The following is a 115,343-nucleotide window of genomic DNA, read 5'->3' as shown; positions in this document are numbered from 1 at the left end:
CTGTACGCGATCATCCGTTGATCCGTAGACCAAGAGATGCTGCCGATATCCGTACCTTCGGCGATCGTCTTCGCGTTGCCCCCGTCGAGACCGCTCAGCACCAGCTTTACCTTGGAGCCCTCGTATACCTTCACCAGCAATTGCTTGCCGTCAGGGGAAGGAATAACGGTGCCTGCGGCACCCAATCCCATCTCTTTATTCTCCTTGGTCGCCAGATCCAGTACACGAAGCGTCTCGTCGCTATTGGAATTATAGAAAACCTTATCGCCAAGCTTGGTCACGATGATAGGCATACCTTCTTCCAATCCCGCGAGTAACGCGATATTGCCGTCCGTTGTTGCCGTGTAGGCCCCGCCTGCATAAGACGCTCCGACGATGGTACCGTCATCTCCCCAGCTCGCGCTCATCGCTCCTCCGATAGGGTCTCCCGCCAGGCCGAACGACTTCAGCGTTTCCAGATCCATGACGTAGTAAGAAGGATCGCCTAGCGTGTACGCCTGGTAGAGCAGATGTTTTTTGTCCGGCGACAAGCTCGCGGCTCCCAGGAAGACGTTCTCCTGTTCTTTCAGCGGTACGAGCTCGCCAGTCTTTACATTCATTTTGTATAGACTGCGCGGGTAGGAATCCGACAGCTCCGAAAGCTTCATTTTCGCTAGTTTGTCGTTTTCCTTGGAAATAATGGCCGTGTCCCCATCCAGCCAGCCGAATATTTCCGCCTTTTCATAGGACTTGATGCTGCCCACCGTAATGGCGGCCGCCGGCTTTTTCCCTTCGTTGTCGATGACGGTGATGGTTTTCCCTGGCTCCTTAATAACTTCGCGGTCTCCTCCGTTATCGCCGCTGCAAGCGGTGATGGTTAACAGCAGTGCTGGTATGCATACCATGATGGCTAATGTTGATCTCTTCAATGTGATCGCCTCCTTGCCCTTACAATACCAACCAATTGTTGCTACAGAACGAATAGTTGTTTCCAACTTGTAAACAAAGTTATCACCAATGAATCGTTTCAAACGAATCGATACCTAGCCCATAATTATGAGTCTTATCCTGTCTGGGAGCGGAACGACATTCGGAACGTTGTCCCGCTTTCGTCCGACTTCACAATGGCAATAGAGCCGCCCAGCGTCTCGACGTACCTCTTCGCGATGGACAGCCCTAGCCCGGCGCCGCCGTACTCTCTGGAACGATTCTTGTCCACCGTGTAGAACGCTTCGAAAATTTTGTCCGCAACCGAGCCTGGAATGCCAATGCCCGTATCGGAAAAATCGATGATCACCATTCCGTCTCTTGTGACATTGCTGACGGTAATACGGCCGTTCGCCTTGTTGTATTTGATCGCGTTGTCCAGCAGATTCGCCAGCACGATATTCATGTAGTCTCTGTCGGCTTCTATATAAGCTTCGCGCAAATCCGTTTCCAGCGTAAGTCCGAACTTATCCATCTTCCCCTGCAAGCTATTCAGCACCGACCCGATCGTTGCGGCAACCTCAAGTCGTTCCTGGTTGTATTCAAAATCATATTTTTCCATCGCCGACAGCTGGAGCACCTTCTCCACCATCTCGTAGAGCCGCTGCGTCTCCCCCGCGATGTGGGTCTTGGCCGTGGCCAGCAGCTCGTCGTCGTCGGGATACATGTCGAGCAAGTCGAGATACGCCTTGACGGAGGTAAGCGGCGTCTTGAACTCGTGCGTGACGTTGCCGATAAACTCCTTTTGCTGCCGATCCAGCTCCGATAGCTTGGCAACCGCGAGCGCCAGCTTCTCTCGCTCCCGATCCTTATCCCTCATCGTCACCATCAACCGTTCGCTCATGACCGCAATGCCGGTGCCAAGCTCCCCGATCTCGTCCCTGCGCTTGATGATTGGAGTCGCGAACTCTCCTTCGCGAATACGACCTATCGTTTCATTAAGCCTAATGATGCTGCGAGCAAAGGAGTTAAAGAACAAATAGCCCAAGAGAAAGCTAAGAACGAACACGCCCCCGCCAATCGTCATGAACAACCCTTTGATTTCGTCGTAGAAAGCTTGCTGGCCGCTCAAGGAATAATAAAACTGGACGACGCCGAACTGCTCCCCTCCCACGCGCAGCGGAGTCAGATAATACATAGCATCCCCTTCGACCAAGTAGGCTGTCTTGTTCTGCAGCGCGTAGGCAAGTGTTTGCTTAATGCTCTCGGATGGATGTGCAGTTCCCCTTCCTATCACAGCACCGCTGCTATCGTACAGAACGACCGACTGCCCGCCGATTAGCCCCTCCAAATCATTACGAAATTGTTCGCCTTTGTTCTTCAGAAAGGTATCCGGCACTTTGCTGGATTCCGCTATGATAGATTGGTAAAAGTAAACGGTAGCCGTATCTGCTTGTTGAGACAGAAGAGCTTCCGCCTGCGCGCGCTGATTCCGTTCAATGCCCTGTAGAACCAGCAGACTGAGCACGAATACGGTGAGCAGAAGGAGGGCGGCGAGAAACAGGCTGAACTTTAACTTGATGCTAATTCTCACCGTAGCCTCCGAACGCCTTGTAGCCGATGCCGTACACGGTTTGGATGATCTCCTCATGCTCCGATCCCAGCTTCTTGCGCAGTCTCTGCACATGAATATCTACCGTGCGTGTCCCGCCGAAATAATCCATACCCCATACTTGATCCAGCATCTGCTCTCGCGCGTACACCCTATCGGGGTTCGAAACCAATAACGCCAATAGATCAAATTCCTTTGGCGTTAGCTCGAGCTTGCTCTCTCCCGCGTAGACCGATCTTCTGGCGGTATGCACCTTCACTCCGCCTAGTTGAATCTCGTCCGAATCCTTGTTTTCGCCAGCGGCTTGCATCCGTCTTAGCAGTGATTTGAGCCGTGCGAGCAGCTCTCTCATATCGAAGGGCTTTGTCATATAATCGTCGGCTCCAAGCTCCAGCCCGAGCACCTTATTTACGATATCTTCCTTCGCCGTCAGCATAATGACGCCGATTCTGCCCTTGTCCTGCAGCTTCTTAAGCACGTCGTATCCGTCCATTCCGGGCAGCATTACATCTAGTATTATGGCATCGGGCCGGGTTTCACCAAGACGCTTGGCGGCAAGATCCCCGCGATCGATTACCTCTACCGTATATCCCTCGCGCTTTAAGGCATAGGAAATCGCATCCGCGATCGCCTTCTCGTCCTCGATGATCATTATCGTTTCATTCATGGCATATCACCTACCTCAGTATCTGTATTTTAACCTATCTCTTGATTGACCATAAACACCGTTTTCTCTAAGAGAGCAGCAGTCCAATATTCTATGTTAAACTCTGATGTTTATTTTTAAGCATAAGAAAACCGCCTTGGTGAATTAGGCGGTTTAATGAGCGCTCGTACCAATAACCCCATCTATAATTGACGCATAACCACCTGATGCATAGCTGGGTGCACTTGCCGTTTAGGATCCGGTTCTACTTATCATCTCCTTCCATTTCTTTTAATGCTTCTTCAATCTCCGATGTTAGAACCGCTAATTTCTCCCTATCCGAAACATTCAACTCGTCATTGCTTCGATTGAATACGGACAACGCCTTAGCCGCTTTTTCAGGACTCTCATGCGAATGCAGCAAATCATAAATAACCGCGAACGACTGAGCGTGTTTTTCGTTATCAAGTGTACGCTTTGTAACCGTCTTGCCATTGTTGACAGTGCCGAAATAAAATGTATTGCCGGCAGGGTCGCTAAGAGTGAACCGCTTGTCCTCTTTCAATTCCCTCACCTTCGAAATGCGCGGAAATCCTGTTCGTGGAACTTTGCCCCATGCACTTTTTATGTTCTTGCAGAACTCCGCATTCAATATGTCGGAGTCTTCAACCTCAATGAACACCATGCTCGCGTTGGCGTTTGGATCATTTTTTTTATTTCCCCAAAAATGAAAAATGATATCCTCGTAGCTTACAACGGCATAAGCATTGGGAGTTCTGTACTTAGCGATTATTGCAAAGCCGATGCTTTCATAGAACTCACATTGTTTATCAATACTCACGCAAGGCAATATGGGAATTACTTTGCTCAATTGATCTCCTCCTTCTTTTTTTCTCTTACACTCTAATCATACAATGTTCATGCAAATGATTAGGTTTGAACAAAATGAATCCTATGATATGAGATAAATCCGATCAAAGTAGTCATTTGCTTGAAGGATTAACTGCAAGGTGGTCTCATTCATTCTAATGTCTTTGGACTGTAATGTCGCACTGACCATTTTTCGTTATAATGAAAGAACGGATTCACGAGCGGCCAAGCTCAAGAAAGGAATATCCGCAATATGACGACAATGGACTTCGATTCACCAATCGGGCTTAGCGTTGCTCAGTGGCAGGACCTAATCGCCAGCTGCGCCCAACAAGCGGCTAATACCCCGTACGATAAAAATTACGGCACCGAGGTGCGATCCATGGCGCATCCCTTCATGTCGGAGTTGACATCAGCGGAGGCCTGGTTGTTCGAACTGAACGTCGGGTTGTTCTTGCTCCGCAAGCAAATGACCGAACGCCACTTAGGTTACTTCGCCCAGTTGGCGGTATCCGAAACGTTACATGCCATCAAGAGTCAACTCCATCAAGGCTTGCCGCCAGAGATCGCGGTCAAGCAACAGAGTCGAATACTGGAGACAGCTGCTTACATTCGCGATACAGCGATTGCCAATGCCTGGACCCCTCCAGCCTATCTGGACATCTACGTGGAGCTGTGGCTGATTCTGGCATCAACCGCTGCGGACAGCCCTCGTCTCCTCAAGGAGGAACTAGCGCATTTGGACGAGGAATCCGGCAAGGAAAACAAGCGTTTCCCGCTCGTCGCCCTCGCCTGGATGCGCTACTGGCTAGGGGAGGATCAAGAGGCTTGGCGACTGCTGAAAGCCGCGGAGCTCCATGGCCTTGAGCCAAATCAGGTATTTCGTTTCCTGCGCCTGCTGGAGAAGAACGGAGAATGGCTCCGGCTTGAAGCCTGGTTAAGTCATTGCGCAAACGAGCATATCGGTCACAGCCCCGGCATGCTTGACGAATACGGCCGCTACTGGGATGCCGTCGTTCGGCTATTGCCTGAGGCCGAGAAACGAATGTGGAGCGCGATCGCTAGCCTGCCTTCCTACTGTAGCAGACTGTACGAGGAGAAGCTGATGCTTTATGGCCGCTGGCGGCAGTGGATCGATTACCAGCTTAGCCTCGGCAGCGATCCATTTGACTTTCGAGCGAAGGATCTGCAGCCCATCGAGAAGGATGCGCCGGAAGCGTTGCTGCCTTTTTACCACCAAGGCGTGGAGAGATACGTGTTGTTAAAAAACCGCCACGGCTACAAGAGAGCGGTCAAGCTGCTCAAACGGCTGGCCAAGCTGTACAAGAAGCTGAAGTGCGAGCAGCGTTGGGAGGCGTACATCGAGACCTTCGCCAGCCGCAATAGCCGGCTGCGAGCCCTCCAGGAAGAGCTTCGCAAGGGAGGGCTGATTCCATGACTACAACCACAATGACTACATATAACCTGAACACCATCGCGGTTCGAATGATGCTAACGTCGCATGGCGACGCGCTGTTCTTCGCGGACCCAGACTCGCTCCGGGAGTGGACCGGACTTCAGCTCAAGCATCGCCTGTTCGCCTGGCACGAACCGTCCTTCTATGGCACCGAGCTTGCAATCGTCAAAGTCGGGGAGCTCGAGGCCGTTGTGCTGCCCGCCGAAGAGGTCATTGCCTTCTTCGCCTCGGTGCCGCTCCTGACGCATATTGAATGGAAGTGGGAAGACGATGCCGCGCGCTTGGCCGCATTGGCGCCGCTCTTGGGCGATTGCCTGGAGAAGGGACTATACGCACCCGACCTTGCGGCTTACCGAGGCGGCTCCCTGCGCTGGATCTGGGATGCGGCGGCCGCCACAGCGACCTTCGGACAGGAGTGCCGCGATAAGCTGGACCTGAAGCGCGGCAGTTGGAGCGATGAGGCGCACGAGGGGTTAAAGGCAGCATTCTCGGCGGCCGTAACGAGCCGCTTCTACGGCACGGAGCAGGACGAGGCGGATTTGCGCAGGGACTTCCCTGCTCTATTCGCGCGCGAGAACGCCGCGGTCAAGACAGCAGGACTGAGCGACGAGACCTGGCTCGTGCAGATTGGCTGGAAAGCGGATGTCGCGCCGTTCCGCCCTCTGCTCCAGCTAATAGAGCCTTGGGAAGGAGATGAGCACTCCCGCTGGCGGCTGAGGCTTGTGTTGCAGGACAAGAGCGATCAGGCTAAGCTCCGCAGAGTACAGCTCGGCGACAACGGCTCGGCGGCAGGCAAGTGGCCTGACGCATGGGCGGATGCCATCGGCAGCCGCTCGGAGGGCTGGTTAGAGCGGCTGCGCGCCAGTCTTCCTCACGACCTTCTGTCGCGCGGCGAGGATGTCCTTGGCAAGCCGCTTAACGACGAGGCTGCCTGGCGGTTCCTGAGCGAAGACAGCCGCCGGCTACTCGACTCCGGCTGGCAGGTACTGCTGCCCGCATGGTGGGAAGCCGCAAGCCGCAAGAAGCCGCGTTTGCGCGCGGCGATACAGTCGGAGGACGAATCAAACAACAAGAAACGGGGCGGCGGCAAGTCCTTATTCGGGCTGGAAGCGATAATGAGCTTCAACTGGCGCATCTCCATCGGGGACGCCGACCTGAACGAGGAGGAGTTCGACGAGCTGCTCGCAAGAGGGGAGCGTCTCGTGAAATTCCGGGACCGCTGGATCGTGCTCGACCCAGCGCTTATCGCCCAGATCCGCCGCATGATGGAAGGCATGGACAAGAGCCAGGGACTGAGCTTCCAGGATGTGCTGCAATTGCATCTGCTCTCGCAGGGCGAGGCGGACGGCAATGCAGATGGCGGAGCGGCGGACGCCGGCGCGGAAGCGGAGGCGGGGGCATTCGTGGGCGATGCCGCCCGCGTGAAGCTTGAGGTCGAGCTGAGCTCGCATTTGACCGGGCTGTTTGCCAAGATCAATCAGCAGAGCGAATGGCCTCGGCTCGCTCCGCCGGCCGGTCTGCGTGCCGAGCTGCGCAGCTATCAGCAGGACGGGTTCGCCTGGCTGGCATTTCTCCGCCGCTTCGGGCTCGGGGCCTGTCTCGCGGACGACATGGGACTCGGCAAGACCGTCCAGTTGATTGCCTACCTGCTGCACGCCAAGGAACATGCGGACGAGGAGCGGCGGCTCCCTTCGCTGATCGTCTGCCCCACGTCGGTGCTCGGCAACTGGCAGAAGGAGATTTCCCGCTTCGCCCCGTCGCTGCAGGTGGCCATGCATTACGGCTCCAGTCGCAAGAGCGGCGATGCTTTCCGGAAGGAAGCACGCAGCGTTGACGTCGTGCTGACCTCCTTTGCTACCGCTTCGCTCGACCAGGAGACGCTTGCCGCGTTCCAATGGGGCGCCGTCTGTCTGGACGAAGCGCAGAATATCAAGAACGCCGGAACCAGGCAGGCCGCGGCGGTCAAGAGCTTTCCCGCGCTCCACCGAATCGCGCTCACGGGGACGCCAATCGAGAATCGGCTGACGGAGCTATGGTCGATCTACGATTTCACCGTGCCCACTTACCTTGGGTCAGCTAAGGCGTTCCAGGACCGCTTCGCCACCCCAATCGAGCGTGAACAGGACGGGCGTCGCACGGCGGAGCTCAAGCGGCTAGTGAAGCCGTTCATGCTGCGCCGCAAGAAGAAGGATCCCGCCATCCAGCTTGACCTGCCGGACAAAAACGAGATGAAGACGTATGTTCCGCTTACCTCCGAGCAGGCTGCCCTGTACGACAATTGCGTCAAGGAGCTGCTCGAGAAGCTGAAGAAGCTCGACGGCATCCAGCGCAAAGGCGCGATTCTCGGAGCGCTGACTCGGCTTAAGCAGGCATGCGACCATCCGGCTTTGCTGGACGAGGATGCGGGAACGGAGCCGGAGGACGGTCCTCCGCAGACGGAGGCCATTATCGCCCGCTCCTCCAAGCTCGAGAGGCTGCTGGCGATGGTCAAGGAGCTGCGCGAGGCGGACGAGCGCTGCCTCATCTTCACGCAATACATCGGCATGGGCACGATGATGCAGGATGTCCTGCAGCGCGAGCTGGGCGAACCCGTGCTATACCTGAACGGCAGCACGCCGAAGGCGCAGCGGGACAGGATGGTCGAACGGTTCCAGTCGCGCGACCTTCCTCCGTCCGAGCAGCCGAACGTGTTCATCCTCTCCCTCAAGGCGGGAGGCGTCGGGCTTAACTTGACCGCGGCGAACCACGTCTTCCACTTCGACCGCTGGTGGAACCCGGCCGTCGAGAACCAGGCGACCGACCGCGCCTACCGGATGGGCCAGACGCGCGACGTGCAGGTGCACAAATTCATCTCGCTCGGCACCCTGGAGGAACGCATCGACGAGATGCTGGAGAACAAGCAGCAGCTAAGCGACAACGTCATTACCAGCTCGGAGAGCTGGATTACCGAGCTGTCGACGGATGCGCTTAAGGAGATGTTCTCGCTGCGACGGGACTGGTCTCGCGATTAAGCGGGATTTGGGCAGATCGGACGAGTTATCGCCATAAATTTGGAGGGCTATCCTATTACGGGATAGCCCTCCATTCATTTGCCTGATTGGATAAATTCCAGTCGCCTGCGAAAAACCTGAGCGATATCGGTTGGGATGTATCCCTGATAGAACGCTCTTCAACATTTACCCTGTTGAATTAACCGGCATGCTATCATAATGCCCGAATCGCATCTCGTCAAGAGATAATGTGAAAATAAGCGATATTGCGGGGGATCTCCCTCCTGTTTTCTTAATTAGGAATGAATTTTGCCGAATGCAGGGCGATATCGCTTTTTCCAATTCAGCTGGTGTCACGTAAAATATTGTTCAGATCGATGAGAATAAGGAAGGGGATCTGCATGAACAGCGTGGACAAAATTAGATTTTTGCTCTTAAACGGCGAAGCGCCCGATGAGGAGACTTGTTACGGGTATATGGAACTGGATCGGGATGGCGATATGATCGCTCTCTACAATTGTTACGGCGAGGAGATCGACATGTTTGGCGGACATGAATTTGTTAGGGTACGGGCGCTTGGCAAATTCGATGACGAAGACCGCGATCATTTTTACTCCTTATTAGAAAGTGATGGTGTAGGATAACCTGCAAGTCAGACAGGTGAAGATTCGTGGTCAAAGCGCCCCGTGGAACGCACCCTTGTGAGCAGTATCTCCTGAATTCGAAAGCCTGCTCATTGGCAGAGCTGCTCCTTCAAGATCTGCATGAGCAATTGTTTAGAAGATGAGGATGCGTGGTCCTGCCCTTTCCATTGTAACAATCCAATTGGTATTAGGGCCCCTTCCCAATCTACGTTGATTCTCTGTGTTTCCGTGGGCAAGGGCGTAGAATCTAACACGACTCCAACGGCCGTCGTCTTTTGGACGAAATAAGGAATCGCGGAAATTTGATTGACCGAATGGATTAAAAGGGTAGTCTCATATCTCGATAAGTGCTTGGCTAACTCTAAGTAGTATAGGCATGTGCGTCCTCCTGAAATGAGGGAATAGTCCAAAATATGTTTAAAGGTCACTTGATCTCTTATAAATAACGGGTGATTTCGGTCTGCTACAAACGTAACACTTTCTTTGTATAACGGCTCGAAATAAAAAGCAGTCGGATCGCCCGGTTCCCCGCATATGGCAAAATCAAGCTCATTCTGGCGTAATGCTTGCGACAATAATTCGGTATTCCCCATTTGAATCTGACAATCTATTCTCGGCTTACTCTGATGAAATCTTCGTACAGAGTCCGGCAGAACGGATTGCATTAAGGGTTCAATAATCCCCATTCGCAGGCTTCCTACCTCATCTTGCTCTATCGCCCTGGCCATCTCAGTTACATCGTTCCAATGCCGAATAAGCTTATCCACTTCTGTAGCAAATAATTGGCCGGCGCTTGTTAGCTCTGCCTCCCACCCTCTCTTGAACAGCTGTATTCCGATTTCCTTCTCGAGTCGTTGGATCTGATTCGTAATGGTCGACTGTGCATATTTTAATTTCTCAGCTGCTCGAGAAAAGGTGCCTTCCTGAAGAATGGTTTGAAAAGCGGTTAGCTCCTTTAAGTCCACATGCTCCGCCTCCTTGATCGATAAAATAGATGAAGTTCATTATTATATTCCATTATATAAATGAAGTTGCCTCCTATACAATAATCGTATCTGAAGCAAAGGGGAAGTCGACATGCCATTCATAAGAGTTAGCTACATGAAGCCTCAGTATGAGCCCTGCCAACTGGAACGCATCAGTCAGATACTCATGCATGCGCTTATACAACATTTCAATGTACCGGCGGACGATTTATTTCAAGTGTTTCATGCCCATGGTCCAGAGGAATTCTACTACAGCAACAATTACTTGGGCGTGGAGCGTAGCAACGGTTTACTGTTCATTCAAATTACTCTTAAGTCAGGAAGAACGACTGAACAGAAGACATCTTTTTACGGAACGTTAGCCGAGCATTTATCAAGAACGGTTCCGATGCGAATAGAAGACGTGTTCATCGTACTCGTTGATACAGAATTCGAAGATTGGTCATTCGGTAACGGAATGGCCCAAATGTTACATCGGTAAATTCAGGAGGTGTTATTGGATGCATCAGGAAATCAAATCTACTGCCCGAGAATCATTCGGGAATTTCGCCCCATCATTCGTCCGATACTCAGAAGATGTGTTATTCGGGGAAGTGTGGAGACAAGAAGACTTATCACTAAGGGAGCGAAGTTTAATAACGGTTGCGGCGTTAGTGGCGGGAGGGATGAGCGAGCAACTTCCTTATCACTTGCAATTAGCTGCACAGAATGAATTAAAGAGAGATGAACTCATTGCGGCCATCACGCACTTGGCCTTTTATGTCGGCTGGCCTCGCGCCGCTTCCGCTCTTCAGGTGGCGAAAACGGTATTCAAAGAACATGAGACGCCATAGACATCATGCAAAGCCTATTCAACTTCCGGAGAGAACTCCTGATATACGTGGCGTTCGACGAGCTCAATTCTTATAAATTCTTAGGGTTGTACAAAAAAAGAGGATGTCTCTCAGGTCATTTTATGACCTTTTGAGACATCCGTGGACAAGCTTAAGAGCACTCTCTAATCAATAAATTCCGTATATTGCAGAAACCGCTTCAGCATGACCGCCGCCTGTGCGCGGGTCGCATGCTCGGAAGGCGCGAACAAGCTATCAGGCATGCCTGTTATGATGCCCGCAGCTACAGCGGCATCGGAACCTATATCCATCCGGGACTAGATGGCATCCTGCTGTTCCAACCATCTCAAAATGACTTGGTTTGTTTCTTCCGGTTTTTCTTGCTGGATCCAATGACCGCAATCCAGATTAACCACTTCTACATTGGGCACGAACTCTTTTAGTTTTTCAGACTTCTGAATCGTATCCCGGTCACCGTAGATCATGAGGGTGGGCTGCCCGATGATGGGGTTTACGTCTGCCAACAAGCGCCAATTGCGGTCAAGGTTCCTGTACCAATTGATGCTGCCCGTGAACCCCGATGTTTCAAAGGCGGAGACGAAAACCGCCAGCTCGCTGTCGCTCATTAGAGGCTCGCCTAGCGGTGCTTCTGCATTGGCGAGATTGATCATGGTCATGCCTGGCTCCGGCGCTCTGAGAGGCTCGTTTTTTCGGTACAGGTTGCGAAGGAATATGAACGTATTCTCTTCCAACACGACATCCGCGACGCCTTGCTGTCGATTAAAGTGTACGAAATAGAAGTCGCCGCCAAGTATTTCTTCCATAAATTCGATCCAAGGTTTTTCTCCGCGCTCTTGATAGGGCAAGCTCAGATTGATTACTTTGTTTACGCGGTTGGGATGCAATAAGGTCAGTCCCCACACAACCATTGCACCCCAGTCATGACCGACAAAGGTGGCATCTTCGTATCCGTAGTGATCGAGAAGCGCGATAAGATCACCCGACAAATGTTCAATGTCATAGTCTGTTACTTTGGTTGGACGGGATGAGTTGCCGTAGCCTCGCTGGTTGGGGACGATGACATGGTAGCCCGCTGCGGCAAGCGCGGCCACCTGATGGCGCCAAGAAAAGGCATGCTCCGGCCAGCCGTGACAGAGGACGATAGGTTTTCCGGCATTGCGTCGACCTGCTTCAAAGACTTCGAGTTTTACACCGTTGACAGAAATAAAGATGGGCTTAGGAAAATCGGATGGATTAAACATGGCATTACCTCCTTCTTGTGATACATGTAGTATAATGTACAAAAGGTGACATCTTATTGTCACCGTTCTACACTCATGAAGAAAAAAGAGGGCCATTATGGACAAAGTGGAGAGACTCATTTCGATTATTATGATATTGCTGAAAAAAGAGGTTGTTTCTACAAGGGAATTCACAGAACTATTCCATGTTTCCAAAAGAACGATCCTTCGCGATATGGAAACATTGAGCTTATCGAACATTCCGATCTACGCTGTCACTGGGGTCAAAGGCGGCTACGGCATCATGGAGGAATACAAGGTTGATAAACGCCTTTTAAGCAGCTCCGATTTACAAAATATATTAACTGCGCTTGACGGATTGGAACAAATCCTCCTCACAGATGAAGTTGAAAGAACGATAAAAAAAATAGAGGCAATGGTTAGTCCAATGTCTCTGAGTCGCTCCATTCAGCTGTCGTTTTACGATTGGGAAGGTCGGTCCGAGATGCTTGAAACCGTAAAGACATGCCAACAGTCCATCTTAAAGAAGAGGCTGGTTTCGTTTGATTATACAGATAGAGACGGGGCTGTGACGAATCGAATCGTCGAGCCCTATGAGCTGCATTTTAGCGAATCGAGTTGGTACTTAAAAGGATTTTGTTTACATCGACAGGGTACTCGAACATTCAAGCTGTCACGGATCGATCATATTACGATGGATGAACGCGTATTTCATCCTAGAGACGATTGGTCAGAGCAAGGACTCGAAGCAAGTGATCTACCGCAACTCGTCACAATTAAGGCATGGATATCGCCTAGCATAAAGGATCAAATCATCGAAAGGTATGGTCGAAGAAGTATTGAAGACCATCGTTCAGGATCTTTATTAGCAACCATGTATGTCCCTCAGACGCGTTCGGGATTTCATTTGTTAGCAAGCTTCGGCACTCATCTTATAGTTGTAGAGCCCAAAACCTATGTGGAAGACTTTCGAAGATATTTATCCCAAATGATGGGCAACTATACCTGATGAGGCAGCTGTCGCGGCATGTCCTTAATAAAATGCTTTTTTTGACACAACGCAAATAAAGACCCTGTGACGGGGTCTTTTTTGTTCGCATTCTAATCATCACTCTCTAATTGGCCCTGCTTAGTAAGCCAAAATAACACCCTTATCATTAGCATACATCGTGCTCACGCCGCGTGTCGGTACGATAATGATCTCCTTGAAGCTAAACTGCAATTCAAGCTCCTGTTTCAATCGCTCAGCTAATACAGGATTGTTGCAATGCGAGATGACAGCGCGTAGCAGCTTCGTGTCTTTGCCGCTTTCCTTCACTGTAGCAGCCATCTTCTTGACTATATTGATCTGACCTTTGCAATTGGAGTAGTGCGTAATATTCCCATCGCCATCAGACCCGAGCAGCGGCTTTATGTTTAGAAAGTTGATGAGCTTGCCTTTTATTTTGCCAAGCCGTCCATTCTTAAGCAAATTATCAATATTGTCCAACACAAAATACGTTTTCATTTCCATAATAAATCGCTCAATCCGCTCAACAATCTCATCCGCAGAATATCCGTTCTGGATGAGCTCATGGATCTGCATCGCGATCAGCAGTTCACCCGCAGCAGCGCTCTTGGAATCAAACACATGAACCTTGCCGGAAGCATCGTCCAGCATCTGCGCGCCTAGCAAGGCGCTATTATAGGAGCTGGACAGCTTGCTTGACAGTGTCACGACGAAGGATTGATCATGACCTTCATACTCTTGTTGATATAACGCTGGCGAAGGCGCCGACGACCCTATCTTTTCTGTACAACGATGCATGTCTTCAATAAATGTGGGGATCTCCAGCGTATCATCATCAACATAATGTTTATCGCCCAAGCTTAGGTTGAGCGGGACAGTTCTGATCTTAAGATCATTCTTGAGTTCTTCAGTGAGGTCGCAGCAAGAATCAACTACAATTTGATAAGGCATTGGATTCCTCCATTTACGTCAACTTGCCTCATTCTATCATGCCGTTTGACTCCTTCGCCAATGACAAGTGTCATGATTCATCAAAATTCGACAATAATTGAGTACCCTTATGGTACAGTTGTCAGAGGAGGTATTGCCCACCAGCACTACACTATTTGTAATACTTCTCAGCTTAACATCAATAGGGCAAAATCGGCGCAGAAAACCTCAGCAATTAAAGAATGCCTTTTCCATTAACGCCCAATTATCCCATACAGCATAAGCCTATACAGCTCACTGGCTTTCACCTGATATTCCGAAGCAGTTCCCCATTGCTCCTGTATCCCCGCGATGGCGTGCAGGAACTCCAACACCGTCTCCGTGGAAATGGAGTTGTCGATTGCCCCTTCCTCTCTGCCGCTCTCAATGAATGCTCGCAGGATATCCACTCGAATCTCGCTTGCGCTTTTGTTGAATAGCTCGACGAACATTTGGTCGTCTATTGCTTCCTTCGAGAAATAGTGCTCCATTAGTTGATTCGGCATTTCGGCGCATAGCGCCACGGCCTGCACCAGCTTCTCTTTAAAGCCAATGCCATCGCTCAGCAAGCGTTCCACTGCTTGTATCGTATCCCTCATTAGAATTCGCGCGCATTCCTTAACTAACCCTTCCTTGCTTCCAAAATAATTGTATATCGACACAGTGGAAACCCCCGAGGTGGCTGCCAACTCGTTGATGCTGACATTCCTATACCCTTTTTCCCGGAATAGCTCGAGCGCTGATTGTATAATCGCCTCTTTCTTCTTCTTCGTTCTAATTTCATATTTGTTCACACCTAAACTCCTTTAACATTAATAAGTTTATTATCGCACAAGATAATATATTTTTAAACTTAACATGCTGTATTTAAAAACTAATTGACATGTCACACCGTCTTCGATATATTAGTTTTTAAATAAATTAATGTTTATTAAAAAACTATTCAAGGAGTACACCGATGAGAATATTAATGTTTGGTCGAGGCGTTATTGCCGCACAATATGGATGGACGTTTGAAAAAGCGGGTCATGAAGTAGAATTTTACGTCCGGCCAGGGCGCAAGGAGCAATTCGGTCCTTATATCGACTTGGATATACTGGATGGCCGCACTAGCTTTAGAGGTGTTCCTGTGAAGGAACAATGGCCGATTCGGATGCGAGAAGAGCTTATTCCCGATCATAACTATGACCTGATTGTGCTAAGCGTTAATCATAATCAGTTCAGGGAAGTAGTAAAGGTGATTGCTCCACATGTAGGAAAATCAACTATTTTAATATTCAATAACGTCTGGCAGGATCTTTCTGTCTTCGCTGAGGGACTACCTATGGATCAGATCATCTGGGGCTTCCCTGGCGGTGGCGGCGGGTTTAGCAGCCATAATAAGCTTGAAGGCGGTTTTCTTAAATCGATCTATTTGCAAACCGGATCGACCGCTGCTTCTGTAACGAGACATCGACGTGTAGTTGAGCTGTTCCAACAAGCGGGATTTTCATTTTCCTGGCAAAAAGATATGCGCGTCTGGTACTGGTTCCACTTCATTATGAATGCAGGAATGGCCGCGCAAGCGTTGAAAGAGGGTAGCTACCGCAACCTGTACCAATCGCCCAATAAGGTAGCACAAGCGATTTTGCTCATACGCGAAATGCTTCCGTTAATCGCAGCCAAGGGAGGCAAAATAGGTCTAGGAACTTCACTTGCTATGCGATTGCCATCCAGATTCATCGGTTATGGAGCATACAAAGTTTTGAAAGGTAACTCCGTGCCCGCCGCTATTATGGAAAGGATGGAGCGCACCGCCTATATTTCGCGCGAATCATTCGCCCACTTCCCTAACGATGTTCTAGCCGAAGCCCATAAGCTCGACGTATCGCTTCCTCGGCTTGAGACTTTGAAGCAGCATTTCTAATAAGTCGTAACGTTAGCACCGAGTTGATAACATCGATTTAGCCATCAATGAGGAGACCGAAAATCATATTTTAAACGCACCCTTCTGCTGACTAAACAGTAGAAGGGCTATTCCCTATTTCGGAAAAGCCCCACGATTGACTCATAGCTCAGAATCATAATTTAATGAAAACTACAAAATCAACAACGAAGTCAAACCAAGAACAAACTTAACAAGTTTGTTAAGTCGATTGCCGTTCCTAGCAAGCAACTTAGACTAAAATTCCGCCTTACTTATGATACGGTTCAGCGTATCATCTATAGGGCGAAATTCCTTGTGTCGTAGCGGTCCGAAACTTTCGCTTTATTTGTGGCATGAACCAACGTATGACATTGAAGAACAAAATCAAAGGGCACCTAAAACAAGGTGCCCTACAATTAGAACAGAAATGCAACATAGTGAAGAACAACGACAGCAGCCCACAATTATTCAATTAATATTTCAACGGCAATTTCATACCTCTTCGCATCTTACATCTACTGCAATATCTTCATTTTTTCTAAATGGATTTGGCTCTATCACATAAGAAACCAATTTACCCTCTAATTTCGTAAAGTCTATAGTTCCACTACTTTTTGAATGAAAAAAGATGTTATTAGGGAGTCGACTAATAAATCCGTAATTATTGTTGTTACGATCACGTAACACTCTTTTCACTATCCCCGTTTCACGAACGGGATCTAGCGACCGATTCGATGTTTGTTCTACAAGAAGTTTAGTAAAATCAGCGACATCTTTTATACCATGTATACTTTTTCCCATTTGTTGAGTCCAAATATCTTTACTCTTATTTATAATTGCTATTGCTGTATGTAGCAATCCTTCGAAATCATTATTGAGCCTTTCGATGACCATCAAACAGTATGCATCTATCTCTTTGTCATTTCTGAGATTTGGTAGTTTTGAATTAATGCACTCCCTAATGACCATCAAAAGATGATATTTTAAGGTCTTATTATCCTTTACTAGCTCAGGAGATTCACGAATAAACTTTTCAACAAAATACAGTGCCAGAGCCGTAGTGTAATAGGGTAACTTAGAATGTTCATCCAAGAAAATTTTATTACGGAAATCTTTTATTAACCTTGATTCATGGCGCGAGGCCACATCGGGTTGATTTAGGAACATCGCAATAAAACCTTGTATTAGCGACCGAAAGCTAATTTTTTGATGCTGCTTTATAATCGGACTTAAGTGATACTGCTTTGAACGCCTTTCATAATAAAGAAGGGTTTCCCTTGATATACTCGGAAAAAATTCCTCCAATTCTTTATGGAAGTCCCTGGTGGTTTCAAATGCTTCGTCGTAAACAATATTTTGCTTATTGGTACCACGCACAATTTGTCCAGTGATGTGGTCGTTAGTTGTTGAAATGATTTTCATACTAACTGGAACAAGTGAGATATCACAACCCTTTTTCATAGAAAAATAGATCATATGGCTCGTTTGACATCCATTAACAATCTGTGGATTCACCAAGGTTATCTTTCTGTTATTGGTTTTATATTCATCGCATACAATTGTAATGCCGTTGTTCAATAGAACAAACTTTTGAGGTTCTTTAATAATAGTTCCTTCGATATCTTCATTAATTGAAGTTGCACCTTGGAAATCCCTCACATTATCATTAAATAATGACTTTCTTAATACCCCATCAGGCGTTTCCATAAGTTTGTAAATTTCACTTGCTGTACATAGAACCATACACGAATTATCTACATTTTCTACAGGGGTTAACGCCATCGAATCAATTACTTCTATTGTTGCCGAATAACGATTAGTGTTGTTATCACATATAATTTTTAATGCCTTACTATCAATTAACTGGACATACACATCCTCGTAGATATTCATAGAATGAATATCTTGCTTAAAACGCTCCTGGAGCGCTTCAATATGTGGCAAGCCTTGGTTCCTGCCCATAGTAACATAATAAAGCCTTACAGATGGATTGCTTTCCCAATCAGAACTAATTTCGTCGCTTAGTATATATTCTTTTATTTTTATTAACCTTTTAATAAAATCATTCATAGGTTGAAGATGTGTATCAGATAAGAAATCTCTGACCCCGGCAATGAAATTGTTAAACTCACCCATCTCAAATTTTTCTTTATACTTCGATTGAATGAAGATAAACTCCACAGTAGCTTTCCTGCTTCTTTCTAAAACTGCATCAACTTCCTCTTCATTCCTAACAAAAGCTCCATTTAATTTTATTCCTATTCCATCAATAGCTAGATCATTACTACCACCCACACTGCAGAATTGGAGAAAGTCACTATTCCCCAAAAAAGGTTCAGGATTATGTGCGTATAAAATATTATAGTTTACAAAGTGTTCAAATGCTGTTCCGTCTCTTACATTTATGAGGTCATGTTGTTCACGAAATCTCTTAAATCTAGCATTAATCACAGGTTCAAAGTTCACAAAATGTCCCTCCTATAGTAAATTATATCTAGCTTACTGAAAATTCGAGCTTAGCAACTAATAAAATGATCTATACATTTGTCTATTAATTACTCTTGTTTAGTAACCCCAACCTGCTGTAAAGGCAATATTAGCTCCAATAACTCTTCTTCTTCTCCCCACGCAATACAACCATGTAAGAATTCCTCGCTTCTAGTAATCAAGCTATTCAAAACTTTCTCGACTTTATTAAAGCAAGCGGTATCGCTTTGAATTTGAATCAATGCATTATAAGGCTTTCCATTATTTACTTTCAGTTGACCAAAATAGGCTGCCTCAAAGTTAGGAAGCGATGATAAGTGTCGTACATTACCTGAAGGTGCCGCCTTGATCACTTCGAGTATCGAAGTATTATGAGCCCAAGCAGGATTTCTATTTCCGTTAGCCAAAAAAGGCAGGTCAGTATCATGCAGTACGGAATAGCCGCTGCCAAAATGATTCAAAATTTTGCATAATGACACTATGGTTGCCTTGCCTCTGGCCCTGACAATATGAATATTTCGATACTTCTCAGGATTTTGGGAGATGATATATTTAAATGCCGTGTATTCTGTATCCCCTTCGACTATTATTGTATGGCCTCCAAAAAAAAATTCGGCAACATGGGGATCAAACAAATTCAGAAGCTTTAGTCTTTCACGATCATCTTCATCAAGTTGTACTTTTTCCGGACGAAAGACAGTTGTACCAAAAATGTTACCTTGTTCATTTCGCTCAACACGGACAATTGTCGTATTATTACGTGATAAATCAATGAACGCAGGTGAATGAGTTGTGAGCATGACCTGCCAGTTTCCTTGCTTGGGCAAATCGTAGAGAACTCTGCTCGCCTCTCTTACTGCATTGGGATGAAGACATAATTCGGGCTCGTCCAATAAAAGAACATGCGGCCTCCCGCGAGGCCACTGAAAAAGTCCTTTAATTAAAAGCAGGGTGATCTTCCACATATAAGCGGAAGATCACCCTGTTTTCTTGTATAATAGAGGTAACCAAAAACAGGCGGTGACCCGGATGATTTCAAATCAACAAAGCTTAAATCTTAGTCCGTTCATGGGCATATACGATATCGTTGTACCTAAAGATAATATGCTTCGACAGATTAATGGCCTTGTGGATTTCTCCTTTATCCATGAAGAGTTAGAAGTGAATTATTGCTTGGACAATGGACGAAATGCTGTTCCTCCAATTCGGATGTTTAAGTATTTGTTATTGAAATCCATCTTCGACCTTTCAGACGTAGATGTCGTGGAACGTTCGAAATATGACATGTCCTTTAAATATTTTCTGGATATGGCCCCGGAAGACGCGGTTATCAATCCCAGTTCATTAACGAAGTTTCGCAAACTTCGCTTGAAAGATATTAATCTGCTTGACATGCTTATTCAAAAAACAGTGGAAATCGCTCTGGAGAAGGAACTCATTAAAAGCAAATCAATCATCGTAGACGCGACACACACAAAAGCAAGATATAATCAGCAATCGCCGAAGGAATTCCTAATGGAAAAATCAAAATTACTTCGCAAAGCTGTCTACCAAATCGACGAATCGATGAAAGAGAAATTCCCGCCCAAAACAACGACAAACGACATAGCCGATGAGTTGGCGTATTGTCAAAAAGTGATTGAGGCTGTTGAAAAGGAAGAAGCCATCAGCCACTATCCAAAGGTTCAAGAAAAGTTGAACTACTTGAAAGAAATCGTAGCGGATCACAATGAACAACTGCAACGCTCAAACGACACGGATGCACGTGTAGGACACAAAACAGCGGACTCCTCTTTCTTTGGTTACAAAACACATATCGCCATGAACGAGGAGCGAATCATTACTGCTGCGATCATCACGACAGGCGAAAAGAACGATGGAAAGCAATTACAAACGTTAATTGAGAAAAGTATCGAAACGGGGATGGAGATTGATACTGTAATTGGGGACACCGCTTATTCAGAAAAGGATAATATTCAGTATGCCAATGAAAACGAACTTAAATTGGTATCCAAATTAAACCCTATGATCTCAGATGGCGCTCGTCGTAAAGAGGACGAATTTGATTTCAATAAGGATGCAGGCATGTACGTGTGCAAAGCAGGACACCTGGCCATTCGTAAGGCAAGAACAGGTACAAAAAATGTAGCAAAAAACCAAGTCAATACTTTTTATTTTGATATAAGCAAATGCCAGCAATGTCCCTTCAAAGAAGGCTGCTATAAAGAAGGAGCAAAGACAAAGACCTATTCGGTTAGCATTAAATCAGCCGAACACAGTGGTCAAAAGCTCTTTCAGGAAAGTGACTATTTCAAGGAAAAAGCAAAAGAACGCTATAAAATTGAAGCAAAGAATAGTGAACTGAAACATAGACACGGGTATGATGTAGCTGAGACCTCGGGTCTATTAGGTATGGAAATGCAAGGTGCAGTCGCGATATTCACAGTCAATGTGAAGCGAATATTGAAGTTAATGAAGTGAAATAGAATTGGCATACCAAAGAAACAAAGGCTAATTCTCATTCATAACGAATGGAATTAGCCTTTGTTGTGTGTAGTGCCATACTTGAGCATGTATAAGCCACAGATTTTCAGTGGCCTCGCCTCCCGCTCGCAGCCTTTTTCGCCGCACCGCTTTGCACAATTAAACGCAATGCGGACCAAAGCAAGGTTCTTCTTGCTCCGCTCCCTTGTTTGTCAATTGCACCTTGATATCCTTGACTTGGCCCCATCAATAGTTTCGAGGAACTTTTAAACAACGATAAGTCGTTTTCGATATCATCCTCTGCCCTTGGATCAAACTTCACCACATAGCCTGGGAATACTTCTGAAATCGCTGAAGAAAGATCGCTCTCAATCGTTTGTATCTCGTTTAGGGAATCATCAAGAATCTTTTTGCGTAAATCGGTGATTTGTTTTAGAAGCCGTGTGTAATCGGATAATTCTCCTTCCGTATCCTGAATTGATTGTATGCTTTTAATTCGGTCTTTTATAATGGCATTTAACAGATCAAGGACTTGTTTCTCGAGTTCCTGCGGATGAGCGAATGCTTCAACCATATGTGGTTGCGGACGTTTGGACTGTGCCACGCCGGGTGCTCCCCAAGGCACCTGCTCGTCCCAGTCTTGTTTTTGAACATCGTAGCCTTGTCGTTTGGGCTCGGCATTTGCCGAATACCATGTCCATCGTTCTCTGACAATAGCTTGCCCTTCAATTCTTTCAACCCATCTTAAAGCTGGGGTAGAAACGCCGTTTACGATTGTATGCAATTCAATTTCGGGTAAAGTATTGGTATTTACGTTTCCGTTAGGGAAGTCCGATTCGCTGAGCAGGCACTTCTTTGAACCGTGATTCATTACTAACTCATAGGCTTTTAAAATGGAACTTTTCCCCGCGTTATTGGGCCCTACCAGTACCACAATATCATCCAGATCAATTGTAACGGGAAGCGCACCAATACAACGGAAATTCTTAATAATCATCTTCCGCAATTTAGGCTGGCTCTGTTCAAACCAACTGACCAGTTCTTCATCAGTTCCCTTCTTTTTCGCCAATCCAGACTCCCCCCTGACTATTAGTAAATATACCCATTCCTAGTTTACCATCTGCATCTACAGTCAGGAAGACTTTTGATCTATAAATTTTACTATTCGATTAATTGTCCTTCCTCTCCATCCTCACGAAGTCTTTCGTCCAACCATCATGCGTCCCACGGCTTCCGCAGTTGTCATCCATAATTATCCTAGCGGTGACCACACTCCATTGTATGAAGATATTATGTTAACGAAATATCTTTCAGAAATAGGATAAATACTTGGAATTGATGTCCTCGATCACATAATTATCGGCAATGCTCTGTATTGCAGCTCGAACCAACAAAGACTGTTTTAGCATTTTAAGTGTCGTGGCTATTATTGGATATCTAATCTTTTCTTCGCACCAATGGTAATAAGTTTATTTTCAGAAAGGTTCTATGGTAAAATTAGAATAGCTAAGAAGGAATTGACTGGTCTTTTTTGAATATATGTTCTTGTCAATTATTAATATGTGGTGGTGGTTCAAATAAAAAATAACCATTTATTTTGTGAATACGATATAAGCGCGGTTATAGCGAATCAAGAAAAACAGATTCGTGAGGGAGTCTTATCATACGATCCTAATAAACTCTTGAATACTCCTGACGAGGATCTAATTGACTACTTCTACAACAAATTCAATATCAATCCCCTTATTTTATATGAAGACCAGATAACCGTGGATCAGAAAGAAAATCGTATTGACGTTAGTCAAGATCGTTCTCGCCCTATCTACGATAGAAGCCGTCCTGTATTTATAACAGGAACTGAAATTATTCTTGAAGTACCATTTAGCGGAGATTCTGTCCTCTTTAAGTGCAGACCATCCTCTTATAACTTTAATCCTCCTTCTGGAGAAGTACACGGACAAAGCTTGTACATATCTGTTCAAACTTTAGACCACAATTCGGATTCAATAAGAAAAGAACTGGAAAACAGACTTCATTCAGTACAAGAATACATTTCGTGGATCAAAAACGATATTAACCCATGGGATAAATCCATACGACAGAAAATTAACACTTGGATATCTACAAGAAAAACCAAGCTCTTAAAAGACCGTGGGCTTGCAGCCTCGCTCGGATTTCCCATGAAACCTAAAGAAAGTGCATATTTGACATTCGCAGCCCCGGATGTTAGAAAAAAATTGCCGGTCACCCAACCTTCCGCAAGCTCAAAACCTTTTATACCAGAACCTGTTCTAGGATCAGATGATTATGATCACATAATAGGAATAATATGTAAAACCGCATCAATGCTTGAGAGAAGCCCTGATACTTTCCGAAATATGGGGGAAGAGCAACTTAGAGATCAATTTCTAGTTCCGCTTAATAGTCACTATGAAGGTCAGGCAACTGGAGAAACATTCAATTTTAATGGTAAAACTGACATTTTAATAAGAGCCCAAGAAAAAAACATCTTTATTGCTGAATGTAAAATATGGAGAGGTCAGAAATATCTTAGTGATGCCGTCGATCAACTTTTAGGCTATTCTACATGGAGAGATACGAAGACAGCACTTATTATATTCAACAGGAACAAGGAACTAACAAATGTTTTAAATAAAATACCAATTACTCTTAAAAACCATCCAAACTTCAAACGAGAATTGCAGATTGGCGGGGAAACTTCGTTCAGATATGTATTTAGCCACCGAGATGATTTCAGCAGGGAATTAATGCTAACAGTTTTAGTATTCGAAGTTCCTCAGTAGATTTCGTTCAACCTGATAAATCCTGACCGCACGAGCCCTCCTGCGTAGCGATCTTCCCCGAGGGTGGCCCGACCTCCATCCTGCTCCTCAGGGGTGCGTTTCCGCTCCTAGCAAGCTGGTAATACCAAAAATATCGCCTCATTTATGATACGGTTCCCCCCGATTTATCTTCACCGCCCGATAAATCTGCTCCATCAGCACCAGCCGCATCAGCTGGTGCGGCAAGGTCATGCGCCCGAAGCTAAGCTTCTGCTGGGCGCGCTGCAACACAGCGGGAGCAAGCCCATTGCTCCCGCCAATCACGAAGGCCACGTGGCTGCGCCCATACGTGGCCAGCTTATCGAGCTGCCCAGCGAGATCCTCGCTGGACCACAACTCACCCCCGATCGCGAGCGCGACAACGTGGGCGTCCGGCTTCAGCTGCGCCAGAAGCCTCTCCCCCTCCCGCTCGCGCACCTGAGCCTCCTCCGCCGGACTCATCGTCTCCGGAGCCTTCTCATCGGGCACTTCCGTGATCTTTTGATTCGTCAGCGGACCGCCTACACCCCTTCCTCTTCATAGAAGTCTCATATCTGCTGCTTTTCACTCGTTAACCCCTGCTACCACACAGCAAAGAACCTCCTAAAGCCATAGGCTCCAGGAGGCGTAATCCAATCCCCTATATCCAGCTCCGAACACTCCATTCCGCTACACAACCAGAAACGCAGCAGGATCCTCGCAGAAATCACATTTGCGCGGCGGGTCCCAGTCGGCGAATTGTGTCTCCTTAAGATCAACGACATCCGGTGCGTCTTCATATTCGTCCACGAATCTCTCTCAGATCGGAATGCCTACCGGAGAAATCTGGATGTCGCTGTCCGTCGTCAGATTCTTCTTGCTGCGGTTGTTAAGATTAATAAAGGGCTCAATGTCGCGTCATGAGCGGCATCGAGCAACATCTTATCGATCACACCAAGGTTGAAACGTTGCTCACATTCCATCATACTCATAACTAGACTGACAGCGTCATGCCGGGAAGCAGGCTGCAGTCTAGGGTACAAAGGCAAGTCGTAATTACTATCAGCGGCAGAAATCATGTAGAGTTGGTATCCATTATAATACTTATTTCTGGCGCTGTCCCAGCCCGAGTTGCAATCGGGCTGGGAGTAAATACGAGGATGGTTACAACCCGACAAACCTTGGGCAAAACAATCGCAAGTAGCCTTGCTTCTTGCATAGGCAGCAGTGACGATGAGAGTTCCATCACCGGCAGCACTCAGCGCTGAAACATCCCCAAGCAAACCTAGATTCGCCGATACGGTAAGGATTTGTGACTGGAAGAAGTCGAACAAGGGATCCGCTGGTAAAGCTGTTTTCTTATCCGCATGGCGCATCATCCATGCGACGAGACGTTTCACTCTGCCCGGTGTAGCCGTAGGCGCTTTCTCTCCTTTTTCCCCTTTCTTTGGTTTGCTCTTGCGTTTGGGTTGCTTCATCGGTTGAAGATGTTTGTCTACCGCAGGCCAAAGGCGTCTGAAGAAATCATAGAAGGTGCCGACGCCAGGAAGATCGTCGGAATCGAAACCGCAGAGAATGGCATAGATCGGTGTCCGCTTCAAGACATTCACCTATTCGGTTAATCCCTTCTCGGGGTTGGTCATGAGGAACAAGAGGAAGGATCGAAACATAGATGCTGAATCTCGAGGTTCAGGGCCGCAATCCGAGCAAGAGTCTCGAAGAAATGTCGTGATGGGAGACAGATCAGTCATCCAGATTTTCTTTGGAGGATTTGTCAAGGCTTTTTCGAAGAAAATGACCAAATATTCCTAGAATATTTCCCATAACGCAAAAAGGAATTAAATGAAAAAATCCCCCTACGAAGTAGGAGGAGAGCACGTTTGGTGGTACAAGGAAACCCTTGCCCCATCTGCCTCGGTGAATGCCGAGAGGCTACTCAACAGAAAGGAGGGGCGTAGCCCCTCCTTTCTGTTACAGGTGGTTACGAATCAATTTATCGATACGAACAACGACTTAGCCATTCGATACAAAATTAACATTTATGTTTACTTACTATCAATAAGACGTAATGCGATCGTAATAGCCTCAGCCTGCGTGAGCAAGGCGAACGGCATAAACCGTTGTCCGCTACCCAGTAGCAATTGGGCTTGAACTGTTTCAATAACATCCTCTCTCCCCCAGCTAGGAATGAGATCATCGTCCAGGAAGCCGGGAGTGGTATTCCCACTTCGCGAAGGTTTCAGGTTCCTTGCTCTGGCGAGCATTGCAGCCGTCTCGATGCGCGTTAGTTCCTGATTCGGCCTAAACAACCCATCGGGATAGCCATGGACAACACGGAGGGATATCGCCGCTCGAACCGCTATCAAAGCCCAATCGGGAATGGTTTCATAATCGCTGAATTCATTGATTACCGAAGTCGGGTCATCCTTCCAGTGAAGCGCTTGGTAGAGCAATAGGATGAATTCCGCTCGCGTAATGGGCTTATCAGGATAAAATAGGGAGTCGGCTCCGACGGTTACAATGCCATCCGAAACCGCCCTGCAAATTTGCTCCTTAGCCCAGTGACCATTAATATCGGTATAGGTACAAGCCGGCTGCTTTGTAGGATCGGGCGTTGTAGGTACCGATGGTGCAGGCGTTGGTTCGTTTGGCTCAGGGTTAGGGATATTACCCCCTCCCCCTCCGCCGCCAATAACAATCGGCGTCGTGTCGCTGACGTTAATCGTTAGTAGCTGCGAGGCCCCGGCGCTGAACTGGAACGTAAGCGTTGTTGCTTCGATCGCCAATCCCGCCAAATACGCTTTCTTGAGTTTTACCGTGTTGCCATCTACCGTATAATCCGTATTCTGAACGAGCGGCTTATCCCCATTGGTAATGCCAGCCAACGTATTACCGTTCAGCGTGATGGCCACGTCGACGTCTGCTTGCGCCCCGACTTTTTTATCAAAATCGGCCGTATTCGGGTTGATCGTGCTGTTCTGCGGTGTCGTGTCGCTGACGTTAATCGTTAGTAGCTGCGAGGCCCCGGCGCTGAACTGGAACGTAAGCGTTGTTGCTCCGATCGGCAATCCCGCCAAATACGCTTTCTTGAGTTTTACCGTGTTGCCATCTACCGTATAATCCGTATTCTGAACGAGCGGCTTATCGCCATTGGCAATAGCGGCCAACGTGTTGCCGTTCGGCGTCATTGTTACGTCGACGTCTGCTTGCGCCCCGACTTTTTTATCAAAATCGGCCGTATTCGGGTTGATCGTGCTGTTCTGCGGTGTCGTGTCGCTGACGTTAATCGTTAGTAGCTGCGAGGCCCCGGCGCTGAACTGGAACGTAAGCGTTGTTGCTCCGATCGGCAATCCCGCCAAATACGCTTTCTTGAGTTTTACCGTGTTGCCATCTACCGTATAATCCGTATTCTGAACGAGCGGCTTATCGCCATTGGCAATAGCGGCCAACGTGTTGCCGTTCGGCGTCATTGTTACGTCGACGTCTGCTTGCGCCCCGACTTTTTTATCAAAATCGGCCGTATTCGGGTTGATCGTGCTGTTCTGCGGCGTCGTGTCGCTGACGTTAATCGTTAGTAGCTGCGAGGCCCCTGCGCTGAACTGGAACGTAAGCGTTGTTGCTCCGATCGCCAATCCCGCCAAATACGCTTTCCTGAGGCTTACCGTGTTGCCATCTACCGTATAATCCGTATTCTGAACGAGCAGCTTATCGCCATTGGTGATGCCAGCCAACGTATTACCGTTCAGCGTGAGGGCCACGTCGACGTCTGATTGCGCCCCGACCTTTTTATCAGAATCGGCCGTATTCGGGTTGATCGTGCTATTCTGCGGCGTCGTGTCTTTTATATTCAGCATAAAATCATCCGACGGACCTCCATTGTAAGATAAATTAAATATCATGAATCCAATTGGCAGAGTGCTCATATACTCTTTTTTTATTGTCAAGGTCAACCACCAACCCACTGCAGTATAAGTATAGTCCACGTCCTTAACCAGCAATCTATCCGTCCTAACATACCTAAGAAAACTATTCAATGGCATCACAAGATCGCGTTGATTCGCAGGATTCTTATCGAATTCCACGACTGGTTCATATATAGGCGCGCCACGATTCGTCAAGCTGTCTACGGCGTAAACGGTCAATTTACTCGTTGCTCCCGTGCTATAGGTGACTGTGAAAGTATAAGTCGTATCCTCTGCTCTTAACTTGTAGAAATACTCTTCCTCGATGATGAGTTGACCACCCTCAATCCAATAGTCCTTGTTCTTGACCAATGGAGTAGAAGAGAAATCTGGCATTATCTGTTCAACGGTCGTATCTCCATCTAAGTAAATGTTAACGGAAACATTCGTTTCGGAAGGATTTCTTTTGTCATATTCGTAATAAGGGCCGATACGAGTGGTCGTGTCGATTGTCCGAATAGATAAAGTCTGTGTGGTTCCATCGTTAAAATCAAAGTTTACCAGCGTCGGTTGATCGGTTGGATAAAACAGTGTTCCTGCGAAGCTGTCGAGCGTCTCTGTCTTAAAGGTAACGGTATTCCCCGATACCGTATAATCCAGGCCTGGCCTTTGCAAAAAATTAAAAGGGCCTGCGGTAATTCGTTTGAGCGTAGTGCCATTCAGCGTCATTGTCACCGAAATCTCACTCGGTTTCCCTCTATTGTATATCGCTTCCATCGGACTAATCGTACTGCTACCTTGCGCGGACGCGACGGGGATGCATGGAAATACCCCGCTTACGAGCAAAGCAAACGATAAGATAACTTTCAATAATGCCGACTTGAGAACTCTTAATTGCCGCATCGCCCATCGTCCTTTATAAAGTTATTTAGAATCGATACGTATTGTATCAAGTTAACTGCCACTTTGACGTCGGACATCATTTTTATTTCACCCGTTCTTTTATCCATCACATACACTGTGCCGTTACTGTCTACTGCTATGTCCACCTCAGATGTAAATCCTCCCGATCCGGTGATGTCCACCCATGTTCCCGTTTCCGCGAATGTCACACTCCCGCCTACAACGACCTGAATCATAGGCAGGAACACCAACAAGAAGCTCATCAGCGCTGCAGATATTCTTTTCTTCTGTTTCTCTCTTAAATGTAATCAACCTCTCTTTTATCAAATGTACTTCTTTTACAGACTCACCTTTGCCCGTTCAATTACCATTCCGATATGAAATTCATTATAAATTCAACCACACAAAAAAAAACCTACCTATATAGGTAGGTTAATCAAATAATTTGTGTAGAATGCCCGATTAATCATGGATTCGCAGCTGTTTGGCTCGTTGCACGGCTTGCGTGCGCGTACGCACGCCGAGCTTGCGATAGATGTTCTTCACATGGAACTTCACCGTGTCTATCGTAACTTCCAGTTGATGTGCGATTTCCTTGTAGAGCAACCCTTCTGCGAACAGAAGCAGGACTCGCGTTTCCTGCTCCGTAAGTACGACGCGCGGCAAGGAGGCATACGCGCGGCTGTCGCCAGCAGCCTCAAGAAGCTTCTTGATATATCCCTGAGACACCCCTGAAGTCGCAGCGTTTTGCCGTTCTCTCAGCAGCTCGAGCAGCATCTCCACCATAGGCGGACCTTCGTCAATAAAGCTGCGAACGTAGCCCGCTGGTTCAGAGAGTCGTAAAGCCGATAGGAGAGGAGCAACAGCCGTCGATTCTGGGCGATTGGACTGGCGAAGCACCATGCTTTGCAGGATCAGCAGCTTAATCCGATCTCGCACACGGTTCGTGTTATTCACCAAAACTTCCAGATTCTCTAGTAAGTGCAGCGATTCTGCCATCTGACCGTTCGCGGCTAGAACTCTTACCAGAATCGAATGCTCTTCAAGGCTGCGCAGCGAGACTTCATCCTCATGCGACAGCCCGCATTGCGCCAACCACATGAATGCCCTCTCATCCTGCCCTTGACTCAGGAACAGACGCGCTTTCACCGCCTCTATTCGCTGCATAATCAAATGCCGATCTGGCGATTCGATGGTAGATCCAAGATGCGTGAGCCATTCGATCGCTTGGCTTCCTCTTCCTTCGACATGCTGAAGCCAGGCGTGTACAAGACCAAGATCCATCCAGATTTTCACGTTAGCACGCAAATCTTCCCGACTCATCGCTTGTCTGAGATAAAGTTCCGCTTCATCCAATCGATTCCATTCATACATAAGCATGCAATACGAGACATACTTATACCCGATAAACGGATAATTCGGCTTCTTCTCCCACGCCTTAATCCACCTCAGGAGAAATTTCTCCGCGCCGTGTGGATCTTTGACTAACGATAGCAGACTCATGAATTGATCGTGACCGTCATACTTCTTGCTCCCGATGTGCTGGAACATGCTGCCCTCTGGCGAATAAAAGTCAATACGCTCGAAATTATGCGATGCTCGTGCTAAATCGTGCTGCAGAGAGGCGAGAGTACCACGGAAGAAGTAGAGATCGCTCATCCGCTGCTTCCATTCCGTTTCCGGCATGTTGTCTCGGAGCGCCTTGAATACATGCTCTGCTTGATCGGTCCTTCGCTTTGCCTGCTGCCATTCCCCGTTCATTAGCAATTTGGAGATATAGAACAGCTCGAACATTGGCTTGTCCTCGTAGCTGCTCTTCGGCAGCGATGATAACCATCTGAGCAGCGCATTACCTTTCGTATATACGAGTTCTGGATAATGAAGATCGATGAGTCGAACGGCATCCTCAGCAAGTTCCCCCTTGATGTAATGCTCGATTGCTTCCTCATAAAACCCTTCATTCTCATACCAGGTCGCCGCGCGAATATGGGATTGCCTCCACAATGAAGGATTCTCTCTGACCGCGATCTGCTGCAAGAACTCGGACAACAGATGATGATACCGAAACCAGCGTCTCTCCTCGTCCAGAGGAATGATAAACAGGTTCATCCTCTCCAGCTTTTCCAACTGATTCTGACTGTCCGTTTGTTCCGTTACGGCCTGGCACAACGCCTGGTTCATGCGGCCCAACACAGACGTTACGAGCAGGAACTCCCGCAAGGACGACGACAAATGCTCATAAACCTCTTCTAGCAAATAATCCGAGATATCGCGCTGACGTCCGTTGAATTGGCGGATGGATTCGGCAATATTATCGCTGCGCTTTAGCATGATCGCTGCCAATTGCAGACCGCTCACCCAGCCTTCCGTCTGATGGAATAGCTCAAGCACTTGTTCCTTCGTAAGCGAGAGATGCATGAACTCTCTGAAGAACACAATGCCCTCTGCCAGATCGAACTTCAAATCCTTCCGATTGATCCGATGAAGTTCTCCCTTAGCAAGCAACCTTGCGGTAGGAATCGCGAGTTCGGAGCGGCTTGCGATATAAATATGGAAATGGGGAGGCAAATACTCCAGTAAATATCCTAGTGATTCGTGAATAAGCGGAAGTTCTATCACATGGTAATCGTCCAGAACGATGACCAACTCGCCATTTATAGAGATAAGCTCATAAAGAAGAGCCCTCATGATCGTCTCTTGGGAAGTATCTAATTCCTGAGTCAGTAGATCCGTTATGGATTGGCCAAAAGAAGGAATTCTCGCGCGAATAGCCGCTACCATACAGCTCCAGAACGGCCCCCATTCGTTATCCTGCTTATCTAGCGACACCCATGCGACAGGCGCGCCACATTGCTTCGCCCATTCACTTAGCGCCGTTGATTTCCCATAGCCTGCCTGCGCCGATACGAGTGTCAGCTTAGCGTTCATCCCCTCATTCAGCTTACTAAGTAGCCCAGGCCGGGCAACTAAAGATTGGCGAACATGGGGGATCTGAATTTTAGTCGGTACCACCATGAATATCTCCTCCGATGGGTCTATTCTCCCCCTCTTCAATATAGCACAATCAGATGGCTTAAGAGTCGATACTTCCTGGTCGGAATCGCTATTTCTACTTTTTTGCACACACGAAAAAGCCGACATTCCTATCATTATTTTTGAGCCCGTAGATAATGGTTACTCACGCATCTCCTTGTACCACCTCACGGAATTCCTTGTCGAACCTATCTAGCCGTCACCTTCCCTCATTCCCAATACAAGGAAGCGATACATAGAATATCGATCCCATCTTGCCGTCGCTCTCCGCTCGAACCGTCCCTCCATGCGCTTGTACGAGTTCCCTGCAAATCGCGAGCCCGAGCCCGCTGCCCTCTACTTCCTTCTCAGCGCCCGGACGATCAACCTTGTAATTGCGATTGAAAATTTGCTCGAGCTGCTCTGGAGGAATACCCGTGCCAGAGTCTTGTACGCTAACGATCGCGTAGCGAATATCATTCACTTCTTCTACAGCTAACGCAATTCGCACCAACCCGCCTCTGGAGGTGAACTTCATCGCGTTCGACACTAGATTAAACAACGCCTGCTCTAATCTTTGCGCATCCATCAGGGCAACAGGCAAGTTAGGTCGTTGATCTTCCGTGTCTCCGATATCCAGTATAAAATTGAGCCCTGCATCACGCACAACCAGCTCATATTGTTCAAAAAATCGACGCAAGAAGGGAATTATAGGAACCGGCTCCATTCGGTACGAGACTTGTCCCGTCTCTAGATGTGACAGGAAGCTCAACTCCTCGATCATGCGATTAATCCTTATCGTGTTATCCCGGATATACCTCAGATACTGTTCATCACGTTCCGGCTTGACCCTGTCCTGTACAGCTTCTACATAACCAAGCATGCTGGACAGCGGCATACGCAGATCATGCGTAATATAGGCTAGAAGCTTCTTCCTCCCTTGCTCGGAGTATAGCAGCCGTTCATATGAAGTGCGGAGATCATTATGAGCGGCGGATAAGGCCTGTGTGCGATCCATCACGATCCGCTCCAGGTTGGCATTCATATCCGTCAGATTGTTATTAGCTTCCAGCAGCTCCAGTGTAATTCTCTCTTCGTTCGTTGTCGCCTTCGTAAATCTTGAAGAAAGCAGCATCATCTGTGCGATGGTAAATACCAACTGACCAAGCGGAGACGTATTTCCGATCAGCGACCATCCGTTATAATATAGAAAATCGTTGATTACCATAACTAAAACAAACACCGATACCAGCAGAAAGATCAGCGCTCCGTCTTTACGAAGCACAGCCGCATGGACCAGCCCAACCATAAGATATACCATGTGCAGAACAACGACCATACCGATGACCAGCAACATTTTGGAATAGAGGAGTGCCGGGGTCGTCACAACAACTAAACAGAGCGCGCCGCTTATGACCCGTGTACCATGACGGAACCATCGCGACACATACTTCGGGAACATGCAATCGAAATACAGGGTGAGGATATAACCAACGGTACACAGAATAAGATACTCGATCTTGAACTGCAATTCCCACGGAAGATGAGGAAACCATTGTGTCATCATGTGCTCGCCGACCAGCAAGGATCGGGTACCGACCAACACGGTGAACAGACCAAAATACAACGGCGCCCTGTCCTTGCGTCGCTGCAAGAACAACAACAGATTATATACGCCAATCACCAATAAGCTTGTGGTGATGAACATCTCTGAGGCAATGTGCAAATTTGTTCTGCTTATTAATACATCACTGCCGCCCAGCTCTATATCCTTGGTGATACCGCCTCGCTTATGATGGAAGTTCGCTACCTGCATAACCAGCTCTACGGTGTTGGTGTCAGGCTGGAAGAATACCAGCTTCGTAGCCAACTGTGGAGTCATGTCACTCTTGTTCGGACCAACCACACCGACTTCGGCAAGCAGTTCTCCATTAACCCATAATTTATACGCATGAAATAAGGTAGGCAGTCGCAGAGCAAGCCGCTCGTTTCGGTCCTGCTCGCTAAGCTCGATGACCAGCCGAAAGGTGGCATAGCCTGTACTGTTCAGCTGCTGATTATCTAACCGATAGCCTAGCCAGGAGTTCGGGATGTTGATATATCGGTCAACCTTCTTCCCGCTTTCCGCAAGGCTTTGTACGTCCTCAGGCGTCAGCAGCTCTTGCCAGTAGAACGTCCATTCCCCCTGTAACTTTAGCGAATTCTTACTAACATGAACGTGCGTTAAATCCAGAGTGCCCTCTTCGCTTTGGATCTTGGAGGCGTTCGGTGCAAGCACGATCGCATAGCTTGCGACCAAACCAATAACAACGGCAGCAGCTATATAAAACAAGATAGTACGAGAACGGAATCGGAGAATACCCCTCTTCATGAAGTCGACCCCAATCTACAAGATGCGCTATAAGTAAGTTTATTATCTATATAATACCATCATTATAGGGAAATGTGCCCTGCAAGTATCTCAGAGGCGTTGAACCGAGTATGCATTCGACTTTCACCACCAGGTTATTTCCACTTCCGCACACAAAGCAGAACAGCCTACTCCGATCGGAGAAGGCTGTTCTGCTGAGCTGGACTGTCGAATGTGCTTACAACGCACTTTTGACAACCAGCATATATCCGCTCCCCCGAATCGTAGTGATTCTCTCAGGATTGGCGGGGTCGGCCTCGATTTTTTTGCGCAAGTTACTGATGTGTACAGCGACCGTTCTCGTGTCCTCCAGGCTGTCCATTCCCCAGACGAGCTGGAACAACGCATCGACACTGACGACACGGTTAGCGTTTTGTGCCATATAGGACAGTAGACTAAACTCTTTTTTCGATAAAAAGATGGTTTCACTGCCCATGTTGACGGACTGAGCGTAGAAATCCAGCGTCAGACCGGGTAGCTCCAGCAGTTGTTCTCTTCTGCCCGTCGACACTCTGCGAAGATGAGCCTTAATCTTGGCCATGAGCACACCTGGACTGAACGGCTTGGTCACATAATCGTCGCCGCCATAGGATAATGCGCTGATTTTCACCTCGTCTTCCTCACGGCTGCTCAGAAACACGATCGGTGCATTCGTGATTCTGCGTGCGTTCATACACCAATCAATTCCGTTTTCATTAGCCAGCATTACATCTAGCACAATCAAATCCGGCTCGAAAGACACAAGCAGCTTCATGGCTTCGGTCCCGTTATGACTGCAGGAGGATCGGAAGCCTTCCCGCTCGCAATATACCTGAACAATCTCGCATATATGGGGATCATCATCGACGATCATAATTTTGTAGGTGTCCATCACGTCATCACCTTCATTCTGAGCTAGCACGATTTCCCTACTAATCGCGAGCCCGAGTCTGCGTCGGTTACTTGGACGATCTTAATACCCATTATACACAGTTGCTTCATCTCGAGCGCAAACTTAAATTTTTCTTTGAACTTCAACAATGGGCTAATCTACCATGCTAATATCCAAGGAGGAAAATCACTGGCATTGGGCGGAACAACAGCTGGAAGATTGGGTTAGCAAAGGGCTCATTAAGGGGTATGCCGATGGTTCCTATAAGCCGGATAACGCCATCACAAGAGCAGAATTCATGACTCTGATGAACCGAGCGTTCGAGTTGAATGACAAGTCAGAAGTAACAGCTAAAGATGTCGATTCGCAAGGTTGGGAATACGAGCAGGTCGCAATCGCTTTGGATGCTGGATATATTAGCGGCTTTAGCGATGGCACGATGAGAACAGGTAATAAGATCACACGCCAGGAAGCGGCTGTGATGATTGCTAAGCTGTTGAAGCTGGACACTTCCGCGAGTGCCGATTGGAGCAAATATAAAGACGCCGCACAAGTGCCTGATTGGAGCAAAGCAATGATTGGTGCAGTCGTTGCTAATGGGATATATAACGGTTATGACAATAGTACGCTTGGATACGATAAAAGCATGACCCGCGCCGAGGCGATCGTCATGCTTGACCGTGCGCTGGGCGTCAAAGTCGCAATCGCGTACGATAAAGCATGCGTATACGGACCTGAAACTGGCCATGGGACGATCATTGGCGACGTTCTACTTAACGCTAGCAGAGTGTCGCTAAGAAACGTTACGATCAAAGGCAATCTAACGTTTGGCGAGGGGATTGGCGAAGGCGAAGCCCTGATTCAAGGCGTTAAAGTGAGTGGAGATACGCTCATTCGCGGCGGAGGCATAAATGCCATCTCTATCGTAGATTCGACTCTTGGCGTGGTTGAAGTGAATAAGCCCTCTGGCGATGTGAGAGTCGCAATCGATGATCAGAGTGACGATTGCGGCAAACAATGTAACATTAATGGGTAACGTAATCCAAGCCAATGTGACCGGCGACAATTCACAGCTGAATGTATCAGGCACAGTAGATACCCTTAATGTTTCCGGTAATAATTATGGGATCAACATAGGCGGCGACGTTAATAGCGCTACTATTCAAGGGAACAATACGCAACTCGAGCTTGGCGGGACAACCAATACCCTCAATCTTCTCGGGGACAATAACCGAATTTCGAGTTTAAGTGAGATCAATACCTTTACCGTCTCTAGCAGCTCGTCCATTTTCCTGATTATAAGCCTCTTCCGTACATTGATGGACTAACTTCGATTAATACTGCTTCGTCTTCGAATGTATGGACAGGTATTAGTGAGCTGATTTTTATGAAAGCAGGTATTACAGGCGTAACGACATCCAATGTATCGGCTGTCGTAGCTGCGCTGCAAGCGGACGGTACGGCACCATGGACGCTTTCAGAAATTCAAACCATCGTCAATGCGGTTATTGACGATATGACAACAAGCATTCCTGACCCGATCTTGACGGATCTGACATCCAATCCGGCCAATGTTATGTTGACGGTAGCCTGTGAAACATGGGCGCTCGCCATTACGGCCAACTTCGATGACGACACATCGCTGGTCGTAACCGGAGAGGCGCAATATGCGAGCAACGACACAAGTGTCGCAACGGTCAGTGCTGGGGGTATCGTGAGAGCTGTCGCGAACGGAACCACGAACATCGTCGTAACCTATGACGGTTTAACCAAGATCGTACCAGTAATAGTAACGGCATCGCGTCAATTGGAGTTCATCTACACCTCGTTTTCATCCGTCTCATTATCAGTAGGAGCATCAACTAACATCTCAGTCTTCGCATACTTTGACGACGAATCGGCGGAAGACGCGACCGCTTGGGCGACGTTTGAAATTGAAGATCCGGACTTAGCCACAATCGATGCCAATGGCTATCTTACGGCGCTCAAACCGGGCAGAACTAAAATTAAAGAATTTATTACAGACGAACTCATTATATGGGAATAGCCCGCCCTGTCAGCCTCCGATTCCATCGAGGGCTTTCTTTTTTTGCTAACATCTGTGTGATAGTAAGAAGTTCATCGTCTCGCTCGCGAGGACACTGAACTAAAGAAGGGATTGAGAATCTGGCAGCGCCAGGGGTCATTAACGGCTACACGGACGATACGTTCAAGTCGAATCAGACGGTTACACGTGAAAATGTGCTGGCGAATTGCCCAGAGTCGAAGCGTCGGTGGAAGTCATTTATGATACGGTTCACCGTATCACTCCAAACCCTAAAACGCCATAGTAACGTTTACAGACGCCATGTATAACTAATCCACTTGGAGTTTGTCTTACTACGACTGACAAGACAGCCTTGATCATCTTCACATATCATTACAAAGTCATGTGACTTCTCTCGTCGTTGTCCAAACTCTTCAACTTGTAATTTTACGGAGATAGTCGTATTTGAAAAACCTACATCATTAATAGATACAAACTCATATGAAATTAATAATTGACTTTTAAAGTGCTCTCGTACCTTTAGTGGTGCTTTTTTAATATCAAAGTCATTTTACCGTAGTTTTTTTGCACCCAGTATCCTAGAAATTGATTCAATGCAAATTCAGGAGTACCTTGCATAAATAAATCGTGATTCAGAGAAATGGACTCCCGTGGCTTCCAGTTTTCAATCTCTTCCTTAAAGCTTTGCGCTTCTTGTACCTTTTCGAGAATATCTAATAATGAATCTTCAGGCTTGTCCTCTGGGGCTGTAGTTTCTCCTCGTTCCACCTTCGTAGCCCACTCACCTACAGCAAAAAGAAGTGCCCATGTTTTCGCAGCCACAACTTCATTATCGTAGCCGAGGTCTGTCCCATGCAAAATTCCATTTCGATATGGAAGAGTAATCGACTCACTTGTCGTCTTTCGACGACCTTTACGAATAATTCTTACTAGCTTTCCTAACCCCTGACTGTGAGCAGCAATGGAATCCCAAGCTTCTAGATTAGTTGAACCTGCAGAGATTCCCCTATGATCCTCATGAAGTTCATTTACAAGGCCATCCATTAAAGCCAATACAACTGGAACACATGCATGATACCGTTTCTCTTCATAATCGATTAATGCTTTAAATGCTAGTGCCATTCTTGGGCGAAAAGCTTTTATTGAGTTAAGACGATTTAACTGGAACCGTACACTCTCAACATCATAATATCGTACGAGCAGTTCCAATCCTGCCTTAAAATTACCCACCTCGGCTTCTAATACCGCTTCCTTCGCGACCTCAAAGCTCATCATGCTATACATTATCCATCCATGATCAGCAAAAAAATTATTAAATCTGTCTGGTATTCTAACAAACTCACTTGTTTGTTTAGAAATTTCATCTACATTTTGTAATGCGTCGTCCATCTTATCAACGTCGACACCGAACTCCTTAAAAAGAGGTCCTAAAATTGGCATAGCCTGTTTCATTTGCACCATACTAGTTGCAGTGGTTGACAGTTCATTCATACTTGCAATGTCACGAAGACGCTTTTTGCCTTGTCTCTTTGGTCTTTTCTTGGGCATTTATTTCACTCCTCGTCAGAAACTCCGTTGCCACTTTGCTCGAATTGACGTTCTTAGCAATGCTTTCTATTGCTCGATTTTTTTAGCAAGCCTCGCCAAAAGCAGTAGCTGCAAGTCGAGCTTGTCCGTTTGCCGACTAACGTATGGCGGTACAACCTCTTCACTGATAAGACGTCTGAGGTGATAGTCGACCCGTTCAGCTCTGAAATACGGATTGTTTAGATACTCGAATACCTTTTCCAGATCGTAGTGAAGCCCTTTGAACTTAGGGGATCTCGAATGAAGAAGGTGTCCATGCGCCATACCATCTTCACCGAAGGTCATGGTCTGGAACGCTTCGAACAGCCCATCGACCAATACATGCAGTGATTTCAGATACTTGGCTACTTCTTGCCGTTCCTGCTCGGGGAAGTCCTGCGGAGCCGTGAATAGCTCGATCAGCGTCTGGATGTCATGATGATACCCCTCACCGTCACCAATCCGAATGCTGTTCTCCTTCAATAACACTTTGAGCTGATCGACAACATCAAGTGTGGCTTCGATCTCACGCTGCCGCTGCTCCTCGAAAAAGATACCCTTCTTTTTCTCAATTACGCTTACCACATTCGATAAGAGGGAGTATCGCATGACGGTATACTCATGAATTTTGGCGAAACTCATTGAGAAGCGAATTGGCTGCACTACATCGGGATTATTGCTGTAAAGATAAACCGTGTAGTCTCCTTCACCCCCAACATCGCTAGACCAAGAAGCGAAGTACTTGTCGGTACTTTTCCTGTCAGGCATAGTTCCGTCAGCACTTCGTAAATCGACTGGATGCGCCCCAAAGCATGCCCGAATCTGCGCGAAATACGCATCGTCTGGAACTGCTGCATTGAATACCGAATCGTCCTTCTTTAGTGGGTGTTCCATCTCGAAAACACGATAGAGCTGCTCGATGGATTGAAGGACAAGATCATATGTCGTAATCAGCTGCAGAACATTCAATGAGCGAACATCGTCATCAGAGTGGTTGAGGTCGATGTACGGCAAACCGTTCACGCTGACGGAGAGCCAATCCTTCGCAGAACAGATCAGGCTCCATAGGTTCTTGCCGTTGTAGTTGCTGTATGAGTTAATCAAGTAATCGTCATGATCGCTTACGGCTTGCTTGAATTGATCAAGCAAAGAGCTACCGAGAATATATGGGTGCATGCTTTACCCCCGTTCGACAATGGATACATCAATTCTAGCTCAAATACCCGTTTTCAACTACATTCCTGCTTTGGAGGTGGATGCTGAAAATTAAATACCCCATGTGCCCTTCTGCACATGGGGTGATTTGACGCCACTTGTTTTACTATATGTGAACCAAATGTTTAAATTAATCCGCAATCTTTTAGAATTTTCTCGATTGACTCGTGAATAGTGAGCGAAGGATTATCTCTAAAATACTTAAAACCTTTGTATTGCAGTACTTGTAGACTGTCCTCTGTGTTCCTCTGCATAATAGTCTTCGATCTTTGTATTGCTTCCTTTACATTATCCAACGTTAGTTTTCGAAGCATCCGCTTGAAGTTGGCTTCTTCCTTATAAGTACTCAGCTCAGAGAACTTCTCTTCAAATGCACTGTTGACGTGTCGAAGATAATGGGAACGATGCTCGGTATATGCGTTAAAGTTGTTCTTATGCAGAGCAATCCAGAGTTCAAAGGTCAGATTACTGTAACCCAACAGATACTTTATCTGTTTCCCCTTGATACTGTTAGCCTCTTTGAGCTTATCCAAGGTTTCAAGAAACTGTTTAACATGCACCGGTTCATGACTTTCGTAGTCAAACAAGTGAGTGACTTCCACTTTAGAGATGTTAGGGAGACTTTTTGCGTACTTAAACGGATTCTTCTCTATCTTGCTCTTTATCGATACCTTAATATTGGATTCTGGCTTAGCATCTAGGGTAGCGTTAATTTCGTTCTCAAGCCAATCTAGATACCATTTCTCGGTTTCACCTTCTACAGTGTAAATGTACTGCTTATTATCCTTCCGATTCGGAGCCATCTTCGATCAACTCACCCCTGCTTTCCAATAGGTTTTCAAACACAGAGGTAAAATCGATATCCTTAATCGCCCCGTACTGGTTAATGAAATAATTCTTCATGTACTCCCCGCCGTTCCTTACCCCGTTCCTTCCAGAAGTTCCGAAGTCGGAAAGCGAGTAATGAGTACTGCAGAAGGTATCATCATCGCGCTCTACAAACTTGATCTCATCCCTCCTAAACAAATTAGAGTTGAGGAAGATCGGGTTATGAGTATTAAAGATCAGCTGCGCTTTTTTCTTATTTACCTCATCGTTGTGGAAGATGTTCACGATACTCATTAAAGCCATTGGATGCAGGGAAGCATCAAACTCATCGATAACCAAAGTACCTCCACTGACCAATGCACTCATTATGATCGGAAACATATTGACGAAGCGAATTGTTCCATATGATTCAAACACTTCCGCCTGCACGGGTGTATTACCATCCTCACCACCTACAAGTGAAACCAGGTTCGGTTCAGAATCATCATCATGAGCGAGATACCCCAACGCATTAGAGTTAATCCCAAAGATACGGGCAGCTTCATTGATGGTTGAGTTGATGTAGATTGTTGCTTTCTTCGAGCTTAGAGGCAAGGATTGAAGCGAGTCCGCCCGACAAAAGACCATGAACTTATCTTCAAGCCAACCCCTAATAATATCAGTTAGTTCTGAACTAAACATTGCTTTAAAACCATTCATCAAAAACAACTCTGATGGTTTCAAATTATTCTTTGCCAAGTTAAATAGGCTGCTCTCATTTCCTTCAAACCCAATAATCGCGTACTTCTTAATAACATGCATATCACCAAATTCTAACAAAGGATCTCTGGAAAAAACCATTTTCTCATTAATACTGAATGTCTCAGATATGACTTTACGCTTATAATCCTCATCAAGGAAACTTCCCAAATCTAAAGACACCTTATATTCAACCAGTAAACCCGCTGTAATAAACTTCATTTCAAAATCAACTGGTGTTTTCTTTGGTGCTGTACGATTAGGAATCAACTCTAAATGGCCCGCGGCAGGGTTAGCTTTCGATTTACTGTCTCCGTTCCTAATATGTCCTCTTAAGATAATGTTCTTTAGGACATCCATTGCTCCAATAATATTGGTTTTTCCTGAAGCATTTGGACCGTAAATGACTGCCGAACTCAAACCCTTATATTCCTTGGAACCGATTTTCTCCTTCAAGATGCTGTAATCCAGACCTTTTTGTTTAGGTGCAGGAGTCATCGAAAATACAAGTTCTTCTTTAAAGGATTTAAAGTTTTTTGCTCGAAACTCAAGTAGCATAATAATACCTCCATTTTGCAGTATTTTCGCAAAATTATACTCTTACTATATGCTTCAGCTTAGCCAAAAGTCAAACTATCTATTCAATTTTGCAGAAAAATTGAAAAATCATGAATTAGTTTTAGCCATCTCCTAAAGGACTTGACTCTTGGTTGGTTATTATCAATAAACAAACTATGAATTAACATTTCTATCAAAAATGGTGATCTCGTTATGGAGATCACCATTTTTTTGAATAATCAAGTTTTATAGCTAAGACAATGCCCTTATTCATTATTAAACCTGAATTACGAAAGTAGCCTTGTCTAGAAAATAGAAAAAGCGCCCCAATCTTTGGTAGAATGGTGTTTGTCGGAACAACATCACCCAAAGAGAGGAGCACCCATAAGGTGAAGTCTAACACAAAAATCACGAACTTGAAAACGGAATTTTCTATGAGAAATGCAACAAATTTTGCAGGCAGCAAGGTGGTCCTGGCCTTTCTCGAAACAATTGGCTTGGGCGAGGCTTTTCAGACCCTGGGTCTTTCAAAAGCAGCCAATGCTTTATTCCCTACCCATCGCATCCTTCAGTATCTCATAATAGGCTGGTTGCTCGGATGCGAACGTCTCTTTCATTTTAAATTGCTGCAGCAGGATGCTCTTATTCGTCATGCACTTGGCGGCCGCTTGCCTCATCATACGTTATTGAACAAGGAGTTGCTTCGCTTTGGCAAGTCACAGGAATCCTTCTTACCTAACTTGCGCGCGCTCAACTTCGACATCATTGCTCCGGCGCTTCCCGAACGTTCCATTCTCGATTTGGATTCATCCGTAGAAACCGTTTATGGTCATCAACAAGGCGCCGCTGTTGGCGTCAACAGTCATAAGCGAGGACGTAAGAGCTATCATCCCCTTCTCGTCTTTGAAGGACAATCACGGCTTCTCGTTAATGCCATGCTCCGATCAGGTAACACAAGCAGCTCCACGGATGTCCTTCCGTTTGCTGAGCAAACGCTCCAACTGTTGAGTGAACGAAAAATTAGTCATGTCCGATTCGACAAGGGCTTTGGCGGCGAAGACTTTTATGCGTTCTGGGAATTCAAGTCCATCGGCTATGTCGGCAAGCTGAAATGGACGAACCGTCTCGCCGAGCAAGTACATGCATGCGAGCACTGGACTCGTTTCGTCGATGATGAGGATTGGATCATCGAAGGCGTCGTCCTGTATTACAAAGCTACAACTTGGGACAAGACAAGGCGTGTGGCTGTTATTCGTAAGATGCAGCGATATGCGGACGATCATCCTCAGCTTGAACTGGACCTTCTCTGGCAGTATGAAGCAATGGTAACCACTGAGGCGTGGGAGGCCATTGATGTATGGCGCTTCTACAACCAGCGTTGCTGCATGGAGAACTACATCAAGGAAGGCAAAAATGGCTTCGCGATTCATCGTATTCCGACACAGTCGTTTGCTGCCAACGAGATTGACCTTCTGCTTAAGCTTTTGGCTTACAATCTGTTTGAACGTTTCAAACTACAATGCTGCGATCCGATTCATCGATCGTTTACCATCCAACGCTTTCGCAGAGAGTTCATTCATTGTGCAGGCGTGCTCGTACGAAGCGGTCGCCAGTTGACCTTAAAGTTGGCGGAAGCGTTCCAAAACCGATGGGCGTGGCTGCAAATGGAACGAAAAAGTATTTTACTGGAATAATGAATAATCCCATAATTAGTCTTGGAAAATGCCGTTGCCTCTTCATGTGGGGAAGGGGAGTTTGCAGCCTTTTTTCGAGAACAAACCGAATTTCGATAAAATCAATACCCACACATGGAACTTATTCCCTGTTTGTCCCATGTCAAAATCTTAATTCTATAGGCTTTCGTAATTCAGGTTAAACTAAATCCTACTCGGTCTACAAGATTGGAAATAATAGTTTTAGGATTACTTGTGGTACGGTTCACCGCGCTGTCTGTAACGGCAAGTTTTAGGGCCATCCTATGCAGGATGGCCCGTTCTTTGAGAGGCGATTCCGTTAAAGTAATGAATTTTCCACTGGGCTCTCATTACACATTTTGTCCGATATTTTGAGATATCGCCCTTACCATTTTACTAAAGACATCTTCCCAGTCTAGATTCACATTTTCAATGATATAGGTTGGGAAAGGAAGCGTATCAAGCAACCTCTTTTCGATCCGCTTGCGGTTCTCCATAAACCCAATATTCTTTTCCGTGGCAAAATGAGGTTTTGAACGGATGGAGGAAATCCAAACCTGCTGCTCCCGCACACTCGGCTGAGTTAAATAAATCAACGATGGATTCATGGCAGCGATCTGATCGGCGATTCCATGAATATGCTGCTCGATTTGACGATCAGTAGCTTGATAATGTTTTAGCAAATCATGAATCTGATGCTGAAAGAACACCGCTTCGAGTACATATACCTTCTCAGAAGTGCTAGCAAGCTCCGCAAAACGTGCCCACTGTCGCTGGATCGAATACGTAAATTCCGACAGCGAGGCTATGGGCGAATCCGTCCAGCATAGCTCACGAGACTTCAGCTCGGAATAGAGCTCATTCAACTCGTTAAATTCCTTTACCCCACGATAAGGAAGCAAATAATTGCAACCATCCTTCATAGCCCTTGAACGGATTCCGTTAGCTGTGTTCGGAAAACGTTCGAGAAGTTCCTTAAACTCCTCTTCTCGAAAGAAAGCGTGCCAATTCAAGCTCGCCGGATGCCCCTCGGCACCCTCATCAAAAAAACTGGATGAGATACCTTGTTGAAAGAGGTAGCAATGCAATCGTTCAGCTAACGTCGATTTGCCCGTGCCACACAACCCTTCAACCAAGATCAATTTGCAATCCTTTCGCATTCGATTTACTCCTAACCATAAGAAGCTTTTTAATGTTTAAACTATCCTACCTGGTACTTTAAAAGCGATTCAAGCAAAATTTGGGACATATATTATATTCGTGACTTAGAACCAAGACCCCTTGTCGAGGGGTCATTTTCTTTTTCAGGAGGTATGTAAGAATGAGGATCATTAAGGCACAGCAGGACTTTGACATCCTGCGCCGCGTTGGAGTTCTTCCGGAGGCACTCCTCGATCAGGTCGAGAACTACTTCAATCAACTAAGGGTTGAACAGGAGGACGTAAATAGTAGCGAGTTTCGCCTGAGCGAGTGCGGCTACATCGTCGTTCTGGAATCAGGAGACAACATCCGTGACCTCGGCATCGTCGGATTGAGCCGCGAAGACGGCGGTCTGCTAGGGAGCTGCCCCGAATACGTCGAACTTGTCGACGTATTCGGACTCCAGACGTACAAAGTCGCGGTGCTGTATGACAACGACTACCTGATGACGTTCTTCACGCAGGTCGGAGCGCACGGCGAGGAGGTAGAACAATGGCTGAAAGACCAAGCGGAAAGAAGCTGACGGCAAACGAACTGGTTCTCCAGAAACTGAAAGAAACGTTCGAGCGGAACGGAAACGTCACGTCCGACTGCAACGGGACAAATGTCTGGGTCATGCTCGTAGCGGCGGAACCTCTCTCCGATCTTCTTGTAGAGAACCTCCCCTACCCACTGACCGGCCAAAAGCCGACGCACCGCATCCGCATCGTCCTGCGAACTACAGATGCCCAAGCAGGAACGAACCCCTACGTTGACGGCTCTGACTTCTTCCTCGCCGTTAACGAGCAGCAACAGACGGCGGACTTTGTTTGGGAAGACGAAAGCTTCGGGGATGCCCCTCTTTTTCACGGAGGAGACGTTGCTAGCGCCTCCCTTTGGGTGAAGGAACTTAGCGAGCCGTTCCACGTACAACTCGAAGACCCGTTCTTGACCCGTGAGTAAAAAGTGCAACTTTCTCCAAACCCAGCCCCGAAACGTTCCGCCCTACCGTACTTCCAAGCGACACAAGGGTTTTTAGCCGCTCTCAACTTGCACTTTGATGTTCTTCTGGTGCCCTGTAGCCAAAACAAAAATTGTCACCGCGGTGTTGTCCCACCTGAACCAAACCAGAGTGCCACAAACGTCTGTCACGGTACGGTACGAAAGCGCTGTACTTGACACCCTTCCAAGCGGCCCAAGGAGTTGACACTGCCCTGAGCCTGAACTTTGCCGCCCTCAAACTTGTAGACCGCCCGAATTAGTGCGTCTCAGTACGACTCAGTGCGGCTGCACCAAACGACAATCCCATGCCCGGCAAGGCATTTGCACAACAGTGCGGCAGTGCAGCTATTCGAGACCCAGCGCGTTCGTGACTCGGACAAATACATTCAAAAATGCACACTTTGAGAAAGGGGACATCCTGAAATGAAAGCAGACAATATTATCAAACTGCTCCTGTTGTCAGCAAAAATTATTGAAGCTATAGCTTCACGCAAAGGTAAGCGGTAAAACAGGGAACCCGTGAACGTCCAGCATAAAACGGTCAAGAAGCCTTCAGTACAAGCTGCCTTTGAAAAAAACATGAAATAGTGAGATAATCCGGTGTTTTCACGAGCAATTGAGACCCATCTTTCCTTTCTCGTTCGTTCCTTGACTACCTCCCGAACGTTTTGGCGTCGAAGTCCACCTGTAAAACCTTCACGAGCCTTCCGTGGACACCAACTCCCTGTCTGTCTTTTTGCCCGAATATCGGCTTTGAAGTGACTTCCGGAGTTCCGTAAAATGGGAACCACTTCAAGCAAAAAGGAGATGGTTGAAATGGAAAGTGAAGCAAGACAACTTGTCGTCGATGCGCTGGAGCGATTCTCGTCCGGCGAAGACAAAGGCGCTCCGTTCGAACGCACTGTGCTGCAAGCACTGTTGAAAGCCCGGGAGGATGACCCTGCCGAGTTTCAGCGGCTGAAAGTGATGATCGAGACCAGCGGAGTACCGAAACGCGACTTCAACGACGCATTGAAGCTGCACACCGCCAAGGAAGCAACGCCTTCGCATCTTGGCGGAGCCGCCCTGTCGCCCGAACGGATCGAGGAACTGGAACGCAAGGGCTTTGTCTGCGACCCTGTCAAGGGAATCTCAGACATCCATCCAAACCTGTTCGCCAAGCATGTTCTTCGAACGTTCGAACTGCGAATCACCAAGGGGGAACGCTTTTTCCTTTACGAGTGCGGCGTTTGGCGACTGCTTCCCGAAAAAACATTGCACCGGCGACTCGCCAAGTTGATCGAGCGGGAGCAGCCGGATGTCTGGCGACCGACTTGGGAGAGCGGCTACATGGCGACACTGGCGCGACTTGCCAAGCATGTTTCCGAGTTTGACGTGAACAAAGTCCATCTCAACTTGACGGACGGGATGTTCAACACCGAAACGTTCGAACTGGAGGAACACGATCCGGACTTTCACTCCAGCATCCAGAACCCCATCGAATACGATCTGGACGCGCAATGCCCGAGGTTTCTCACGTTTCTGAACGAGATTTTTCAAGGAGACCAACAGATCATCAAGGTCGTTCAAGAAATGATGGGATACTGCTGCACGGCGGAGACGAGGGCACACAAGATGTTCATTCTAGAGGGCATCGGCTCGAACGGAAAGTCAGTGCTGATCGAGGTCATCGAACACTTGTGCGGAAAGAAGAACGTCTCCCACGTGGCAATGAACGAGCTTAACCAGCCGTTCGCTCGCGCCGAACTGGTTGGGAAGCTGCTCAACGTGTCGTCCGAAAACGAGTTCAGCGAAAAGGGACTGAACACGCAGCAAATCAAGAGCATCACGGCGGGCGACGCGATTCGGGTGGAGAACAAGCACGAAAAAGGGTTCAGCTACCACCCAGTCTGCAAACTGCTTTTCGCCATGAACGCTCTGCCCGCCACTCTGGACAAGTCGCACGGTTTCTTTCGCCGACTTGTCATCGTTCCGTTCCGCAAAGTGTTCAAGGGCACGGAGGCTGACAGAATGTTGCTTGAGAAACTGCTGGTGGAACTTCCCGGCATCTTCAACTTTGCGATGGAAGGCTTGAAGCGACTCCAGGCCAACGACTTTGAGTTTTCTTCCTCGGACGCAATCGAGCAAGCTGTCGCCAACTACAAGAGCGAACAGAACCCCGTCATCACTTTTGTCTCGGATTACGTTGAGGCCGGAACCCCAAGCAACCGACTCGGCAAGAACGAACTGTTCGAACGCTTCCAGACGTGGTGCAGGCAACAAGGCGAAACGGACTTTGCCTTCAAATCGAATCGAAACCGCCGCGTCTTCTGGGCTGCGTTTCGAACGGCGCTGCTTGAAGCAGGACTGCCAACGCCTGCGGAGGCAACCAGCAACGGCTGGCGGTACTACCCTGGCTTGACCCTTCTGGACGAACGAAAGAAAGACATGGCCGACCTGTTCAACGAACTGAACGACGAGACAGAAGGAGAAGAAATGGAGGACTTGGTCGTCGAAGAACAACACGAAGACGACGTGGTTGCCCTCGAAGTCGATTTTCTCGTGAACGGATTTCTCAAGGGCTTAACCTTTGGCGAGTGGATGGAAAAGGAAGACGACTATTTTGACCAACATTCCTTCCGCTTTCAGCGGTTGGCTGTCGATGGCAACCCACTCTTTCAGGAACGTGTGACAGTTGCTTGAAGAACCTGGTTTTTGCCGCACAGCTGCACTCAGATGCAAGTTTCAACGCTGGCAAGGGAACTCGGCACGCCGCCGCGTGAACTAAGGTACACTTTGGTGCACTTGTGAAAGCAGCCGCAGTGCGAGTCAGTGCGGCATCAGTGCGGTTGTCTTCCCATGCCACGTAACAAAGGGCGACAGGGCGGCACTTTTCCGTACCGCCCCGCTCACCGAACACTCGAAAAAGGAGGCGACACGCGTTGCAACTGACCGCAACCATAACCGACAACTACCTAACGATGATCGAAATGCTCTCTGGAATCGTCAAGCGCCATCTCGCGAAACCATCCAAGAAGCCCGCTCGCGCCCAGATCGACGATCGCACGTTTCTGCTCGTCAGTGAGGCTCTGGAGCAAGAAGACGACGAGCAAACCGACTTTGAACTGACCGCAGAACTGCTAGGAACACAAGAGTTCAGGCGAATCGCATAAAACAAGGAGGACTTGACCATGACTTTGACAAAACGAAAGAAATCGCCTCTCACCGTGTTAAAGAACCCCTTCTCTACGGCAGTGGTTCACGTTGCCATTTACGCCAGAGTAAGCACCGAAGAACAAGCGGAACTGGGCTTTAGCATAGAAGCCCAGTTGGAGGAGATCAGGACACGTTGCAAGGAAGAACACAAAGTCGTGTTCAAAGAGTACGTCGATGCCGGAATCTCCGGCAAGTCGATCGAGAAACGTCCAGATCTCCTGCAGCTTCTGCAGGACATCGAGAGCGGAAAAGTGCAGGAACTCTGGCTCTGGAAGACCGACCGTCTCTCCCGAAAACTTTCCGATCTTCTGTTCATCATGGAACATCTCAAGCGCTACAACGTAACGCTTCGTTGCATTTCTGATGCCGAGTTCGACCAAACGACGTCGTCAGGGCGAGCCATGATGCAGATGATGGGGGTCATGGCAGAATACCAAAGAAACATCATCGTTGAGAATGTCCAAATGGGCATGAAACAGCGGGCCAGAAACGGCAAGTGGAACGGCGGTCAGGTGCTTGGGTACGACGTGGTTGAGGTTCCAGCAGGGAGCACTAAAGAGTCGCTCTTGCGCATTAACCCGATTGAGGCTGAACTGGTCAAGAAGATCTTTCGCATGTACGCCAGCGGCCAAGGACTTCGAAGCATCGCCAACCAACTGAACCACGATGGACACAAGACGAAGCCTGGCAACGCGTTCAGCAGCGTGGCGATCAAGACGATCATCAATAACCCGGTGTACGTCGGGAAGATCAGGTACAACGTGCGGGAGAACTGGAGCGAAAAGCGGCGCAAAGGAGTCAACCCGAACCCGATCGTCGTCGACGGCGAGCACGACCCGATCGTTTCCAATGACCTGTGGGAAACCGTCCAGGCTTTGTTCGCCAAGAAGTCGTTCTCCCCGTCACGCGTCTTCGACGGCACGTACCCCCTGACAGGGCTCCTGAGGTGCCCCCAGTGCGGGACGACGCTTGGAGCGCACCGCGTCCGCGACACGCTCAAGGACGGAACTGTAGTCAACCGAAGGTACTACGTCTGCAACAACTTCCGCAATCGTGGAAGCCGGGTTTGCAGTTCGAACTCCGTCCGGGCCGACATGGTCGAGAGCTTCGTCTTCGAGAGGCTTTCCGAGGCTGTCCAGAAGCCGAAAGTGCTAGAGGACGTCGTCAAGAAGATCAACCTAGAACGGACAAAAAGTGTCGCCCCTCTCCAGAAGGAACTGACGGCAATCGACAAGGAACTGGCAACCATCGAGAGCCAGCGCAAGCGGTTTTTCAAACTTTTCGAGACTAGCGGCGTGGACGACGACCTATTCGTAGAGCGGCTTAGCGAGTTGAAAGTCCAGCATGAACAACTCACACGAAGAAAAGCCGAAGTGGAGCGACAACTCACGGACAACACATCCGATCCCGTCCCGCTTCAACAAGTACGGCAGGCGCTCGCTCAGTTCCAAAGCCTACTCGAAGAAGCGCCTCCCGAAACGCAGAAGACGTTGCTCCAGACCGTGGTCAAGCAAGTCCACATGAAGGACAGACGCAAAGTCGCCGGGATAGAGCTAGAGTTTGACCCGACCGTCCAAAAGCATTTTTTTGAGCTTGCCCCTTCCGCCAAAACGGCGGAGGGGGCTTTTGCTTTCCGCAAGCAAAAGTCCCCCTCCAGATACCGCATCGTTTTGTGACCTCAAAAAGCTCGCATAAGCCCGTTTGCGCCGACTTTGCCACCTAGAGTGGCCTATCCCAAACCCTTGCCCGGCAATGCCCCTTTCCAATCCCGCTGCGAGATTTTCTGAAAAAACTTGCCGTTACTTGTGGTACGGTTCCCCCCGATTTATCTTCACCGCCCGATAAATCTGCTCCATCAGCACCAGCCGCATCAGCTGGTGCGGCAAGGTCATGCGCCCGAAGCTAAGCTTCTGCTGGGCGCGAGCCAGAACCGCGGGAGCAAGCCCATTGCTCCCGCCAATCACGAAGGCCACGTGGCTGCGCCCATACGTGGCCAGCTTATCGAGCTGCCCAGCGAGATCCTCGCTGGACCACAGCTCACCCCCGATCGCGAGCGCGACAACGTGAGCGTCCGGCTTCAGCTGCGCCAGAAGCCTCTCCCCCTCCCGCTCGCGCACCTGAGCCTCCTCCGCCGGACTCATCGTCTCCGGAGCCTTCTCATCGGGCACTTCCGTGAACGTTAGCTTCACGTAAGGCCCGAGCCGCTTGGCATACTCCGCTATGCCCTGCGTCAAATACTTCTCTTTTAGCTTGCCGACACTGGCAATCTGTATATGCATGATTGTCCACCTTCTATAACGATATGTAGTCCATTTTTCTTATAGCTCCAAGCATACCAAAACACATTCCAAATCAAAAGCCGCAGCCCCTAAGCCTCTTGCTCCGAACAAAACTTATCTCCTTGCAAGAATACATATGCTCAAGTCGAATGGGTCTAGCTAGCAATTGCCGTTGCCGTTGCCGTTGCCGTTGCCTTTGCCGTTGCCGTTGCCTTTGCCTTTGCCTTTGCCTTTGCCTTTGCCTTTGTCTTTACCTTTGTCTTTGCCTTTGCCTTTGCCTTTGTCATTATCGTTGTCGTTGTCGTTGCCTTCGCCTTTGTCATTATCGTTGTCGTTGTCGTTGCCTTCGCCTTTGTCATTATCGTTGTCGTTGCCTTCGCCTTTGTCATTATCGTTGTCGTCGTGTCTTTACACTCACACCAAAAACCCCCTAAAGTGTTGACTCTAGGAGGTCAAGCTTTAGGAGGTTAGGCATTAGGAGACACTGAGTATACGAATTAGTTGGAGAGTGTATTCGCCCATGCATCAACAGTCAACACCACAGCTTGCTGAGGGAACACCTTCTCAATAAGCACGCGATGAACCTCGGGATCCGCGTCGATGCAGGCATCCGACAGGACCGTAAGGGCATAGTCTTTGTCCGCCGCTTCCCTTATTGTCGATAGAACGACCCCACTCGTAGCAATGCCGCAGAGAATAAGCGAGTCGATCCCGCGAGCGCGAAGGATGAATTCGAGGTCGCTGCCGGCGAATGCGCTGACGCGAACCTTGGTGACAACGGGCTCGTCTGGCCCCGGTTGAACCGATTCGTGAATCTGCATCATCGCCTCCGGCACCGCCACTGCTCCCGCTCGGCTTGCTATACCACCGAACATTTTGTTTCTAGCACTGATCTCTGGATATCCTGGGCGGAATGCCACTCTTGCATAAATAACAGAGATGGAGTTGCTGCGTGCAGCTTCAATCGCCTTCTGAAACGGAAGAATGACTTCGTCATTGCTTACGTACCTCGATACGACGCTGTTTTGCATATCCATAACCAACAATGCGCTTTTGCTTGGTGAGTTTCCCAATTTTTATATTCTCCTTTCATTCCGTCACTAAACGGAGAAACTATTCCGTTTAATTATACGGAGAAAATTCTCCGTTTGTCAACATTCCATCTGTAAGGTAATATGTCTAGAGAGGAGAGGTGTATCCCAAGATGTCCACATTCCATCCATCAACCACTGGCGACGAGATCAACGCCCTTGGCATGTCCAAGCCTATAGATAAACCGTTACGGGCAGATGCCCAAAGAAATCGAGATAAACTGCTTCACGTCGCCCATAAGATGTTCAAATCCGAAGGGATCTCTATCTCTATGGATGAAATCGCCCGAAGTGCTGGAGTTGGCGTAGGTACGATTTATCGTCATTTCCCGACGAAGGAGGATTTGCTTGGTGCAATCATGACCGGTCACAAATCACGCCTGGCCGAACAAGCCGCGCACTGGCTTCGCCATGAGCATCCAGGAGAGGCTTTCTTTCAATATTTCGAAACGATTATTCGTGAAGGTGTCGCAAATAAAGTCATTACAGATGCGCTTATCAGCAACTTGGATATCCACACGGGACGTTCAGAGACGGCGATGCAGTTCTGGCAAGGGATCGAGGATCTGCTTGTTCGCGCCCAGCAACACGGCTCTGTCAGAGCGGATGCCCGTCTTGAAGATATTAAGGTCCTGCTCATTGGCCTGATGAAAGCTACCGAAGGCAGCGGGAGTTATCCTGACCGCGTTGTTTCGATTTTATGTGACGGCCTTCGTACTATCGTTACGGAGACCGGTCCATTTGCTCCCTAAGCTGCGCTTCCACTGGGCAGGCCCATTGCTCTTGCTCTGCCCATACCCATAACAAATAGCCACGCGGATTCAACCCTACGTGGCTATTTGATGTAGCTGCCAGGCGAATTCGTCCTCGCCCCTCTATATGCTATTCCTATTATTCCACTTCGCTATACAACCAAAAACGCGGCAGGCTCCTCACAGAAATCACATTTGCGGGGCGGGTCCCAATCGGCGAATTGTGTCTCCTTGAGATCAACGACATCCGGCGCGTCTTCATATTCGTCCACGAATCTCTCTAAAGCCTTCTCAATACACGGTTTGCATACACAATACATTCGTCACGTTCCTATTCCTTGTTAGTTAGGTTCAGGATAATCCTTGTCTATATCCCAGCATAACAGAACTTGTCCGCCTCTGTGAAGCCTCTTGCTGGCTTGCTTGCCTCGACTCTTCCGTTCCCCGGCTTACCCGCGCCGTCTTTTCTGATTCACCGCTTTGGTATCTGCCGGCCGCCACTGGACAAGCTGAATAAGCTGCTCCTGCATGTAGGATGCCGAATACACGAACCCGCCCTCGATCCAGTGGAACACAAGCCCCATTAATGCATTTAAGCTATAGACAAGACTAAGTTCCGGGTTAATGGTGGATTTTTCGTCATTGAAGGGTCCCAGATCTTCCACCATAATGCTCCGAATCGAACTAAACATCTTTTCCTTGATCATCGGCAGCGTCTCACTGTGAAACAATATCGAGTATACAGATTTCCTCTTGTCTATATGCTCAAAAATCGTCACCGAATGCGCTCCAAGCTCATCCACCCGAAAAATATCCACATCTGCATAAGGTGCCCGGAATGCGACGATCAATTCATCAATCAGCTCCGCAATAACTTCGGCGAGCAATCCATCCTTATTTTCATAATGAGCATAGAACGTCCCCCGATTATAATTCGCCGTCTCCACAATTTCCGTGATGGAGATATCCGAATAGCTCTTTCGTTCCATCAGCGCAAGGAGCGCTTCCTTCAGCGCCATCTTACTCCGTACCACGCGACGATCATTATCTCTTACTGGCACTTCTCCCCCGCCTTTCCAGCAAACGTTCTCCAACAATCCTTCCTCTACTGTCTATTATCGCACATTTGAAAACGTTTTATATATTGAAGCCATACCCTTACATCCATTATAGTAAATATAACAACTGTTCTGTATTGAACAATTGTTGATTATCAGTAAATTTTATTCCGATTGACCATACTACCCTCAGAGGAGGAATTACTCATGAAACTGACAGGTAAAGTAGCTATCGTAACAGGTGCCGCATCCGGTATGGGCAAAGCCATCGCATTACTTTTCGCATCGGAAGGCGCTAAGGTTGTCGTATCCGATCTCAATATCGAGAATGCTTCGAAGGTTGTCGAAGAAATTCAAGCAGGTGGTGGTACCGCACTTGCCGTTGCTGCCAACGTGGCCAAAGAAGAAGATGTACAACAACTGGTCGACGCCACTGTATCCGAATACGGTACATTAGATATCCTGATCAACAACGCTGGGATCATGGACAACTTCGTTCCCGCTGGTGATTTGACAGACGAGCTGTGGGATCGCGTATTCGCGGTCAACACGACAGGTCCTATGCGCACAATCCGCAAATCGTTGCCTATCTTCCTCGAGAAGGAAGGCGGCGTCATCGTTAACATCGCATCAGCTGGGGGCCTTAACGGCTCCCGCGCAGGTGCGGCCTACACAGCAGCCAAGCATGCTGTTGTTGGCTTGACTAAGAACGTCGGTTTCCAATACGCCGTCAAAAACATCCGTTGCAACGCCATCGCACCGGGCGGCGTCGCGACTAACATTGCGACATCCATCAATGCGCCGAATGAATTCGGTATGGGCCGCGCAATGGTAGGCATGGGCATTAACCCGCGCACGGGTACGCCGGAAGAAATCGCGAAGGTCGCACTATTCCTCGCTTCCGACGACTCCAGCTTCGTGAACGGCACAGTCGTAACGGCAGACGCAGGCTGGACAGCTTACTGAGCCGTCCGTTCTAAGTTGTCATAAGCCATCCTATTAAAGAATCGCCGTATTTCCTGCCAGGAAATACGGCTTTTCCTTTTACAGACCAAATAAACCGCCCCTGGCAAACGATCCAACGGATCATCGCCAGGGGCGGCTATCTCTTCTATGCTTAACCTTTTATTCTTCCTCTGCGGCACTTTCAGCCAGCTTGAGCTTGGTCTGCTTAAGCTCGCCGTCTCGGTAATACGAAATTTCGATCGTATCGCCGATCTTTTTCTTACTGTAGAGATATTTGCGAAGCTCCATCGTACTTTTAATTGCTTGCCCATCCAGCTCGACGATTACATCGTTGAACTTCAGCCCCGCTTTGAGCGCAGGACCGACGGACTCCAGCACAATCACACCGGACAACACATGATCAGGCAACAATAGATCGTCGGCCGGCTCTATCGGCTCCTCTTCGTCCGCTGGAGCCTCTTGCTCCTGATTGCCCGCTCCATCGCCTTCTTCGCCTTCCGCTTCGCCGAACAGCCCCTCCAGCTCGCTCATATCCTGCTGACGCCAGTATTGCTCCAGATCAAGCGTGTAGACGCCAAGGTACGGACGGGAGACGAAACCGTGCTCCATCAGCTCTTCGAGAACAGGCATTGCTTTATTAATGGGGATGGCGTACCCGATGCTTTCTACGCCGAAGTCGGCTATTTTCATACTATTGATGCCAACAACGCGACCGTTCAGATCAATCAGCGGTCCGCCGCTGTTGCCCTGGTTAATAGCAGCGTCGACACGGATCACTTCCTGCTCCCAGTCGATCACGCCGTTCTGATTAAGCGATACAGGTACGATCTCTTCGATGACGCTGACTACGCCCATCGTAATGGACTCGCCCATGCCGAGCGGATTGCCGATCGCCATTACGAATTCCGCTTTGCGAAGCGCCGAAGAATCGCCGATCTCCGCAACGGTATCAATTCCTTTATCATCAATGGCCAGCACAGCCAGATCGGTAATCTGGTCTTCGCCAACAACTGTCGCTTCTCTAACCTCACCGTTCGTCAGTACGGCACGTACACGCTGAGCGCCCGCTACCACATGATAATTGGTCACAATGTACGCCTTACCGTCCTTCTTCTTAATAATAGCGCCTGAACCAACGCCTGCTTCGCGCAGTACGCCTTCGCCTTCCTTCGCTTCGTCGCCTTCGAGCTTCTCGCTGCCGAGCCCGAAACCAAATAGCTGCTCGTTGATAATACTCACAACTGCCGGACTGACCTTTGCAGCGGCATGAATCGCCCGCTCCGAAGGATCTCCCGTTGTGATGAGTCCGCTTGGTGAATTGCCGCCTTTGCCGCTTGCCGGCTCGCTCCCGCCAAACCCTCCGAAGATCGCCCCGAAGAGCAGCGTAGCCGCAACCGCACTCGTGAATGAAGAGATAAACGCGATGCGTACGTTCGACCACTTGCGTTCACCGCTTCTGTATGGAAACCTGGTGTCTTCCCGTCTGCTCTGCCTAACGGTTCGCTTGGACACCTTGGTTGAATAGAAATCATCGTCGAATATGCTCATCGGAATCGCTCCTCTCCTTGGAACCGAAGCCTATCTCTTTTTTGCAATCATAGGAATGTTTTCGGAAGAATTGATTAAAATAATAATAGATTCAATAGCAGCAGCAACAACATTTTTTAAACAAGGAGAGATGTCTATGAAACGGAACGCACCTGCCTCTTGGGAACAGGTTCAGCTAGTGGCCAAGCTGGCCGATCTCAAGGAGGATCACTATCGCACCGTCCTTACGCTCAGCGCCATGCTGGAGCTGTTCATCGACAAAGGCTTGCTGACCCGCGAAGAGCTTACCGCCAAGGCGGAGCTGCTGGACGAGCAACTGGAGAGTCTGATTTCCTCTTCACTTCATCCCATGGCGTAGGTCGGTCATGGTACGTATGACGAAGCGGAAACTCATCTTGCTTATAAAATATTCCGTGATTCTCCAATATAGAATTGACCGTTAGCATCGCCAAATCCATTTGGTTGTGGTCAAGACTGAGATGCGCCAGATAGACGCGTTTCGTTCTGTCTGTCATTAGCTCCAGCAGCGCTTCGCCTGCTGCAACATTGGATAGATGGCCTACGTCGCTTAAGATACGACGTTTGATGTTCCAGGGATAACGTCCCATACGGAGCATCTCGGTATCATGGTTCGACTCTAGCACGAGCACGTCCGAATCGATAATCTGACGTTTGACCTTCTCGCTCACATACCCGAGATCCGTTGCGAGACTCAGCTTCTCGCCGGCCTCCTCGAAGCAATAACCAACGGGCTCCGCCGCGTCATGCGAGATCGGATACGACTGCATCTGCAGCGAGCTGAAGGACAACGCCTCTCCCGACTCCATAATGACTCGTTTCTCCGGTGCAATGGTACCGACTAGCCGTTCCATGGCGTTCCAAGTCGCTTCGTTCGCATAGATTGGAACCCCGTGCTTCCGGGCGAATGCGCCTAATCCCTTAATATGATCAGAATGCTCGTGCGTCACGACCAAGGCGTCAATCTCATGCGGACTAACGCCTCGCTCGCGCATGAGCTCCTCCAGCTTCTTCATGCTGAGACCCGCGTCGACCATAATCGTTTTGTCATTACTTTGTACGATGGTGCAATTCCCCGTCGAACCGCTCCCCAGCACTGTAAATCGAAGTCCCAAACCTTCCAATCCCTTCTCCTGCTACCCATTCGGCAACACCTGATATATGAGGTTGTTCCAACAATGCGCTCTCCATTACGAAGTCAACCACCTATGAAACTCGCAATCTATAACAATCGCATGTGCAGTCAGATTGAGTAGGACCAAGCACGACTCTACTCTATCTAACCATGACAAGCCGCAGCCCTTCCATGCTAATATATTCCCAATTAGGAGTCGCATCGCCGACTCGTTCGCTTCCATATTCGCAACTGCTGGTTATTTCTCTTCTATCTGTCTATTGTAACATTCTAATGGACCTGCGTGTCTTTAAGTTATCCGATAATCACTAAATCTTTGGACATTATAAAAGGGAAAGTCGGGGCGCATTAACTTCCCGACTTGTCATCCCCTTCATTCGGTTCGCCTCCGCCATCCGTAGCTACTTCACCACTAATGGCATTCACATAATATACGTTGCCGTCCTCGAGCATGACTCTCCAGGATGGCGTTGACACCTGCTTCTCCGAATCAAAGATTTGCCCATGATAGCCTAGCTGAATATCCGTAATGACCGAGCCCTCCGGCAAGTATGTCTCGATTAAGCTCGCCACGATCTTCGATGCGGGAAGCACCTGCTTCTCCTCACCTCTGCCAATCAGCTCCACACGATCCTGCAGGAAGCCTGTAATCTTCAAGTTACTGTTGTAGAGCTCCAGCTCTACATTAAACATAGGCAGTCCATCGACCATTCGGTGGAGAACAAAGACGCCTTCCCGGCTATTATGAATATCGTATACATAATGCTCGAGTTCAGGCACCTGATCGCCGATCGCCTTGATGAGCTGACCCTTGCTAAAGTTCAAGGCGCTGTCGACCGGCTTCTCCAGCGGTGTTGGGACAGGCTTCTGATGGACATCGGAGTGAAGCAGGTACGTCAGGTCGCCTAGCTTAGGCGTATCAGAGGGCAAATTCGCCGAAGAAGCAAACGTAATTCGTTTCTGCTGCATAAGCAGCACCTTATCCTGCGGAAGCTCCGCCGAGTTTACGTTGGCGTCCAATTGCTCCCTGATATCGTTGAACAGCTGATACCCTAGAAGGACGTTCAGCATGAGAAACGACATAATCAACACACTTTTTGCTCTGCCCCAATCCAATTCCCATCACCTCCCGCAACATGGCTCGCGTTACCGCTTATACCTCGTCCCCTATTTCCTCGCCCGCCGCATACATGACTACTCAGTATTGCTTACTGTACCTGCAGCCTCGGTCTTCACGTCATTGAGCGGTTCCACCGGCGACGAGCTGTCTTGCTCCGCACCATCCATCAGGTCTGACGGAGCGGTTCCTAAATCCGTCCCCTGATCAACGAAACTGCTGCCGATATCTAGACGATTAGCAAGCAAGCCGGCAAGGCCTGCGTCGTCTGGACCAGTTCCAGAGACAGCGCCCGCACTACCGTCTGAGCCAACTCCATGACTGCCACTGCCGGCGCTCCCCTGTGCTTGTCGCTCATTACCACTCTGCTCTCTGGGAGATCGTAGTCCGCCCGAATTCAAAGCTACTTGACCCGCTGCTGACTCCGAGCCGTCAGACGCTTCTGTCCCTTGCGAATCCGATACCTCGCCGGTTGTTTGTCCCGGTGATGTTCCGTCACCCGCTCCTTGTCCGTTAGATGCCTCGTCTGTCTGAGGAGGAGGTGGTTTGTATCCTATCGGATATGCCTCCGTTAGAATTTCCTCCGTTCCATCCGCCAGCCTTACAGCCCATACAGGCTCAAAGCTAATTCGGTTATCCTCGAGGAGCGACGACCTCAGCGCAGGGAACAGTGCCGTCACCTCGCCTTGTCGCGCATACTTATGATACAGCCCTTTAAGCGCCTCGCCGCCAGCCAGCCAACGCACCGTACGCGATTCCGACTGCTCTGCCAACGTAATAAGCGATCGCGAATATTCCGTCACGACGCCTTGCTGCAGCGTCAGCTGAATATTGCCGTAATTGAACAGTTCGTTATCGATGATCGGATATTGCTCCACATACTTGCGGAAGGTCACCTTCCTCATCTCATCCTCTACCGGAGAACCGGTCAATGCATGTGAACCGTCCCAGCCGCCATGCTCATTAATAAAGTCCACCGATGCGTACACATTCTCGCTTGGCATAACGCCATTGCTCTGCGTCGCAGCCGGGTTCGTGTAGTTGATCCACAGACCATTCTGATCCACCTGCAACCCGCGTTTGCCATCGGCAAAGATCTGCGAGCCGCTTCGGTCGACAATAGCCCTTGTTGTGCTGGCGTCGAAGAATAGGCTCCGCTGCATTTGCTCCGGCGAATATGTCTCGAACGGGAAAATCATCGAGGTCGCTTGCAGCGACTCCTTCGGCAGATACAAGTCGCCAGCCATCATCGTATACTCCGGCAGATGTTGACCGAAGCCAACATAATCCTGTACATCGCGCACTGTTAAGTCGGCACGAACGGACTCGTAGACGATCCCTTCCTCACTGCTGAAGAAGAAGGTCCGGATCTCTTCCGTATCCGTTGTTTTGAAGATCCAGATGCGGTCGATTCGGTCATTGAGGAACAACAGATCTCCTTCGAGCTTCAGCAGCTTCTGCAGCAGATCGACGGCGATGCCGCTTCCGAATCTCAATTCGATGCCGATATCGTTTTTCCGCACTTCGTTCCAGTCGAGCAGCGTAATCGGGCTGCGCTGGAACCCCTTGAATTCACGTCCCATCAGACGCTCCTCCAAGATCATCTCGTAGAACTGCGTATTCGGGTAGAGTACGGTATGACGGTCTTCGCCCATATGAATAATCAATTCTTCTGGGAATATCGTGTTCTCCACATGCGAAGTTGTCCCGAGCCGCTCCGCATTAATATAATCGAGATCGCTCCGTACGGTCGCCACTAGCCCCGGCATGCTGTATGCCAGCAGATAACTCTGGAGCAGGCTGAGTACTACCAGCGCGATTAACACCCCTGTTTTGACTCGCTCTATCATTCGGGCTCCCCTCCTTCCTGAAGCAAAGGAAGCGTGAATGTGACTTTCGTGCCTTCATTAAGCTCCGAATACAACGCAATTGTGCCTCCATGCGCCTTGACGATTTCCCGGGCAATCGACAAACCTAGTCCCGTCCCGCCCATATTGCGGGATCTCGCCTTGTCTACCCGATAGAATCGGTCAAAAATTCGCGAAAGATCCTTCTTAGGGATACCAATTCCCGTATCCTTCACGCTGATCTCTAGTGACGACCCATCCGCCGTACGGCGTGCAATTAGGCCGATCTGACCGCCATCGAGCGTATATTTGATCGCATTGGATATCAGATTATCCAGCACCTGATCGATCTGATCGCGGTCCAGCCAAGCGTTCTTAAGACCCCGCTCCACTCCGACGTTAGCCGAGATCGACTTCTGTCGCAGTTGGAAGGAGAAGCGGTCGGCCACTTCGTCCAGCATATCGTGAATATTGGTTTGACGTCGGCGCAGCGGCGCCTGATTGGAGTCGAGCCGAGACAGATGGAGCAGATCCGTTACGAGACGGATCATCCTCTCGGTTTCATTGCTGATAACACCAACGAATCTCGCCGATAGCTCCCGCTCCTCGAGCGCACCGTCCCCGAGCGCTTCCGCATAACTTTTGATCGTCGTTAACGGAGTACGCAGCTCATGTGATACGTTGGCAACGAATTGACGACGGGACTGCTCCAGCTTCTCCTGCTCCGTAACATCCTGTAATACCGCGATGGTGCCCGTGATGCCCTTGCCTCTGCGATGAATCGGCGTAAACGTAACCTTCAGCGTCGAATCCCCTGATTCAACCGTTTGTCCATCCTCCTGCGCATCCCGATGAAGCAGGATCGTCTGACCGCGTCCTTGCTCGAGCACGGACAGCTTATCGGGTTCGAGACCTAACAGCTCCGATAGCTGGGCACCTTGGAACGTCTCTACGTCGAGCAGCTCCAGCGCGCGGCGATTCCATACGATGATGACTCCTCGCTCGTCGGCGGCAACTACGCCGTCGCTCATATTGGAGAGTACCGATACCAGCTTCTCATTCTCTTCTTCATTCGCTGACAATGCTTCCTTCAGTCGTATCGTCATATCATTGAATGCCATACTAAGACGCCCGATCTCATCGTCCCCGAGTACCGGTGATTTGAGGTCAAATCGCCCATCTGCAACAGCTTCGACCTGTCTGGTCAATCCTTTGATCGGATTGGTGATCGTATGTGCCAACAAGATGCCAAGTACGCCCGTCAGTCCAAGCGCAATTAACGTCCCCGAGAAAAAGATCTGATTCACCCGATTGACCGTTACGTACAGCTCTGTCATAGACGCCACGACATACACGGCCCCTACGACTTTATCGTTGTAGGTGACGGGCAGCGCAAGCATCTTTTTGCGGGTGTTATCTTCATCAATAATTTCTTCCTCGTTATCCGAAATATTCTGCAGCGCCCGGCTCACCGCCAGCGACTTGTTCTTCTGCCCGATATACGACTGGTGGACCTGCAACGAAGTCGCGACAAGCCTTCCGTTAGCATCGAGCACCTGAACTTCGGCTCCGCTGATGCTGAACAGATTGCGCACGACCAAGTTGAGGTCTTCTGTCGTATTATCGGCTGAATCGCCATCGCCCTCCTGATTCGGAAGTAAGCTCGGCGCAGCGAATTTGGCCAGAATATCCGCCTGCTCCCTCAGATTGTTGGTGAAGGTCGTAATAAGCGAGTTCTTGACCGTACTGATGAAATAAACGCCGATAAGCTGCATCGCCACGAGTATCAGCAGCAGGTAAATAATGACGAGCTTGACCTGAATGGTCCGGAAGAAGCTCTGTCCCTTCATCCCTGCCCGAAACCTCCCGACTTCGCATTACGCATCATATATCCTAATCCTCGCCGCGTCATAATATATTCCGGACGGCTTGGATCATCCTCGATCTTCTCGCGCAGACGACGAATCGTAACATCCACCGTACGAACGTCGCCAAAGTATTCGAAGCCCCATACAGCCTGCAGCAAGTGCTCTCGTGTCATAACCTTGCCGCTGTTGCGCGCCATGTAATGGACTAGCTCGAATTCGCGGTGCGTCAAGTCCAGTGGTTCGTTGTTCTTGTATACGACATACATATCCGTATCGATAAAGAGGTTAAACAGCTTGAACCCCTGCTGATCCGCATGAGGATCAAGGCTTGCCGATTCTTCGGCGGCGCCTTCGCCTTGTTTGTCGCTCTTCGTCTGGCGGCGCAGATGAGCCTTCACCCTTGCGAGCAGCTCACGCGTGCTAAAGGGTTTGGTTACATAATCGTCAGCGCCCAGCTCAAGACCAAGCACCTTGTCAATCTCGGTGTCCTTAGCTGTGAGCATAATAATTGGCATATTAAGCTTGGAGCGCACCTCGCGGCACACATCCATACCATCCTTAACCGGCAGCATCAAGTCCAGCAGGATAAGATCCGGCTGCTCCTCGAATGCGAGTCTAACCGCCTCGCCGCCGTCGAACGCGCAGATCACCTGATGCCCTTCCTTCTCCAAATTAAACTTCAATATATCTGCAATCGGCTGTTCGTCATCGACCACCAAGATTTTACCGTGCATCGTTACCCACCGCCTGTCGCTTGTCCAATTGATTTGCTTATATTCTAACATACAGTGGCACTGCGTTTACAATGAATTTCCCCTCATATCGGGCAAATAGGCAAGAATATCCTCTGCATCCCACTGCAACTATTTTTTGCCCAGCGCGTCCATAATAAAAGAAGCACCTCAAGAACAATAATGTCCCGAGATGCTTCAATATGGATCCAATTGGATAATAGATATTATAAGTACTTAAGCGGGTTTTGCATAACGCCGTTTTTGTGTACTTCGAAGTGCAGATGTGTACCAGTCGAATTGCCCGTGTTCCCCATGATGCCGATGGAATCACCTTTCTCCACCTTATCACCTTTGCTTACCTTGTAGGAACTCAGATGTCCATACACTGTTTTGTAGCCGTTCTGATGATTAATGATAATACACTTGCCAAGGCCTTCCTTCGTGCCGACGAATTCGACGACGCCGTTATCGGCAGCCTTAATTGTTTTGTTGCCGATCATATCGATGCCGTTATGGCTGCGACCCCAACGTGAGCCGAACTTGCTTGTCAGTCGCGCGCCGGATACCGGCCATATGAATCGTCCCGTGCCTTCGCCAAGCACAACCATTGTGCCCTTCTCAATCACGGTAGCAGTTGGTTCCTTCAATACTTCTTTATTGATTAGCTCTTCCGTCACGACATAACCGTTTTCCTTCTTGATGCTGTACGTCAGTCGTTGTTCACCTTCAACGCCTTGCGTGATCGTCTTGGATTCGCCAACACGCATCTTCGCATTTTTTACGTATTCGATAGGCACGGCAATCTTCTCAAGTTCTACAAGATTTTCGGTTGTTACGACCGTCAGCTCCGGCAGTTGGACAGTCAGGTCCAGCTCGTCTCCGATTGTAATCTTGTCATCTTTGATCCATGTATTATTCTGACGAATAAAATCGGATGTAATGTCGAATTTCTGAGCGATACAGCCTACGCAGTCGCCTTCTTGCACAACATACTTGGTTGGCTTGGTGCTGCCTGTAATAATTTTCTTGTAGATGTCCTCTGCTGTAGCAATGCTTGCTGGATCGGTCTCAATTTCTGCGATCGCAACATCCTCTACGAATTCGACATCCGTTATGACACGACCTGGCTTCGTCAAATCGGGAGCCGCTTCAGACTTTGCAGTCTCTTCGTTTGCATCATACGACAATGTAGTTACTGATTTGCCGTCTTTCTTGGCAGCAAGCTCAGGTGCATATTTGCTCTGCACTCTTGCTAGAATACCATCTGCCGTTTCTTGATCCTTCACAATGCCAATGACGTTGCCGTCAATCTTGACTTCCACGCCTACCGCATGAGAGGATGTTGTGCTCTCCAGCTTGGCAAGTGTCGTCTCCGTATCTGGAACTGCCTTAAACGCACGGTCGCTTACGTATGTAATCTCCCCAGTGTCCAGCTCCATGTTCACATCCGGGTTAGCCTGCTGCACTTCTTGCGTCTTCGACACAATCCACTGCTCTACCTCATCCGGTGTTCCTACTGTCCCTACTTCTACGTCGTCCATATATACATGATAGAATTCAAAAGTATTTCGTTCTACATATTGCGAGTATTGCTGATAGCCAATAAGGCCCGCTGCTGTTAGAACAATTGCCGCTCCACCGATCCATAGAGTCGTTTTCTTCCGCCAGAAGGGGGTAGATACAACCACGTCTGCGGTCTGGAGTTCGGTCTTGCTATCCAAGCCTTGAGAGTCTTTACGTCGAAAGTATCGGGTCGTTTGTTCCCATACATTCTTCATACGACTCATATCCCTGAAACCGGTCATGATAGTCTCCTTTTCGCTTCGCTTCTGAAAGATTTATGTGCTCTTACACAAGAAAAAAGGCGAATGCTCCCGTCGGATCACTCGCCTAATACTTTAACACAAGCCTAACAAATGGGGCAACCATTGCCATCATAACGTAATATTAATATTTTTTCAGAATATCCATCATACTCTCGTATTCCTGCGTGTCGAGATACTGCGCCATAATCTGCTCGATGTTTGTCACTTCGCGTTCTGTAAGCCCTTCCTCCATGTAGAGAGAGATCTGCTGCAGCTGTTCTTGAGGCAGCTTGGTGAGGAGAAGATCGAACAGCTTATTCTTGTCTTCGTCGCTCATTTTGTCCTTCGTCTCCGTCAATTCGTCTGTTGATAGAGCCGTCTCCGTACCGTCGGTACCGCCTATCCCCTCGACTGTGCCACCTGATTCGTCCGTTCCTGTCCAACCCTCTGCAGCGCCACCAACCTCATCTGATTCTGAGCCGCTGCCTGGTGAATCGGCACTGCCTGCCGCGCCGCTGCCCTTGCCAACCCCGACATCCGTCAGCGCAGGTTCCTCGACCTCGCCGAACGCTTCTTCAGCTTCTATCGGATCAGACTCTTTCTCTGCCGTGTTGTCATTGCCGTCATCTTCACTGCCTTGGCCTTCTGCAACGTTCTCCTCTTGTTCGGTCAAATGGGGCTCAGAGCCCCATAACTTACCCCATACGCCCGACATCGCCATCGGCGGCACATCGATAGGCAATTCGTACTGCTTAAGCACCGACTCCAGATAACTCGTCACGATATACCCCGTCGTCCATATCGACAAAAAACTAAGGATCAGCCCCGCTGCTACCAGCTTAGCCAACCATGTCAATCCTCTTAACATCCCATCATCTCCTAGACCCGGCCAGGCCAGTCCACACCAAGCCGTTCGTTCCTATCTATCAGTATGGTCAAGGTTAAGAGAGGACATTCCGTCCAGGCAAAAAAACAGCCATTGCTCTCAGAGTCTCATGAACTCCGCCAGCAATGGCTGTATGGCTGTATTAAATTAGTAGATCGAACGTACTGGGTTCGTCTGCTCACGGTTACGACCGACAGAGAAGATCGCGATCGGGATTCCTGTCAGCTCAGAGACACGATTCAGATAGTTCAACGTGTTAGTTGGCAGATCCTCAAGCTTCTTGGCGCCCGAGATATCCTCGCTCCAGCCTGGGTACTCCTCGTACACCGCTTCGCACTCGGCAAGCATCTTGAGGTTCGCTGGGTAGTGCTCGATGATCTCATCGCGGTACTTGTAGCCCGTACAAATCTTAACCGTTTCGAGACCTGTCAGCACGTCCAGCGAGTTCAGCGACAACCCTGTGATGCCGCTGACGCGGCGTGCATGGCGGACGACAACTGTGTCGAACCAGCCTACACGACGTGGACGACCCGTAACGGTGCCATACTCATGACCTTTGTCGCGGATCAGTTGACCAATTTCGTTGTCTTGTTCTGTCGGGAAAGGTCCATCGCCTACGCGAGTTGTGTATGCTTTCGCTACGCCGATAACCTGTTGGATCTTCGATGGTCCAACGCCGGAACCGATACATACGCCGCCAGCCGAAGGGTTGGAGGACGTTACGAACGGGTATGTGCCTTGGTCGATATCGAGCATCACGCCTTGCGCGCCCTCGAAGAGAACTTTTTTGCCTTCGTCAATTGCATCGTTAAGCACAACCGAAGTATCCGTCACGTACTTACGAAGCACTTCTGCATATTCGAGGTAATCCTTTACTATAGCATCGCCGTCAAGCGCTTCGCCGCCGTATACCTGTTGAATCAAGTTGTTCTTCTCCACGATGATCGAGCGTACGCGGGATTCGAACTCCTCGGCATCCATCAGATCACTGATTCGAATACCGTTGCGAGCAGCCTTGTCCATGTAGCATGGGCCAATGCCTTTGCGCGTCGTGCCGATCTTGTTGTCGCCCTTACGATCCTCTTCGAGACCGTCTAGCACCAGATGATACGGCATAATAACATGCGCGCGATCGCTGATTTTCAAGTTCTCAGTCGAGAATCCGTTCTCATGAATATAATTAATTTCGTCGATCAGCGCGGCTGGGTTAATAACCATTCCGTTACCGATGACGCAAGTTTTATCGTGATTGAAAATACCGGATGGAATCATCGTTAATTTGTACTTCTTATTGTCGATGAGAATGGTGTGTCCGGCGTTGTTTCCTCCTTGGTAACGAGCAACAACGTCAGCTCCCTCTGCTAGGAAGTCGGTGATTTTGCCTTTCCCTTCGTCTCCCCACTGCGTACCGACAACAACAACCGTAGACATAATCATACCCCCGTTCGATGTACCTTGACATCGAAAATTACCGTCATGCGGCGACTCCGCATTATTCACGGAGGCTTTGGCCTGAAGACAGCATTTATAGTTTAGCAGTGCAGCAGACAGAAGTCAAACAAAAAACGAACAATTGTGCAGACGCCTACACAATTGTTCGGATATTTACGATGCTTGCGACGGATCGTGATGAGTCCGGTCCAAGTTGACGAATTTATTGAAGTTTTTGAGGAAAACCAGCTCAACCGTGCCGACTGGCCCGTTCCGCTGCTTGGCGAGTATAATCTCGATAATGTTCTTCTTCTCCGACTCTTTGTCGTAATAATCGTCCCGGTATAAGAACGCGACAATATCGGCATCCTGCTCGATCGATCCGGATTCCCGAAGGTCGGACATCATCGGGCGTTTGTCCTGCCGCTGCTCGACACCCCGGCTGAGCTGAGACAATGCGATAACCGGAACCTCAAGCTCCCTGGCGATCATCTTAAGCGTACGCGAGATCTCCGATACTTCCTGCTGACGATTCTCGCCGCCTTTGCCGCGGCCCTGAATGAGCTGCAGGTAGTCGATCAGAATCATGCCGAGACCGCGCTCCTTCTTAAGCCGCCGACACTTCGCACGAATGTCGGCTACCGTGATGCCCGGCGTATCGTCGATAAAGATCTGCGCTTCTGACAAGGCGCCAATCGCCATCGTCAGCTTCTCCCAGTCGTCACCCTCCAGGCTGCCTGTCCGCATCCTTGTAGCGTCTACGTTGGCCTCGGCGCATATAATACGCTGGACGAGCTGTGCCGCTGACATCTCCAGCGAGAAGATGGCGACCGTTTCCTTCGCTCTAACGCCCACGTTCTGAGCGACGTTAAGCGCAAAGGCGGTCTTGCCGACGGAAGGACGCGCCGCCACGATAATCAGGTCGCTTCGTTGGAAGCCTGCCGTCATCTTATCAAGGTCGACGAAGCCGGACGGAATACCCGTCGTGCCCCCCTTGTTGGTATACAAGAACTCGACCTTCTCGAAAACTTCCATTAATACGTCTCGAATGGAGATGAAGCCGCTGCTGGAGCGACGATTCGATATCTCGAGAATCTTCTTCTCCGCGTCGCTGAGCAGCACGCCGACATCCTCGGCGTTGGCGTAACCATCCGACACGATATTGGTCGCCGTCCGGATCAATCTGCGCAGCATCGACTTTTCTTCAACGATCTGGGCGTAATAATCGACGTTGGCTGCTGTTGGCACCGCATTGGCCAGCTTCGCCAAGTAGCTGACGCCGCCAATCTCCTCCAGCAACCCTTGATCTTGAAGATGCGCCGTCAGAGTGACGAGATCGACCGGTTGGTTGTTCTCGCCTAGCTCGATCATCGCTTCATAGATACGGCCGTGGCCGCTGCTGTAGAAATCCTCGCTGCGTACACGTTCCATCGCGGTAATAAGTGCTTCCGGCTGGATGAGAATCGCGCCGATGACAGCCTGTTCCGCTTCCATATTCTGTGGCGGAACCCGGTCGAACATTAATTCGTTACTCACTTCGGACATCTCCTTTCTATTTAAGTTGCGCCATTTGCAGCTTTGTTACGCACGTATATTGTCTAACATGGCTCTGCTTGGCCAATCTTATTCTTCAGCCGTCTGCACATTCAGCTTCGCTTTGACTTCCGGATGCAGCTTAACCGGCACTTGCGTAACGCCAAGCGTACGGATCGGATCCTCAAGCTCGATCTTGCGCTTGTCGATTTTGAAGCCAAGCGCCGCAAGCGCCTCCGCTACCTGCTTGCTCGTAATGGCGCCGAATAGACGTCCACCCTCGCCAGCTTTCGCTTTCACGACAATGGTCGTGTCTTCAAGCTTCTTAGCAAGTGCTTGCGCATCCTCTTTTTCCTTTGCTTTGCGCTTCACTTCCGAAGCCGTCTGAAGCTCCAGCGTCTTCAGGTTGCCGTCGGATGCGGCCTTTACCAAACCCTTAGGCAGAAGGAAATTACGTACGTACCCTTCAGAGACTTCCTTAACCTCGCCCTTTTTACCTTGACCCTTTACGTCTTGCAAGAAGATTACTTTCATTCGAATAACCCCTCTTCCGATTCGATTTGATGCAGCACTTTCTTCAGCTTGCCTGCAACTTCATAGACTGTGCCTTCCATTTGTGCCGCCGCGTTGGTCAAATGACCGCCGCCGCCCATGCGCTCCATGACGACCTGCACATTGATGCCGCCTAACGAGCGCGCACTGATGCCGATTAGCCCGTCCGGTCTTTCACCGATGACGAAGGAAGCCAGAATATCGGTCATATTCAGCAACGTATCCGCTGATTTCGCTATGAGCAGCTGCGAATTGCGTACACCTTGTTCGACCACCGCAATCGCGATATGGTCATAAAGTACTTCCGCATGTTTAATGATTTCGGCCTTGCTGACATAACCCTCAAGATCCTCCTGCAGCATACGCTGTATCACCATCGGATCAGCTCCGCCCCGCCGCAAGAACGAGGCCGCCTCGAACGTCCGCGCACCCGTGCGCATCGAGAAGCTCTTCGTGTCCACCGTAATGCCGGCCAGCAGCGCAGTTGCTTCTCTAACATCGAGTCCCACACGATCATGGATATATTGCAGCAGCTCCGTGACAAGCTCGCAAGTAGATGAAGCATATGGCTCCATGTATACTAGTATCGCGTTATTAATAAATTCTTCGCCCCTGCGATGATGGTCGATAACGACGATCCGATCGGTGAGCGTCAGCAGCTTAGGCTCCTTCACCAAGGATGCCTTATGCGTATCGACAACAACAGCAAGCGATTGCGGCGTCATCAGCGTAAGCGCCTGTTCTGGCGAGATAAATCGCTTGGATAGCTTTTCTTCTTCGCGCAGCAGTTCCATTAACTTGTCGATGGAAGGATTGATGCCTTCCAAGACGATGTATGCTTCTTTGCCGAACAACTGTGCCGCTTTCAGCACACCCACTGCAGCTCCGATCGCATCCATATCCGGGAATTTATGACCCATAATGATGATATTATGGCTCTCCTTCATCAGATCGCGCAGCGCATGTGCGACGACACGCGCTCGTACGCGCGTGCGCTTCTCTACGGCATTGCTCTTGCCACCATAGAACGACTGACGACCCGCGACTTTAACTGCCGCTTGATCACCGCCGCGACCGAGTGCGATATCGAGGCTCGTATGCGCCCACCCGCCAAGCTCCGTTATTTGTTCGGCACCAGCGGCGAAGCCGATACTCAGCGTTACCGGAATTTTCTGTTCACCGGCCATCTCCCGTACTTCGTCCAGAATAACGAACCGCGAGTGCTCCAGCTGGCGAAGCGTCTTTTGGTCGGTGATGAGCAGGAAGCGGTCGGATGTCAGACGTTTTAGATAAATTTTGTACTGCTGTGCCCACTCCGTAATCTCAGTCGTCACCTTGGACAACATCGTACTTCGTTGATGATCATCCAATCCTTGCGTGACTTCCTCTAGGTTGTCGATCATTACGACGCCAAGCGATAGCTTCTCGTCCTCATATTTGCGGCCGAGCTGCCATAGCTCCGTGATGTTCTTGACGTACAGGATCTTCTCCTTCGGACGGAAGATCAACTGGTACATTTGCGAGCCGATCGCCGCTTCCATGATGCCGTCGCGTTCCTTGTCCTTGGCATGCTGCAGCGTCGGGAATAACTCCGTCAATGGCATGCCGATCACGTTGTCCTTCTCGAATATCTTGGCGATATACGGGTTGTGCCACTCTACCACTCGATCTTCCTGATATAAAATAATGCCGAACGGCAATTCGCTGATCACGTCATTGCCGCCTTTCTTCACACGGTAAGACAACGTTCCCAGATAAACCTTAAGATCCTTGCGGAACGCCCGCTCCGCAAAGAAACTATAGATGCCTACTCCGATGGTAAGGAGCAGGCCGGCAAGTCCGGCCGCCCAGTGGAACCAGGCAAGCAACCCGGACAGCAGGGCGAGTACGGACAGCGCGGCGGCATGGTGCATGCCATGCCATCTCGTCAATAGAAACTTGGGCATAAAACATATCGCTCCTGTGCTATTTTGATTTAATGAACGCCTTCCGGATTGGGAATGCAGTATCCAGAACGCCGATCAAGCTAAGCGGAGGAATCAGCAGCACAGGGATGGCTAAGAGAACAGGAACCGCCCTATTCCAGTCGCGATGATGCGCAATGTAGAAAACAAATCCGATCGCTTGGATCGCGAACACGTAGCTCAGCAGCGGTACAAGATTCATAAGCGCTACGGCCAGGAACGATTCGCTCGTGCTCATCGTGAACAGGTCCAGCACATAAGCGATCAAATAATAGATAACCAGGACACGCGGCAGCTTCCACTCTCTAGCCTTAGGGTAAGCCGGAACTTGAAGTCCGCTGCGGTTAACCAATCTTCGTGAAATGTAGTGCGATATGACCGCGTAGACGTAAGCGAGAATGATGAACGTTAACGGAATCATATTGATAATAACGGAAATTAACGTCTCCGTATGCTGCGATGTCCATTCTGTCGTGATTGCGCTTTGAGCCATGACGCTTTCGAACGTATCCCGAATGGTGGTGCTCATCGCATCCAGCAGCGACAAGTCGAGCACAAGCTCGAAGACAATCAACTCCAGCATGAGCTGGGCTAGAATAACAACGCCGACGATCCGTATAACCTTAGCGGCAGGCGCTTCCTTACGATAGAGGTGACCCATCACGATGGCGGGCAAGAGGAAGAACAGTCCGATAATAAGTACTGCCGGTCCCGCGATCAGCGCTGCGATAACCCATACCGGAATCACATGCAGGGCGAAGGCCCCTCTGGACAATGTCGAATAGAGGACGACGTACGGAACCATCATGAACAATAAGGCGGGCAAATTCAATACAGGTACAGCGAGAAGCAACAGCAGCAGCAGCGCTGCACCGCTCCATAACAAGGGTTTAAGCCCAGTTTTCAATCCGTTCACCTCTGACGACTTCGATTGCATGCCCGAGATCAGGCATTCACTACCCATTATATCATAAAAGCGCAATTCCGCATGCATCCTGTACATCACTGCCAGTCCGCTGCCTCGCTGCCTCATTATTAGATTCCGTAACCGTTTATTCCATTCATCCCCCACTCCTCTACCCCATCTTTGCCGTCACAACCCAAACAAAAAAAACTGCCCCCGCGAAGCCTTAGCTCCGCTGGGACAGTCCTTTCTGACAATAATCAATAATTTCGCTTCTTCGCACAATGCCGATAAAATGATTGCGGTCATCCACTACAGGAACAAAGTTCTGAACCTTCGCTAGCGAGATCATATCATCCATATTGGCATCGATATTAACCGCCTGATTGTTCACCCTTAGCGGCACTTCGCTAATTCTCACCTTGTTCGTCCCCTCGAACGTCAAGTCCGGGCGGCTCTTCATGAACCACAACAGGTCGCCTTCGGTCAGCGTACCGTAATACGAACCGTCGTTGCGCAGAATCGGAACCGACGTGTAGCGGTGATATTCCATTCGCTCGAGCGCTTGCCTTAGCGTCGTCTCGTTGGTCATACAGACGACCTCTTGCTTCGGCAGCAGGAAAAATGCGATATTCATTCCTTCGTTCACTCCGTTCTTATTGACCAGACGCGCTAGTGATCGACTGTGCCTCCTTGTTCGGCTCAGTCGCCATATACTGAGCAGGGAGAATCAAATTTGCGCTCGCTGTATCAGCATCCAGCCAATTTTGAATCATCGTCTGCACTTGCTGTTGATCTTCTTCATCCGGGAAGTAATAATACGTTCCGCCCTCTACCAATCGACCTCCGCGTCCCAGCATCGTATGGCTGTACATCGTCGGATCGCCTTTGGTCAAGATGGATTGCGACAAATCGATTAACTGCCCTGGTTGCATGTCCGTACTGAAATTGTCGCCCATAATATCGATAAAGGAAGGGATTTTGGTCCACTGCTTCATGCTAGTAGCCTTCTCTATAATAGCATGAAGGAACTGCTGATGTCGCTCTGTTCGGCTCATGTCCCCGCCTGCGTCTTCACGATAGCGCACGAAATTAAGCGCATCGGTTCCGTTATATAGATCCTGTCCGCCTTTAATAACAAATTTTTCATGGTCGTAGCCCTTATTCACAATATCTTCTTTGATCGGCAGCGCTATGCCGCCCATCGCATCAATTACGTCCCTGAACCCTTCGAAGTTAATAGAAGCGTAATGATTGACAGGGGCATCCAGGTACTTCTCTACCGTATCCATCGTCATACCCGCTCCGCCGAATACATACGAATGGTTGATTTTGTCCTTGCTGTCCCTGCCGACAATCTCTACGTACATATCGCGGGGAATCGAAACAAGCAGCATTTTACCATCCGTTGGGCGAATCACCGTGTAGATCAACGTGTCCGATCGTCCAGCCTCATTGTCGCGTTGATCCACCCCTAGCAGCAGCAAGGAGAACGGTTCTGTCTTCGTTCTATCGACATTCACCGGTATTGGCGGTTGACGATTATCGACAGGCTTATATGTCGTTTCGAGCTTCTTCTCCAGCGATCCTTGCACAAACCAATCGAAGCCTGCCATAGCCAGTGTTTCCCGATTGAGGTATGCCGCCGCGAGCAATACGATTGCAAGGATACTAATCGCATATAATCGTTTATTTTTTTTCATCGTTTCCACTCTCCACATTATTCATTCCGTCTGTCTCTCTATCCGGCAAACTAAGTTCCTTCCCTATTGTAGACGATGCGGGACGTTCAGGGGTTACAAACCCGTTACATTTCTTTTTTCCATTTGTGGAAATTTGTCGATAATAAAAGGAGGTCTAATGCTCGCCCACAGCGAATACAATTCTTGCAATACAATGTCCATAAGGGAGAGTGAGCTGTCCACTATGCAACCTGTACAAGTAAATCCAGATCCATCGTCTACTGGCTTGGATCCTAAGGTAGCTGGCCTGCTATGTTACGCATTAACATTCATTACAGGCATCATTTTCCTCGTTATTGAGAAACAAAGCCGGTTCGTCAAGTTCCATGCCATGCAATCCACCGTTGTTTTTGCCGCTATCATGGTCATCAATATCGTGCTCGGCTTCATACCGTTTATTGGCGTATTGGTATCGTTCATCATCGCACCGCTCAGCTTCATCCTTTGGATTGTCTTGATGCTTCTTGCTCTGCAAGGCAAAATGTTCAAGATCCCTTACATCGGGGACTGGGCGGAGCAGCAAGCAGCCAAATTCTAACCAAAGCAGTCTCAGATCGTATTACACCCAAGGTGAAACGGCTACGCCGTCCTTTGGCGGCGGGGTGCGTTTCATTCCGAGAATTCTAAGTCCAGATAAGGTGCGAAACTTATAAATTCTTAGAATTTGAAAAAGCACAATGAAACAGGGGTCTGCCACGTCTCGATGACGCTGCAGACCCCTGTTTCATGTGCGTAACGGTTGGTTATCTATGCATCCCCTGAATTTCCTCTTGCCGCTCACGTTTAATCTCCTCTTTGAGATCGTCGCGCACGCTCCCCTTCCATAAGGAAACGCCGGATCGGTAAGCCGCGCGCGCATTAAGATGACCCGCTACTGGAGAAGTAAGGAATACGAACAGAATGCCCGCCAAGAGCTTGATGCTGACATGGTCCTGGAACAACCAGAAATAAACAAACGAACCTATAAGAATAAGCAGCACGCCGAGCGTTGCGCTCTTGGTAGCCGCATGTGAACGCAAATACACGTCAGGAAGACGAATAAGGCCGAACGCACTGATTACCGCTATGACCGAACCGAGCAGCACCACGACACCGATCACGAGCTCCACGATTCTATCGATCGTCTCCGGATTCAAGGACAACCCCCCTCTCGATATATCTAGCCATCGCCGTCGTTCCTATAAAGGTAAGAATTCCGATAACCAAAATGATATCCAGGTAAGCCTGTGTTCCCGTAACCATCCCGATAACGGCAATCATCGATAGCAGCAGCACGCCGATTGTGTCGAGCGCTGCGATTCTGTCGGCGATAGATGGCCCCATCAGCAGGCGATACAAACAACCCAGCATCGCCAAAGACAATAGGCAGAGAGAAATCCACAACACGATCTCCATCATCTCGTCACCTCCATGATCGCTCGCTCGAACGTTCCTTTAATCTGAGCGGATAATTCTTCAACATCGTGAATATCCATCGCGTGAATATACAAGGTTGAGCCGTCACCTGATACATCCAGCGTTAGCGTGCCTGGTGTCAAGCAGATCAGGCAGGACAACAACGTAATTTCGAAGTCTGACTTCAGCTCCGTCTCTAACGCGAAGATACCCGGACGAATCTTCAGCCTAGGACGCAGTACTTCCCTCAACACGGAGACACTCGACATCAGCAATTCCTTATTAAACAAGACAAGCAGCTTGACTGCCGCCCAGGTTCTCTTTAGTATTCTCATCCGCTCTACTCCTTCAGCACCGCTTGCACGTAGATGGACGGATCAAGCAGCGTCCGTCCAGCCTCGCTTGCGAATTCGAATACCCATTCCGAGCCAAGCCCCATGACGATAACGATGATTAGCAGACACACAGCAGGCAACATAAGCGCAGGTCTCCTCGTCTCCGCCACAGCCTCCACTTTGACGATCCCCTTCTCATCTCCCCAGAACGCTGCCATAAAGATTCGAATCAGCGAATACAAGACGACGAAGCTGGTCGCTAATGAAATCGCCGTCAGCACATATTGACCATCGGCAAGCCCTCCCCTTACGATCAGCAGCTTCCCTGCGAAGCCGCTAAGCGGCGGTATGCCTGCGATCGCAAGCGCACTCGCGAAGAACATCCAGCCCAGCAGCGGATGACGTTTCATCAGCCCGCCCATCTGGGACAACTTGCTCGTGCCGGCAGCCTTAATAATAAGTCCCCCAAGCACGAAGAGCAGCGCCTTGGCGACCATGTCATGCATCAAATAGAAGACGACGCCGTCAAGCGAATCCCGATTCGCAATAGACAAGCCAAAGGCCATAAAGCCGATACTAATCACAACATTGTAATTCAAGATACGCGGAATATCCTTATAGGCCAATGCGCCGAAGGCGCCAAGCAGCATCGTCGCTCCCGCCATCCAAGCCATCCAGGTATGCGTCACTTCCGGCGAACCACCGAAGATCAACGTGAAGGTTCGGAGCAGCGCGTACAGCCCCACCTTGGTTAACAAAGCGCCAAAAATCGCCGTTACCGCTGTTGGCGGCGCACTGTAGGAGCCCGGCAGCCAGAAGAACAGCAGCAAGCCTGCTTTCATCGAGAATACGATCAAGAACAGCAGCGCTATCACATTCAGGATGCCATCTTGTCCCGCTTCCGCCACACGAAGAGATAAGTGCGCCATATTTAGAGCTCCCGTAACTCCGTAGAGATAGGCAACTGCCGCAACAAACAGTGCAGACGACAACACATTGACGACGACATATTTGATCGTCTCCCGGAGTTGAAGCTTCGTCCCGCCAAGCACGATCAGTGCGTATGATGAGATCAGCATGACCTCAAAGCATACGAACAGATTAAAGATATCCCCCGTCAGGAACGAACCGCTTACTCCAACAAACAGGAATTGCAATAATGGATAATAATAATGCCGCTCTCTTTCTTCTCCGATGCTTCGTATGGAGAACAACGTAATGATTGCTCCGATGACAGCCGTTGACAGCACCAGCAAAGCAGCGAGCAGATCCGCCACAAACACGATACCGTAAGGCGGCGCCCAGCCGCTCATATACAACGTCTGAATCCCGTCCCGCTTCACCTGTGCGACAATCATAATACCGACAGCAACGCCAGCCAGACTGCCGATCGAGCTAATCCAGCGCTGAAGCTTTAGGTTGCCGCGCACCAGCACTAACAGCACAGCCGTAAATAATGGGACGAGGAGCGGCCATACAAGCAAATTATTCATGGTCGTCCCCCCTTAACTGCTCCATATCGTCCGTTCCCAGCTTTCTGTATGCCTTGTAAGCTAGTACAAGCAGGAACGATGTGACGCCGAAGCTGATCACAATTGAAGTTAGAATGAGTGCTTGCGGCAGCGGGTCAACATAAGACTCCGCTTTCTCGCCAAGCAGCGGCGGCGCGCCTGTCTTCAGTCTCGACATCGTCAGCAGGAGCAGATGCACGCCATGTGTCAGGAACGAGGTTCCGAGGACGATCCGCAGCAAGCTGCGCGACAGGATGAGATATACGCCGACGGTGAACAGGACGCCGATGGCCAAGGACATATACAGCTCCATCGTTACTTATCCCTCCCGATCGTAAATAATATGGTCGACGCAACGCCAATGACCGTCAGATAAACGCCAAGATCGAAGATGGTCGCTGTCGCCAGCTCCAGCTCTCCAAGAAGCGGAATATCAAAATAATCGAAGGTATGGCTCAGGAACGGCGCGTCGAACAGGAACGAACCTACTCCGGTAACCAAGGCAATCAGGATGCCAACTGCTGTCAATCGTCTGAAGTCAGTTGGTATGAACCGCTCCACCCGATTGATGCCGGATGTCATAGCCAGCAGCAGTAGCGCGGAAGATGCCATTAGTCCGCCGATAAAGCCGCCTCCTGGATGATGATGACCCATGTAGAACAAGTACAACGAGTAGACCAGAATCAGCACAATCGCCAGCTTAGCGACTGTACGCAGAATGACGTCATTGCTGCGTATACCTGCATAGACATCATATTTCATCTCGTCTCTGGCAAGCGGCTCGTCTTCTTCGTCCCCTTTCAGCTTCAGCTTGATCATGGCGAAAATACCGAAGGAAGCAATACCGAGCACGACGATTTCCAGCATCGTATCGAAGCCGCGGAAGTCTACAAGAATGACGTTTACGACATTTTTGCCACCGGCTAGCTTATAACTATTTTCCAGGAAATAGTCTGAGATCGAGTCGAATTGCCGGCTGCCGCTGACACTCAGAGCGATTAGAGTCATCACAGCTCCAACGCTAATGGCAATGAGCAAATTCCAAAGCTTGAACGGCAATCGGACAAGCTCCTTCTTCAGCTTCGGCAAATGATAGAAACAAAGCAGGAACAGTGCGACGGATACCGTCTCTACGATCATCTGCGTCAAGGCCAGATCCGGCGCACGGAAGATAACGAAGAACAAGGTCACCATGTATCCGGCCATCCCTGTAAGGATAATCGCCATCAGTCTGGAATTGGCGAACGGCACGGCAAGCGCAGACAATATTAATGCCGCGATGACAATGGCCTCATAGAACGACGTTTCGGCGAAGCCTTCCGTATCAAATACAAACCCGCCTTCAAGGAATAAGGTCACGCCCAGCGCCAACACCAGAAACACAAAAATGTAGATCAAATATTGACGAATAGAACCTGTCATATAGAAGCGCGTCAACCGATTGGAGCCTGCGTCCAGCCACCTTAGCCCACCATCATAAACGCCGTTAAGCGACACACGCTTCAATAACGGTTTGCTCACCCACTCTGCGCGGCGATGCAAGAACACAAGCGCCGTGCCTATCGCGGCAACAGCAATCGTCATATAGAGCTCCGTCGTCCAGCCATGCCATAGATGGATGGAAACCTTGAATTGCTCTTGCGGCTGTAGACCGGCTGGATGTATGGCAGCCATTGCTGGCTCAATAAGCGAATAGGACAACAAATTCGGGAACAAGCCGAAAATAATAACAAGCGATGCCAGCACCATGGGCGGAATCAGCATGCCAAGCGGCGCTTCATGCGGCTTCTTCTCCAGCTTATCAAACTGCGCTTTGCCGCCGAATGTCCGGGTCACGAGCAGCAGGCTATAGGTGAACGTGAACACGCTGGCAATCCAAGCCACAACCGGGAGCAGCGCACCCCAGACATCCATACCGGCAAACGTCATCTCCCGAATATTAAGCAATGCCGTAAAGAACATCTCTTTGCTTAAGAACCCGCCGAAGGGCGGAACGCCCGCCATCGAGAGCGATCCAAGCAGCGCAATCGTAAAGGTTATTGGCATCACCGCCATAAGTCCGCCAAGCTTGCGCATGTCGCGCGTTCCGGTCTCATGATCGACGATGCCGACCATCATAAACAGGGCTCCCTTAAACGCCGCATGATTGATGAGGTGGAAAATCGCAGCCGTCGTCGCTTTGGTAAAGAACAGATACTGACTTGTGCCGGCATAGAAAGCTGCAGCCGACCCCAGCCCCAGCAAGCTCATAATCAGTCCTAGCTGACTAATGGTCGAGTAAGCCAGCAGCGCCTTGAGATCACTTTGCTTTATCGCCCGGTAAGAGCCATAGCCAAGCGTTAGAAGACCGATGCCCGACACAGCCCACAGCCATATCGAGCTCCCTGCGAATACCGGGCTTAGGCGAGCTACTAAGTAAATACCCGCCTTCACCATCGTTGCAGAATGCAGATAGGCACTGACAGGAGTAGGCGCCTCCATGGCGTCCGGCAGCCAGATGTGGAACGGAAATTGCGCCGACTTGGTGAAGGCGCCCAGCAGCACGAGCAGCATGGCAGGTAAGAACAATGAGTGTCCCGCAATTGCGCCGGCATCGCCAATAAGCTCTCGGATGCTGAAAGTGCCGGAAATCACGTACAGCAGTACGAAGCCTGCGAACATGGCCAACCCGCCGCATACCGTAATAACCATCGATTTCAACGCGCCATATCGAGATCTTTCGCGACGATCCCAGAATGCGATTAACAAAAATGAAGAAATGCTGGTAAGCTCCCAGAAGGCATACAGCGTCATAAGGTTGTCGTTCAGCACCAACCCTAACATAGCCCCCATGAACAACATCAAGTACGTGTAGAAGTGTGCTAGCTTCTCCTTGCGCTTATCCAGATAATAAATCGAATACAGCACCACCAGCGAGCCGATACCTGCAATCAGCAAGCCAAAAAGCAGCCCCAGCCCATCAACGTATACATCAAAGTTCACTCCTAATGACGGTATCCAAGGAACAGATGCGTTTATGAGCTCTCCATCCTGTATCGATGGTATGCAACGGATCAGGTATGCGAATACGGCCACCGGCATCGGAAGCAAAAACCACCCCGTGTGAACGTTCGGCCATAGCTTATTCGCAATCGGCGCTATCAAAGCGAATAAAAAAGGTAACAAAATAATGAAATGAATGACTGACACGTCCGATCCCCCTTGCTCTTCTATCTCTTAGTATGACCATAGCTCATGTTTAACAGCCCTAAACCAAAGCCCTTATATCCAAAAAAACGCAAAAAGAGCCCGCTGTTGGCAGGCTCCTCCGGGTGTTGCATCATATGAAATTTGGTCGTAATCCTGTTGATATTATATCGTAAACCCGTTACAGGTGTCAAAATGAATGTTTATTTTCGAATGAAACTCACCTTAGCAGGGGATTACTTGTTACTAACAGTATTACAAGGAGTGAACGAAAGTGAACCTGCGCACCAAATGGATCTTCTGTTGCCTGATCTTCGTCAGCCTGCTGGGAACTATGGCTTGGCTTAATTATATCGTCCCTGAGGATCGTCCGAGTCCGAGTCGTGCACACAAGCCTCGAGTCTCTGACGAAGGATTAAGAAGTTATAATGAACCCGAAACCGGATATTCAGAATGGCTGCCACTTTTATATGGACCGCGCGAATACGTCAAGATTGTCAAACGCGAGCATTGAGCGCTACAATCTCTTTGACAAATAACCAATTGTCTCCTATCATTTTACACAGTTGATGAACTGTCATGAGCGCCTGTCTATTCTCTTTAATTCCATTTAGGATGTGAATGTATGAAAAAACAATTTATAGTGATCGGGCTTGGCCGCTTCGGCTCGAGCTTGACCCGCACGCTCATCCATAACGGCCATGAGGTGCTCGCAGTCGATAAGAACGAGCAGCTTGTACAAGACATGGCTCCAATCGCAACCCATGCCCTGCAAGCCGACTGTACCGACGAGAACGTACTGCGCGAGCTTGGCGCAAGCAACTTCACGCATGCCATTGTGGCAATCGGAGACGATTTGCAAGCCAGTATCCTGACCACCTTATTGCTCAAGGAGCTCAAGGTTCCTAAAGTTACGGCCAAGGCAAAAAACGAAATGCACGGCAACGTGCTGAGCAAAATCGGCGCCGATCATGTTATTTATCCGGAGCGCGATATGGGAATTCGCCTTGGCAATCAACTCAGCTCCGACAATCTCATCGATTACATTGAATTGTCGCCTGACTACAACCTTGCGGAGATCGCAGCTCCCCCGGCGATGAATGGTTTGTCGCTTAAGGACTTAAATATCCGTGCTCGTTATGGCTGCACCATCATGGCGATCAAGACTGGCGACCGCATCAATATCTCGCCGAAGGCCGAAGATGCCATCCACACCGGCGACGTCTTGCTCATCATCGGCAGCAACGATGACATAAGAGATTTAGAGAGTGACTATGAACGTAATTAAGCATACCCAGAAGAGTGATCAGCCCTTTCTCGAACGTATTGTTTCACGTCTTAAGAACAATATCAGTCCGCCTCAGCTCATCACAATGGTCTTTTTCGGCCTCATCTGTGTAGGAGCAATCCTGCTCAGCATGCCGTTCTCTTCCCAGGACGGGCATTCCGTTGGCATCATCAACGCCCTGTTCACATCTGTATCCGCCGTATGTGTCAACGGACTGACCGTAGTAGACACCGGATCAACGTTCTCGACCGTGGGACAGATCATTATTATGGCGCTCATCCAGATCGGCGGCATCGGCTTCATGACATTAGGCGTCATGGTGGCCATCCTTCTCGGCAAGAAAATCGGCCTCAAGCAGCGGCTTGTCATTCAGCAAACAACGCAGTCTACTTCTGCACAAGGACTCGTTAAACTGTCGCTTTATATGGTTCTTATCGTTTTTATTTTCGAATCGATTGCTACGCTCATTCTGACGTTTCACTGGCAAGATCAATTGGGATTGGGACAAGCCGCTTATTATGCTTTATTCCATTCTGTGTCCGCCTTTAATAACGCAGGGTTCTCGCTCTGGCCAGATAGCCTGAGCCAGTTCTCGGCCGATCCGGTCGTCAATCTGACTATCATTTCACTGTTTATCGTAGGCGGGTTAGGTTATATCGTTATTCTAGATGTCATTCGCAAGCGGTCGTGGCGCAAAATATCATTGCATTCGAAGGTTGTCTTGCTATCCACCGGTGTTCTGATCGCAGTCGGCTTCTTGCTCATTCTCCTCCTGGAGAACTGGAATGTGTCTACTTTAGGTTCGATGCCCGCTGGAGACCGGATTCTCGCCGCACTCTTCCAGAGCACAACGCCAAGAAGCGTGGGTTTTAATACCATAGATATCGGAAGCATGCTTGCTGTATCCCAGTTTATTCTGATCATCCTCATGTTCATTGGGGCAGGTTCTGGCGGTACAGGCGGCGGTATCAAAACCAATACACTCGTTATTCTGATCTTGGCGACGATCCAGACGTTCCGCGGCGGCGGGCAGATTCATGCCTTCGGACGGCGTATCTCCCAAGATTCCGTCATGCGCGCTCTCGCGGTCGTTATGACAGCTCTTGCGTTCGTATTAACCGTCACGTTAATTCTGACGGTCACCGAGGATGTAGCCAAGGACAACTTCCTTGTTGTTCTCTTCGAGGCGACATCCGCCTTCAGTACAACGGGTCTGTCGATGGGTCTAACCGGCGAGTTGTCCACCACAGGCAAGATCGTTGTCACGATTACAATGTTCCTCGGACGACTAGGTCCATTGACACTGGCCTACGCGTTAGCCCAGAAGAAACAAACCTCTAAGATCGGTTACCCCGAGGATCATATTCTCGTCGGATAACCGTGATCGCTTTCCAACAACAAAGAGCTGTCGAACATCAGTCGCTTGCGCGGCGTCGTTCGACAGCTCTTTGTCTGCATTCTCTACTACCTTCTATTCCACGTTTAGACGGTAGCGCATGCCTCAATGCCCACCCGATACGCCTAACCCCACTCGATCAATCAGCTTCTTGCTCTCTTCGTTCAGGCCTATGATCGTTACCTTCTTACCTAACGTTTCATACTTGTTAAGCACCTTGGCAATTGCCGTCACTGCGGAGTGATCCCATACATGCGATGCGCCAAGATCGATGACGATATGGTCTGGATCACCGTGCGCATCAAACAATTCAGCGAAATGACTCATTGTGCCAAAGAACATTTGACCACGGATTTGATAATGTTTAATTCCTTGCTCCGTGACATGTGTGTCGGCATGCAGCTTCGCCATCCGCCAGCCAAAGATGAGGGCGCTTATCACGACTCCCACCATCACGCCTTTTGCCAGGTCATGTGTATACACAACGACCGCTACCGTCACCACCATCACAATTGTATCTACGAGCGGAATTTTCCTTACATTTATTATCGATCCCCAATCGAAGGTTCCGATCGAAACCATGATCATAACGCCGACGAGCGCAGGCATCGGAATAACCTTCACCACATCTCCCAAGACCATAATCAGGAACAGAAGAAAGACGCCTGCTACCAAAGTTGACAATCGTCCTCTACCGCCTGACTTCACATTAATGACGGATTGACCGATCATCGCACAGCCTGCCATTCCGCCGAAAAATCCGTTGATTGTGTTGGCGATGCCTTGACCCCGCACCTCACGGTTCTTGTCGCTTTTCGTCTCGGTAGCCTCGTCCAATATTGTCGCTGTCATCAGCGACTCCAGCAGGCCGACTAGAGCCATCGTGAACGAAATAGGCAGAATGATCGATAACGTCTCCCAATTCATCAACACGTCAGGAATGTGGAAGAGCGGCAGCGAACGCGTAATTTCGCCCATGTCTCCTACTGTGTTCACCTGAATACCCGCAAATACCGTCACACAGGTCATGACGACGATGGCAACTAGAGCGGACGGAATAACCTTTGTCAGTAGTGGAAATCCGTAAATGATAGCTAATGTAGCCGCTACAAGCGCATACGTGACCCATGTTACGCCTTCGAATTGCACTAATTGCGTCATAAAGATGAGAATTGCCAGCGCATTAACGAATCCAATGACGACCGAATGGGGTACGAACGTAATGAAACGCCCCAGCTTGAGCACTCCCATCAGAAATTGTATAATCCCTGTCAGAATGGTCGCCGCATACAAGTATTCAATCCCATGATCAGCAACCAACGTCACCATCAGTACAGCCATTGCGCCTGTCGCCGCAGAGATCATCCCAGAGCGGCCGCCTGTGAAGGAGATAATGACTGCGATACAAAATGAAGCGTGCAGGCCAACCATCGGGTCTACTCCCGCGATGATGGAGAATGCAATCGCCTCCGGAATGAGCGCAAGCGCCACTGTAATACCGGCCAGCAGATCTCCTCGAATATTAAAGAACCATGTGTTTTTCAGATGTTGTAACAATGATCAATATCCTCTCTTCCTACTTTAAATGGTGACCTTCCACTCTCAGAAAGGTCGGGGCCGATGCTCAACGAACTTTATTATACACAAATCCACAGGTTAACATTTTAAACCGAACTGCGTGAAAACGCTTAAATAATTCATTTTCTCTGTATTTCTCTTCTTTTCTTGCTCTATTTGTTCCTTTTAATTTTTGTTCATATAACGAAAGCAGAGGATATCCACATGTGGATATCCTCTGCTTGTTTGGGTATTTATGATATCCCCATTCTTCAACCTATCAATATTTTTTCTTCCGGCATTCTGATTTTGTTCGGTTTATGGCTGCTTGTCAGTGCGAAAGCAATCGTAATCGGTCCTAAACGACCAATAAACATCAGCATCATAATCATAATCTGCCCGATTGGACTCAGTTGTGGCGTCACGCCTAGACTAAGTCCTACTGTTCCGAAAGCCGACACCGTTTCAAACAGCAGGCTCATTAAAGGAATATCCTTTTCCGTTACATCCAGCACAAAGGTCGCAAAAAACACAAGCGCGATACCAATCATAAAAATCGCAAGTGCTCGGAAAACCAGCTCATTCGGAATTCTTCTGTTCAGGAACGTAATATCCGTACGTCGTTTCAAAAACGCCCATACGACCAGCAGCAGTAAGAAAAAGGTCGTTATTTTTACGCCGCCCGCTGTCGATCCCGACGCCCCCCCGATGAACATTAGTCCTATAGTCAGCAAAACGGAATCGCTGTGTAGTTGAGTCAGGTCCAAGGTGTTAAAGCCAGCCGTTCGAGGCACAGTGCCTTGGAAGTAAGCTGCAATCATTTTATCCCCTGTGGATAAAGCCCCAAGTGTTTGTGGATTGTTATATTCAAGCAAGAAGAACATGAGTGAAGCCACAACATTTAAGATTAGCGTGACCAACAAAACAACTTTCGTATTGAGTGACCATCTTCGAATGTCTCGCTTTTTCCATACATCTACAATAACAGTGAATCCTAATCCGCCAAGGATGTAGAGACTCGAAAGCACGAGATTAATTGGGAGATTGCCTACATAAGCCGTCATGCTGCTATAGTTGCCCATTAGATCGAATCCAGCATTGTTAAATGAAGAGATCGAATGGAAAATCCCCATATATAATGCCTTTGCCCAGCCCATCTCTTGCCACCAAGACAACGCTAGGAGTAACGCTCCGACTCCTTCTACAACAAGTGTGGAGATGACCACCAACTTCACGAGCTTCACAATACCCGACATACTGAATTGATTTAATGCATTTTGAGCGAGGACCCTTTCGGTAAGCCCCACCTTCTTGCCGAGCAGCAACGCGACCAGGATGCCCATCGTCATGAAGCCAAGTCCACCAACTTGGATAAGAAGCAGCAATACGATTTCGCCAAACGTAGTGAATGTAGTCCCAGTATCCGTCACAACTAGACCTGTTACACACACAGCAGACGTTGCTTCAAACAAAGCATCCAGGAAGGTAAAGGGTACACCTGGATTTCTGGAGAATGGTAACATCAGTAATAATGCTCCGATAAATATGAGCAGCATAAATCCGATCGAAAGCAGTTGCGGCGGATTGAAACGGATCACATTCCATCGCTTTACCCACTTTATTTTTGCCATTGCAGCACCTGATTCCTTGTTGTTGATTTGACCGTTATTATTCTTCATAGCCCTCGGAGTTACTCCTTACTCTACACGATTCCGATAAAAGCAATACTATGTGTAAACCTAATCCGCCGACAAACCATCCAAGCGACGCTCCGCCTTCGTCTCTGATGCCTGTCAAATAACTTTGCGCAGGCCAATAAGTTGGGATCCATACGCCCAGATACGACCAAGGCTTAGGTGCGAAATAAGCGATAATCGGTCCTGTGAATAATAACCCGGCAGCTTTCGATAGTGCTAGCCCTTCCACTTTGTTGGAAGCAAAGGCGGCCAGGAACATAGCGATTAACGGAGCCTCAAGGACAAGCAGAACGACGGCATATATGCTTATAAGTCTGGCTTCCGCTATACCCGATAACCCGATAAAAAGGCCAATTGTAATCAAGCCAAGCAAGCTGGGCATCCATATGCGGAAACGAAAATAGCCATCGCGCGTGAGCGGCGTCACTTCGAAATACGCAATCAACTTCTCATCTCGTTCATCAAGCATTAATAACCCCGCGAGTGATCCAATCAACACGGGTATAATCGTTAGCAAGAAAATAGCCGCTAATGAAGTATAGGCATATAGCGTTATCTCGTATTCATACTCTATCCAATCAAGTAGCGCAGGTAAGCCGAATCTCGCCATCGCGATGAGCAGTATAGGACCGATTATACAAGCCATCAGCATAGGATCTTTCAACATTTGCCGACAATCGCTCGCTAACAACCCACGAACTTTTTGTGCAAACATGGTTATCCCCCCACCTCCTGCTGCAAGATTCGCCTTCGAAACATATGCTGTGCCCACATATAAACGACTGCATTACCAATAAGCAAAATGATGATTGCGTATCCGACTTCAGTTGCCGTCAATGGCGAAAAGGCGGAGCTTAGCAGCATTAGGGAGCCGTTCGTGGGGATTGCCACGTATAGCATCATCGGTCCGAAGCCCATTAATCCAAGCAATGGAATAATAAACGGCAATGCATATAATTGCGAGAGCATAATAAAACCATTGATCGTTGCAGCCTTTGCTACCACAGCAATGGAAAGGAACGTAAAGAGGGTGGAGGTCAATACAACACCAATCGAAAATAATACTGGATGCTCAGGGAGTCCGTGCGCGCCGCTGTGAATGACCCAAGCCGCGGCTAGTGAGAGGAACGAGATGGAGACCGCCTTCGCCCCCAGATACTCCCATAAACGTACTGGTGTTGCGAACAGGCTGTCATGAATCCCTTGATCCCTCTCGAGCAACACGATTCCTCCAACCACAATCAAGCCTACTGCGCTAGGATCCGAGAACGTAAGCAGCATGGACACCAGCTCCTTGTGCTTGTCAGGGACGTAATAAAGCAATAGCAGATATAAAGCAATGATTAAGCCATATACACCATAGAAGCCATGACGGAGCTGAAATCTGAGATCAAATATTGCAGTCCTGATGAGTCTCCTCATATCAATGTTTTTCCTGTTACATCAATAAAGAGCTGCTCTAGCGTTGTTTCCATCGAATGAATCGTTTCGATAGGATGGGTACGCAGCAGCTGGAGGAACGACTCATTCGTGCCTAAGTCATCCATTTCAAATTCCTCAGCCTGTTGATTAGCTCCTTCTATGTATTCTACGCGTATTCTTCTTCTTCCCAACCGAAGCTTCAGCTCCCTGGGAGAATCGATCAGCTTAATTTGACCATCAACGATAAAGGCGACACGATCACATAATTCCTCCGCAGCCTTCATATTGTGTGTCGTGATGATGATCGTAACACCCTCCTGCTTTTTCTTGGCGATCATGTCCTTCATCACTCCAGCATTAACCGGGTCGAGCCCAGATGTTGGCTCGTCGAGAAACAGAATCTGAGGATGATGCATGATCGATCGGCAAAAATTCAAGCGCATCTTCATACCTTTCGACAACTGAGCAACCTTTAATCCCGCTGCCTCCTCCAGTCCTACCTGGCGCAGGAGCTCTCTCGGCTCCTCTGTATTCCCGGCATAAAGGTTACGGAAAAGCTTCAAATTTTCAAGCACGGTGAACCTTTGATAGAAGTTGGGAAATTCGAATGCTACGCCTATCTTCTCATAATAATTGGAAGCGGTGTCTCGCACCTCTTGTCCCATCACTTTGACTTCGCCTTGATAATGCTTCAGAGAACCGATCAATACCTTCTGCAGCGTACTCTTGCCCGCCCCTGACGGGCCAATCAAACCAAATATCTCGCCACGCTCGATTGCGAAATCCAACCCTTTTAATGCAGGACCGCTTGCTCCCGGATACGTGTATCGTAATCGTTGCACTTGAATCATCTTCGATCCCTTCTCTCACTGAAAGGTCAATAACGTTTGTGCTTGCATGAACGTGAACGTGGATGTATCTCTTATTAAAACACAAAAAGCCCACAAAGGGATCACTTTTTCAAGTGCCTTGTTTGTGGGCTTTCGGTTCATTACTTCGTTAACAACTATTCAGTTGTGTATGGAAGCAATGCGATCTGACGGGAACGTTTAATTGCAACAGTCAGCAAACGTTGGTATTTCGCGCTTGTGCCAGTTACACGACGTGGCAAGATTTTGCCGCGCTCGCTGATAAACTTCTTGAGCAGATCCGTGTCTTTATAATCAATGTGAGTAATTTTGTTTACAGTGAAGAAACAAACTTTACGACGTTTGTTGCGTCCGCCTTTACGTCCGCTGAACTTACGCTCTGGACGCTCGTCGCCGCCGTTCTCTCTTGGTTTGAAAGCCATGGTGTACATCCTCCTTATCGTTCAAAAATTAAAATGGTAAATCATCTTCGGAAATGTCGATTGGACGACCGTCATCCTTGAACGGATCGCTATTGTTGTTGCTGTCGTTGCGTGTTCCACCGCCTGAACGGCTTCCGCCGCCATAAGATGAACCTCCGCCGCCGCCAGCATTGCTTCCTCCACTGTATCCGCCGCCGCCTGAATTACCGCCGCTATATCCGCCTCCACCGCCACTGAACTCTTCGCGCGGAGCTCCGCTATTCTCGCGATTGGACTCCAAGAACCGGACATTGTCTGCAATAACTTCCGTTACATACACACGTTTGCCTTCATTGTTCTCGTAGTTCCGCACCTGAATGCGTCCCTCTACAGCCGCAAGACGGCCTTTGCGTAAATAGTTAGCACAAGTTTCTGCCAGCTGGCGCCACGTGACGATCGGTATGAAATCCGCTTCGCGCTCGCGTTCTCCGCCTTGACCTCCCGACGAGAATGGCCGGTCTACAGCCAACGTGAATTGCGTAACCGCAACTCCAGCAGGTGTATAACGAAGCTCTGGATCTCTCGTCAATCTGCCAATCAGTATGACACGGTTCAACATCTCATCGACCTCCCCATTCCCTTGCGTGGACTTAGACTAAGCTACGTCTCTGACGATCAACGAACGAATAACTTCGTCTTGGATCTTCATAACACGGTCAAGTTCATTCACAACTTCAGTCGTTGCGTTGAAATGTACCAGCACGAAGTAACCATCGCGAAGCTTGTTGATCTCATACGCAAGACGGCGTTTGCCGATCACTTCGGATTTCGTGACCTCTCCGCCATTGGAGATGATGCCATTAAATTTCTCAACGAGAGCTTGAACGTTTTCTTGCTCTGCGTCTGGACGAATGATGTACATCACTTCATATTTGCGCATATTGTTTCACCTCCTCTTGGACTAACGGCCCCATTACGGAGCAAGGAGCAAGCCTTAGGCTCGCATCTCTATACTATATCAAATTTGATTGCCTATGGCAAGCCATTCAAGAGTGTTTCCATATTTACACCGATGACCGTTGCTCATGTGATCCTGATTTACAGTCCATACTATACGATGGACAGACTGGCGTCTTCGTTAACTCGCGGTCTGGTTCCGCATTTTATTCCTTCACGGAGGTGCACCCGAACAATGGGCGAGTACACGATGTTTAACCAAGGCGACAAAGCGCCTAATGACGGAACGTATATCGAAACAGGCGTCAATTCATTCCATATGGGCATTCAGAATCCGAAGAAGGTATCGCTGCACAAAGGCGAACATTTCCCCGAGAATTCAAACCATGAACGCAAGTGGATCCGGATGCCTAAGCAATAAAACGAAGAAATTGTAAAGATCGATGTATAAGAATTTCGATTACGGGCAACCTATTATCGACGGTGCAAGAGAGGTGTAGTTCCATTGGACCAACAGGTGCAAGGATCTGAAGGAGAGTATTTCATCCACTACTTGTAAAGCGAGGCGTTGTGCCAAAGACTAAGGTCCGCAACACAAATTTCGATGAGCTTGAAGTGAGACAGGATACACGACGTTAATCATCTACTATAACACCGTCAAGCAAGAGGGCTCCTCATCATAAGGAGCCCTCTTCTTATGTCTGGTCATTGATTTGCAACATGACACTTCCCAACACTTATCGCTCTTGTTGCTCGATTTTAAGTTGAATCGACGTTTTTGCCCCTTTTGCGATTAACCAATCTGCCAGTTTGTCCGCCCCGCTGCGCTTGGCTGCATCTAGCGGCGTTAAGCCGTCGTAGCCAACCCAATCGAGCTCAGCACCATGCTCGTGCATATATTCTGCTGCTTCTCTTTGACCACCGTGGCATGCGAGCCACAACCCTTGCGTAATCTCTTGCTTCGTTGCCTGTCCCTCATGCTCCACAAGCAATTTAACCGTTCCCATCTCACCTAACGCCGCGGCATGCCATAACAACATCTTCGCCCCTCGATCGACCAGGCGTCCAGCCGCAGCCCATTGTCCGAACGCTACAGCGTCGCTAAGCGCCGTACCACCGTCAATGACGCTTCCGGTTGCTTCAATATCCGCTCCACTATCGAGCAACACATCCAGCGCTCCTACGTCATTATTGCTGGCCGCCCAATGGAGTGGTGTCTCTGCATGTCCGCCCTCGAATCGTGCATTTACATCTGCTCCAGTCTCAATGAGCAGCTTAATGATCTCATGGCCGTTAGGGATAAACCCCGGCCAATCAGTCGCGACATGAAGCAATGATCGTACCCCACTATGACTTTGACGCTCTGTGACAATCCTTACGCGAGACAATGTTGGATTCTCCATTAATAGCTGCTTAAGCTGCTCCCAATTTCCCGTTCGAATACTCTCCACCAGTACAATAGCTAAGGGATCTTCATCCCCGATTCGAGTTACATCCTGCAATCGCGTCCCCCCTTGTATCTATTGGCATGAATGAATCAAAAAAGCTCTTCTACATGATCCTGTAGAAGAGCTTCGATTTAAATGTTAATGGCGGAGAAGGTGGGATTCGAACCCACGCACGCTTTGACACGCCTAGCTGATTTCGAGTCAGCCCCCTTGGGCCTCTTGGGTACCTCTCCGCATGTAAGATATAATATATCACAAAGCTTGTCCCTGCACAAGCCCTTTTTCGACTCTTTTATAACAGGTCGTTTAAGTCTATTGCTCCCTCATTCTTGGGATTTGATCTTAGCACTTTTTTCATATTTTTTTCGAATTTCACTCTGGGAATGAGGACACTATGTTTGCACCCGACACACTTAATCCGAATATCCATCCCCATCCGGATGATCTCCATCTCATTTGTTCCGCACGGATGTTGTTTTTTCATCATCACGATATCGCCTAATTCGAATTGTTTCCGCTCCATTGCTAAGCGCCTCCCCTTCACAAGTTGAACCGTACTCATCTTCGGTATGTAACTTGTCTGCCATTCTGATCAAGCTCATCATAATTGCCCGACTGTGGATACAAGCAGCCACCTGTAATCATCTTCATCCTCATTCACTTCTGACCGGCATCTCTCATACAATGATTTCTATTTAATCATTCTACTTGTCGATACCCTTCTCCATCAGGTTCGAAAATCCCTCTTATTTCTACTTGTTCTTGTATGATTATCTCTTTAACCTGAACAAGCTCTTCCTCGGGAAAATGGATCGACAATGCGCAACCGGCTGTTATTTCTTTAGGTGTTGGACATATATCGATCTCGATATCTGCATATTCCAGAAGCATTTCTGCTCTTAATGCCTGCTGTGTGGAATCAAATGCAATTAGCATCATAAGCCCTCCCGTTTCCCCTAGCGGCATCTATAAAGATTTTGAGCCTTACGATGCCGTACAACCTCGATGTGTTTATTTCCAATCCACCCTTTAATATGCGTATAAAATGGTTGTCCCATCCATATACTAGTAACATATTACCTATTGGAGGGATTCTATGAAGCTTCCATTTATGAAAGACGCGCCGTTCAAAGTGCCGTATACCAATGCCAACATCACAGGCATGCTTGTTCATCGGCTAACTGGACTTCTTGAGGAACAATCGTCGAATCGCCCCATCGTAATCGTCTGTATTGGTACGGACCGATCTACTGGCGATGCGCTTGGCCCTCTAATTGGGACCGCACTGTTAAAGTATCGTAGTCCCCACTTTCATTTGTATGGTACGCTCGAAGACCCTGTCCATGCCATGAATTTGGAGGATACCCTACTGGAAATCAACCGTAAGTACGACAAGCCATTCGTCATCGGTATTGATGCATGTCTCGGTCAAGTGTCCAGCGTTGGCTGTATCCAGATTGGTCAAGGTCCCGTCAAACCAGGTGCTGGTGTAAATAAGGAGCTTCCGCCTGTGGGCGATATTCATGTCACCGGAATCGTCAATGTTGGAGGATTCATGGAATATTTCGTTCTGCAGAATACAAGACTCCACTTAGTTATTCGGATGTCCGAAGTTATTGCATCTAGCCTGATGTCCGCCATTACGGGGTATGTTCATGTAGCTTCATCGACAAGAGATCAAACAGCTGCCGCCGATCTCTCTTAATCCCCATTTACTTCGCTGATAGAATCGCTTGTTTCTCTTCAGGTGTCAATGGATAAGTTGATTGGCCCTTTTGCAGAGGTTTAGCATATACGTAAGTATTATCTCTGCTATGCAATCCCGAGAATACAGCTCCATCATTGTCCGCATTCACAATCGCAAGGGAGAAGCTGAGATCGCTGCCACCATCCGAGAAAGCATTATATCTGATGATCCCAACTTTCCCTTTCATCTGAGGCAATTCTGCTTCTATCATTCCCACTCGTTCAGTCAGCTTCTCCGCTTGTTCCTTTTGTCCTGCCAGTTGGTCCTTCACTTCGATGACAACTTCTTCGATATTGGTTATTCCCGTGTTCCCCATGACGGCGACATATTGTTTCCTAAGTTTTTTTAGCTTTGCTCCAAGCACCAGCATCCATACAAATAAGGCAATGACCAGAACAACAAGTCCTGAGCATATCAAATAAAACACATTCAACATCATTTGATCATCCATAATAGCCTCTTCCCTCACATCCCGTATTGCTTCTTGATGTCTTTCATTGCCATAAGAAGAGCGTCTACTTCCCCTTCTGTTGTAAATGCTCCTACACTTGCCCGAACAGCTCCTGTATCGGAAGTCCCTGCGATCTCATGCGCTGACGGTGAGCAATGGAACCCTGCTCGAACGGCTATTCCGAAGTGTTGATCCAGTACAAACGACAACTCCGATGGGTCAATCCCATTTACCCGAAAAGCTACAATTCCCGTTCGATCCTCACCTAATGATGGACCTAATACATGAATATTTGGCAACGATAGTAGTCCCTCCATTAATCGCTGACTTAATGTCCATTCCTTAGTATGGATCTTCTGAACCGTCTCATTCAACACATAATCCACCCCGACTTTAAGACCAGCAATCCCGGGTGTATTCTGTGTCCCTGCTTCATATCGATCCGGCCTGACGAGCGGCTGACTCGGAGATTCCGATTGGCTTCCAGTCCCCCCTTGCATTAACGGTTCCAGATCCACCTCAGGCGCGATATAAAGCCCGCCTGTCCCTTGCGGACCCAGCAGCCCCTTGTGCCCCGGAAAGGCCAGCATATCAATTCCTAGAGCCTTTACATCTAACGGCAATATACCTGCACTTTGAGCCCCGTCCACCAGCAGCTTAACGCCATGTTTACGCGCTATCTCCCCGATCTCACCAATTGGCAATATCGTTCCAAGTAGATTGGAGCTATGATTCGCAATGATCAATGTAGTGTTCGAGCGAATGGCTTCTTCCAGCTCTTTTAATTGTATATTTCCCTTTTCGTCTGATTGCAAGAAGGTCACTTCTACTCCATGCACTTGCGCTAGATGGTATATCGGCCTTCTCACGGAATTATGTTCCACAGAAGTGGTAATGACATGATCTCCAGCCCTCACGTACCCTTTAATCGCCATATTAAGAGCCATGGTCGTATTAGCGGCAAATGCGATATCATTGGGGTTGCGAATGCCAAAAAGCTTAGCTAATGACTTTCTCGCATCAAATAGAATTCGGCTTGCCCGTACGGCCATAGCATGACTACCCCGTCCCGGATTAGCGCCATGTTTAACTATCGCATCCACCACTGCTTCAACGACACCAGGCGCTTTGGGATACGACGTTGCCGCATGATCCAAATAAATTGTTTTTTTGTGCTCCGCGTCCATATGCCTACACCCTACCTTCAACTCATATTCCATATTTCACTCACAAATTTTTATTCGCTTATATTGAAATGACAATTCTGAGCTTGCGCAAATATAACTCCAGAACCTTTTCTTATTACATATGTAGTTAATATTTATCGATTTACAAACCAGTAATGGCATACCTTAGTTTAATCCTTCGCTAGAAAGATTACAACTTAGATATGCCATTATTCATGCGATCTACGCGAGTTGCTGTAACAGCTCCAGCAACCGTTCCAGATCTTGTTTATTGTAGTATTGCAATTCGATTTTACCCTTATCTTTTTGTTGCTTTATTTTTACTGTTGTTTTGAAACGTTCTCGCAGCGATTCTTCAAGATGCTCAATGTACGGATCTCGTTTCTTTTGCTTCTGTCCTTTTTCAGGCTGCTCTTTTCCCTTGTGATCCATCTTTTGGATAGCATCCTCAAGTTCTCGAACACTCCACTCAGCAGCTACTACTTGATCAACGATTTGTTTCTGTACTTCTACATCTTTTATGCCGGCCAATGCTCTTGCATGTCCCATCGAAATTGTTCCACGTGAAACATAATCTTTGATTTCAGTAGGCAAACTTAGTAGCCTAACAAAATTTGCTATGTGTGACCGAGACTTACCAACCTTAAGACTGAGCTCTTCTTGCGTTAGTTTAAACTTATCCATTAATGCCTGATATGCAATTGCGATTTCTATCGCATTCAAGTCCTCACGCTGCAAATTCTCAATTAACGCAATTTCCATAACCTGTTGATCACTAAAGTTGCGTACAACTGCTGGAACCGTCGTATTGCCACAGTATTGAGAAGCTCGGAATCGACGTTCACCGGCAATAATTTCATACCCTTTTAATACTGATCGAACAATAATAGGCTGAATAACACCGTGTTGCTTGATGGACTCTGCGAGTTCTTTAATTGATTCTTCATCGAAAGTTTTACGTGGTTGATACGGATTCGGGCGAAGCTGTGTCAGCGAAATCTCAACTACTTTATCATCGTCACTGACGGAAAGAGACGGGATTAGCGCATCCAGACCTCTACCTAGCCGCTTGCTCATATGAGACCACTTCCTTCGCAAGTTCAAGATAAACTTCTGCACCTTTGGATCTCGGATCGTAGGTAATAATCGCTTGACCATGAGATGGCGCTTCGCTCAATCTCACATTTCGCGGAATAATCGTTTGGTATACCTTTTGTTGGAAGTACTTTTTCACTTCTTCTATTACTTGAATACCAAGATTTGTCCGTGCATCCAACATCGTTAACAACACGCCTTCGATTTGCAAGGTCGTATTGAGATGTTTCTGAACAAGACGTACCGTATTCAATAATTGGCTTAAGCCCTCAAGCGCATAATACTCGCACTGAATTGGAATTAAAACCGAATCCGCTGCAGTTAGCGAGTTAATCGTAAGGATCCCAAGGGATGGCGGGCAATCAATAAGCACATAATCGAATTCGTGTTTGACCATATGTAGCGACTTCTTCAAACGAAGTTCGCGAGAAATGGTAGGAACTAATTCAATCTCTGCTCCAGCTAATTGAATCGTTGCTGGAATCACAGTCAATCCTGGCACGTTTGTTGAGACCATTGCGTCTTTCGGATGTACTTCATTGATCAGCACATCATAAATACAGTTGGCTACATCTGCTTTGTTAATACCAAGTCCACTTGTTGTATTGCCTTGTGGATCGATATCAACAAGTAGCACCTTTTTCCCCAGCGACGCGAGACATGCAGCTAAGTTAACGGAAGTCGTTGTTTTGCCGACTCCGCCCTTCTGGTTGGCAATCGCGATTATCTTCGACAATTTCTATTCACCTCATGTGTGAAACTTTGATACAAATGGCATCGCCGCCCTCTCTCAGAAGGCGGCATAAACAATGGTTTTTCATTCAATTATAAGCCCGTGTAGCACGCTACACGGGCCTCAACATTTAACAGAATTCCAACTAAAAAGGATCATGCATCAAAAGCTTAGGGAGCAGATACATGTAAGCGGGGGAATACGTTAGCAATTGGCTCTATTATACCACAGTCGAAACCATTTGGAGGAATCATGATAGAAATATAATGTGATTCATAGAGATCATTAACGTTTTGGAATATGAATCACAATTTCATAATGATCTTCATGATCTTTTTCATTCGTTTTGATTTTAAGACCTGACCCAGACACCATTTCAATGGACTGTCGAATCGTATTCAATGCAAGCCGAACATCCTTGGTAAAGGAAATCCGTTTAGCTTTTTTGTTTTTATTAGACTCATTCAGAAATGCGATTCGAACTTCCGTTTGCTTCACATTCATGTCTTTGGTTATGATTTCTTCCAAAACTTTAAGTTGAAGCTCCTCTGATTCAAGCGACAATAGCGCACGAGCGTGTCTCTCAGATATTTTCCGTTCCATAAGTGCGCCCTTGACAGTCTCAGGTAACATTAATAACCGGAGCTTATTCGCGATCGTGGATTGACTCTTCCCTAAACGTTGAGCCAAACTTTCTTGCGTCAGTTGATGTAACTCGATCAACTTTTGATACGCGACGGCTTCTTCAATTGCAGTTAAGTTCTCTCTTTGCAAGTTTTCGATCAAAGCAATAGACGCCGTTTGAGAATCATTGAATTCACGGACGATAGCTGGAATCGTCTCATAGCCCAGCTTCGTAACCGCACGCCAACGGCGTTCGCCAGCAATAATTTCATATCTATTATTGCGCACTCGAACGACGATAGGCTGGATCACGCCATGTGTTTTGATTGTTTGACAAAGCTCTTCAATTCGGTCGTCATCAAATAACGTCCGCGGTTGAAATGGGCTTGTATCAATTTCATGAATTGGCAGTTGTTTCACTTCTTCTAGTGACGAACGCTGTTCTGATAGACCGAACAGGCGCGAAAATTGTTCCTTCATCGATGACTACCACCCGATCATGTGATAAATCTACTCGCTCACGCAGTAGACTTCCCAGACATCTGAGAGTATTCTAACCTTCACTCTATAAATTCGACCACATTCCTCGGAAGTCCTGCTTGACAGGTACTGACCTAAGTAAAAAGAGTGGACAAGTTGTGACGAACTTATCCACTCCAGAAATTATGTTAATGTTTCACGTGAAACATTGTACAAATATGAATCTGCTTGTACTTATTATTTACTTTAGTAAAGGCTGCTTTAAAGGTGTCCCTGCTTTGCGGGGATATTGACGCGGTGTGGCGCTTGTTTTTTCAATAACCACAATATGTCGCTCAGACCCTTCATTCGGTAACGTCATGCCATATTCACCCATTAGCTTGCCCTTTAACTCTTTCAAGCTAAACGAAGCTTCTTTCATTTCTTCTGACGACTGGGAACCTTTCATCGCAGCAAACTTGCCCCCAGGACGAACAAAGGGTAAACAAAATTCATTCAGCACATTTAGTCTAGCTACCGCTCTGGCTGTTGCTAGATCAAATTGATCGCGGTATTGCGGCAACCTAGCAATATCTTCAGCCCTACCATGTACACATTCTACATCTGACAGGCCTAAACGTTCAACGAGTGCTTTAAGAAAAGAAATCCGTTTGTTTAACGAATCTACGATAACTACCTTTAAATGAGGATAACAAATCTTAAGGGGAATACTAGGAAATCCCGCTCCAGATCCAATATCCGCGATACTTCTTATTTCTTGCATATCAACAAAAAAGCAAAGTGAAACAGAATCATAAAAATGTTTTTCATATACAGCGCGTTCTTCAGTGATGCCTGTAAGATTCATACGTTCATTCCAATCGACCAACATTTCAAAATAAGCTTTGAACTGATCTAGCTGCAAGGAAGAGAGCGTTATCCCTCTCTCCCCTAATTGATTAACCAACCATTTATCCGCATTATCCATTTAAGACCTTCTTGCCGCGGTTACGCGATTATAATGCTCCAGGTATACGAGCAGGATAGAGATGTCCGCAGGTGTGACACCAGCAATCCGAGATGCTTGACCAATCGATAATGGACGAATGACACTAAGCTTTTGTTTCGCCTCAGAGGCCAAGCTGCGAACATCCGCATAATCAATATCATCCGGGATCCGCTTTTTCTCCATTTTGTTTAATCGTTCAACTTGCAGCAGTTGTTTCTCAATATAACCTGCATACTTAATCTGAATTTCGACTTGCTCCTTCATTTCGTCCGTTAATTCATAAGGGCTCGGAAGCACACTTTCCAAATGCGCATATGTCACCTCAGGCCGACGAAGCAACGATAACGAATCTCCGCCTTGCGACAGAGGTGCAGAGCCAGCCGATTCCAACATCCCATTCATCTCTTCTGGCTTCACTTTCGTTGTACGCAAACGTTCGACTTCTAGCTCAACAAGTTCTTTCTTCTTCAGAAACTTGCCGTAACGCTCCTCCGTTATCAGTCCAATCTCATGCCCGAGCGGCGTTAACCGTAAGTCGGCATTATCATGACGGAGCAATAAACGGTATTCGGCCCGCGAAGTAAGCAAGCGGTAAGGGTCATTGGTCCCTTTCGTCACCAGGTCATCGATCATTACACCAATATAGCCCTGTTCACGTCCAATGATAACAGCTTCCTTCCCTTGCACCTTACGAGCGGCATTAATGCCTGCTATAATCCCTTGTCCTGCAGCTTCCTCATAACCGGATGTCCCGTTAATTTGTCCAGCTGTGAATAACCCATCGATTACTTTTGTCTCCAAGGAAGGCCACAGTTGAGTGGGGATAACCGCGTCATACTCTATCGCATAACCGTTACGCATCATCTCAACTTTTTCCAATCCTGGAATTGAACGTAAAATTCCTAATTGTACATCTTCTGGCATGCTCGTCGACAAACCTTGTACGTAGTACTCCGAAGTATGTTTGCCTTCAGGCTCTAAGAAAATTTGATGCTTAGGTTTATCTGCGAAACGAACGATCTTGTCTTCGATAGAAGGACAGTAACGCGGTCCAGTCCCCTCTATTGCACCAGAGAACATCGGAGCGCGATGCAAATTGTCATTGATGATCTTATGCGTTTCTTCAGACGTATAAGTCAGCCAACAAGGCAATTGTTCGTTATCCGAGGACTCTGTCTCATGTGAGAAAAACTTCGGTTTCTCGTCGCCAGGTTGTATTTCCGTCTTGGAGAAATCAATTGTATCCTTATGAACACGCGGCGGCGTACCCGTCTTGAAACGGATCAACTCCAGTCCATGCTCCTTCAGACTCGCAGACAACCGTATGGACGGCTGCTGGTTGTTAGGGCCGCTCTCATACATCAGCTCACCCATAATGATTTTGCCGCGAAGATAGGTCCCTGTCGTGACGACAATAGCCTTCGCTCTATATTCCGCGCCAGTCTTCGTCAAGATCCCCACGCATTTGCCATCTTCGACAATGAGCTCTTCGGCCATTCCTTGACGAAGCGTCAAATTCGGCGTTTCTTCGATCGTTTTTTTCATCAGATGTTGATAGGAAAATTTGTCGGCTTGTGCGCGCAGCGCATGTACAGCAGGTCCCTTGCCCGTGTTGAGCATTCTCATTTGTATAAATGTTTTGTCGATATTACGTCCCATCTCGCCGCCTAATGCATCAATTTCGCGAACAACATGGCCTTTAGCCGGTCCGCCAATGGATGGATTACACGGCATAAACGCCACCATATCCAAATTTATCGTCAATAGCAGTGTGTCACAGCCCATTCTCGCAGATGCAAGCGCAGATTCGCAGCCCGCATGACCAGCACCAATGACGATAACATCAAATTCACCTGCCACATATCTCATCATGTAATCCCTCCTACTTTCCAAGACAAAACTGAGAAAAAATTTGATCAATCAACGAATCGCCTGCTTCATCACCCAATATTTCGCCAAGCGATTCCCAAGCGAGTCTTGCATCAATCTGTATCACATCAATCGGAATGCCCGAATAAGTCGCCTCAATCGCATCTTCGAGCGATCCTTTGGCACGCTTAAGGAGCGATATATGTCGAACATTGCTGACATATGTCAGATCATTAGCCTCAAGCTGACCCTCGAAAAACATCTCGCTAATTGTCGATTCTAATCCATCAAGACCACGTTCCTCTAGGACGGACATCCGCACGATTCGATCCGCAGCGACATAATGCTCAACCTCATCCATCTCTAGGTTGCCCGGCAAATCAGTTTTGTTAATAATAACAATGATCGAACGTCCCTGGAGTTGCTTTAACAGTTGTCGATCGTCATCCTGCAGTGGTTCGTTGTAATTAAGCACAAACAGAATCAAATCCGCATCCTGAAGCGCATCACGGGATCTCTCCACTCCAATACGCTCAACCACGTCATTTGTTTCCCTAATGCCCGCAGTATCAAGCAATCGCAGAGGTATACCGTTAAGCGACACAAACTGCTCGATTACATCTCGCGTTGTACCTGGAATATCGGTAACAATCGCTTTATTCTCTTGTGTCAGCACATTCATAAGCGACGATTTGCCAACATTAGGTCTGCCTACAATTGCAGTCACAATACCTTCGCGCAAAATTTTGCCTTCATTAGCCGTTTTTAGCAGCTTTTCGATCTCTCCGATTGCAAGCTGACATTGTTCGCGAATATATGCACTAGTCATAGCTTCGACATCATGCTCGGGATAATCGATGTTCACCTCAATATGAGCGAGCAATTCAATCACCGTCTGGCGCAGCGCCTTTATTCGTTTCGACAATACCCCTTCCGCCTGCTTGCGCGCAACCGAAAAAGCTCGGTCCGACTTGGAGCGAATAAGGTCAATGACAGCCTCCGCTTGCATCAGATCGATACGACCGTTTAGAAAGGCTCTCTTCGTAAACTCACCTGGCTCAGCGGTACGAATATCTTTCTGTAGCAGAACAATATCCAATACCTTTTTGACTGCAATGACACCGCCGTGCGCATTAATCTCGACAACATCCTCCGCCGTGAAGGAGCGAGGTCCACGCATCAGCGTAACCAGTACCTCTTCTACTTGTTCCCCCGTTGACGGGTCCTTAATATGTCCGTAATGCACCGTATGCGAATCGGCGTCATTTAGACTTATACGGGAATCGAATATTCTTGATATACCATTAATAGCTTCCGGTCCGCTAACCCGGATGATCGCGATGCCACCCTCTCCGACAGCAGTAGAAATCGCGGCAATCGTATCGTGAATCATGCCAATCAACACCTCTTCATGAGTCTTGCGCAAAATGGAAAAACAGCAATGACCTTGGAAGCCATTGCTGCGAATCGGTTATATCGGTATGGTTGAGTAGCTTCATCCTTGCCTAAGTGCAATGACAACGCGCCGGTTCGGCTCGTCGCCTTTACTAAACGTCCTCACCTTAGGATGGTTCTGAAGCTGCGAATGGATCACCTTGCGTTCGTGCGGCGACATTGGCTCGAGAACAACTTCCTTTCTCGTGCGTATGACTCGTCCAGCAAGACGATCGGAGAGCTCCTCCAACGTCTTGCGGCGTCGCTCGCGAAAATCCTCTGCATCAAGGACGATACGAAGATGACTGTCTGAATAACGGTTGGCCACAATATTAACCAGGTATTGCAACGCATCGAGCGTGCCTCCACGGCGTCCAATCAGCATGCCTAGGTCCCCGCTGCCCGATACGGACAGATAGAAACCTTCTTTCGTTTGCTTGCGATCGATCTTAGCTGAAAGTCCCATTGTTCGCGCGACATCAAGAAGAAACTGCTCAGCTTCCTCAAGCGGATCCGGAACTAACTCCAGCTCCACCTTCGCTTCTTTGACACCAAACAATCCGAACAACCCTTTAGAAGGCTGCTCAAGCACGACAATTTTAACGCGGTCTTCCGTGACTTGCCATTGTGTCAATCCATTACGTACAGCATCGTCTATCGTCTTGCCTGATGCTAAGATTTTCTTCACTTTGCAAGGACCTCCTTCTTACCCTTGTCAGATGAACGTACGTACAGGAAATAGTTTTGAACGATTGTATACGTGTTACTGAACACCCAGTACAAAGGCAGTGCGGCTGGGAACGACATCGACATGACGAAGATCAGAACAGGGAAAATCGTCATAATCATGCCCATACCCGGCATTTGCTGCGTTTGTTGCTTCTGCATCATCTTCGATTGAACAAACGTTGTGATGGCAGCTAGCACCGGCAAGAAGTACCATGGGCTTGGCTCCCCAAGTCCAAATCCGAATAACGTCTCCGTCCGAATATCCTGATTCCAATAGATCGCATTATATAGCGCGATAAATACCGGCATCTGAACGATCAGCGGCAAGCAGCCTGCCATCGGGTTAACCCCATTGGACTGGAACAGCTTCATCGTCTCTTCTTGCTGCTTCTGCGGGTTGTCCTTATATTTCTTCTTAATTTCCGCCATTTGTGGTTGGAGCGCTTGCATCGCCTTGGAGCTGCGGTATTGCTTCAGCGTCAGCGGCAAGATTAGCGTCCTCACGATAATCGTTAGTAGCAAAATCGCCAGCACATAGGAACCGCCGAACCAATCGGCAAACGCATCAAGCGTAATGGCGAAATAATAAACGACGTTTTTCTCCCAGAAGTTACCCTTAAGCAAGTCGGGCGTGTCCATCGTGTGATCGGCAGGAGCACAACCTGCAAGGAGCGCCATCATCATGACGAGGCCAACCACGATCAGCCATTTTCGATTTGTATTCCGAAACAACATTAAATCTCCTCTCTGAGAGCTTCTGCATAGTTCTATTCCAAGTTAGACTATACCATAATTTATTACACAAAGAAACAATCGCCAGACATGCCAAAAGGCAAAATATCGCGCTTTCATTAAGTTGAATACATGCAGCTTCACACTCATGCGTTTTCATGCTCACATCGTTACGCAAATAGACCGGATTATAAAGCATTGTTTCATCAGATTTCGAAACTATTGCTTCAATAAACCAGCCTTTTTGAGAACATGTCCTACGCTGCGCTCCATCTCTTTCAACTTCATGGCAGTCGCCGGCTTCCTGACGATCAAGATAAAGTCTGTCCCAGGAACAATTCGACCCTCCATATGGCGCACAATTTCCTTCACCATACGTCGCATCCGATTACGGACGACAGCATTGCCGATTTTCTTGCTGGCCGATACGCCTAGCCGGAACGGATCTGCGATCCTCTGCTTAGACCAATAAACTACAAACTGGCCATTCGCAAACGACTTGCCGCCTCGATAGATCCGATTAAAATCTTCGCGACTGCGAAGACGTAATTTCCTACGCACGGATTAACCACCGTTCCTTTTCGTACTTAAACTTAATCATTACTTCGCAGGCATACAGTGTATGCAGCCCAATTTTGAACAAAAAAAAGACCACCGGACGTGGTCTTCTGCTTACGCGCTCAGTACTTTTCTTCCTTTTTGACGACGAGCCGCCAAAACTTTACGACCATTCTTCGTGCTCATGCGCTTGCGGAAGCCATGCACTTTCGCACGTTTGCTTACATTCGGTTTAAATGTAGGTCTCATTTATGCTGCACCTCCTATAGTACGTGTGGATCCAAACATAGGGCATGACGTTGCCCACTCATTACAAAATTACACTTTTATTATTAAACCACGCCAGCTGGTAAAAGTCAATGTTCGACCCCTAGGTACGTTGTTGCCAATCTTGTTCGTTTCTGGGTTGTGGATAAATGCATGAATCAGGCTTCATCGACGAAAACTAATAACATGTGGACAGATTTTTATCTTGGAAATCGAACTTTGTCGAAATCTTAACAAGATATAAACAATATCTAGTGTTGTAGATAACTTTTATACACAAGCCCTTGGGAATGTGGATAATCCAAGAGAATCCGTTGAAATATAAGGTATCTTTTGCTATGATGGTTATGTTTTCGTTGTGGATGAGCATCCACTTCGCACATAATTATTAACAGGCTGTGGATAACATTGTGAACAAAATTATCCCCTATTTATAACTCGATTCTCAAGTATCCGTCATAATGTGGATATTTTCGTGCAAGAAGATAGGTATTCGACAAGTTTCCGCGTGGCCGCGCCTCACGGCGATAGAAGATAAGGAGTGACAGTCTGTGGACAGCCATACTTACGATTTATGGCAACAAGTATTGTCAATCATCCAAACGAAACTAAGCAAGCCGAGCTTTGACACCTGGTTCAAGGCGACCAAGGCTTCTTTCGTCGATGATTCCATACTTGAAGTGACCGCACCAACCACGTTTGCCGCAGAATGGCTGGAAGGGCGATATACGAAGCTGATCAGGTCGACGTTGTACGAATTCCTCGGAAAACAAATCGACGTTCGTTTCTCCATTGAGGAGAACAAAACACCTGAACAGAGCATTGTATTCCCGCCTAAGCAGGTACAGCACCATGTGTCGTCTGACGAGCCGCATACCCATATGCTTAACCCCAAGTATACGTTTGATACGTTCGTAATCGGCGCGAACAACCGATTTGCACATGCAGCATCGCTTGCTGTAGCCGAAGCGCCTGCCAAAGCCTATAACCCACTATTCTTATATGGCGGCGTCGGACTCGGCAAAACCCACTTGATGCATGCGATTGGCCATTACATTATGGATCATAACCCTAATACCAGGGTTCTCTATATTTCTTCTGAGAAATTTACCAATGAATTCATTAATGCCATACGAGACAGCCAAGGCGAGAGCTTCCGGACCAAATACCGCAACATCGATGTGCTGCTAATTGACGATATTCAGTTCCTCGCAGGCAAAGAACAAACACAGGAAGAATTTTTCCACACATTTAATGCCTTGCATGAAGAACGCAAACAGATCATCATATCCAGCGATCGACCGCCCAAAGAAATTCCGACTTTAGAGGATCGGTTGAGATCCAGGTTTGAGTGGGGTCTCATAACGGATATCCAAGCGCCTGATTTGGAGACTCGTATCGCCATTCTTCGCAAGAAAGCGAAAGCCGAGAATCTTGATATTCCGAATGAAGCCATGAACTACATCGCCAATCAGATCGATACAAATATCCGCGAACTTGAAGGCGCTCTTATCCGTGTTGTCGCCTACTCTTCGCTCATCAATGCAGATATCACGTCGCATCTGGCAGCTGAAGCTTTGAAGGATATCATTCCGTCCAGCCGTCCTCGTATGATCACCATCCAGGATATTCAGACCAAGGTTGGTGAATTCTACGGACTGCGCCTCGAGGAATTTAAAGCGCGCAAACGGACGAAGGCTGTCGCATATCCAAGACAGATCGCCATGTATCTATCGCGGGAGCTGACCGACTACTCGCTACCGAAGATCGGCGAAGCATTTGGAGGTCGGGATCATACGACCGTCATACACGCCCACGAGAAAATTACGCAGCAGCTTAAGATCGATCAGGAGCTGTACAAGATCATTCAGAATTTGACGGAAAAAGTCAAAAATCAAATGTGAACAACCAAGCAAGCCTATGCACACGCTATACACATGTGGATAGGCTTGCTTTATCAGCGTTTTATAGGGTTATCCACATATTCAGTGCCCCTACTACTACGACTACTAAAAATCTTTTAAAATAATACCTATATTAACGACTTCGTCGTTTCAGGGCTAACGCCCTCAAATCTTGTAGAAACAGGTGACCAAATGAAACTCACGATCTCCAAAAACGAACTTAATGACGCGATTCAACAAGTCGCCAAAGCGGTATCCGCCAGACCGGCGATTCCGATTCTCGGAGGGATCAAATTCGACGTCAATCATCAATTCGTAACGCTAACCGCAAGTGATACTGATATATCTATTCAAAGTTTTATCTCCGTAGAACAAGGAGATACAATCGTTGCACAAGTCGACAAACCAGGCAGCGTCGTTCTCCCTGCCAAATTTTTTGTCGAAATCGTTAAGAAACTGCCTTCGGACCAAGTAGTTATCGATGTAAGCACCAACTACCAAACGATTATTCGCTCCGGTTCGACAGAAATCCAGATGGTTGGTTTAGATCCCGAAGAATTCCCGGTGCTGCCATCCATCGAACAAAATGATGTGCTTCAAATTCCAGGAGATTTGATTAAATCTATGATTCGCCAGACTATACTTGCCGCTTCGACAAGTGAGCAAACGCCGATTCTGACAGGTGTACTCTGGAATCTGAATAACAGCGAGTTGAAATTTGTCGCGACAGACCGTCATCGTCTGGCAAGCCGAACAACAAAAGTCGAATCCGACCTATCGTTCAACAATATCGTTATTGCGGCCAAGACGCTAAATGAACTGTCCCGTCTTATCCCCGACCAGAACACTCTTGTCGATGTAGTTGTAGCCGACAATCAAGTGCTGTTTAAAGTCGACAATATTCTTTTCTACACACGAATCCTGGATGGGACTTACCCGGACACCTCCAAGATTATTCCGCAAGTGTTCGAAACAGAACTCGTTCTTGATACCAAAAACGTGATGGACGCGATCGACCGCGCCTACCTCATGTCGCGTGAAGAGAAAACCAATATCGTCCGTCTGACTACACTAGACGACGGAACAATCGAAATTTCATCCAGTTCAACGGATCTCGGACGCGTGACAGAGGAGATTGTCCCGGAGAAAATGACAGGTGAACCGCTCCGCATTGCTTTCAACTCCAAATATATGCTCGACGTGCTCAAGGTAATCGACAGTGAAAAGCTATTCATCGGCTTTACTGGCGCAATGCGTCCAATTATCGTCAGACCGATGGATCATCCGTACAGCATGTACGTCATTTTGCCATATCGTACAACAGGTTAGAGCCCTATCGGCTCGAGAGGAGAACGCAGGATGAAGGAAATATCCATTCGGACCGAATATATTGAGCTTGGCAAGTTTCTAAAGCTGGCGGATTGTATATCCACAGGTGGACAAGCAAAATTTTTCTTACAGGAGACAGTTATCCACATTAACGGCGAAGTGGATAACCGCAGAGGACGCAAGCTATATCCAGGCGATAAGGTGGAAGTTGAAGGCTCCGGCCGATTTGTAGTGACGCGTGAGTAGGCGGATGACCGGGAGGAACGGAATGTGTTTTTGACCAATATTGAATTACACAATTACCGGAATTACGCGGATCTTGTTCTGGAGACGCCAAACAAGGTCAATGTCTTCCTCGGACCGAACGCCCAAGGGAAAACGAATTTGCTGGAAGCGATCTTTGTCCTAGCCTTAACCAAATCGCATCGAACGTCAAAGGATAAAGAACTCATTGGATGGCAAGGGGATTCAGCAAGAATTGCAGGAGCGGTGGACAAACGTTACGGCAGTATTACGCTGGATCTGCTATTCTCCTCACAAGGTAAGAAAGCTAAGATTAACGGGCTCGAACAACGCAAGCTGAGCGATTTTATCGGATCGGTTAATGTCGTGATGTTCGCGCCTGAGGATCTTGAGATAGTAAAAGGCACGCCGGGCGTGCGCCGCCGATTCCTCGATATGGAGATCGGACAGGTGCAGCCCGGTTATCTATATACGCTCCAGCAATACGGGAAAGTGCTCCAGCAACGCAATAATTACCTCAAAGGTGTAGGTCCAGGCAGCTTTAATGCAACGATGATGGAAATATGGAACATGCAGCTTGCAGAGCACGGTGTTAAAATCATGAAAAAAAGGAAACACTTTATACATAAATTGCAAATGTACGCGGAACAGATCCATGCAGGCATCACGAACGGCGCTGAGCAGCTTACGATCGAATACCGGCCATCCTTTGACACAGACGCAGCGCAAGATGAACCTGTTTTATTTGATCAATTTATGTTAAAGTTATCACAAGTGAAAGATCAGGAGATTCGGAGAGGCGTCACGCTAGCAGGCCCTCATCGCGATGACTTGGCTTTCTTTATCAACGGTAAGGAAGCACAAGTTTTCGGTTCGCAAGGACAGCAGCGTACGACAGCCTTATCACTGAAGCTGGCCGAGATCGAGCTTATACACGAGGAGATTGGCGAGTATCCGCTACTCTTGCTCGATGACGTGTTGTCAGAGCTTGATCAGAATAGGCAAACACAGCTTATCGAAACATTTCAAAGCAAGGTACAAACCTTTATTACGACGACCGGCCTGGAGAGCGTCAACACGAGCAAGCTCCATGATGCCGGTATCTATTATGTGCGCGAAGGCAGAGTCACCGTGTAAACAGGCGGAGTAGAGAGGCGGGATGAACGATGTACATCCATCTGGGCGGAGAGAAGATTATTAGAGCCGTAGAGCTAGTAGCGATCTTTGATATATCCATCGAGCAATCCTCCAAGCTGTCCAAACAATTCGTAGCAGGCGCTCATAAGCGCAAAGATGTCGAAACGATCGGTGAAGAAGAGCCGAAGTCCATCGTCGTCACGAAGAAAAAAATTTATTATTCGCCCATTTCATCCTCGACGCTTAAGAAACGAGCGCATCATTTTGCGGCGAATGGATAACGAACAGGAAGAGCAGTCGAGAGGAGCAGTGAGCTTGCATGTCTTTGGAGCAACATACGTATGACGAGAGTCAGATACAGGTACTCGAAGGTTTAGAGGCCGTTCGCAAACGTCCGGGGATGTATATCGGCTCAACGAGCGCTAAAGGACTTCACCATCTCGTATGGGAGGTTGTCGATAACAGTATCGACGAAGCACTTGCCGGCTATTGCGACAAAATCGATGTTATCGTTCATGAGAATAATAGCATTACCGTTGTCGATAATGGACGCGGAATTCCGGTTGGCATGAACGCAAAGCTGCAGAAGTCGACGCTCGAAGTCGTCATGACTGTTCTGCATGCCGGCGGCAAGTTCGGCGGCGAAGGGTACAAAGTATCGGGCGGTCTGCATGGTGTAGGTGTATCGGTTGTTAATGCTTTGTCCGAATCGGTTATCGTACAGGTTAAGCTTCATGGCAATCTCTATCAACAGGAGTACCGCCGAGGTGTGCCGCAGTACGATATCAAGATCATTGGCGAGTCCCAGGAGACAGGAACGACGGTAACGTTCCAGCCGGATCCTGAGATCTTTACGGATACAACAGTCTATGACTATGAGACGCTTCAGTCTCGTATTCGTGAGCTGGCTTTCTTGAACAAAGGGATCGAAATTACGTTGACCGACGAACGTACCGGCGTATCGAATTCGTTCAAATACGACGGAGGACTCAACGAATTCGTAAAGTTCCTGAATCGCAATCGCGAAGCGCTGCACGAAACACCGATCTATGTGGAAGGTTCCAAGGATCATATCCAGGTAGAAGTAGCGCTGCAATACAACGATAGCTATACCGAGAATATTTATTCCTTTGCCAATAACATCAACACCCATGAGGGTGGAACCCATGAGTCCGGTTTCAAGAGCGCGCTCACGCGGATCATCAACGATTATGCGCGCAAGATGAACTTGATCAAGGACAATGATTCCAACTTCTCCGGCGACGACGTGCGTGAAGGGTTGACGGCGATTATTTCCGTCAAAATTCCGGAACCGCAATTCGAAGGTCAAACCAAGACGAAGCTTGGCAATAGCGAGGTTCGTGGTATCGTCGAATCGTTTTTTGCAGAGAAATTCCAAGAGTTCCTTGATGAGAATCCAGGTGTGTCTCGCAGAATCGTGGAGAAAGGTCTGCAAGCAGCCCGAGCACGCGAAGCTGCGCGCAAGGCTCGTGAGCTAACTCGACGCAAGAGTGCGCTTGAAGTAGGGTCCCTGCCTGGCAAGCTGGCGGATTGCTCGTCCAAGGACGCAGCGATCAGCGAGCTGTACATCGTCGAAGGTGATTCTGCCGGCGGCTCCGCCAAGCAAGGTCGCGATCGTCACTTCCAGGCGATCCTGCCGCTGCGCGGTAAGATCTTGAACGTAGAGAAAGCACGTCTCGACCGTATTCTTGGCAACGCAGAGATTCGGGCGATTATTACAGCGCTCGGCACCGGTATAAGCGATGACTTCGATATTGCGAAGGCTCGTTATCACAAGATCATTATTATGACGGATGCCGATGTCGATGGCGCACATATTCGGACGCTGTTGCTGACGTTCTTCTATCGCTACATGCGAGAGATTATCGAGGCCGGTTATATCTATATCGCGCAGCCGCCGCTCTTCAAGATTGAGCGTAACAAAGTTGTTCGTTACGCGCTGACGGAGAAGGAACGCGACTCGATCCTGGCCGAATTCGGCGAAGGCGTGAAAGTAAACATCCAGCGGTACAAAGGTCTTGGAGAGATGGATGCTACTCAGCTATGGGAGACAACAATGGACCCCGAGAGCCGCTCGATGCTACAGGTGTCTATCCAGGATGCGATTGAAGCCGATACAATCTTCGATACGCTTATGGGTGATAATGTCGAACCACGCCGCGATTTTATTCAGAAATACGCCAGATACGCGAATCTGGACATATAAAGTACAGCCGCCCATATCGGGGCGGCTGTTGTGTTATAGAGATAACCTTAATTCCCTTTTCGTTTGATGCCGCCATATGCTGCCGCATATCGAGTGACTTTGCGGTGCATCGATTTATCGGCTAATTTGTTAAAGATATAGGGATGAGGCTTTGTATTCACTTCCAGAATCCAAGGATGGAACTTCGTGTCTATCGCGATGTCGATGCCGAGCTCCTTAAGTCCAGGATAGGTGGTGGACAGCTGTTTGGCAGTCATGACGCCGACCTGCCGGAGCTTGTTCTTGAGAGCGCCTACCTCGGTGGAGGTTAGATGGCTAGACATCAATTGCTCGATTGCCATCAACGTACCGCCGCTATGGTAGTTGGTAATGATTTTGTGCGGGTGGGCGAGCCTTCCGATAATCCCGGATGTTTCCCAGCGGTTGCTTAAATTTTTCTGTACCATGACGCGCAGATCAAATCGCCTGCTCTTATGCTTAAGCAGGTGGATACCCTTCTGCACGATGTATCCTTTGCGGCTGGCATATGCCTGAAGAGAGTGATACAGAGCATCCATGGTAGGGAAAGACCGTTCCTTGGTTTCGATTTGGTATCGATAACCGCCGCTTTCTCTATCACGCTCGACACGAATTACACCATTGCCGTAAGTACCGCTAATCGGCTTGACATAGACCATTCCGTAGCTTTGCAGCATGCTCTGAAGCGATTCGCGGTTGAACTGTTTTGTTTGCGGAATATATTCATGCATCTCAGAGGAGCGCAGCAGCACTTTTGTTTTGGTCCACTTACTCCTGACGCGTTGAATCGCCAAGGGATTCACCTCTTTCTACAAGACAGACTTTGGTTTGAATGGTATAATAAAAGTTGGGTCTATTTAATCTATGTCCGGATTTTGTATTCGGAGCTTGAATATCGGCCTATTTTTCACGGAGTATTGTGAATATGTGAGTAGAGACTTTCACCCACCCACAGCTCCCTAAAGAGACTAGCAATGTTTACACAAGACGGTTTTGTGAAAGTAATAGGATAAGACCTATGCGGGAATGAAAATGGTTCAAGATTGACCAGATAGATGACGTCAGGGAGGTAAAGCATGGCGGAAGAACAACGAATGTCAGTGACAGACCGCGATATCGGAACAGAGATGCGCGATTCCTTTATGGACTATGCGATGAGTATTATCGTCAGCCGCGCGTTGCCAGATGTGCGGGATGGACTTAAGCCGGTGCATCGTCGTATTTTGTTCGCGATGTCGGAGCTCGGCATGTCACCGGACAAGCCACATAAGAAGTCGGCGAGAATTGTAGGGGAAGTTATCGGCAAGTACCATCCGCACGGTGATTCGGCGGTCTATGAATCCATGGTCCGGATGGCGCAGGATTTCTCCATGCGATATATGCTGGTAGACGGACACGGCAACTTCGGTTCGATCGACGGTGATATGGCGGCAGCCATGCGTTATACAGAAGCGCGCTTATCCAAGATGGCGATGGAGCTCCTTCGTGATATCAACAAAGAAACGATCGACTTTGCGCCCAACTATGATGGTGAAGAGCATGAGCCTGTCGTATTGCCATCACGTTTCCCCAACCTGCTAGTAAACGGGGTTACAGGCATCGCAGTCGGTATGGCGACGAATATACCGCCACATAACTTGAACGAGGTTATCGATGGCGCACAAGCACTAATTCGCAACCCGGACATTACGCCGATTGAATTAATGGAGTATGTGAAGGGACCGGATTTCCCAACAGCAGCTTATGTAATGGGACTTTCGGGCATTCGTCAAGCGTATTTGACCGGTCGTGGCTCTGTTACGATGCGCGCGCGTGCGACGATTGAAGAGAATAACGGCAAGGCGCGAATTATCGTACACGAGCTTCCGTACCAGGTGATTAAGGCTAGACTTGTAGAGAAGATCGCAGAGCTCGTACGTGAGAAGAAGATCGAAGGAATTACGGATCTGCGTGACGAATCCGACCGCAACGGGATGAGGGTAGTCATCGAGCTTCGTCGCGACGTGAATCCGAGCGTCATCCTTAATAATCTATACAAGCATACACAGCTACAGTCTAACTTCGGTATCAACATGCTCGCTTTGGTCAATGGGGAGCCGAAGACGCTCAACCTGCGCGATATGTTATATCACTATTTGCAGCACCAGATCGAAGTAATCCGCCGCCGTACTGAATATGACCTTAAAAAGGCCGAGGCGCGTGCACATATTCTGGAAGGACTTCGTATTGCTCTTGATAACCTCGACGAAGTTATTGCGCTGATTCGCGCATCTCGTACAACGGATGAAGCGCGTGAAGGCTTGATCAATCGATTCCAACTTAGTCTTGAGCAAGCGCAAGCGATTCTGGATATGCGCCTGCAGCGTCTGACAGGACTGGAACGTGATAAGATCGAGGCTGAATATGCCGAGCTGCTTGCGAAGATAGCCGAATATAAGGCAATTCTCGCGGATGAGCAGCTTGTCCTTGATATCATCAGCACAGAGCTGAACGAAATTAAGGAGCGATTCGGCGACGAGCGCCGTACTGAAATTACGGCGAGCGACGAAGAGATTCTGGATGAGGATCTTATCCCACGCGAAGACGTTATTATTTCGATTACGCATTCCGGCTATATTAAACGTCTGCCGGTAACGACGTATCGGAGTCAAAAGCGCGGAGGCAAAGGTGTAGTAGGCATGGACACGAAAGAAAACGACTTCGTCGAGCATCTCTTCGTATCCAACACGCATCACTTCCTGCTGTTCTTCACGAACAAAGGAAAGGTGTATAAGCTCAAAGCCTATGAAATTCCAGACTTGAGCCGCACGGCACGTGGAACACCGATTATCAACCTGATTCAGATTGAGCAGGGCGAGACGGTCAACGCCGTTATTCCGGTGCAGGCATTCGATGCGGATCATTATCTGTTCTTTGCGACAAGACAAGGAGTAGTCAAGAAGACGCCGCTGGATGATTACATCAATATCCGTAAGGTTGGTCTGATTGCGATTTCCTTGCGCGAAGATGACGACTTGATCGGCGTGAAGCTGACGGACGGTAACCAAGAGATTATTATGGGTACCGCACAAGGCATGTCGATTCGCTTCTCCGAGGATGATGTTCGTTCGATGGGGCGTTCGGCAACTGGCGTTAAGGGGATAGGCCTTGACGATGACGATGCCGTAATCGATATGGATGTTGTTGTACCGGACAAGGATGTGCTTATCGTTACGTCCAAGGGTTATGGCAAACGTACGCCGGTCGGCGAATATCGTATCCAGAACCGCGGCGGTAAAGGAATCAAAACACTTAACGTTACGGACAAGAACGGTCCAATCGTCTCCCTTAAAGTCGTTGAGAACGATGAGGATTTGATGATTATGACGGCGCTCGGCACCATGATCCGCACCAGTATGGAGGGAATCTCCACAATGGGACGGAATACGCAAGGCGTCAAGCTGATCAATACACGTGAGGATGATACAGTCGCTACAGTTACGCGTGTTGCACGTAACGAAGAAGAAGCGACAGTATCTGAGGATGATCAAGAGACGGAAGGTACGGATTCCGAATAAAGGGATTGAATTGCAGACATCTCGATCCGATATAGTAAGTAAGCGGTATTTCATGGAGGAAGGAACAGATATGGTCACAGTAGCGGTTGCACAGCTAAAGCCGGGCGACAAGATCGGGGAAGATGTTCTCACCTCGCTTGGCGGCGTATTGTTACAAAGAGGGAAGATCATCACAGGAAAAGAGCTGGAGATCCTTCAAGCGTTTATGGTGCCAACAGTTGTCGTTGATAGCGGCGAGACTAAGCCGGCAGAAGGACAACCTGCACCAACCGTTACGTCCAATTCGCAACCTTTGACTCCATTCCAGACAGATTACGAAAAAATGATCGAAGTGACCCGGACACTCTTCAACAATTATGTA

Annotated in this window: 109 protein-coding genes, 1 tRNA gene and 2 pseudogenes (2 of these 112 only partly in view); 36 read left to right on the top strand and 76 right to left on the bottom strand. The window is 48.3% G+C overall.

Annotated elements, in window-relative coordinates; all coding sequences use genetic code 11:
* The 4 genes from ACX1C1_RS07285 to ACX1C1_RS07270 all read right to left on the bottom strand — a co-directional run.
* On the bottom strand, nucleotides 1-908 hold the 5' portion of the coding sequence (locus tag ACX1C1_RS07285; protein ID WP_458956446.1) for a TolB family protein. Its footprint begins 211 nt before the window's first position; the window shows 908 of its 1,119 coding nt (coding positions 1-908); it begins with the start codon at nucleotides 906-908; the stop codon falls past the left edge of the window.
* Nucleotides 909-1,042: 134 nt separating this feature from the next.
* The gene (locus tag ACX1C1_RS07280; protein WP_458956445.1) at nucleotides 1,043-2,500 is read right to left on the bottom strand and encodes a sensor histidine kinase; all 1,458 of its coding nucleotides are present in this window, start codon (nucleotides 2,498-2,500) and stop codon (nucleotides 1,043-1,045) included.
* Nucleotides 2,490-3,185 carry a response regulator transcription factor gene (locus ACX1C1_RS07275; protein ID WP_458956444.1) on the bottom strand — a complete coding sequence of 232 codons (696 nt, stop codon included), beginning with the start codon at nucleotides 3,183-3,185 and terminating at the stop codon, nucleotides 2,490-2,492. Before ACX1C1_RS07275 ends, ACX1C1_RS07280 begins: the two co-directional genes overlap by 11 nt.
* Nucleotides 3,186-3,429: 244 nt before the next feature.
* Entirely contained in the window at nucleotides 3,430-4,035 is a 606-nt protein-coding gene (locus ACX1C1_RS07270) for a VOC family protein (RefSeq protein ID WP_458956443.1), read from the bottom strand.
* Nucleotides 4,036-4,287: 252 nt separating this feature from the next.
* Between ACX1C1_RS07270 and ACX1C1_RS07265 the strand changes: the two genes are divergently transcribed.
* From ACX1C1_RS07265 to ACX1C1_RS07255, 3 genes are all read left to right on the top strand, one after another.
* Nucleotides 4,288-5,472 carry a hypothetical protein gene (locus tag ACX1C1_RS07265; RefSeq protein ID WP_458956442.1) on the top strand — a complete coding sequence of 395 codons (1,185 nt, stop codon included), beginning with the start codon at nucleotides 4,288-4,290 and terminating at the stop codon, nucleotides 5,470-5,472.
* An 11-nt stretch (nucleotides 5,473-5,483) separates the two neighbouring features.
* Nucleotides 5,484-8,501, top strand: a complete 3,018-nt coding sequence (locus ACX1C1_RS07260; RefSeq protein WP_458957616.1) for a DEAD/DEAH box helicase — start codon at nucleotides 5,484-5,486, stop codon at nucleotides 8,499-8,501.
* Nucleotides 8,502-8,881: 380 nt separating this feature from the next.
* A complete protein-coding gene (locus ACX1C1_RS07255) occupies nucleotides 8,882-9,124 on the top strand; it encodes a hypothetical protein (protein WP_458956441.1) in 243 nt (80 codons plus the stop codon).
* An 89-nt stretch (nucleotides 9,125-9,213) separates the two neighbouring features.
* Here ACX1C1_RS07255 and ACX1C1_RS07250 read toward each other — a convergent pair whose 3' ends face one another.
* A complete protein-coding gene (locus tag ACX1C1_RS07250; protein WP_458956440.1) occupies nucleotides 9,214-10,089 on the bottom strand; it encodes a LysR family transcriptional regulator in 876 nt (291 codons plus the stop codon).
* Nucleotides 10,090-10,201: 112 nt separating this feature from the next.
* On the opposite strand from ACX1C1_RS07250, the gene ACX1C1_RS07245 reads away from it, so the two are divergent.
* Both ACX1C1_RS07245 and ACX1C1_RS07240 read left to right on the top strand, forming a co-directional pair.
* Nucleotides 10,202-10,591 (top strand): tautomerase family protein, encoded by a 390-nt coding sequence (locus tag ACX1C1_RS07245; RefSeq protein WP_458956439.1) that lies wholly within the window; start codon nucleotides 10,202-10,204, stop codon nucleotides 10,589-10,591.
* Nucleotides 10,592-10,610: 19 nt separating this feature from the next.
* Nucleotides 10,611-10,943: a carboxymuconolactone decarboxylase family protein gene (locus ACX1C1_RS07240; RefSeq protein ID WP_458956438.1), complete on the top strand. Its 333-nt coding sequence runs from the start codon at nucleotides 10,611-10,613 to the stop codon at nucleotides 10,941-10,943.
* Nucleotides 10,944-11,107: 164 nt separating this feature from the next.
* Here the strand turns inward: ACX1C1_RS07240 and ACX1C1_RS07235 are convergent, their stop codons facing one another.
* Both ACX1C1_RS07235 and ACX1C1_RS07230 read right to left on the bottom strand, forming a co-directional pair.
* Nucleotides 11,108-11,254, bottom strand: a complete 147-nt coding sequence (locus ACX1C1_RS07235) for an S-layer homology domain-containing protein (protein WP_458956437.1) — start codon at nucleotides 11,252-11,254, stop codon at nucleotides 11,108-11,110.
* Between the two features lie 6 nt (nucleotides 11,255-11,260).
* On the bottom strand, nucleotides 11,261-12,205 hold the full coding sequence (locus ACX1C1_RS07230; protein ID WP_458956436.1) for an alpha/beta fold hydrolase: 945 nt from the start codon (nucleotides 12,203-12,205) through the stop codon (nucleotides 11,261-11,263).
* Nucleotides 12,206-12,302: 97 nt separating this feature from the next.
* Between ACX1C1_RS07230 and ACX1C1_RS07225 the strand changes: the two genes are divergently transcribed.
* Nucleotides 12,303-13,214, top strand: coding sequence for a helix-turn-helix transcriptional regulator (locus ACX1C1_RS07225; protein ID WP_458956435.1), 912 nt, complete (start codon nucleotides 12,303-12,305; stop codon nucleotides 13,212-13,214).
* 120 nt (nucleotides 13,215-13,334) lie between these two features.
* On the opposite strand, the gene ACX1C1_RS07220 is transcribed toward ACX1C1_RS07225, so the two are convergent.
* Nucleotides 13,335-14,165, bottom strand: a complete 831-nt coding sequence (locus ACX1C1_RS07220; protein WP_458956434.1) for a DegV family protein — start codon at nucleotides 14,163-14,165, stop codon at nucleotides 13,335-13,337.
* A gap of 233 nt (nucleotides 14,166-14,398) precedes the next feature.
* Nucleotides 14,399-14,977: a TetR/AcrR family transcriptional regulator gene (locus ACX1C1_RS07215; protein WP_458956433.1), complete on the bottom strand. Its 579-nt coding sequence runs from the start codon at nucleotides 14,975-14,977 to the stop codon at nucleotides 14,399-14,401.
* Nucleotides 14,978-15,141: 164 nt separating this feature from the next.
* Between ACX1C1_RS07215 and ACX1C1_RS07210 the strand changes: the two genes are divergently transcribed.
* Nucleotides 15,142-16,089, top strand: coding sequence for a ketopantoate reductase family protein (locus tag ACX1C1_RS07210; protein ID WP_458956432.1), 948 nt, complete (start codon nucleotides 15,142-15,144; stop codon nucleotides 16,087-16,089).
* A gap of 492 nt (nucleotides 16,090-16,581) precedes the next feature.
* Here ACX1C1_RS07210 and ACX1C1_RS07205 read toward each other — a convergent pair whose 3' ends face one another.
* Entirely contained in the window at nucleotides 16,582-18,555 is a 1,974-nt protein-coding gene (locus tag ACX1C1_RS07205; protein WP_458956431.1) for an AIPR family protein, read from the bottom strand.
* Nucleotides 18,556-18,644: 89 nt separating this feature from the next.
* Nucleotides 18,645-19,541: an ATP-dependent nuclease gene (locus tag ACX1C1_RS07200; RefSeq protein ID WP_458956430.1), complete on the bottom strand. Its 897-nt coding sequence runs from the start codon at nucleotides 19,539-19,541 to the stop codon at nucleotides 18,645-18,647.
* Between the two features lie 64 nt (nucleotides 19,542-19,605).
* On the opposite strand from ACX1C1_RS07200, the gene ACX1C1_RS07195 reads away from it, so the two are divergent.
* The gene (locus ACX1C1_RS07195) at nucleotides 19,606-21,057 is read left to right on the top strand and encodes an IS1182 family transposase (protein WP_458956429.1); all 1,452 of its coding nucleotides are present in this window, start codon (nucleotides 19,606-19,608) and stop codon (nucleotides 21,055-21,057) included.
* A gap of 109 nt (nucleotides 21,058-21,166) precedes the next feature.
* Here the strand turns inward: ACX1C1_RS07195 and ACX1C1_RS07190 are convergent, their stop codons facing one another.
* The gene (locus ACX1C1_RS07190) at nucleotides 21,167-22,129 is read right to left on the bottom strand and encodes an AAA family ATPase (protein ID WP_458956428.1); all 963 of its coding nucleotides are present in this window, start codon (nucleotides 22,127-22,129) and stop codon (nucleotides 21,167-21,169) included.
* A gap of 82 nt (nucleotides 22,130-22,211) precedes the next feature.
* Between ACX1C1_RS07190 and ACX1C1_RS07185 the strand changes: the two genes are divergently transcribed.
* A complete protein-coding gene (locus ACX1C1_RS07185) occupies nucleotides 22,212-22,385 on the top strand; it encodes a JAB domain-containing protein (RefSeq protein WP_458957615.1) in 174 nt (57 codons plus the stop codon).
* A gap of 243 nt (nucleotides 22,386-22,628) precedes the next feature.
* On the top strand, nucleotides 22,629-23,864 hold the full coding sequence (locus ACX1C1_RS07180) for a hypothetical protein (RefSeq protein WP_458956427.1): 1,236 nt from the start codon (nucleotides 22,629-22,631) through the stop codon (nucleotides 23,862-23,864).
* 138 nt (nucleotides 23,865-24,002) lie between these two features.
* Here the strand turns inward: ACX1C1_RS07180 and rlmH (ACX1C1_RS07175) are convergent.
* From rlmH (ACX1C1_RS07175) to ACX1C1_RS07140, 8 genes and pseudogenes are all read right to left on the bottom strand, one after another.
* Nucleotides 24,003-24,377 (bottom strand): annotated as a pseudogene (rlmH, locus tag ACX1C1_RS07175) (23S rRNA (pseudouridine(1915)-N(3))-methyltransferase RlmH); the annotation flags it as partial.
* Between the two features lie 174 nt (nucleotides 24,378-24,551).
* Nucleotides 24,552-24,671, bottom strand: coding sequence for a CxxH/CxxC protein (locus tag ACX1C1_RS07170; RefSeq protein ID WP_458956426.1), 120 nt, complete (start codon nucleotides 24,669-24,671; stop codon nucleotides 24,552-24,554).
* A 56-nt stretch (nucleotides 24,672-24,727) separates the two neighbouring features.
* A complete protein-coding gene (locus tag ACX1C1_RS07165; protein ID WP_458956425.1) occupies nucleotides 24,728-25,462 on the bottom strand; it encodes a hypothetical protein in 735 nt (244 codons plus the stop codon).
* A gap of 444 nt (nucleotides 25,463-25,906) precedes the next feature.
* On the bottom strand, nucleotides 25,907-28,666 hold the full coding sequence (locus ACX1C1_RS07160) for a X2-like carbohydrate binding domain-containing protein (protein ID WP_458956424.1): 2,760 nt from the start codon (nucleotides 28,664-28,666) through the stop codon (nucleotides 25,907-25,909).
* Nucleotides 28,654-28,902, bottom strand: coding sequence for a hypothetical protein (locus ACX1C1_RS07155; RefSeq protein WP_458956423.1), 249 nt, complete (start codon nucleotides 28,900-28,902; stop codon nucleotides 28,654-28,656). The genes ACX1C1_RS07160 and ACX1C1_RS07155 overlap by 13 nt, the downstream gene beginning before the upstream one ends.
* A gap of 226 nt (nucleotides 28,903-29,128) precedes the next feature.
* The gene (locus ACX1C1_RS07150) at nucleotides 29,129-31,681 is read right to left on the bottom strand and encodes a LuxR C-terminal-related transcriptional regulator (protein ID WP_458956422.1); all 2,553 of its coding nucleotides are present in this window, start codon (nucleotides 31,679-31,681) and stop codon (nucleotides 29,129-29,131) included.
* A gap of 217 nt (nucleotides 31,682-31,898) precedes the next feature.
* On the bottom strand, nucleotides 31,899-34,049 hold the full coding sequence (locus ACX1C1_RS07145) for a sensor histidine kinase (RefSeq protein WP_458956421.1): 2,151 nt from the start codon (nucleotides 34,047-34,049) through the stop codon (nucleotides 31,899-31,901).
* A 217-nt stretch (nucleotides 34,050-34,266) separates the two neighbouring features.
* A complete protein-coding gene (locus ACX1C1_RS07140) occupies nucleotides 34,267-34,959 on the bottom strand; it encodes a response regulator transcription factor (RefSeq protein ID WP_458956420.1) in 693 nt (230 codons plus the stop codon).
* Between the two features lie 163 nt (nucleotides 34,960-35,122).
* On the opposite strand from ACX1C1_RS07140, the gene ACX1C1_RS07135 reads away from it, so the two are divergent.
* The 4 genes from ACX1C1_RS07135 to ACX1C1_RS07120 all read left to right on the top strand — a co-directional run bounded on the left by ACX1C1_RS07135 (nucleotide 35,123) and on the right by ACX1C1_RS07120 (nucleotide 37,314).
* Nucleotides 35,123-35,995, top strand: a complete 873-nt coding sequence (locus ACX1C1_RS07135) for an S-layer homology domain-containing protein (protein ID WP_458956419.1) — start codon at nucleotides 35,123-35,125, stop codon at nucleotides 35,993-35,995.
* A complete protein-coding gene (locus ACX1C1_RS07130) occupies nucleotides 35,949-36,287 on the top strand; it encodes a hypothetical protein (RefSeq protein ID WP_458956418.1) in 339 nt (112 codons plus the stop codon). Before ACX1C1_RS07135 ends, ACX1C1_RS07130 begins: the two co-directional genes overlap by 47 nt.
* A gap of 59 nt (nucleotides 36,288-36,346) precedes the next feature.
* Nucleotides 36,347-37,006: an Ig-like domain-containing protein gene (locus ACX1C1_RS07125; RefSeq protein WP_458956417.1), complete on the top strand. Its 660-nt coding sequence runs from the start codon at nucleotides 36,347-36,349 to the stop codon at nucleotides 37,004-37,006.
* Nucleotides 37,007-37,116: 110 nt separating this feature from the next.
* Nucleotides 37,117-37,314, top strand: a complete 198-nt coding sequence (locus tag ACX1C1_RS07120; RefSeq protein WP_458957614.1) for an S-layer homology domain-containing protein — start codon at nucleotides 37,117-37,119, stop codon at nucleotides 37,312-37,314.
* A 211-nt stretch (nucleotides 37,315-37,525) separates the two neighbouring features.
* Here the strand turns inward: ACX1C1_RS07120 and ACX1C1_RS07115 are convergent, their stop codons facing one another.
* The 4 genes from ACX1C1_RS07115 to ACX1C1_RS07100 all read right to left on the bottom strand — a co-directional run bounded on the left by ACX1C1_RS07115 (nucleotide 37,526) and on the right by ACX1C1_RS07100 (nucleotide 41,911).
* On the bottom strand, nucleotides 37,526-38,554 hold the full coding sequence (locus ACX1C1_RS07115; protein WP_458956416.1) for a hypothetical protein: 1,029 nt from the start codon (nucleotides 38,552-38,554) through the stop codon (nucleotides 37,526-37,528).
* 66 nt (nucleotides 38,555-38,620) lie between these two features.
* Nucleotides 38,621-39,748 carry a hypothetical protein gene (locus tag ACX1C1_RS07110; RefSeq protein ID WP_458956415.1) on the bottom strand — a complete coding sequence of 376 codons (1,128 nt, stop codon included), beginning with the start codon at nucleotides 39,746-39,748 and terminating at the stop codon, nucleotides 38,621-38,623.
* A gap of 164 nt (nucleotides 39,749-39,912) precedes the next feature.
* Nucleotides 39,913-40,590 (bottom strand): RloB family protein, encoded by a 678-nt coding sequence (locus tag ACX1C1_RS07105; RefSeq protein WP_458956414.1) that lies wholly within the window; start codon nucleotides 40,588-40,590, stop codon nucleotides 39,913-39,915.
* On the bottom strand, nucleotides 40,568-41,911 hold the full coding sequence (locus ACX1C1_RS07100; protein WP_458956413.1) for an AAA family ATPase: 1,344 nt from the start codon (nucleotides 41,909-41,911) through the stop codon (nucleotides 40,568-40,570). The genes ACX1C1_RS07105 and ACX1C1_RS07100 overlap by 23 nt, the downstream gene beginning before the upstream one ends.
* Nucleotides 41,912-42,300: 389 nt before the next feature.
* On the opposite strand from ACX1C1_RS07100, the gene ACX1C1_RS07095 reads away from it, so the two are divergent.
* Nucleotides 42,301-43,605 carry an IS1380 family transposase gene (locus ACX1C1_RS07095; RefSeq protein WP_458953874.1) on the top strand — a complete coding sequence of 435 codons (1,305 nt, stop codon included), beginning with the start codon at nucleotides 42,301-42,303 and terminating at the stop codon, nucleotides 43,603-43,605.
* A gap of 350 nt (nucleotides 43,606-43,955) precedes the next feature.
* Here ACX1C1_RS07095 and ACX1C1_RS07090 read toward each other — a convergent pair whose 3' ends face one another.
* The gene (locus ACX1C1_RS07090) at nucleotides 43,956-44,765 is read right to left on the bottom strand and encodes a P-loop NTPase family protein (protein WP_458956412.1); all 810 of its coding nucleotides are present in this window, start codon (nucleotides 44,763-44,765) and stop codon (nucleotides 43,956-43,958) included.
* 161 nt (nucleotides 44,766-44,926) lie between these two features.
* Here ACX1C1_RS07090 and ACX1C1_RS07085 point away from each other — a divergent pair, with 161 nt between their 5' ends.
* The 5 genes from ACX1C1_RS07085 (at nucleotide 44,927) to ACX1C1_RS07065 (ending at nucleotide 50,657) form a co-directional block, all read left to right on the top strand.
* Nucleotides 44,927-45,328, top strand: a complete 402-nt coding sequence (locus ACX1C1_RS07085) for a hypothetical protein (RefSeq protein WP_458956411.1) — start codon at nucleotides 44,927-44,929, stop codon at nucleotides 45,326-45,328.
* Nucleotides 45,298-45,747 carry a hypothetical protein gene (locus tag ACX1C1_RS07080; protein ID WP_458956410.1) on the top strand — a complete coding sequence of 150 codons (450 nt, stop codon included), beginning with the start codon at nucleotides 45,298-45,300 and terminating at the stop codon, nucleotides 45,745-45,747. The genes ACX1C1_RS07085 and ACX1C1_RS07080 overlap by 31 nt, the downstream gene beginning before the upstream one ends.
* A gap of 855 nt (nucleotides 45,748-46,602) precedes the next feature.
* Entirely contained in the window at nucleotides 46,603-48,468 is a 1,866-nt protein-coding gene (locus tag ACX1C1_RS07075) for a DNA primase family protein (protein WP_458956409.1), read from the top strand.
* 239 nt (nucleotides 48,469-48,707) lie between these two features.
* Nucleotides 48,708-48,938, top strand: a complete 231-nt coding sequence (locus ACX1C1_RS07070) for a hypothetical protein (RefSeq protein WP_458956408.1) — start codon at nucleotides 48,708-48,710, stop codon at nucleotides 48,936-48,938.
* Between the two features lie 18 nt (nucleotides 48,939-48,956).
* A complete protein-coding gene (locus ACX1C1_RS07065) occupies nucleotides 48,957-50,657 on the top strand; it encodes a recombinase family protein (RefSeq protein ID WP_458956407.1) in 1,701 nt (566 codons plus the stop codon).
* Between the two features lie 123 nt (nucleotides 50,658-50,780).
* Here ACX1C1_RS07065 and rlmH (ACX1C1_RS07060) read toward each other — a convergent pair whose 3' ends face one another.
* From rlmH (ACX1C1_RS07060) to ACX1C1_RS07050, 3 genes are all read right to left on the bottom strand, one after another.
* Nucleotides 50,781-51,260 (bottom strand): 23S rRNA (pseudouridine(1915)-N(3))-methyltransferase RlmH, encoded by a 480-nt coding sequence (rlmH, locus tag ACX1C1_RS07060; protein ID WP_458956406.1) that lies wholly within the window; start codon nucleotides 51,258-51,260, stop codon nucleotides 50,781-50,783.
* A 155-nt stretch (nucleotides 51,261-51,415) separates the two neighbouring features.
* Nucleotides 51,416-51,649, bottom strand: a complete 234-nt coding sequence (locus ACX1C1_RS07055) for a hypothetical protein (protein WP_458956405.1) — start codon at nucleotides 51,647-51,649, stop codon at nucleotides 51,416-51,418.
* A gap of 108 nt (nucleotides 51,650-51,757) precedes the next feature.
* Nucleotides 51,758-52,333, bottom strand: coding sequence for a cysteine hydrolase family protein (locus tag ACX1C1_RS07050; protein ID WP_458956404.1), 576 nt, complete (start codon nucleotides 52,331-52,333; stop codon nucleotides 51,758-51,760).
* Nucleotides 52,334-52,464: 131 nt separating this feature from the next.
* Between ACX1C1_RS07050 and ACX1C1_RS07045 the strand changes: the two genes are divergently transcribed.
* Nucleotides 52,465-53,103, top strand: a complete 639-nt coding sequence (locus tag ACX1C1_RS07045; RefSeq protein WP_458956403.1) for a TetR/AcrR family transcriptional regulator — start codon at nucleotides 52,465-52,467, stop codon at nucleotides 53,101-53,103.
* 152 nt (nucleotides 53,104-53,255) lie between these two features.
* Here the strand turns inward: ACX1C1_RS07045 and ACX1C1_RS07040 are convergent, their stop codons facing one another.
* Together ACX1C1_RS07040 and ACX1C1_RS07035 are read right to left on the bottom strand one after the other, a co-directional pair.
* Nucleotides 53,256-53,423 carry a CxxH/CxxC protein gene (locus ACX1C1_RS07040; protein ID WP_458956402.1) on the bottom strand — a complete coding sequence of 56 codons (168 nt, stop codon included), beginning with the start codon at nucleotides 53,421-53,423 and terminating at the stop codon, nucleotides 53,256-53,258.
* A 129-nt stretch (nucleotides 53,424-53,552) separates the two neighbouring features.
* A complete protein-coding gene (locus ACX1C1_RS07035) occupies nucleotides 53,553-54,164 on the bottom strand; it encodes a TetR/AcrR family transcriptional regulator (protein ID WP_458956401.1) in 612 nt (203 codons plus the stop codon).
* Nucleotides 54,165-54,368: 204 nt separating this feature from the next.
* Here ACX1C1_RS07035 and ACX1C1_RS07030 point away from each other — a divergent pair, with 204 nt between their 5' ends.
* Entirely contained in the window at nucleotides 54,369-55,127 is a 759-nt protein-coding gene (locus tag ACX1C1_RS07030) for an SDR family oxidoreductase (RefSeq protein WP_458956400.1), read from the top strand.
* A 159-nt stretch (nucleotides 55,128-55,286) separates the two neighbouring features.
* Here ACX1C1_RS07030 and ACX1C1_RS07025 read toward each other — a convergent pair whose 3' ends face one another.
* Nucleotides 55,287-56,675 (bottom strand): S1C family serine protease, encoded by a 1,389-nt coding sequence (locus ACX1C1_RS07025; RefSeq protein WP_458956399.1) that lies wholly within the window; start codon nucleotides 56,673-56,675, stop codon nucleotides 55,287-55,289.
* A gap of 136 nt (nucleotides 56,676-56,811) precedes the next feature.
* On the opposite strand from ACX1C1_RS07025, the gene ACX1C1_RS07020 reads away from it, so the two are divergent.
* Nucleotides 56,812-57,033, top strand: a complete 222-nt coding sequence (locus ACX1C1_RS07020) for a hypothetical protein (protein WP_458956398.1) — start codon at nucleotides 56,812-56,814, stop codon at nucleotides 57,031-57,033.
* Here ACX1C1_RS07020 and ACX1C1_RS07015 read toward each other — a convergent pair.
* The 14 genes from ACX1C1_RS07015 to ACX1C1_RS06950 all read right to left on the bottom strand — a co-directional run bounded on the left by ACX1C1_RS07015 (nucleotide 56,960) and on the right by ACX1C1_RS06950 (nucleotide 74,172).
* The gene (locus tag ACX1C1_RS07015) at nucleotides 56,960-57,808 is read right to left on the bottom strand and encodes an MBL fold metallo-hydrolase (protein ID WP_458957613.1); all 849 of its coding nucleotides are present in this window, start codon (nucleotides 57,806-57,808) and stop codon (nucleotides 56,960-56,962) included. The genes ACX1C1_RS07020 and ACX1C1_RS07015 overlap by 74 nt on opposite strands.
* Nucleotides 57,809-58,176: 368 nt before the next feature.
* Complete coding sequence (gene yycI / locus ACX1C1_RS07010; protein ID WP_458956397.1) at nucleotides 58,177-58,944, bottom strand: two-component system regulatory protein YycI; 768 nt, start codon at nucleotides 58,942-58,944, stop codon at nucleotides 58,177-58,179.
* 78 nt (nucleotides 58,945-59,022) lie between these two features.
* On the bottom strand, nucleotides 59,023-60,795 hold the full coding sequence (locus ACX1C1_RS07005) for a YycH family regulatory protein (RefSeq protein ID WP_458956396.1): 1,773 nt from the start codon (nucleotides 60,793-60,795) through the stop codon (nucleotides 59,023-59,025).
* A complete protein-coding gene (gene walK, locus ACX1C1_RS07000) occupies nucleotides 60,792-62,642 on the bottom strand; it encodes a cell wall metabolism sensor histidine kinase WalK (RefSeq protein ID WP_458956395.1) in 1,851 nt (616 codons plus the stop codon). Before walK ends, ACX1C1_RS07005 begins: the two co-directional genes overlap by 4 nt.
* Nucleotides 62,639-63,394 carry a response regulator YycF gene (yycF, locus tag ACX1C1_RS06995; RefSeq protein ID WP_458956394.1) on the bottom strand — a complete coding sequence of 252 codons (756 nt, stop codon included), beginning with the start codon at nucleotides 63,392-63,394 and terminating at the stop codon, nucleotides 62,639-62,641. The genes walK and yycF overlap by 4 nt, the downstream gene beginning before the upstream one ends.
* A gap of 224 nt (nucleotides 63,395-63,618) precedes the next feature.
* The gene (locus ACX1C1_RS06990; protein ID WP_458956393.1) at nucleotides 63,619-65,199 is read right to left on the bottom strand and encodes a peptidoglycan DD-metalloendopeptidase family protein; all 1,581 of its coding nucleotides are present in this window, start codon (nucleotides 65,197-65,199) and stop codon (nucleotides 63,619-63,621) included.
* A gap of 142 nt (nucleotides 65,200-65,341) precedes the next feature.
* Nucleotides 65,342-66,067, bottom strand: a complete 726-nt coding sequence (locus ACX1C1_RS06985; protein WP_458956392.1) for a hypothetical protein — start codon at nucleotides 66,065-66,067, stop codon at nucleotides 65,342-65,344.
* Nucleotides 66,068-66,232: 165 nt separating this feature from the next.
* The gene (locus tag ACX1C1_RS06980) at nucleotides 66,233-67,516 is read right to left on the bottom strand and encodes an adenylosuccinate synthase (protein ID WP_458956391.1); all 1,284 of its coding nucleotides are present in this window, start codon (nucleotides 67,514-67,516) and stop codon (nucleotides 66,233-66,235) included.
* 174 nt (nucleotides 67,517-67,690) lie between these two features.
* Nucleotides 67,691-69,061, bottom strand: coding sequence for a replicative DNA helicase (dnaB, locus tag ACX1C1_RS06975; protein WP_458956390.1), 1,371 nt, complete (start codon nucleotides 69,059-69,061; stop codon nucleotides 67,691-67,693).
* Between the two features lie 78 nt (nucleotides 69,062-69,139).
* The gene (gene rplI, locus ACX1C1_RS06970; RefSeq protein ID WP_458956389.1) at nucleotides 69,140-69,583 is read right to left on the bottom strand and encodes a 50S ribosomal protein L9; all 444 of its coding nucleotides are present in this window, start codon (nucleotides 69,581-69,583) and stop codon (nucleotides 69,140-69,142) included.
* Nucleotides 69,580-71,547, bottom strand: coding sequence for a DHH family phosphoesterase (locus tag ACX1C1_RS06965; RefSeq protein WP_458956388.1), 1,968 nt, complete (start codon nucleotides 71,545-71,547; stop codon nucleotides 69,580-69,582). Before ACX1C1_RS06965 ends, rplI begins: the two co-directional genes overlap by 4 nt.
* A 19-nt stretch (nucleotides 71,548-71,566) precedes the next feature.
* Complete coding sequence (locus ACX1C1_RS06960; RefSeq protein ID WP_458956387.1) at nucleotides 71,567-72,547, bottom strand: DUF2232 domain-containing protein; 981 nt, start codon at nucleotides 72,545-72,547, stop codon at nucleotides 71,567-71,569.
* A gap of 148 nt (nucleotides 72,548-72,695) precedes the next feature.
* Complete coding sequence (locus ACX1C1_RS06955) at nucleotides 72,696-73,106, bottom strand: CBS domain-containing protein (RefSeq protein WP_458956386.1); 411 nt, start codon at nucleotides 73,104-73,106, stop codon at nucleotides 72,696-72,698.
* Between the two features lie 19 nt (nucleotides 73,107-73,125).
* Nucleotides 73,126-74,172, bottom strand: a complete 1,047-nt coding sequence (locus ACX1C1_RS06950; RefSeq protein ID WP_458956385.1) for an LCP family protein — start codon at nucleotides 74,170-74,172, stop codon at nucleotides 73,126-73,128.
* Nucleotides 74,173-74,395: 223 nt separating this feature from the next.
* Between ACX1C1_RS06950 and ACX1C1_RS06945 the strand changes: the two genes are divergently transcribed.
* Nucleotides 74,396-74,749 carry a DUF4870 domain-containing protein gene (locus ACX1C1_RS06945; protein WP_458956384.1) on the top strand — a complete coding sequence of 118 codons (354 nt, stop codon included), beginning with the start codon at nucleotides 74,396-74,398 and terminating at the stop codon, nucleotides 74,747-74,749.
* Nucleotides 74,750-74,954: 205 nt separating this feature from the next.
* Here the strand turns inward: ACX1C1_RS06945 and ACX1C1_RS06940 are convergent, their stop codons facing one another.
* The 6 genes and pseudogenes from ACX1C1_RS06940 to ACX1C1_RS06915 form a co-directional block, all read right to left on the bottom strand.
* Nucleotides 74,955-75,347, bottom strand: a complete 393-nt coding sequence (locus ACX1C1_RS06940) for a Na+/H+ antiporter subunit G (RefSeq protein ID WP_458956383.1) — start codon at nucleotides 75,345-75,347, stop codon at nucleotides 74,955-74,957.
* Nucleotides 75,325-75,609, bottom strand: coding sequence for a Na(+)/H(+) antiporter subunit F1 (locus ACX1C1_RS06935; RefSeq protein WP_458956382.1), 285 nt, complete (start codon nucleotides 75,607-75,609; stop codon nucleotides 75,325-75,327). Before ACX1C1_RS06935 ends, ACX1C1_RS06940 begins: the two co-directional genes overlap by 23 nt.
* Nucleotides 75,606-75,932 (bottom strand): annotated as a pseudogene (locus ACX1C1_RS06930) (Na+/H+ antiporter subunit E); the annotation flags it as partial. The pseudogene ACX1C1_RS06930 and the gene ACX1C1_RS06935, both read right to left, overlap by 4 nt.
* A gap of 14 nt (nucleotides 75,933-75,946) precedes the next feature.
* Nucleotides 75,947-77,434, bottom strand: coding sequence for a Na+/H+ antiporter subunit D (locus ACX1C1_RS06925; protein ID WP_458956381.1), 1,488 nt, complete (start codon nucleotides 77,432-77,434; stop codon nucleotides 75,947-75,949).
* On the bottom strand, nucleotides 77,427-77,765 hold the full coding sequence (locus tag ACX1C1_RS06920; protein WP_458956380.1) for a Na(+)/H(+) antiporter subunit C: 339 nt from the start codon (nucleotides 77,763-77,765) through the stop codon (nucleotides 77,427-77,429). Before ACX1C1_RS06920 ends, ACX1C1_RS06925 begins: the two co-directional genes overlap by 8 nt.
* Before the next feature lie 2 nt (nucleotides 77,766-77,767).
* Nucleotides 77,768-80,641: a Na+/H+ antiporter subunit A gene (locus ACX1C1_RS06915; protein ID WP_458956379.1), complete on the bottom strand. Its 2,874-nt coding sequence runs from the start codon at nucleotides 80,639-80,641 to the stop codon at nucleotides 77,768-77,770.
* 622 nt (nucleotides 80,642-81,263) lie between these two features.
* Between ACX1C1_RS06915 and ACX1C1_RS06910 the strand changes: the two genes are divergently transcribed.
* Together ACX1C1_RS06910 and ACX1C1_RS06905 are read left to right on the top strand one after the other, a co-directional pair.
* The gene (locus tag ACX1C1_RS06910; RefSeq protein ID WP_458956378.1) at nucleotides 81,264-81,926 is read left to right on the top strand and encodes a potassium channel family protein; all 663 of its coding nucleotides are present in this window, start codon (nucleotides 81,264-81,266) and stop codon (nucleotides 81,924-81,926) included.
* The gene (locus tag ACX1C1_RS06905; protein ID WP_458957612.1) at nucleotides 81,913-83,304 is read left to right on the top strand and encodes a TrkH family potassium uptake protein; all 1,392 of its coding nucleotides are present in this window, start codon (nucleotides 81,913-81,915) and stop codon (nucleotides 83,302-83,304) included. The genes ACX1C1_RS06910 and ACX1C1_RS06905 overlap by 14 nt, the downstream gene beginning before the upstream one ends.
* A 123-nt stretch (nucleotides 83,305-83,427) precedes the next feature.
* Here the strand turns inward: ACX1C1_RS06905 and ACX1C1_RS06900 are convergent, their stop codons facing one another.
* The 8 genes from ACX1C1_RS06900 to rpsF all read right to left on the bottom strand — a co-directional run bounded on the left by ACX1C1_RS06900 (nucleotide 83,428) and on the right by rpsF (nucleotide 90,208).
* Nucleotides 83,428-84,879, bottom strand: a complete 1,452-nt coding sequence (locus ACX1C1_RS06900) for a SulP family inorganic anion transporter (RefSeq protein WP_458956377.1) — start codon at nucleotides 84,877-84,879, stop codon at nucleotides 83,428-83,430.
* A 272-nt stretch (nucleotides 84,880-85,151) separates the two neighbouring features.
* A complete protein-coding gene (locus ACX1C1_RS06895; RefSeq protein WP_458957611.1) occupies nucleotides 85,152-86,510 on the bottom strand; it encodes a TrkH family potassium uptake protein in 1,359 nt (452 codons plus the stop codon).
* Between the two features lie 37 nt (nucleotides 86,511-86,547).
* Nucleotides 86,548-87,291: a hypothetical protein gene (locus tag ACX1C1_RS06890; protein ID WP_458956376.1), complete on the bottom strand. Its 744-nt coding sequence runs from the start codon at nucleotides 87,289-87,291 to the stop codon at nucleotides 86,548-86,550.
* Nucleotides 87,292-87,293: 2 nt separating this feature from the next.
* Nucleotides 87,294-87,998 (bottom strand): fluoroquinolone export ABC transporter permease subunit, encoded by a 705-nt coding sequence (locus tag ACX1C1_RS06885; RefSeq protein ID WP_458956375.1) that lies wholly within the window; start codon nucleotides 87,996-87,998, stop codon nucleotides 87,294-87,296.
* Nucleotides 87,995-88,849 carry an ABC transporter ATP-binding protein gene (locus ACX1C1_RS06880; RefSeq protein WP_458956374.1) on the bottom strand — a complete coding sequence of 285 codons (855 nt, stop codon included), beginning with the start codon at nucleotides 88,847-88,849 and terminating at the stop codon, nucleotides 87,995-87,997. The genes ACX1C1_RS06885 and ACX1C1_RS06880 overlap by 4 nt, the downstream gene beginning before the upstream one ends.
* A 155-nt stretch (nucleotides 88,850-89,004) precedes the next feature.
* Nucleotides 89,005-89,289, bottom strand: a complete 285-nt coding sequence (gene rpsR / locus ACX1C1_RS06875; protein ID WP_087568496.1) for a 30S ribosomal protein S18 — start codon at nucleotides 89,287-89,289, stop codon at nucleotides 89,005-89,007.
* A 28-nt stretch (nucleotides 89,290-89,317) separates the two neighbouring features.
* Nucleotides 89,318-89,887: a single-stranded DNA-binding protein gene (locus ACX1C1_RS06870; protein WP_458956373.1), complete on the bottom strand. Its 570-nt coding sequence runs from the start codon at nucleotides 89,885-89,887 to the stop codon at nucleotides 89,318-89,320.
* 36 nt (nucleotides 89,888-89,923) lie between these two features.
* Nucleotides 89,924-90,208 (bottom strand): 30S ribosomal protein S6, encoded by a 285-nt coding sequence (gene rpsF / locus ACX1C1_RS06865; RefSeq protein ID WP_458956372.1) that lies wholly within the window; start codon nucleotides 90,206-90,208, stop codon nucleotides 89,924-89,926.
* Nucleotides 90,209-90,460: 252 nt separating this feature from the next.
* Here rpsF and ACX1C1_RS06860 point away from each other — a divergent pair, with 252 nt between their 5' ends.
* Nucleotides 90,461-90,646 carry a YjzC family protein gene (locus ACX1C1_RS06860; RefSeq protein ID WP_458956371.1) on the top strand — a complete coding sequence of 62 codons (186 nt, stop codon included), beginning with the start codon at nucleotides 90,461-90,463 and terminating at the stop codon, nucleotides 90,644-90,646.
* Between the two features lie 316 nt (nucleotides 90,647-90,962).
* On the opposite strand, the gene ACX1C1_RS06855 is transcribed toward ACX1C1_RS06860, so the two are convergent.
* From ACX1C1_RS06855 to ACX1C1_RS06840, 4 genes are all read right to left on the bottom strand, one after another.
* Nucleotides 90,963-91,727, bottom strand: coding sequence for an ankyrin repeat domain-containing protein (locus tag ACX1C1_RS06855; protein ID WP_458956370.1), 765 nt, complete (start codon nucleotides 91,725-91,727; stop codon nucleotides 90,963-90,965).
* An 88-nt stretch (nucleotides 91,728-91,815) separates the two neighbouring features.
* A tRNA-Ser gene (locus ACX1C1_RS06850) sits at nucleotides 91,816-91,906 on the bottom strand.
* A 59-nt stretch (nucleotides 91,907-91,965) separates the two neighbouring features.
* Nucleotides 91,966-92,196, bottom strand: coding sequence for a DUF951 domain-containing protein (locus ACX1C1_RS06845; RefSeq protein WP_458956369.1), 231 nt, complete (start codon nucleotides 92,194-92,196; stop codon nucleotides 91,966-91,968).
* A 176-nt stretch (nucleotides 92,197-92,372) separates the two neighbouring features.
* Nucleotides 92,373-92,612 carry a DUF3343 domain-containing protein gene (locus tag ACX1C1_RS06840; protein WP_458956368.1) on the bottom strand — a complete coding sequence of 80 codons (240 nt, stop codon included), beginning with the start codon at nucleotides 92,610-92,612 and terminating at the stop codon, nucleotides 92,373-92,375.
* A 157-nt stretch (nucleotides 92,613-92,769) separates the two neighbouring features.
* Here ACX1C1_RS06840 and yyaC point away from each other — a divergent pair, with 157 nt between their 5' ends.
* Complete coding sequence (gene yyaC / locus ACX1C1_RS06835; protein ID WP_458956367.1) at nucleotides 92,770-93,378, top strand: spore protease YyaC; 609 nt, start codon at nucleotides 92,770-92,772, stop codon at nucleotides 93,376-93,378.
* A gap of 7 nt (nucleotides 93,379-93,385) precedes the next feature.
* On the opposite strand, the gene ACX1C1_RS06830 is transcribed toward yyaC, so the two are convergent.
* The 12 genes from ACX1C1_RS06830 to rpmH form a co-directional block, all read right to left on the bottom strand.
* A complete protein-coding gene (locus tag ACX1C1_RS06830) occupies nucleotides 93,386-93,871 on the bottom strand; it encodes a DUF4446 family protein (RefSeq protein WP_458956366.1) in 486 nt (161 codons plus the stop codon).
* A gap of 14 nt (nucleotides 93,872-93,885) precedes the next feature.
* Entirely contained in the window at nucleotides 93,886-95,058 is a 1,173-nt protein-coding gene (locus ACX1C1_RS06825) for an aminotransferase class V-fold PLP-dependent enzyme (protein WP_458956365.1), read from the bottom strand.
* Nucleotides 95,059-95,280: 222 nt separating this feature from the next.
* Nucleotides 95,281-96,135, bottom strand: a complete 855-nt coding sequence (locus ACX1C1_RS06820) for a ParB/RepB/Spo0J family partition protein (RefSeq protein ID WP_458956364.1) — start codon at nucleotides 96,133-96,135, stop codon at nucleotides 95,281-95,283.
* Nucleotides 96,116-96,889, bottom strand: a complete 774-nt coding sequence (locus tag ACX1C1_RS06815; protein WP_458956363.1) for a ParA family protein — start codon at nucleotides 96,887-96,889, stop codon at nucleotides 96,116-96,118. Before ACX1C1_RS06815 ends, ACX1C1_RS06820 begins: the two co-directional genes overlap by 20 nt.
* A 282-nt stretch (nucleotides 96,890-97,171) precedes the next feature.
* Nucleotides 97,172-97,990 (bottom strand): nucleoid occlusion protein, encoded by an 819-nt coding sequence (gene noc, locus ACX1C1_RS06810; protein ID WP_458956362.1) that lies wholly within the window; start codon nucleotides 97,988-97,990, stop codon nucleotides 97,172-97,174.
* 241 nt (nucleotides 97,991-98,231) lie between these two features.
* Nucleotides 98,232-98,957 carry a 16S rRNA (guanine(527)-N(7))-methyltransferase RsmG gene (rsmG, locus tag ACX1C1_RS06805; RefSeq protein WP_458956361.1) on the bottom strand — a complete coding sequence of 242 codons (726 nt, stop codon included), beginning with the start codon at nucleotides 98,955-98,957 and terminating at the stop codon, nucleotides 98,232-98,234.
* Nucleotides 98,958-100,847, bottom strand: a complete 1,890-nt coding sequence (gene mnmG / locus ACX1C1_RS06800; RefSeq protein WP_458957610.1) for a tRNA uridine-5-carboxymethylaminomethyl(34) synthesis enzyme MnmG — start codon at nucleotides 100,845-100,847, stop codon at nucleotides 98,958-98,960. It lies immediately after the preceding gene.
* Nucleotides 100,848-100,860: 13 nt separating this feature from the next.
* Nucleotides 100,861-102,240, bottom strand: a complete 1,380-nt coding sequence (gene mnmE / locus ACX1C1_RS06795; protein WP_458956360.1) for a tRNA uridine-5-carboxymethylaminomethyl(34) synthesis GTPase MnmE — start codon at nucleotides 102,238-102,240, stop codon at nucleotides 100,861-100,863.
* 102 nt (nucleotides 102,241-102,342) lie between these two features.
* A complete protein-coding gene (gene jag / locus ACX1C1_RS06790) occupies nucleotides 102,343-102,969 on the bottom strand; it encodes an RNA-binding cell elongation regulator Jag/EloR (protein WP_458956359.1) in 627 nt (208 codons plus the stop codon).
* Nucleotides 102,966-103,745: a YidC/Oxa1 family membrane protein insertase gene (locus ACX1C1_RS06785; RefSeq protein ID WP_458956358.1), complete on the bottom strand. Its 780-nt coding sequence runs from the start codon at nucleotides 103,743-103,745 to the stop codon at nucleotides 102,966-102,968. The genes jag and ACX1C1_RS06785 overlap by 4 nt, the downstream gene beginning before the upstream one ends.
* Before the next feature lie 216 nt (nucleotides 103,746-103,961).
* The gene (rnpA, locus tag ACX1C1_RS06780; protein WP_458956357.1) at nucleotides 103,962-104,303 is read right to left on the bottom strand and encodes a ribonuclease P protein component; all 342 of its coding nucleotides are present in this window, start codon (nucleotides 104,301-104,303) and stop codon (nucleotides 103,962-103,964) included.
* 111 nt (nucleotides 104,304-104,414) lie between these two features.
* Entirely contained in the window at nucleotides 104,415-104,549 is a 135-nt protein-coding gene (gene rpmH, locus ACX1C1_RS06775; protein ID WP_087572533.1) for a 50S ribosomal protein L34, read from the bottom strand.
* Nucleotides 104,550-105,118: 569 nt separating this feature from the next.
* Between rpmH and dnaA the strand changes: the two genes are divergently transcribed.
* The 6 genes from dnaA to gyrB all read left to right on the top strand — a co-directional run bounded on the left by dnaA (nucleotide 105,119) and on the right by gyrB (nucleotide 111,407).
* On the top strand, nucleotides 105,119-106,471 hold the full coding sequence (gene dnaA, locus ACX1C1_RS06770; protein WP_458956356.1) for a chromosomal replication initiator protein DnaA: 1,353 nt from the start codon (nucleotides 105,119-105,121) through the stop codon (nucleotides 106,469-106,471).
* A 192-nt stretch (nucleotides 106,472-106,663) separates the two neighbouring features.
* Nucleotides 106,664-107,800: a DNA polymerase III subunit beta gene (gene dnaN / locus ACX1C1_RS06765; RefSeq protein WP_458956355.1), complete on the top strand. Its 1,137-nt coding sequence runs from the start codon at nucleotides 106,664-106,666 to the stop codon at nucleotides 107,798-107,800.
* 30 nt (nucleotides 107,801-107,830) lie between these two features.
* Nucleotides 107,831-108,046 carry a S4 domain-containing protein YaaA gene (yaaA, locus tag ACX1C1_RS06760; protein ID WP_458956354.1) on the top strand — a complete coding sequence of 72 codons (216 nt, stop codon included), beginning with the start codon at nucleotides 107,831-107,833 and terminating at the stop codon, nucleotides 108,044-108,046.
* Nucleotides 108,047-108,070: 24 nt separating this feature from the next.
* Complete coding sequence (gene recF / locus ACX1C1_RS06755) at nucleotides 108,071-109,180, top strand: DNA replication/repair protein RecF (protein ID WP_458956353.1); 1,110 nt, start codon at nucleotides 108,071-108,073, stop codon at nucleotides 109,178-109,180.
* Between the two features lie 29 nt (nucleotides 109,181-109,209).
* Nucleotides 109,210-109,461 (top strand): extracellular matrix regulator RemB, encoded by a 252-nt coding sequence (remB, locus tag ACX1C1_RS06750; RefSeq protein WP_087572529.1) that lies wholly within the window; start codon nucleotides 109,210-109,212, stop codon nucleotides 109,459-109,461.
* A gap of 38 nt (nucleotides 109,462-109,499) precedes the next feature.
* Nucleotides 109,500-111,407 carry a DNA topoisomerase (ATP-hydrolyzing) subunit B gene (gene gyrB, locus ACX1C1_RS06745; RefSeq protein ID WP_458956352.1) on the top strand — a complete coding sequence of 636 codons (1,908 nt, stop codon included), beginning with the start codon at nucleotides 109,500-109,502 and terminating at the stop codon, nucleotides 111,405-111,407.
* Between the two features lie 47 nt (nucleotides 111,408-111,454).
* Here gyrB and ACX1C1_RS06740 read toward each other — a convergent pair whose 3' ends face one another.
* Complete coding sequence (locus ACX1C1_RS06740) at nucleotides 111,455-112,219, bottom strand: YheC/YheD family protein (RefSeq protein WP_458956351.1); 765 nt, start codon at nucleotides 112,217-112,219, stop codon at nucleotides 111,455-111,457.
* Nucleotides 112,220-112,501: 282 nt separating this feature from the next.
* Here ACX1C1_RS06740 and gyrA point away from each other — a divergent pair, with 282 nt between their 5' ends.
* Together gyrA and ACX1C1_RS06730 are read left to right on the top strand one after the other, a co-directional pair.
* Nucleotides 112,502-114,982 carry a DNA gyrase subunit A gene (gene gyrA / locus ACX1C1_RS06735; RefSeq protein WP_458956350.1) on the top strand — a complete coding sequence of 827 codons (2,481 nt, stop codon included), beginning with the start codon at nucleotides 112,502-112,504 and terminating at the stop codon, nucleotides 114,980-114,982.
* A gap of 52 nt (nucleotides 114,983-115,034) precedes the next feature.
* Nucleotides 115,035-115,343 carry the 5' end (the start) of an HD-GYP domain-containing protein gene (locus tag ACX1C1_RS06730; protein WP_458956349.1) on the top strand. The gene runs 771 nt beyond the window's last position, so only the first 309 of its 1,080 coding nucleotides appear in the window; its start codon is at nucleotides 115,035-115,037; the stop codon falls past the right edge of the window.

The organism is Paenibacillus sp. strain BS8-2 (genome assembly GCF_054483835.1).
Note: the sequence above shows the minus strand (reverse complement) of the source record. Positions and strands in the feature narration are given on the sequence as shown.

Bases quoted from the DNA above. Each gene is read 5' to 3' on its own strand.
- ACX1C1_RS06950 (WP_458956385.1), bottom strand. From the start codon at position 74,172: ATGAAAAAAAATAAACGATTATATGCGATTAGTATCCTTGCAATCGTA.
- gyrA (WP_458956350.1), top strand. From the start codon at position 112,502: ATGGCGGAAGAACAACGAATGTCAGTGACAGACCGCGATATCGGAACA.
- ACX1C1_RS06840 (WP_458956368.1), bottom strand. From the start codon at position 92,612: ATGATGCTAATTGCATTTGATTCCACACAGCAGGCATTAAGAGCAGAA.
- ACX1C1_RS06910 (WP_458956378.1), top strand. From the start codon at position 81,264: ATGAAAAAACAATTTATAGTGATCGGGCTTGGCCGCTTCGGCTCGAGC.
- ACX1C1_RS07025 (WP_458956399.1), bottom strand. From the start codon at position 56,675: ATGAGCATATTCGACGATGATTTCTATTCAACCAAGGTGTCCAAGCGA.
- yyaC (WP_458956367.1), top strand. From the start codon at position 92,770: ATGAAGCTTCCATTTATGAAAGACGCGCCGTTCAAAGTGCCGTATACC.
- ACX1C1_RS06830 (WP_458956366.1), bottom strand. From the start codon at position 93,871: ATGGATGATCAAATGATGTTGAATGTGTTTTATTTGATATGCTCAGGA.
- ACX1C1_RS06895 (WP_458957611.1), bottom strand. From the start codon at position 86,510: ATGGCAAAAATAAAGTGGGTAAAGCGATGGAATGTGATCCGTTTCAAT.
- ACX1C1_RS06935 (WP_458956382.1), bottom strand. From the start codon at position 75,609: ATGATGGAGATCGTGTTGTGGATTTCTCTCTGCCTATTGTCTTTGGCG.
- ACX1C1_RS06820 (WP_458956364.1), bottom strand. From the start codon at position 96,135: ATGAGCAAGCGGCTAGGTAGAGGTCTGGATGCGCTAATCCCGTCTCTT.
- rpsF (WP_458956372.1), bottom strand. From the start codon at position 90,208: ATGCGCAAATATGAAGTGATGTACATCATTCGTCCAGACGCAGAGCAA.
- mnmE (WP_458956360.1), bottom strand. From the start codon at position 102,240: ATGATTCACGATACGATTGCCGCGATTTCTACTGCTGTCGGAGAGGGT.
- ACX1C1_RS07075 (WP_458956409.1), top strand. From the start codon at position 46,603: ATGGAAAGTGAAGCAAGACAACTTGTCGTCGATGCGCTGGAGCGATTC.
- ACX1C1_RS07200 (WP_458956430.1), bottom strand. From the start codon at position 19,541: ATGTGGAAGATCACCCTGCTTTTAATTAAAGGACTTTTTCAGTGGCCT.
- ACX1C1_RS07115 (WP_458956416.1), bottom strand. From the start codon at position 38,554: ATGCCCAAGAAAAGACCAAAGAGACAAGGCAAAAAGCGTCTTCGTGAC.
- ACX1C1_RS06825 (WP_458956365.1), bottom strand. From the start codon at position 95,058: ATGGACGCGGAGCACAAAAAAACAATTTATTTGGATCATGCGGCAACG.
- ACX1C1_RS06985 (WP_458956392.1), bottom strand. From the start codon at position 66,067: ATGTTAAGAGGATTGACATGGTTGGCTAAGCTGGTAGCAGCGGGGCTG.
- ACX1C1_RS07195 (WP_458956429.1), top strand. From the start codon at position 19,606: ATGATTTCAAATCAACAAAGCTTAAATCTTAGTCCGTTCATGGGCATA.
- ACX1C1_RS07045 (WP_458956403.1), top strand. From the start codon at position 52,465: ATGTCCACATTCCATCCATCAACCACTGGCGACGAGATCAACGCCCTT.
- ACX1C1_RS07055 (WP_458956405.1), bottom strand. From the start codon at position 51,649: ATGACAAAGGCGAAGGCAACGACAACGATAATGACAAAGGCGAAGGCA.
- ACX1C1_RS07125 (WP_458956417.1), top strand. From the start codon at position 36,347: ATGAAAGCAGGTATTACAGGCGTAACGACATCCAATGTATCGGCTGTC.
- ACX1C1_RS06905 (WP_458957612.1), top strand. From the start codon at position 81,913: ATGAACGTAATTAAGCATACCCAGAAGAGTGATCAGCCCTTTCTCGAA.
- rsmG (WP_458956361.1), bottom strand. From the start codon at position 98,957: ATGGATAATGCGGATAAATGGTTGGTTAATCAATTAGGGGAGAGAGGG.
- gyrB (WP_458956352.1), top strand. From the start codon at position 109,500: ATGTCTTTGGAGCAACATACGTATGACGAGAGTCAGATACAGGTACTC.
- ACX1C1_RS07225 (WP_458956435.1), top strand. From the start codon at position 12,303: ATGGACAAAGTGGAGAGACTCATTTCGATTATTATGATATTGCTGAAA.
- ACX1C1_RS07005 (WP_458956396.1), bottom strand. From the start codon at position 60,795: ATGATAGAGCGAGTCAAAACAGGGGTGTTAATCGCGCTGGTAGTACTC.
- rpsR (WP_087568496.1), bottom strand. From the start codon at position 89,289: ATGGCTTTCAAACCAAGAGAGAACGGCGGCGACGAGCGTCCAGAGCGT.
- ACX1C1_RS06965 (WP_458956388.1), bottom strand. From the start codon at position 71,547: ATGCCCAAGTTTCTATTGACGAGATGGCATGGCATGCACCATGCCGCC.
- ACX1C1_RS07210 (WP_458956432.1), top strand. From the start codon at position 15,142: ATGAGAATATTAATGTTTGGTCGAGGCGTTATTGCCGCACAATATGGA.
- ACX1C1_RS07220 (WP_458956434.1), bottom strand. From the start codon at position 14,165: ATGCCTTATCAAATTGTAGTTGATTCTTGCTGCGACCTCACTGAAGAA.
- noc (WP_458956362.1), bottom strand. From the start codon at position 97,990: ATGAAGGAACAATTTTCGCGCCTGTTCGGTCTATCAGAACAGCGTTCG.
- ACX1C1_RS07065 (WP_458956407.1), top strand. From the start codon at position 48,957: ATGACTTTGACAAAACGAAAGAAATCGCCTCTCACCGTGTTAAAGAAC.
- remB (WP_087572529.1), top strand. From the start codon at position 109,210: ATGTACATCCATCTGGGCGGAGAGAAGATTATTAGAGCCGTAGAGCTA.
- ACX1C1_RS07085 (WP_458956411.1), top strand. From the start codon at position 44,927: ATGAGGATCATTAAGGCACAGCAGGACTTTGACATCCTGCGCCGCGTT.
- ACX1C1_RS06980 (WP_458956391.1), bottom strand. From the start codon at position 67,516: ATGTCTACGGTTGTTGTTGTCGGTACGCAGTGGGGAGACGAAGGGAAA.
- ACX1C1_RS07040 (WP_458956402.1), bottom strand. From the start codon at position 53,423: ATGTATTGTGTATGCAAACCGTGTATTGAGAAGGCTTTAGAGAGATTC.
- ACX1C1_RS06955 (WP_458956386.1), bottom strand. From the start codon at position 73,106: ATGAATATCGCATTTTTCCTGCTGCCGAAGCAAGAGGTCGTCTGTATG.
- ACX1C1_RS06990 (WP_458956393.1), bottom strand. From the start codon at position 65,199: ATGACCGGTTTCAGGGATATGAGTCGTATGAAGAATGTATGGGAACAA.
- dnaN (WP_458956355.1), top strand. From the start codon at position 106,664: ATGAAACTCACGATCTCCAAAAACGAACTTAATGACGCGATTCAACAA.
- rpmH (WP_087572533.1), bottom strand. From the start codon at position 104,549: ATGAGACCTACATTTAAACCGAATGTAAGCAAACGTGCGAAAGTGCAT.
- ACX1C1_RS07255 (WP_458956441.1), top strand. From the start codon at position 8,882: ATGAACAGCGTGGACAAAATTAGATTTTTGCTCTTAAACGGCGAAGCG.
- ACX1C1_RS06925 (WP_458956381.1), bottom strand. From the start codon at position 77,434: ATGAATAATTTGCTTGTATGGCCGCTCCTCGTCCCATTATTTACGGCT.
- ACX1C1_RS07080 (WP_458956410.1), top strand. From the start codon at position 45,298: ATGGCTGAAAGACCAAGCGGAAAGAAGCTGACGGCAAACGAACTGGTT.
- ACX1C1_RS06920 (WP_458956380.1), bottom strand. From the start codon at position 77,765: ATGGAGCTGTATATGTCCTTGGCCATCGGCGTCCTGTTCACCGTCGGC.
- rlmH (WP_458956406.1), bottom strand. From the start codon at position 51,260: ATGCATATACAGATTGCCAGTGTCGGCAAGCTAAAAGAGAAGTATTTG.
- ACX1C1_RS07110 (WP_458956415.1), bottom strand. From the start codon at position 39,748: ATGCACCCATATATTCTCGGTAGCTCTTTGCTTGATCAATTCAAGCAA.
- ACX1C1_RS07130 (WP_458956418.1), top strand. From the start codon at position 35,949: ATGATCAGAGTGACGATTGCGGCAAACAATGTAACATTAATGGGTAAC.
- ACX1C1_RS07275 (WP_458956444.1), bottom strand. From the start codon at position 3,185: ATGAATGAAACGATAATGATCATCGAGGACGAGAAGGCGATCGCGGAT.
- ACX1C1_RS07020 (WP_458956398.1), top strand. From the start codon at position 56,812: ATGAAACGGAACGCACCTGCCTCTTGGGAACAGGTTCAGCTAGTGGCC.
- ACX1C1_RS06860 (WP_458956371.1), top strand. From the start codon at position 90,461: ATGGGCGAGTACACGATGTTTAACCAAGGCGACAAAGCGCCTAATGAC.
- ACX1C1_RS07145 (WP_458956421.1), bottom strand. From the start codon at position 34,049: ATGAAGAGGGGTATTCTCCGATTCCGTTCTCGTACTATCTTGTTTTAT.
- ACX1C1_RS06845 (WP_458956369.1), bottom strand. From the start codon at position 92,196: ATGGAGCGGAAACAATTCGAATTAGGCGATATCGTGATGATGAAAAAA.
- ACX1C1_RS06885 (WP_458956375.1), bottom strand. From the start codon at position 87,998: ATGAGGAGACTCATCAGGACTGCAATATTTGATCTCAGATTTCAGCTC.
- mnmG (WP_458957610.1), bottom strand. From the start codon at position 100,847: ATGAGATATGTGGCAGGTGAATTTGATGTTATCGTCATTGGTGCTGGT.
- ACX1C1_RS07230 (WP_458956436.1), bottom strand. From the start codon at position 12,205: ATGTTTAATCCATCCGATTTTCCTAAGCCCATCTTTATTTCTGTCAAC.
- walK (WP_458956395.1), bottom strand. From the start codon at position 62,642: ATGAAGGGACAGAGCTTCTTCCGGACCATTCAGGTCAAGCTCGTCATT.
- ACX1C1_RS07265 (WP_458956442.1), top strand. From the start codon at position 4,288: ATGACGACAATGGACTTCGATTCACCAATCGGGCTTAGCGTTGCTCAG.
- ACX1C1_RS06945 (WP_458956384.1), top strand. From the start codon at position 74,396: ATGCAACCTGTACAAGTAAATCCAGATCCATCGTCTACTGGCTTGGAT.
- ACX1C1_RS07105 (WP_458956414.1), bottom strand. From the start codon at position 40,590: ATGGCTCCGAATCGGAAGGATAATAAGCAGTACATTTACACTGTAGAA.
- ACX1C1_RS07240 (WP_458956438.1), top strand. From the start codon at position 10,611: ATGCATCAGGAAATCAAATCTACTGCCCGAGAATCATTCGGGAATTTC.
- ACX1C1_RS07235 (WP_458956437.1), bottom strand. From the start codon at position 11,254: ATGGATATAGGTTCCGATGCCGCTGTAGCTGCGGGCATCATAACAGGC.
- ACX1C1_RS07100 (WP_458956413.1), bottom strand. From the start codon at position 41,911: ATGCTACTTGAGTTTCGAGCAAAAAACTTTAAATCCTTTAAAGAAGAA.
- yaaA (WP_458956354.1), top strand. From the start codon at position 107,831: ATGAAGGAAATATCCATTCGGACCGAATATATTGAGCTTGGCAAGTTT.
- ACX1C1_RS06785 (WP_458956358.1), bottom strand. From the start codon at position 103,745: ATGTTGTTTCGGAATACAAATCGAAAATGGCTGATCGTGGTTGGCCTC.
- ACX1C1_RS07245 (WP_458956439.1), top strand. From the start codon at position 10,202: ATGCCATTCATAAGAGTTAGCTACATGAAGCCTCAGTATGAGCCCTGC.
- ACX1C1_RS07150 (WP_458956422.1), bottom strand. From the start codon at position 31,681: ATGGTGGTACCGACTAAAATTCAGATCCCCCATGTTCGCCAATCTTTA.
- ACX1C1_RS07260 (WP_458957616.1), top strand. From the start codon at position 5,484: ATGACTACATATAACCTGAACACCATCGCGGTTCGAATGATGCTAACG.
- ACX1C1_RS07155 (WP_458956423.1), bottom strand. From the start codon at position 28,902: ATGATTCAGGTCGTTGTAGGCGGGAGTGTGACATTCGCGGAAACGGGA.
- ACX1C1_RS06870 (WP_458956373.1), bottom strand. From the start codon at position 89,887: ATGTTGAACCGTGTCATACTGATTGGCAGATTGACGAGAGATCCAGAG.
- ACX1C1_RS07030 (WP_458956400.1), top strand. From the start codon at position 54,369: ATGAAACTGACAGGTAAAGTAGCTATCGTAACAGGTGCCGCATCCGGT.
- dnaB (WP_458956390.1), bottom strand. From the start codon at position 69,061: ATGTCCGAAGTGAGTAACGAATTAATGTTCGACCGGGTTCCGCCACAG.
- yycF (WP_458956394.1), bottom strand. From the start codon at position 63,394: ATGCACGGTAAAATCTTGGTGGTCGATGACGAACAGCCGATTGCAGAT.
- ACX1C1_RS06880 (WP_458956374.1), bottom strand. From the start codon at position 88,849: ATGATTCAAGTGCAACGATTACGATACACGTATCCGGGAGCAAGCGGT.
- ACX1C1_RS07140 (WP_458956420.1), bottom strand. From the start codon at position 34,959: ATGGACACCTACAAAATTATGATCGTCGATGATGATCCCCATATATGC.
- rplI (WP_458956389.1), bottom strand. From the start codon at position 69,583: ATGAAAGTAATCTTCTTGCAAGACGTAAAGGGTCAAGGTAAAAAGGGC.
- ACX1C1_RS07090 (WP_458956412.1), bottom strand. From the start codon at position 44,765: ATGCGAAAGGATTGCAAATTGATCTTGGTTGAAGGGTTGTGTGGCACG.
- ACX1C1_RS06890 (WP_458956376.1), bottom strand. From the start codon at position 87,291: ATGTTTGCACAAAAAGTTCGTGGGTTGTTAGCGAGCGATTGTCGGCAA.
- ACX1C1_RS07160 (WP_458956424.1), bottom strand. From the start codon at position 28,666: ATGCGGCAATTAAGAGTTCTCAAGTCGGCATTATTGAAAGTTATCTTA.
- ACX1C1_RS07135 (WP_458956419.1), top strand. From the start codon at position 35,123: ATGCTAATATCCAAGGAGGAAAATCACTGGCATTGGGCGGAACAACAG.